The sequence below is a fragment of the Streptomyces sp. NPDC001904 genome (assembly GCF_040297005.1).
GTDB lineage: Bacteria > Actinomycetota > Actinomycetes > Streptomycetales > Streptomycetaceae > Streptomyces.
This window is the reverse complement of the sequence record NZ_JBEOYI010000016.1, coordinates 88,762-196,682: the sequence shown is the minus strand read 5'-3', so window position 1 is coordinate 196,682 and position 107,921 is coordinate 88,762. Positions and strand designations below refer to the sequence as shown.

Here is a 107,921-nt window from a genome sequence, read left to right as displayed (position 1 = left end):
CCCGCGCCCCTGAGGCATGCGCTGCGCGCAGCCTCCCCTGAAGGCCGCAGGCCTTTCAGGGGCGCGGGGAACTGCGCGACCAGCCCCCACCGGACGGGTCACCCGACAACCGGATCCCGGGCCAGCACATCCCGGTCCAGCCGCTCATCCCGATCAGCCGGACGCACGTACGTCACCACCACAGTCACCCCGAGATTCAACGCCAGAGCCACAATCCCGGCATTCACCCCCCACACAGGATCCCGCCCGCTGAACACCAGCCCACAGACAACCCCCACCCCCACCACAACCCCGCTCAACGCCCCCACCAGACTCATCCGCCGCCACACCAGCCCCACCAACAACATCGGCACCAACTGCGCCATCCCCTCGTACGAGATGAGAGACAGCCGCACCAACGTGTTCGGCGCCGAGTACGTCAGCACCAGCGCCACCGCCCCGGCCACCACCACGACCACCTGCGACCACGTCTTCTGCGCCTGCGAGGACGACCGCCACCGCGGCACGAGCGAGAAGACGCTGCTCCCCCACATCGTGCCGATGACCAGCATGAACACCGCCATGGGCACGATCGACGACAGCGCGGCCGCGACCCCGATGATCCCGACGGCCCAGGCCGGCAGCGAGTCGACGACCAGCTTGAACAGCGCGAGATTGGAGTCGGCCCCGGTCAGCCCGGGCACGACGAACAGCGCGGCCATCCCCAGCAGCATCGGCACGAACAGCAGCACGTTGTACGCGGGCAGCCAGATGGCGTTGCGCCGCAGCCCGTCGGCACTGCGCGCCCCCAGATACCCGGCGACGGTGGTCGGGAAGATGACGACGGTCAGCGCGTTCAGGAAGGTCGTCGTGGCGAACCAGCCCTCCCCGTAGGGCGACCCCCCGCTCCCCGGCAGCGTCAGCCACGCGCTCTTCTCGTCGACGAGCCGCCCGAGGAAGTCCCCGTACCCGTCGAAGTAGTGCACGGGAACGTACAGCGCGAGGAACGCCAGCGTGACGATCACGAGCAGGTCCTTCAGAACGGACACCCACGCACTGCCCCGCAGACCGCTCACGACCACGAACACCGTCGTGACGGCGAAGCCGATGAAGTAGGCCCAGTTGAGGCTGATGGCACCGTAGGAGATCGTCGACACGACGACCCCCATCCCCGTGATCTGCAACTGGATGTACGGCAGCAGGAAGACGGTGACGAGCACGGCCACCGCGGCGCCGGCCCACGGCCGCCCGAACCGGTGGGCGACCATGTCGGTGATGGACACCAGCCCGTGCTGCCGCGCGTAGGCCCACAGCATCGGCCCCACCACGTACCCGACGGCGTATCCGCAGGACATGTAGGCGACGACGTACAGCACCGGAGCGCCGAAGTTGTACCCCCACCCGGCGGCCCCGAGATAGCTGAAGCTCGTGTACCCCTCGCCCGCCATCAGCACCCAGATGAACACGGCCCCGAGCGACCGCCCGCCCACCGACCACTCGGCGAGCCCGCCGCCCCGGCCCTTGCCGCGGACGGCGAGCAGCCCGAGGGCGACGGTGGCGACCATGAAGACGCCGAACAGCGTCGTGGCGACGGCTCCGTCACTCATGACCGCCGCCCCCTGCGCAGCCTCTGGTCGCCGCGCCACGTCAGCCACACGGCGACGGGCGTGAGCAGCGTCGCGGCGAGCAGCCACACGAACAGGAACGGCAGCCCGAGCACCACGGGTTCGACGCGGTTCACGAAGGGGAGCGCGCCGATGTACAGCACGAAGGGCACGAGGAGCCAGAGCAGATGAGGCCGTTTGATCACGGGGACGGAGCCTATCGGGGCGTCATCCGGGTCAGCTTCCCCCACACCACGAGCCGGTACTTGGAGGTGTACTCGGGGGTGCAGGTGGTGAGGGTGATGTAGAACCCGGGCTGCCGGTACCCGGCCGACGGCACGACCCGGCTGCGCGGCACCGGATTGATCACGCCTCCGTCGGACGCCGACGTCTGCGCGAGCGTCTTGTCGACGACGTACGTGTACGTCGCGTTCTTGGTCCGCACGGAGACGGTGTCGCCGCGCCGCAGCCGGTTGATGTAGCGGAAGGGCTCCCCGTGCGTGTTGCGGTGCCCGGCGAGCGCGAAGTTCCCGGCGCCGCCGGGCTGGGCGGTGCCCGGGTAGTGCCCGACGTACCCGTGGTTGAGCACGTTCGGCTTGCTGACCCCCTGCGCGACGGGCGCCCGCAGTCCGAGGCGCGGGATGGAGATGATCGCGTACGCCTGGTCGTAGGAGGGCCGGGGCGCGGCGGCCGCCGTCCGCCCGGACTGCCGCTGCCCGGAGCCGCCGCTCACCCCGGGATCGTCGCTGTCGTCACCGGCGGAAGCGGATCCACCGCCCCCGTTCTCGTCCGGGGACTCCTGCTCCCCCTCCCCCTGCCCCTGCCCCTGCTGCCATTCATGTTCGAGGGACTGCACCTGCCGCTCGGCCCCTGCCCTGGCCTGCCGGTTGGTCCACCACAGCTGATGCACGACGAGCAGGAGCAGGATCAGCCCGAAGGTGACGGCGACCTCGGCGCCGCCCCACAGCACGCGGACGCCCACCGGCCGGGCGGGGCGTCCCTGCGCCAGGACCTGGGGCCTGCTGTCCGTACGCGTACGTTGCGGCACGCGCGCAAGATAGATCGCACGGGTCCAACTATCCAGAGCGAAGCCGTACCGGGTTTCGCTCGTCCGGGGCCCTGTGCGCCCCCGCGCGGGGCGCACACCGTGAACAGGCGTGGCCGAAGGCCCCGCGCCCGATCCGGACGGTCCGCCCCGCGGATTCCAGCAGTACGGTGTCCCTCATGCGCCCCGACACGCCTGCCACGCCCGCCGAGAACGACCGTGCCGACCACGTAGCGGAAGCCGAGCGTCTGGAACGCACGGCGGACATGTATCCCGAGGACGCGGAGCCGCTGCTCCTCCAGGCCGCGGCCCACTACGAACTGGCCGACGACCGCGAGCGCGCCACGACCCTCTACGACGGCCTGCTCGCCGCGCCGGACGTCCACGACCCGTCGCTGATCCGCGCCCTCAAGGCCGCGAACCTGTGGGAGTACGGCCACGAGGCGGAGGCCAACGCCATCATCACGGGCCTGCGCACCACCGCCCCGCGGGACCCGGCGCCGTGGGTGATCGTGGCGGAGTCCCTGGAGCAGCACGACGAGCTGGAACAGGCCCACGAGACGTTCACCGAGGCGCTGGAACTCCTCGTCCCGGCGTCGGAGCGCGAGTCGGGCGTCCCCCTCGCCAAGCACCCCCTCCTCCTGGGCCGGCACCGCGTCCGCCGCCTCCTGGGCACCCCGCACGACGACTGGGACGCCCTCGCCGACCAGGCCAACCGCACCCCGGTCTCCCTCGACGAACTCCACGACCCCAAGCGCCTGTGGTCCCTGGGCTCGGAGAACCCGGCAGAACTCCAGGCCGAAATCTCCCGCCTCCGCGCCGAGTTGGGCACCTACCGCGAGGCCCTGTCCCGCCCGTTCCCGGTGGCGGTGCTGCACTGGCCGTCGACGGAGTACGCGGAACTGATCGCGGCGTACCCGGCGCTGTCCTCGGAATACCCCTCCTACGAAGCGCACTTGACGTCGATAGAGGGTTCCCTGCGCGAACTGGCGGCCTCGGGCACGGCCAACCTGGGCATCGTCACGGGCACGGTCCCGTCCTACGAGGCCTTCGCGGCATCGGAGGCCTCCTCCCCGGACGACGCCTCGCTGCTCCCCCAGTACGCGACGACGCTGGCGGCGCGGGGGCGGGCGGTGGCTTGGCCGCCTGCTTTGGACGCCTTGTGCTGGTGCGGGTCGGGGAATGCGTATGGGGCGTGCCACGGGGCATGACGTGAGCTGGCTGCGCCAGCGGCGATGAGCCCCCGCCGTGCGTCCTTGTGGCGCGGCGGGGGTTTTCTCTGGTTCTCAGCCTCGAAGACTCCGCGTGTAGAAGGAGTATCTGGCTAGCGCGGGGCACCATCGCTGATGGGTTTCCACATCTGTTTCGACGGCCGTCTCGGCGTTGATGCGGTCGATCAAGTCGGCGACCTGTAGCCCCATGTCCACCGCTTCTGGACTCTCTCGGAGCACGTCCGTGATTTTCCCGGTCGGCGACGCATTCAGGATGAGCCTGAAGAGCTGGCTTGCCTGTTCCGGGTGCCCCACCAGGAGGGCAAGGAGCAGCTGAACAACCTGATACTCGCCGGGCCTATCAGGCAAGGAGCCGAGGAACCTTGGCATGTCGTCGCCATCAACACCCATGCGAACAAGGCGATACAGGTTGACCAGCTTCTTCGTTGCCCTCGGCGTGGGAAGTAGCTCACTCAGCCGGATCATGTAGGTGGACTCAGGGGACGTCAACTGCATCTGCGCGGGGTTCAGTTCATCCATGGCCGCACCCATGGCCGCACTCATGGCTGCTTCTTCCGCTTCGTCAGGCGAAATTGCTGCTGCCGCACCAGCCTCGCCACCAGACGAAGCCACCTCCTCCTCCCCAACTTCAGAGGTCATGGGCTGATCGTCGATGTCGGGCGCATCAAGAAGTGCCTCTAGTAGGCGAGACGTCTTCTCAGGCGTGGCCGGGGGGACCGTGAGGGCGATCTGGAAAATCTTGTCAAGATAGTCCACAGGTGTAGCCACATCCTCGACCTCCCCATGCCCAATATCGCTGGGATTCGAGAACAGATCCTTGTGTCGATGCTTCAAGCATCGGATAAGCCAGCGCGGATCGATAGCCACAACGACAACAAACAGGGGGAATGCCAGCATCAGGTGTACAGCGGCCAATACCTCGACAACCCGATCAGGTGGACAGCGATCGAGGTCGTCTATATACAAGATGACTCGCTGGAGAGGCCGATCCTCCGTAGATCCAGTCGCTATCCAATCCTCATGCGCGGCAAGCAGGGCCTTGTCTAGGTTGGTCAGGTCTTCATGGACCATGGCAATCAGTCCTTGATACGCCTGGTAAGAGTTGCCCGCCCCGCGATCAGTCAGGAAGCTGGAAAGCCTTACCGCCGGATCAACTTCAGCTAGGCTAGCTTCTGTCGCCACGATCTCTGATTGCAAGTCAGATTGAGATTTCTGAAGGTCACCCTGCCACTTGTCGATGAACTCTCTCTGCTTTGAGAGAAAGTTCCGGGCAACGCTCACCACTTTACCAATGGGCCAGAGAGCGATCGCCGATGCCACGATTGCCGCAATTTTGGGCTGCACCAGAGGGCGACCCCAAATGATATACGCGACGATGAGCACTAGAAGGATGAGCGCTACGATTCCGAGTCCGAGTATCTGATGACGGATTTCGCGAAACTTTGCACGCAAGAGAGGCCACAGCTCCCTTGGTGAGCTCAGCCACGCGAGCAACCCTCTCGGCTGCAAATCACCTGCTTGCTGCAGGTCCTCATCCAGTTTCCGAGATCGCTCCCTCAACCCATCCAAGCGGCTTTTGTAACCAGCGCGCTGTGCCTCAACGCCCTCAGACGGTGCCTCATCGCCTGCAGGAACTTCAGCTAGAACACGAAAGAGCTCACCAATCAAGCCTGGCCAAATATGCTCATCACTGTAATGCCAAGCATTGAAACGGACCTGCTTAACCTCAGAAACGAAAGCACTCTCAGCCACTCCCGACTGGCCAGAGAGTTCCTTTATCTCCGTGATTCTTTCATACATCTGGTCCATGAAACTTGACTTCCCTGCACCCCATTCCCCCAGGAGGGCGATAGCCAGGGGCGGAGCCGTGGTAGTCGCCAGGGACAGTTTCGCCAACCTGTCGACCTCTTCTTGATTACCGAGAAGGTCGTTCGTTGTGGAACTATCACTATGCAAAGAAGCGAGAGGCGTTCTAAATTCGACGACATTCCCTACGGGATCCGCCGGACGCAGCCTAAAGACAATGACCTCGCGCATGGCCCCGTCGCCACCTTGGGCCTCTCGCCGCACATATGGCTGGACGTCATCGACCTTGAACTCACCCTCATAGCGGTGCAGCTTGGCCTGCGACCCCGGAGCCGTGCCAGCAGCCACGAAGACGCGGAGCACTCGGCCCGCCTCAACATGATTGACGATCGCTCGGTTGCCGCCCGTAAAGGTTTGGTCGCCAACAGCACCAGCGCCGGTGTACTCGAAGACTCGACCGCCCGCCTCGTCGTCAACCCAGCCATCGTGATAGCCGTAGCGATGCCCTACGGCAGGGTCCGAGAAGATGAGGACGCTATTCGACGGGTTGGACGGGACGATCCCACCCTGAGTCGATCCGCCGTAAACGTCCTTAATCTGGGCGCGGGTTGCGGTCACACCGGGCTGTAGCTGCGAATCGGGCATGGAGGGAGGATAGACGTCACTTCGAACGTACGTTCAATGGTTCACGTATTCGAGTTTCCCGACGTTGAGCCCGGCTTGTCGGTAGTTCCTGTTAGAACTAACCCATCGCGCGCCAAGCATCAGGGGGAACAGTGGCGGACTCAGACGGGCCGAAGGAGCCAGCAGCCGGGGTGTACGAGAAGCTCGTCACCCAGGGCCTACGCGACGACATGACGCAGCTCGAAGCCGCAGGCTGGAGGACCATCGACACTGAGGTCACCGCCGAGTCCACGCCCCACGTCTTGGCTCGTCATCTGAGCAAAGCCATCGATCGGCGCCTTCGGCAGCTCCCCCATGACCAGCAAGTGGCCGCGGCCAACAAACTCATCGCCTCGTTGGAAGCCCTGGCTCCAGATGGTGACGATGACGCCGCCGCACAGCAGATTCTCGACGGCCCTCGCCAACTCATGGCCCTCGCGCGGCAGGAAGCACCCGGTGTCTACGGCATACGACCGCTCACTCCGCTCTCCGAGACAGCTCTCCTGACGAACGCTCACGATGACCTCAGCCTGGGGGCGGAGCTGAGGGCGGAGCTCGCCACGGCCGACCGCATTGACCTGCTCTGCGCTTTCGTGAAGTGGTACGGCATCCGCACGCTGGAGGCGCCGCTTCGAGAGGCTGCCGAACGAGGCGTGCGCATCCGTGTCATCACCACTACGTACATGGGCGCAACGGATCGACATGCTCTCGACCGCCTTGTGCGCGACTTCGGCGCCGAGGTGAGAATCAACTACGAGACGCGCTCGACCCGGCTGCATGCCAAGGCATGGCTGTTCCGCCGCGCATCTGGCTTCGATACCGCCTACGTCGGCAGCTCCAACCTCTCGAAGGCCGCACTCCTCGATGGGTTGGAATGGAACGTTCGACTCTCGTCAGTCGCAACGCCGGCCGTGCTGAAGAAGTTTGAGGCCAGCTTCGACTCGTACTGGAACGACATCGCCTTCGAGGAGTACGACCCGGATCGCGATGCAGCCAAATTGGACGAGGCGCTGGGCGTCGCCAGCGGCTCAACCAGCGGCGATGAACTCAAGATCAACCTCTCCGGGCTGGACGTTCGACCGTATGCGCACCAGGCCGACATGCTGGAGCGGCTGCGCGTCGAGCGGGAGGTCCGCGGTCACCACGAGAACCTGCTCGTTGCGGCTACCGGAACGGGCAAGACGGTCATGGCCGCGCTGGACTATCGCACCTTGCATCACGAGTGGGCTGGCAAGGAGCACCCGCGGCTGCTCTTCGTGGCCCACCGCAAGGAGATCCTTAAGCAGTCCCTCCGGAAGTACCGCGAAGTCCTCAACGACGCCTCCTTCGGTGAGCTGCTGTTTACCGGCGAACTGCCTCGCGACTGGAAGCACGTGTTCGCGAGCGTTCAGTCCCTCACTGATCAACGCTTGGAGCAGTTCGCCCCCGACCACTTCGACATCATCGTCGTCGACGAGTTCCACCACGCATCGGCGTCGACATACAGGCGCTTCCTCAAGCACTTCAAGCCCAAGCAACTGTTGGGGCTGACCGCCACCCCTGAGCGCGCCGACGGCCTCATCGTGCAGGACGAGTTCTTCGGCGGTCGCATCGCTGCCGAGATGCGTCTGTGGGAGGCACTCGAAAACGATCTGCTCTGCCCCTTCCACTACTTCGGTGTCCCTGACGGAACCGACCTGACGCGGCTCAATTGGGCGTCTGGTACGTATGACCAGACCGAGCTCGGCGACCTGCTGTCGGCAGACCACGCGCGCGTGCGCATCGTTATCAAGCAGCTCCAGGACAAGGTGTCCGACCCGCAGAGCATGCGCGCCCTGGGCTTCTGCGTGAACAGGAAGCATGCGCACTTCATGGCGCAATGCTTCCGCGAGGCGGGCTTCAAGGCCGAAGCGCTGGACAGCCAGTCAAAGTCGGAGGAGCGGGAAGCGGCGCTCGCTAGGTTGAAGGCTGGCGAGCTCCACATCATCTTCTCCGTGGATCTGTTCAACGAGGGCCTGGACATCCCCGACGTCGACACGTTGCTGCTGCTCAGGCCGACGAGCAGCGCCACGATCTTCCTCCAGCAGCTTGGCCGTGGCCTGCGCAGGACCCCTAACAAGCCGGTGCTGACCGTCCTCGACTTCATCGGGCAGCACCGAGCCGAGTTCCGGTTCGAGGAGCAGTTCCGCGCGATGACCAACCTGTCGCGGAACCGGCTCCTTGAGCACGCCGAGCGCGACTTCCCTCAACTTCCATCAGGCTGCCAGATCATCCTGGAGGGCAAGTCCAAGGACCTGGTGCTCAACAACATCCGCACACAGATCAAGGCGACGGTGCAAACTCTGGCCAAGGAGGTCAGGGCATACGACACTCCCCGGATCGCCACCTATCTTCGCGAAAGCCGCCGCGAGATCAAGGAGCTGTACAAGTCCAGTAATTCGTGGACGTCCGTGCTGCGGCGGGCAGGCATGGCTGAGTTCTCTCAGCAGGAAGGCGAGGAGGACCTGTTGAAGCGGGTCCACTCCTTCCTGCACGTAGATGACCCGGAGCGTGCGGACGCATACAAGCGCCTGCTGGCCGACGATGCACCGCGGTACGGATCGCTGAGTCCGCGCGACCAGACGTACGCACGCATGCTGTTCTTCACTCTGTGGGACAAGGCGGGCGGTTTCACCTCCTACGAAGAGGGCCTTGAGTCACTGCGCGTGCAGGAGGCTTTGCGCAGCGAGCTTCGTCAGGTCATCGACTACGTGATGGAGAGCGCGGATCACTTCCCCATCCCGCTGGAAGGCCCCCACGCTCACCTACCCCTGAAGATTCACAGCGCATACAACCGCTCGGAGATCCTGGCCGCGATGGGCGTTGGTCGGCTGGGTGGCCAAATGCCGGGATCCTTCGCGCAAGGCGTCCTGTGGGACGAGGCGAATCAGACGGACTCACTACTGATCACGTTGGAGAAGAACGAGAAAGACTTCTCTCCCACGGTCCGCTACAAGGACTACGCGCTGAGCCCAGAGCTGTTCCACTGGGAGTCGCAGAGCACGACGGGGGAATCCTCGCCCACCGGGATGCGGTACCAACTGCACGACAAGCGTGGCAGTCACGTTCTGCTGTTCATGCGCCGCTACAAGGAAACCGACACCGGCAAGGCTCAGCCGTGGATGCTGCTCGGTCCAGCCACATTCGATGGACACAAGGGCAGCAAGCCCATGGCGATCACGTGGCGCCTGCATCACCCGCTCCCGGCAGATGTCTGGACGTACGCATCTGCGGTGGCGTGAGTCGGCGCTAGCGATCAACCGCTTGATGGTGGTCTCCGGACGTATCGCACTAAAGCCCACCATCAACTCAAGCTCGCCGGTTCTCACACAGCATTTCGGCACGCTGCAAAACCTGAGCCGCGTCGTACCCATGCGCGCGGGCCCAGCACCGCAGGTCAGCAATGGCAGTGACCACGCCCGTCTGGCCTGCCTCGCCAGCGCTGGGGAGTGAGGTCCGGCGCCCGGCGCCGGTGGGGTGGTGGCCGTGGGGTTAAGTCGGGTGCACGCCGGTGGGTTCTTCTTGGATTGCTTGGCTGGTGACGGTGGGGGGTGCTGATGCCTCCCTCCGTATCGCGGCTGGCTGACGGCCGGTTGGGGCTGGCTTTCGGCGGCTTGGGATTCGTTGGGGACAGGGCGCGGGTCAGCCGGACAGGGACGCCTTCGGGGGTTGAGCGCCACTCGCCGTGGTGGGCCCGGTGCGGGAGGGCTTGTGGCTGAGCTTTTCAATGCCCTTTGCTTCAGGCTTAGTTGGAGGACACGCGCTCCTTCTCGCCCGAGGCTGGACTGGTGGGGCGAGCGACCTGGATACTCGCGGACACTTGCGCGATACACATGGTCGACTGGGGGCGGGGACGATGATGCGGCGTGTGTTGTGGTCGGTGCTGGGCACGGCCATCGGTGGGGTGTTGCTGTCGGGATGCACACCGGCGCAGTACCCGATGATCGCCGGGTGGCTGGACGACGACGGAACGCCGATGGTGCTGGCCAAGCCCTGCGGGGACGACCGAGTTAAGGGCATGTACCTGCTCGGCAGTGAGCCGACTGAATCCGCCACGTCGGACAGCTCGAAGGGGCACGACGCAGATCATCCCGCCAAGAACACATCGTGGGACGCCAATGCCGATCCCCATCGGGGCGGCGCGTTCGAGTTTCCCCTGTTCGACCCGCCCCCGGCGTGGCGCGTCTCGAAGGATGGCACGCAGCGACTGGAGCCGGGGCACGACTACCACTTGATGTTCTACGGCGGTCGGGGCGTGTTCAGTAGTTACAACGGAATTGGAGGGTTCTCGACTGAGGACCTCGAGGGGCTGAAGCACGGGCAGGTCTGGGCTGCCGATCGGGCCATGTCGCGCAAGGAGTTCAGTGACGCGGTCGCTGACGCCTGTTGACCTGCCAGCCACGGGATGAGCCTTGGGCAGAGATTGCTTGTTCAGCCACCCCTGTGTCACTCTCCGTCTACACAAGTTCACACGACATAGGCGACCCCCGCGAGGCGGCAACCTCCGGGGGTCCGGCACAGGAGACACAAACTCCCATGCAGGTTCATCGTATCCGTCGGCATGAGCGGGACTTCACCGTCATCGCCAACAAGGCCATTCGTGATCCCCGGCTGTCGCATACTGCGCGCGGCATCCTCGTCTACGTTCTGTCGCTGCCCAGTGGGGCGCAGGTCAATGTCCGGACCCTGAGTGACGGCTTCCCTCAAGGGCGGCTGGCTGTGTCCAAGGCCGTCAAGGAGCTGCGGGAGCTGGGGTATTGGGTTACCCGGACCGAGCGGGATCCCCGTAGCAAGCGGATCGTCTCCAGCGTCGATGTCTACGAGCTTCCGGAGATCAGTACTTCTCCAGCTGCCTCACCGCCGGTTCCCGGGCGGGTGGGAACCGGGGAACCGGGCACGAAATCCCCTGGCGGGGAGGGCTGTTACTACGGCAAGGACGGGAGGAAGGACCCTCCCCTCCCTCCCGAGACCGACGCGCCCGCCGAGACCGAGGTTGTGGCCGAGCCTGACATCAGCCGTGATCCCCGCGCCGCCGAGAGCGCCGGAATCCTGTGGCGGCTCGGCACCGTGGACGCGCGGCTGCGGTTGTCCGAGCGGAGTGTGCGGGAGTTGGTGCCCGAGGTCTGTGACTGGCTCGATCGAGGGGCCACTGCCGCGCAGGTCGTCGAGGCCGTCACCGCGGGGCTGCCCGCCAAGGTGTACTCGGCCGCCAAGCTGGTCGCCGACCGGCTCACGCGGAAGCGGCCCGCCCGGAAGCGGGCCTGGCGGGAGGTCTTCGAGTGTCCCGAGTGCCGTGATCCGTTGCCGTGGGGGCAGGAGGCAGGCCGGTGTGCGCCGTGCGAGGCGGATTCCGGCGCAGCCGTCGTCGCCTCGTGCTCGACTGCGGGTGGGGGCGGCTACGGGGAGGTGCGGCGCGTTCTGCGGGAGCGGGAGCGCGTGAGGGCGGTCTTGCCGACCCGCCCGTCGGGGGGCGGGTCACCGATGTGAACAGGACACGGCGTTCGCTTCTGTTGTCGTCATCCCGCTCGTCACCGCCGGAGGACCACACCCGTGACCACCGCTTCCACCGGGTCGGAGGCCGTACCCCCGATGCCGGACAGAACGCCGAAGGCACTGCGTGCCGCCATCGCTCAGCACGCACCACAGCTCCTCGTCGACTTCGACCGGCACTGGCGCCGGGACATCGCCGATGCGTACGACCTTGCACCAGTCCCGGCCTTCATGGCGCGCTGGTGGGCCGAGTACGCCCTCGCCCGCGATCCCAAGTTGACCGCGCGGGTTCATGGTCTCGAGGACGCGGCGGACCGGGAAGCCGATCGGGCCCGCGCGAAGGCCCTCATCGAAGAGGCGGGACTGCTGCGCCGTGAAGCAGCGAAAGCCGAGCCCGGCCAGTGACCGACGGTTTCATGGAGCCGCCCTGGCAGGGCGGTCAGCACGTCCTCTACTTCGATCACGGGCGGGGGTGGCTCCGCTACCAGTTCTCCAGGCGGGTCATCGACCCGCAGATCGTGATCGACCAATGCTTCTGGCACTGAGCCGAGAGGGCAGCGGTCCTGAATCCGGTCGGCTGAAGAGTCGTCGAATCTGTTCTCCCATCGGGCCCGGAGTCGTAGCTTCTTCAAGAAGGTGGGCTGTGCTCGGGAAGGAGGGCGGCCATGTGGGGCGTCGACCATGTCGTGGGTTTCCGTCGGGAAGTGGCGGGGTTCGAGCGGTGTGTCGAGGCGTGGGAGGGGCAGGACGTTCCGCTCGTGCCGGGGTGTCCGGGCTGGTCCGTCGCTGATCTCGTGCTGCATCTCGGGACCATGCACCGGCAGGTCGTTCATATCGCCGGGGCCCGGTCGTCGGAGCCGCCCGAAGGGCTCGGGGATCCGGCCGTGCTGCGGTTGCCCGAGCATCGGTGGGGGTGGCCCGAGGCGGGGCGGGGGCCCCTGGCCGGGAGGATGCCCCGAGGGCTGCTCGACTGGTTCCGGGACGGGGCCGACCGGCTGGAGAAGGTGTTCACCGCCCGGGATCCCGGGGAGCCCGCGTGGTCGTGGGCGACGGGGACGCCGGAGGGCGGGGCGTTCGGCGGGCGGACCGTCGGGTTCTGGCTGCGGTTGCAGGCCATCGAGGCCGCCGTGCACCGGTGGGACGCCGAGTCCGCCGCCGGAGGAGTGCCCGCGCCCGTGGACACCTGGCTCGCCGCCGATGCCGTCAGCCACGCCTTCGAGGTGCTGGCCCCGGCACGGCAGGCCTGGGGGCAGACGCCGGCGGGGCGGGGCGAGCGGCTGCGGTTCACGCAGACCGACGGGTTCCGCAGCTGGATCGTGCAGGTCGACGCCGACGACGTCCTGCTCAACCAGGGCACCGGGTGCTGTCTCGTCGAGCTGGCGGGGTCGGCGTCCGACCTGATGATGCACCTGTGGCAGCGCATTCCGCGCGAGGAGTTGGGGGTGCGCGGGGAGGAGGCGCTGCTCGACCGGTACTTTCCCTCTCCCCCGCCCTGGGCAGCCGACGGGCTCGCCGGGTGCTGTCCGGATCCGGGCAGGGCGGGTTCCGGGGGCGGGTGACGCGCGGCGAGTGAGGCGGAGCACAGTGGGCGCCCTCCGGGCCCCGGCCCGGACGGTACGGCGTAACCTCGCAAACGGCGCCAAGCGGCGCCACTCAGCGCATTGCCGGGCATCCGGCCCGGCACTCCGCCCGTCAGGAGATTCCATGGCCCGCACCCTGCCCACCGCCCCCATCGCCGCCGCCGGTCTCGTCGGGGGGTACGCCACCGCGCGCTTCACCCAGAAGCGGCAGCTGGGCGGCGCCGTGCTCGCCGTCGCCGGGGCGGCCGCCGCCACGCAGTGGACCAAGGTGCGGGGCGGGAAGGTCGCCGGGGTGCTGACCGGGGCCTATGTCGTCGCGTTCGCCGGGTCGCATCCGCTGGCCAAGAAGGTCGGGGCCTGGCCCGCCGTGTTCGGGGTGGCCGGGGCTGTCGCCGCCGCGTCTTATGTGGTGGTGGATCGTCGGGCGGCCTGAGTCTCTGTCACCAGTCTCTGTCACCGCGGGCCTGCGCGCCGCCGGTCGTTGTCCGTCCGCGGGCCGGTGGCCGCTTCTCGCGCAGTTCCCCGCGCCCCTGACGGGGCCGGCCATCGGCCAACCGGCCAGGCGCCGCCCCCTGGCCGGCAGCCCCTCGGCTGACCGCCGGTGAGTGCTTGTCGCGCCGTTCCCCGCGCCCCTGGCGGGTGACGAGGCGGCGACGGTGGCCGTCCGCCGGTCTTCGACCGGTGTGACAGCCACCGTCCAGCCGCCCGGACTTCACGGCGCGGGCGCCTTCCCCGGGTCCGCCCGGTGATCGGAACGCGGACCCGGTGCGGTCAGCCGGCTCGGTCGGCTCAGCGCACGTCCACGCAGTCACCGGTGGCGGTGACCGGCGGCGTGGTGGAGGTGCCCTCGAACTTGTAGCGGTAGCAGCGGTCGGTGGTGGCCTTGCGCGTCTGCTTCTCGACGCCCGCCAGGCTGCCGGTGCCGGTGATGTGGCTGCTGGTGGTGGCGTACGAGCCGGTCAGCGAACGCTCCTGGAGGCGGACGGTCTGCTGGGTGTAGCCCGCGTACTTGTGGGTGTCCCAGTTGGCGCGCTCCAGCTTGCCGGTGATCGTGATCGTCTTGCCCTTGGCGACGGGCTCGGGGGCCGCGTTGTTGCTCAGCCGGGACCAGCGCTTGAGGTACCAGGTCTTGGCGTTGTCGGTGTCCACGTCGGTGACCGCGTCGGTGATCGCGTAGAGGGCGATCTTCCAGGCTCCGGCGTCCTCGTTCTTCAGGTCCCTCTGGGGATCGATCTTGAAGGTGGCCGTGCAGCTGTACGTGGTGTCGCCGGACTGAACGCAGGGGTCGATGTCGGCGTCGAACTCCTCGGAGTTGCGGAACTGCTGGAGGTCGGTGTCGCGGTCGGTGCCGCGCCAGATCGACGCTTGGCTGCCGTACAGCGTCGCCCCGCCGCTGACCGTCCACTTCACGGTGATCGTCTGCGTGTTCGTCGTCCCGACCTGGGCGCTGTTGCCGCCGTCGACCGTGACACCCGAGACGACAGTGGAGCCGGCGGCACGCGCGGCGCGGGCCTTCGGCGCGGCGGCCTTCGCCGCCGACGCGTCGGCGGCCCCGGCCCTGCTCTGCTTCAGCGCCTCAGCCGCGCCGGTCTCGCTCGCCGTCGCGGACGGTGTGACGAGCAGGCCGACGGCGAGCCCGGAGGCGGCAAGTGCGCCGACGCCCAGGGTTACCTTCTTGCCGGACGTCAACCTGGCGCGGGAGTGCTGGGACATGAGAAGGCTCCGTTATCGACTCTCGACGGGCGGATGCGGGTCGCGGAAAAGGCGGATCCCGCATCACGCACGGCCACGGCGGCCGCACAGTCTTGATCGACGATGAAGCGAAAGGGTTGTACGCGCGCGACAGTTGAGGCCTGTTAGGTGCATCACCCAACGATGTCCTGCCGCACAGGGGAGTCCCTGACGGGGTCTACGTCAGGTGCGCCAGCACGTTCACCACCCGGCCCTGGGGATCCCGTACGAAGAAGCGGCGGACGCCCCACTCCTCGTTCTGGAGAGGGTGGACGATCTCGGCGCCCGTCGCGCGCAGCGTCTCGTACGCCTTGTCGACGTCCTCCACCGTGCCCAGCTCCACGCTCACGTCCGGTACCACCGGCGCCGTCGCGTCATGGGTGAGGAAGGTGAGCTGGGCCTCGGGGTGGCTCGGGGAGGCCAGGGTGGTCACCCAGCCGAGGTTCATGACCTCCTCGAAGCCGAGGGTGCCGTAGAAGTCGCGGTTTGCCGCTGCCGCCTGTTCGCCGGGGGCCACTTGGAGGTTCGGGACCGCTCTGCGGATCTGTGTCATGCCCGTCATCGTCCCCGGAACGTGGCCCGGTACGCCCCCGGCGACACCCCGAGTCTGCGCTGGAAGTGCTGGCGCAGCGAGACGTCCGTGCCGAAGCCCGACTCGGCCGCGACGCGGTCCACCGTGTGATCGGTCCGCTCCAGCAACTCCCGCGCCCGGTCGACGCGTTGGGCGGCCAGCCAGGTCATGGGGGTGAGGCCCGTCTCCTCGCGGAAGCGGCGGTTGTAGGTGCGGACCGACAGGCCGTCGCGGGCCGCCAGGTCGGCCAGGGTCAGGGGTTCGGCGAGGCGTTGCAGTGCCCAGGTCCGGGAGGCCGATGTCGAGGTCAGGTCCTCCTCCGCGACCGGGCGGCGGATGTACTGGGCCTGGCCGCCCTCCCGGTACGGCGGTACGACGGTGCGCCGGGCGACCTCGGCCGCCACCCCTGCGCCGTGGTCCGCCCGGATCATGTGCAGGCACAGGTCGATTCCGGCGGCCTCACCGGCCGAGGTGAGCACCGGGCCCTCGTCGACGTACAGGACGTCGGCGTCGACCGTGACGGCCGGGAACGTACGGGCGAAGCGCGCCGACGACATCCAGTGCGTCGTCGCCCGGCGGCCGTCCAGCAGGCCCGCCGCCGCCAGCACGAACGCGCCCGTGCAGATGGACGCCACCCGGCCCCGCGCCGACCCGATCACCGAGGCCAGCCCGCCGTCCAGGCCGCCCGGCCCGAGCGTCTCGTCCGACTCGTGCGACGCCGGGACCAGGACCGTGTCCGCCGCGGTCACCGTCTCCGGGCCGTGTTCCGCGTAGATCGGGAAGTCGGCGTCCGTGCGGATCCTGCCCGGGCGGACCGCGCACGTACGGACGTCGTAGAGCGGCTCGCCCGTCGACGGGTCGCGGGCCGCGCCGAACAGCTGGTGCACCAGTCCGAGCTCCATGGGCAGGACGCCGTCCCTGACGAGGACCGCCACCGTCTGCCGTGCGCGCCGCCTGCCCATGGCCCCGATGCTGTCACCCCGAGGGCGACACCGCCGACAGCGGGCGGGCCACGTCCTCCAGCGACCTGCCCTCCGCCCGGACCGCGAACACCACCGCGACCAGGCCCGCCAGGCACATCAGCCCGGCGCCGATCTGGAAGGCGAGCACGGTGTCGGCGACCTTGCCGCTCTTGGTGAGGTCGGCGAAGAGCAGCGGGCCGCTGATGCCGCCGGCCGCGGTGCCGACCGCGTAGAAGAAGGCGATCGCCATCGCGCGCGTCTCCATCGGGAAGATCTCCGAGACGGTGAGGTACGCGCTGGAGGCGCCCGCCGACGCGAAGAACAGGACCACCGACCAGCAGGCCGTCAGGGTCGTCGCCGTGAGCGAGCCGCGGTCGAAGAGCCAGGCCGTGGCGAAGAGCAGCACGCCGGAGAGGAGGTACGTGGAGGAGATCATGATGCGCCGGCCGACCGTGTCGAAGAGTTTGCCGAGCAGCAGCGGGCCGATGAAGTTGCCCGCCGCGATCACCGCGAAGTAGTAGCCGGTGGAGCCGGTCGGCACGTCGTAGAACGTGGTCAGGATGGCGCCGAACCCGAAGGTGATCGCGTTGTAGAGGAACGCCTGGCCGATGAAGAGGGAGAGGCCGAGGGTGGTGCGGCGCGGGTAGGAGCGGAAGACGGTACGGGCGATCTCCAGGAAGCCGACGCTTCGGCGCTGGTGGATGGTGATCTCACCGGCCGGTGGTGGCAGGGCCTCGTCGCCGCGTTCCGTACGGATCTTGTCCTCGACCTGCGTGACCAGGACTTCCGCCTCCTCGCCCCGGCCGTGGATGAACAGCCAGCGGGGGCTCTCGGGGACGTTGCGGCGGACGAGGAGGATGACCAGGCCGAGGACCACGCCGAGGGCGAAGGTGAGGCGCCAGCCGACGTTCTTCGCGAACAGGTCCGTGTCGAGGGCGACGATGGAGAGCAGCGAACCGCCGATCGCGCCGAGCCAGAAGCTGCCGTTGATGATGAGGTCGACGCGGCCGCGGAACTTGGACGGGATCAGCTCGTCGATCGCCGAGTTGATGGCCGCGTACTCGCCGCCGATGCCGAAGCCGGTGAAGAAGCGGAAGACGAAGAACCACCAGGTGGAGAAGGAGACGGCGGTGAGGGCCGTCGCCGCCAGATAGACCGCCAGGGTGATCAGGAAGAGCTTCTTGCGGCCGAACCGGTCGGTCAGCCAGCCGAAGAACAGGGCTCCGGCGCAGGCGCCCGCCACGTACAGGGCGGCCGCGACGCCGGTGACCTGCGCGGAGGAGATGGGCAGACCGCTGCCGGACTCCGACAGACGGCCCGCGATGTTGCCGACGACCGTGACCTCCAGGCCGTCGAGGATCCAGACCGTGCCGAGGCCGATGACCACCATCCAGTGCCATCGGGACCAGGGCAGACGGTCCAGGCGGGCGGGGACGGCGGTGGTAATGGTGCCGGGTGCGCCAGAGGTGCTGGTGGGGCTGAGGGACATGGGCCCCCTCCTCGTCGAGGGAGGTACGGACCTGCCACGAGTGCCCCGTAAGGGGCGCGGGGAACTGCGCGACCAGCCACGACGAAGGCCGCACCCGGCGACGACGCCCGGCTACGCCCCCAGCGCCTTCGACACCGTGTAGATCAACAGGCCCGCCAGCGAACCGACCACCGTGCCGTTGATCCGGATGAACTGCAGGTCACGGCCGATGTGCGCCTCGATCTTGCGGGAGGTGTGCTCGGCGTCCCAGCCGGCCACCGTGTCCGTGATGAGGGAGGTGATCTCGGCCCGGTACGTCGTCACGACGTACACCGCCGCGCCCTCCACCCAGCCGTCGACCTTCCCCTGCACCTTCGGGTCGGACGCCATCCGCTTCCCGAGCGAGAGCAGCGACGCCCGCACCCGCAGCCGCAGCTCGCTGCGCTCGTCCTCGGCCGCCGCCACGATCATCGAGCGGACCGCCGACCAGGTGGAGGCGATCAGGTCCTGCACCTCGGAGCGGCCGAGCACCTCGGACTTGAGGCGCTCGACGCGGGCCCGGGTGTCGGAGTCGGACTGGAGGTCGCCCGCGAAGTCGCGCAGGAAGCGGTCGACCGCGCCGCGCGCCGGGTGCTCGGGCATGTCGCGCATCTCGGTGACGAAGCGCAGCAGCTCCTTGTAGACCCGCTCGCCGACCCGCTTGTCCACGAACCGGGGGGTCCAGCCGGGCGCGCCGCCCTGCACGGCGTCCATCACCGAGTCGGAGTGCAGGACGAGCCAGTCGTGGGCCCGCGCGCACACCAGGTCGACGACCCGCTTGTGGCCGCCGTCCGCGACGACCTTCTCCAGCATCTTGCCGATGCCCGGCGCGATCTCGGCGTTGTCGGCGCGGCGCGTGATGGCCTCGCCGACGACCGCCTGGACGTCGGAGTCGCGCAGCACGGTGAGGGCGCCGCGCAGCGCGGTGGCCAGCTCGGCCGTCACCCGGTCGGCGTTCTTGGGCTCGGCGAGCCAGGCGCCGAGCCGGGAACCGATGCCGACCGAGCGCAGGCGGTCGCGGACCACGTCCCCGGAGAGGAAGTTCTCCCCGACGAACTCGCCGAGCGAAACGCCCAGTTGGTCCTTCTTGCGGGGAATGATCGCGGTGTGCGGGATGGGGACGCCGAGGGGGTGGCGGAAGAGGGCCGTGACCGCGAACCAGTCGGCGAGCGCGCCGACCATGCCGGCTTCGGCGGCGGCCGCGACATAGCCGGTCCAGGCGCCGGCGCCGGAGTGCTCGGCCCAGGTGGTCAGGGCGTAGACGATCGCGACGAGCACCAGCAGGCCCGTCGCCGTCGCCTTCATCCGGCGGACACCGCGGCGCTTCTCCTCGTCCGCGGCGGTGAACTCGGTGACCGAGCGGCGGGCGGTGCGGGGCTGTGCGGCGGGGCCAGGGGCATACTGCCCAGGACCGCCCCCGCCCGCTTCACCCCTTTTGTCCAGATCGCTCATCGCGCGCCCGCCTCATTCGTCGTCATTCGCCGTCCGGCCGTCCTGATCACACCGGTCGCCCCGTTCGCCCAGGCCACGGCGATCGGGGCGGTCACGGGGAGCACCCCGACCGTCCCGTTCGTCGCCGCTTCCGGCTCCGGCATCCGTCGCTCCGATGTCATCCCCCTCACACATTGTCCCTTCCTGCCCTACTAACGGAACGAACCACAAGTTCCCGGCGTCTCAATGGGCGGAGGGGGGCAGTGTCGGCCTCGTCTCGCCCCATGACGCATCATGGGATCATCACACCGGAGCCGTTCGCTCCCCCTGCCCGAGGAGACACACACCGCATGACCAGGCGTCACGGTTATGTGCTGCTGGCCGCGCTCGTCGCGGTCGCCGTAGTGATCTCTGCCGCTATCTACGTCGGTTTCTCCGGCGTCCTCCGGAGCGGCGACGACAACATCCAGGCGAGCGGCGCCCACCCGCGCAGCTCCGCCGCGCCCGCCTCCACCGGCACCTGGGCCGGCAGCTGGTCGGCCGCCCCCGCGGGCGCCGAGCCCGGCACGGAGACGAATGGTTTCTCCGGCCGCTCCATCCGCAACGTCGTGCACACGAGCATCGGCGGCACCGGTGCCCGCGTCACGCTCTCCAACCTCTACGGGCAGCAGCCGCTCAGCATCACGCACGCGTCGATCGCCGTGGCCTCCGCGCCCAACAACCCCACCGCGCTGGCCGGCACCGTGCGCCGCCTGACCTTCTCCGGGAACACCTCGGTGGTCATCGCGGCCGGCTCGCAGATCGTCAGCGACGCCGTACGGCTGCGGGTGCCGGGCGACTCGGACATGCTCGTCACCACGTACTCGCCGACCCCGTCGGGACCGGTCACGTACCACCCGCAGGCCCGGCAGATGTCGTACGTGGCGAGCGGTGACGTCGTGGAGGACCCGACCGGCACCCGGTACACCGAGCAGAGCCCGTACTGGCGCTACCTGACCGCCCTCGACGTGCTCAGCAACGAGGCCGCGGGCAGCGTCGTCGTCCTCGGCGACTCGCTCACCGACGGCATCACCTCCACGATGGGCGCCAACCGGCGCTGGCCCGACGTTCTGGCCGACCGGCTGCGCACCGAGTCGGGTGCCCCGCGCTACGGCGTCGTGAACCAGGGCATCAGCGGCAACCGCGTCCTGTCCGACGGGCTCGGACGCCCCGCCAACAACCCGAGCGGGCTGTCCCGGTTCGGCCGCGACGCGCTCGACCGCGCCGGGGTGCGGGCCGTCGTCATCGACCTCGGGATCAACGACATCCTGCGCAACCCGCAGCAGACCGACCCCAACAAGATCGTCGAGGGGCTGCGGGAGCTGGTGCGGCAGGCGCACGCGCGCGGGCTGCGCGTCGTGGGGGCGACCCTGATGCCGTTCGAGGGGCACCGTGGGTACGAGCCCCGCCTTGAGGTCGTCCGGCAGGGCGTGAACGCGCAGATCCGTGCCGGGAAGGTGTACGACAGCTACGTCGACTTCGACCGGGCGCTGCGGGATCCGTACAACCCGCGGCGGCTGCTGCCGCAGTACGACTCGGGCGATCATCTGCACCCGAGCGATGCCGGGTACCGGAAGATGGCCGACACCTTCGACCTGACCTCCCTGAAGGGCTCGACCGGCGCCCAGCTCTGACCGGGCCTCTCTGTCGAGTGCAGCCCGGTGGGGCCTCTCGCGCAGTTCCCCGCGCCCCTGACGGGGCGCACAATCTCAGGTCACTCCCCGTGGCGGCGGCGGTTGCGGCGTTCCTGGCGTTCTTCCAGGCGGTCGAGGTGTTCCTCCATGCGCTCGCGATGCCGCTCGATGCGGTCGGCATGGAGGCCGTGGTGACCGTGGTGGCCGTCGAGGAGGGCGCGGCGGTCCTCCCGGCGGTCGAGGCGCTCCCGGCGCCGCTCCTCCTTCAGGCGCTGCCGCTCCGCCTTGGGCAGCTTGCGCTCGACCCCGACCCCGCCCCAGAAGGCGAACCCGGTGATCACCACGCGCGGCGCCCCGGGATCCCCGGGCACCCCGGACTCGCTGTGGTCGAAGCCGCCCATGATGCCGATCCCGCGCACGACGACCTCGACACCGGGCGGCACGATCACATTGACGCCGCCCATGATCGCCACACAGTTGACGACGATCTCGCGGGACTCGAAATTGGCCTCGCGCAGGTCGAGCTCGCCCCCGCCCATGACGGCCACGCAGTCGAACCGGCTCGGCGCCGTCCACCGCCCCTTGCGCTCGAACCCGGAGAGGATGCCGACGCCCCACGCGGACCCGCCCGCCGTGCCCCCGATCCGCGCCGCCCAGTCGACGGCCCCCTCGGGCAGCGGCTCCTTCGTCAGGTTCACCGGCGTCGGCGTCCGCGCGCCGGGCAGATCACGGGTGACGGGCAGCAGCTCACGGTACGTACGCGCCTTGTACGTCTCCTCCAGCCGCTCGCCGAACTCCTCCATGTCGAGGCGGCCCTCGGCCAGCGCGTCGCGCAGCCGCTCGGCGACCTGCTCGCGGTCGGCATCGGAGGCCCGCAGATCGAGGGCGTCGTCCTGGGGTCCGGACTCTTCGGGGCGGTCCGGGAGCGCTGCGTCCGTCATGTTTTCAAGCGTACGGGCGTCAGTACGTCAGGGAAGCGCCTCCGGCATACATCCGTGCGATCACGCTCTCGATGTCCGGCTCGCGCACCGACAGATCGGCCAGCGGGTAGCGCCCGGCGATCGCGGCGACCAACGGCGCCGCGGACCGGTCGGCGGGGAACGCCAGCCACTGCCGCACCCCCTCCACCTTCACCACCCGCGCGAACTCCACCTCGATCGGCGGCAGTTCACGCTCCAGGTCGACGACGAGGGTGCGCTCGCCGCCGCCCAGTTCGTGCAGACCGTCCAGATCACCGTCGTACATCAGACGCCCGTGGTCGATGACCATGACGCGGCGGCAGAGCTGCTCGATGTCGGTGAGGTCGTGGGTGGTGAGGAGGACCGTCGTGCCGCGCTCGGCGTTCAAGTCCTTTAGGAACGCGCGGACTTTGACCTTGGAGACGATGTCCAGGCCGATCGTCGGCTCGTCCAGGTACAGCACCTCCGGGTCGTGCAGCAGCGCCGCCGCGATGTCGCCGCGCATCCGCTGGCCGAGCGAGAGCTGCCGCACGGGCACCTCCAACAGGGGCGCCATGTCGAGGAGTTCGACACAGCGGTCCAGGTTCTCCGCGTACCGGGCGTCGGGAATCCGGTACATGCGGCGCATCAGCCGGTACGAGTCGATGAGCGGCAGGTCCCACCAGAGCGTGGTGCGCTGCCCGAAGACGACACCGATGCGGTGCGCGAGTCTGGCCCGCTCGCGCGAGGGGTCGATGCCCGCGACGCGCAGCCGGCCCGCGCTCGGCGTCAGGATGCCGGTCAGCATCTTGATCGTGGTCGACTTCCCGGCACCGTTCGGACCGATGTAGCCGACCATCTCGCCGCGCGGCACACGGAACGTCAGCGAGTCCACCGCCCGCACCTCGTGCCGCTCCCTGCGCAGGAACCCGGCCCTGCGGCGCACGTCGAAGACCTTCTCGACGCCGTCCACCTCGATCAACGGCTCTCCGGTCACCACATCGTCACCCGTTTCGCTCAGCACCTGGAAATCAGCTCCCCGTACTCCGATAGCCCCGCAGCGCGCCCCGCCAGACCCGCCCCGCCACCGTCAGACACACCGCGGCCACCAGCGGCGGCGCGAACGCGACCCACCGCGGCAGGTCCAGCGGATAGGGGCGGCCCAGGATGTACAGCGCCGGGATCCAGTTCACGAAGGCCAGCGGCAGCACGAACGTGACGCCCCGCAGCAGGTTGTCGCCGAACACGGTCGGCGGGTACTGGAGCAGCGCGTTCCCGCCGAACGTCGCCGCGTTCTGCACCTCGGCCGCGTCCTGCGCCACGATCTGGAACGCCGCGCCCGCGATGAACACGGCCGTGAAGATGGCCGCCCCGCTGACCACCAGCAGCGGCACGAGCAGCACCTTCACCGGCGTCCAGGCCACGTCCAGCGACAGCGCCGCCCACACCAGCACCACCAGGCCCTGACTGATCCGGCCGGCCCGGCGCAGCGCGAACTGGTCCGCGGCCAGCTGCACCAGCACCGGCGCGGGCCGCACCAGGAACACGTCCAGCGTCCCGTCCCGCACCCGCCGCCCCGTCCGCCCCAGCGACCCGGCGAACAGATCGGCGAGGCCGAACGAGGCGCCCGCGGTGCCGTACAGGAACGCGATCTCGGGGAGGGTGTAGCCGCCGAGCCGGTCGACCTGCGAGAACATCAGGAGGATCCCGCAGAACTCCAGGCCCGTCATCGCGAAGTTGCCGAACGCGGTCAGCGCGAACGACGCCCGGTACGCCATCGTGGAGCGGATCCACGCCCCGCTGATCATGCGGAACACCCGCCAGGCCGTCAGCGCCCGGCCCGGCACCGGCTCGGCCGCCCGCCACCCGGGCCCCGCACGCCCGGCCCGCACGTCCGCGGCCGTCCCGCGCTCAGCCACCCTGCACCACCACCCGCCGCGTCGCCGCCCGCTGCAGCAGCCGGCCCGCCCCGAGCAGCCCGGCCGCCCAGCCCGCCTGGAAGAGGAAGCTGCCCAGCGGGCCCCGCCCGGGATGCGTGCCCATCAGCACGTCCGCCGGAACCTGCAGCAGCGCCGACCAGGGCAGCGCCCGCGCCACGTCACCGATCGCCCCCGGGAACACGTTCAGCGGCAGCAGCATCCCGGAGAAGAACGTGCCGACGATCCCGTACATCTGCACCGCGCCGTTGCCGTCCATGAACCAGAACGCCGACATCGCCACCAGATAGCGCAACGCGAAACTCACCACGCAGCCCAGCACCACCGCCACCAGGAACGCCAGCCACCGCAGCACGTCGTGCGGCAGCGCGAGCGGGAACGCCAGCGCCCCCACCACCAGCGGCACCACCCCGCGCCCGAGCAGCTGGAACAGGGCCCGCCCCAGATCCAGCGCGAGCCACCAGCACTGCAGATCGACCGGCCGGTACAGGTCGACGGCGATGTCCCCGCTGCGGATTCGCGCCATCAGCTCGGCCTCGACACCCGACGGCATGCCGAGCATCATCACGGCGAAGAGCGCCTGACCGATCCACACGAACGTGAGCGCCTGCGCCTGGTCGTAGCCCCCGAGATGCGGGCGCTCGTGCCACAGCGCCAGATAGGCGGAGGCGATGATCACGCCGAAGACGGTGTTGGTGACGATGCCGGCCACGGTGGACGCGCGATACGTGGCGTATCTCCGCAGTCCGCCGGCGACGACAGCCGCGTACAACCGAAGAGCTCCCACTGGCCGCAGCCTAGGGGCGGACGGGCCTCGCCTGCCATGCATTTTTCCAGTGATGTAGGAGGCTTATGTGTCATACGAGGCGTACGTGACGTACGACGCGAATCAGGAGTTCCACAGGACATGAGCAGCGACGAGCCGCCCCCGCAGGACCCCGGCCACGGCCCCGGTCCCGACCAGGCCCCCGCCAAGGCCAAGGGCAAGGGCAAGGCCAGGCGCCCCAAGCGCACCGGCTGGCGGCGGCTGATCCCCACCTGGCGCATGGTGCTCGGCACCCTCATCGGCTTCGTCGTGCTCTGCTGCGGCCTGTTCGCCCTCGGCTACGCCCTCGTCGACATCCCGCCCGCCAACTCCGCCGCCCTCGCACAGAGCAACGTCTACCTGTACGCCAACGGCGCGCAGATCGCCCGCGACGGCGACGTCAACCGCGAGAACGTCCAGCTCGCCCAGATCCCCAAACCGGTCCAGCACGCCGTGCTCGCCGCCGAGGACCGCGACTTCTACTCCGAATCGGCCGTCGACCCGAAGGCGATGCTCCGCGCGGCCTGGAACACCCTGCGTGGCAAGGGCAAACAGTCCGGCTCGACCATCACCCAGCAGTACGTGAAGAACTACTACCTCGGCCAGGAGCAGACGGTCTCGCGGAAGGTGAAGGAGTTCTTCATCTCCATCAAACTGGACCGCGAGGCCTCCAAGGACGAGATCCTCACCGGCTACCTCAACACCAGCTACTTCGGCCGCAACGCGTACGGCATCCAGGCCGCCGCCCAGGCCTACTACGGCGTCGACGTCGACGACCTGACGACCGCTCAAGGCGCCTACCTGGCCGCCCTGTTGAACGCCCCGAGCGCCTACGACGTGATCGCGCACCCCGAGAACAAGCCCAGTGCCGTCGCCCGCTGGAACTACGTGCTCGACGGCATGGTCAAACAGAAGTGGCTCAGCGCCTCCGACCGGCAGAACATGACGTTCCCGATGCCGAAGGAGGCCAAGGGAGCGGCCGGGATGTCCGGCCAGCGCGGCTACATCGTGCAGGCCGTGAAGGACTACATCACCAGCAACAAGATCCTCGACGAGGACACCCTCGCCACCGGCGGCTACCGCATCACCACCACGCTCCAGAAGAAGAAGCAGGACGCCTTCGCCGAAGCGGTCGACGACCAGCTGATGTCCCGCCTCGACACCTCGGCGCGCGACGTCGACAAGAACGTACGGGCCGGCGGCGCCGCCATCGACCCCGCCACCGGCAAGGTCGTCGCCATGTACGGCGGCATCGACTACACCAAGCAGTACGTCAACAACGCCACCCGCCGCGACTACCAGGTCGGCTCCACCTTCAAGCCGTTCGTCTTCACCTCCGCCGTCGAGAACGCCTCCACCACGCAGGACGGCCGCGTCATCACGCCGAACACCATCTACGACGGCACCGACGAACGCCCCGTCCAGGGCTGGGACGGCGGCACCTACGCCCCCGAGAACGAGGACGGCGTCTCCTACGGCAACATCACCGTACGCACCGCCACCGACAAGTCCGTCAACTCCGTCTACGCCCAGATGGCCGTCGACGTCGGCCCCGCCGAGGTCAAACGGACCGCCGTCGACCTCGGCCTGCCCGAGAACACCCCGGACCTCACCGCGTCCCCCTCGATCGCCCTCGGCCCCGCGACCGCCAGCGTCCTCGACATGACCGAGGCGTACGCGACCCTCGCCAACCACGGCCGGCACGGCACGTACACGATCCTCGCCTCCGTCACCAAGGACGGCGAGAAGATCGAACTGCCCGAGCAGGACACCCGGCGGGTCGTCAGCCGCGAGGCCGCCGACACCACCACCTCGATCCTCCAGTCCGTCGTCGACACCGGCACCGGCACCGCCGCCCAGGCCGCCGGCCGCCCCGCCGCGGGCAAGACCGGCACCGCCGAGGAGGACACGGCGGCCTGGTTCGCGGGCTACACCCCCGACCTCGCCACCGTCGTCTCCGTGATGGGCCAGGACCCGCAGAGCGGCGCCCACACCCCGCTCTACGGCGCCGCGGGCCTGCCCCGCGTCAACGGCGGCGGATTCCCGGCACAGATCTGGGCCCAGTTCACGAGGGAGGCGCTCTCCGGCACCCCGGCGAACGACTTCGACCTCAGCCTGGAGGACGGCGCCGAGGAACCCGCCGCCCCCGCGGTCACCACGCCCGCCGAGCCGTCCGCCCCGGCCTCCGAGGAACCCTCCGCCTCCGACGAACCGACCGGGGAACCCACCGGCGAACCGGCCTCCCCGACGACCGAGTCACCCCAGTCCCCCGACACCCCGCAGACCGACGGACCCGACCAGGACCAGCCGGGCCGCCCCGACCAGCCGGACCAGGGCGGCGGCAACGTCCTCAATGACCTGACGTCAGCTTCAGACCCACGATCGACACGAGCAGCAGGCCGATGAAGAAGATCCGCGCGGCCGTCGCCGGCTCCCCCAGCAGCAACATGCCGACGATGGCCGCACCCGCGGCCCCGATGCCCACCCACACGCCGTACGCCGTACCGATCGGCAACGACTTCGCGGCGTAGGACAACAGCATCATGCTCGCGACGATCCCCGCGCCGGTGAACACGCTCGGCCAGAGCCGGGTGAAACCGTCCGTGTACTTCATGCCGATCGACCAGGCGACCTCGAGAAGTCCGGCGATCACGATCAGGATCCAGGCCATGACTGGCACCTCCGTCAGTGGTTCTCAACAGGGGTGCGTCGTCTTTGCGGATCCCGGTACGGCGCGTCTCGTCGGGTACCCACAAAGGTAGCAAAGCGCACGCAAAAAGGGCTGGTGACGATGGTCACCAGCCCCGCGCACCACAAGCGGTACAGCGTTACAGATACAAGCCCGTCGAATCCTCCGAGCCCTCGAACCGGTCCGCCGCCACCGCGTGCAGATCCCGCTCACGCATCAACACGTACGCGACACCCCGCACCTCGACCTCCGCCCGGTCCTCCGGATCGAACAGCACCCGGTCACCCGGCTCCACCGCCCGCACGTTCTGCCCGACCGCGACGACCTCCGCCCACGCCAGCCGCTTGCCGACCGCCGCCGTCGCGGGGATCAGAATGCCGCCACCACTGCGCCGCTCGCCCTCGGCCGAGTCCTGCCGCACGAGCACACGGTCGTGCAGCATCCGGATGGGCAACTTGTCGTGCTGGGTCTTCTCGCTCACCCGACGAAAATACCTGCCCCGCACGGCCGGCGGTGCGCTCGGGTCAGCCCTTGCGACGCCGCGCGCTGAACGCCAGCAGCCCCACCACACCCACCACGACCAGCGCCGCCGGCACCAGACGCTCCAGACGCGGCGCGCCCTCCTCCGTCACCAGCTGCCCCTTCACGTCCGAGACCAGCCGATTGGCACTGACATAGGCCCGGCCGACCGTGTGGTCCACCTGAGCGGCGAACTTCGCCTTCGCATCGCCGACGATCGTCTTCGGGTGCACCCGCACCCCGAGCTCGTCGAGCGTCTCGGCCAGGGTCTCGCGGCGGCGCTTGATGTCCGCTTCGATCTCCGCCGGCGTCCGCGTATCCGGCGTATCCGTGTCCGACACCGCGCTGCCTCCGTGGTCGTTGCGTAACTAGCTGTGTGTGTGCTGATGGACAGTCTGTCAGCTCACCGCCGCCGGTACCCCTCGGCACCCCCCATTACGCTCAACGTGAGTCCCCAAACCGCGAGGAGAGCGAGCGACATGAGCGAGCGACTGCAGCCCGGCGACACAGCCCCCGCCTTCACCCTGCCCGACGCCGACGGCAACGAGGTCTCCCTCGCCGACCACAAGGGCCGCAAGACGATCGTCTACTTCTACCCGGCCGCCCTCACCCCCGGCTGCACCAAGCAGGCCTGCGACTTCACCGACAACCTCGACGTCCTGGCCCAGGCCGGCTACGACGTCATCGGCGTCTCCCCCGACAAGCCGGAGAAGCTCGCCAAGTTCCGCGAGAAGGAGAACCTCAAGGTCACCCTCGTCGGCGACCCCGACAAGAAGGTCCTGGAGGCCTACGGCGCCTTCGGCGAGAAGAAGCTCTACGGCAAGACCGTCACCGGAGTCATCCGCTCCACGATCGTCGTCGACGAAGAGGGCAAGGTCGAGCGCGCCCTCTACAACGTGAAGGCCACCGGCCACGTGGCGAAGATCATCAAGGACCTCGGCATCTGACCGGACCGCGACGGGTACCCACGTTGTGACGAAAGTCCCCTCAACCGGGGACTTCCGTTTGCAGCCGCCACGATCGAGCAAGTGATCCCCTGGATAAACCTGTGTCCAGAGAAGGGATCCACCCCATGACCACCGACACCGAGGAAGGGCAGGCGCCCGACCCGGAGGCGGTCAAGCGTCACCGGGCACTCTTCCGTGCCGCCAAGCGGCGCAAGAACCCGCCGCTGCGCCGTACCGACATCACCGTCACCGACGAGGCGGCGGTCAAGCGGGCGGTCAAGGCGGCCTCGCTCGGCAACGCCATGGAGTGGTTCGACTTCGGCATCTACTCCTACCTCGCCGTCACCATCGGCCACGTGTTCTTCCCGTCCGGGAACGACACCGTCCAGCTGATCTCCTCCTTCGCCACCTTCGCCGTCTCCTTCCTCGTACGGCCCATCGGCGGCATGGTCTTCGGCCCGATGGGCGACAAGATCGGCCGCAAGAAGGTCCTGGCGATGACGATGATCATGATGGCGATCGGCACCTTCGCCATCGGCCTCATCCCGTCCTACGCCACCATCGGCTTCTGGGCACCCGTACTCCTCATCGTCTTCCGCCTGGTCCAGGGCTTCTCCACCGGCGGCGAGTACGGCGGCGCGTCCACCTTCATCGCCGAATACGCGCCCGACAAGAAGCGCGGCTTCTTCGGCAGCTTCCTGGAGTTCGGCACCCTCGCCGGCTACGTCGGCGCCGCCGGCCTCGTCACCGTCCTCACCTCCGTGCTCGGCAGCGACGGCATGGAGTCCTGGGGCTGGCGCATCCCCTTCCTCGTCGCAGGACCCATCGGCCTCGTCGGCCTCTACCTGCGACTGAAGCTCGACGAGACCCCCGCCTTCCAGAAGCTCGAGGACGCCTCCTCGCACAAGGCGTCCGACGCGGCCACCTCCGTCGAGACCACCGCCAAGGGCGACCTCGCCAAGATCTTCCGCGACTACTGGCCCACCCTGGTCCTGTGCATCTGCCTGGTCGGCGCGTACAACATCACCGACTACATGCTCCTGTCGTACATGCCGACCTACCTGTCCGACGAGATGGGCTACTCGGAGGCGCACGGCCTCCTCATCCTCATCGCGACGATGGTCGTCCTGATGTGCATCATCAGCCAGGTCGGCAAGCTCTCCGACCGCTTCGGCCGCAAGCCCCTCCTGATGACCGGCATGCTCGGCTTCTTCGTCCTGTCGATCCCCTCCTTCCTCCTGGTCCAGAACGGCGCCCTGTGGGCGGTCTCCCTCGGCATGCTCCTGCTGGGCCTGTCCCTGGTCTGCCTGCTCGGCACCATGTCGGCGGCGCTCCCCGCGCTCTTCCCGACGAACGTCCGCTACGGCTCCCTCTCCGTCGGCTACAACCTCTCCGCCTCGATCTTCGGCGGCACGACCCCGCTGGTGATCACGGCGCTGATCGGCCTGACCGGGTCCGACATGATGCCCGCCTACTACTCGATGGCCGCCGCCCTCGTCGGCGTCATCGCGGTGGCCTGCATGAAGGAAACGGCCCAGAAGCCGCTCGCCGGTTCCCCGCCGTCGGTGGAGACCGAGGAGGAGGCCGTCGAAATCGTGGAGTCCCAGACCCCGGACCCGAAGTTCTGATCCCTCCCCTCCCGTATGTGGCCCGCCCACATGAATCGGACCGTCCCGCATGTCGTGCGTGACGGTCCGATTTTCATTTCGTTGGTTCGTGCGAGGCGTGAATGCACGTACGGCGGGAGGGGTTCTCATGGCGGGGCGGCGTTACACGCGGGAGCTGCTGGTGGAGGCGGCTCGGAATACGGGGAGTTGGGACGAGGCGGTGCGGTGGTGCGGGGGTGAGCCGACGCGCTACAGCAAGCGGTACCTGAGCCAGAAGATGGCCGAGGCCGAGATCGACGTCTCACACTTTCGGCACGGGGCGGTGCGGCACACGGAGGAAGTACTGAGGGCGGCCGTCGCGGAGTCCCGGTCGATCCGGGATGTCGTACGGCGGCTGGGCATCAGCAATGTCGGCGGAAATCAGGCACACGTCGGCCGGCGAATCGCCGCGCTCGGGATCGACACGTCGCATTTCACCCAGCGCGAGCCGCGCCCCCGGGGAACGCTCACAGATCCGCTGACACTCCGCACCCCCGACGACGGCCGGATTCCGGGCACACGCCTGCGCCGGGAGCTGCTGCGGCGGGGCGTCCCGGAGCTGTGCGGCATGTGCCGACGCTCCAGGTGGCGGGAGAATCCGATTCCACTGGAGGTCGACCACATCAGTGGCGAGTGGTGGGACAACCGTCCGCACAACCTGCGGTTCCTGTGCCCCAACTGCCATGCGGTCACGGACACGTACCGTGGCCGCAAGCGGAGGTCGGCATGAGCGGCACATACCCCCGCGAGACGCTCGCGGACGCGGCCTCGAAGGCGACCAGCCTGGTCGACCTGATGCGTCGCGTCGGCGCACCGATGGGCAGCAAACCCCGTCGATATCTGCGCGACCGGCTCGCTCATTACGGCATCGACACATCCCACTTCCAGGACGAACCCCTCCCCGATCGACCGAAGCGGTCGTACGCCAAGGAAATCCTGGCCGAGGCCGCCGCCCGTTCCACCAACATCCGCGAGATGTTCCTGCACATGGGCATCCCGCCGGAGGACGGGCCGTACGAACATGTGAAGCGAAGGCTCGACATGTTCGGGATCGACACCCGTCACTTCGTGCCACCGCGCGCGCCCGCCGACAGCAAACTCTTTCCCGAGGCCGAGTTCACGCAAGCCGTCGCCGCCTCTCATGGCCTGGCGGATCTGATGCGGCGTTTGGGCCTGCCGGCTTTCAGCAGCTCAGCACGTGCCAAAGCGCGACGCAGCATCGACGAGTACGGCCTCTCGGTCGAGCACTTCACCGGACAGGCGCACAGCGCCGGGGTGCCGTCCCCGAGGCGTAGGTCGGCCCAGGACATCCTCGTCCTCCGCCCTGCGGGGACCCGGCGCACGAACACACCTCTGCTGCGCCGCGCGCTCGATGAGATCGGCGTACCGCGCGCATGCGTCGACTGCGGCCAGGGTGAACTCTGGGAGGGAAAGCGGCTGGTGCTCGAAGTCGACCACGTCAACGGTGCGACCCACGACGACCGCCTGGAGAATCTGCGCTACCTGTGTCCCAACTGCCATGCCTCTACGCGGACTTGGTGCCGCGGGCGTGGGCGCGCTCCCGAGGGGAGCAACATCCCCGTACACTGACGGAGCGAGACACACCAGCAAGAAGAAGTGTCCGTTTTGTAGCGGTTGTGGCGGAATTGGCAGACGCCCGGGCCTTAGGAGCCCGTGGGAGAAATCCCGTGAGGGTTCGAGTCCCTCCAACCGCACGAGCGAGGGCGCTCCCCGAGGGGAGCGCCCTTCGTCGTACCCCGGGGCCCTCAGCCCAGCAGCTCCCGCACCACCGGCACCAGCGCCCGAAACGCCTTGCCGCGGTGGGAGATCGCGTTCTTCTCGTCGGGGGTCAGCTCCGCGCAGGTGCGGGTGTCGCCCTCGACCTGGAGGATCGGGTCGTAGCCGAAGCCGTTCGAGCCCGCCGGGGCGTGCCGCAGAACTCCCCGCAGCTGGCCCTCGACGACGCGCTCGGTGCCGTCGGGGAGGGCGAGGGCGGCCGCGCACGCGAAGTGGGCGCCGCGGTGGCGGTCCTCGTCGATGTCGCCGAGCTGGGCGAGGAGCAGGTCGAGGTTGGCCTGGTCGTCGCCGTGGCGGCCGGCCCAGCGGGCGGAGAAGATGCCGGGCGCGCCGCCGAGGACGTCGACGCAGAGGCCGGAGTCGTCGGCGACGGCGGGCAGGCCGGTGGCCCGGGCGAGGGCGTGGGCCTTGAGGAGGGCGTTCTCGGCGAAGGTGACGCCGGTCTCGCGGACGTCGGGGACGTCCGGGTAGGCGTCGGCGCCGACCAGCTCGTGGGGCAGGCCGGCGTCGGCGAGGATGGCGCGGAGTTCGACGATCTTGCCGTTGTTGCGGGTGGCGAGGATGAGGCGGGTCATGCCGCCCAGCCTACGAGCAGCGTCAGGGCGTGCAGACCTTGGTCAGTTCGCCGGCGGCGTCGGTGACCGGGGTGATGTCGGGGGTCTCGTCGCCGTTCCTGATCGCGGTACGGACGTTGTCGACGGCCTTGTCGAGGTCGCCGACGGCCTTGGAGACGTCGGCGTTGTCGGTCTTGTCGCCGATGCTGTCGAGGTTCCGGTCGATGGAGGCGAGTGCCTCGTCGGTCTGTCCCGGGTCGTTGGAGGCGTTCTCCACGGCCTGCTGGAGGTCGGTGACGCTGTCGGCGATGGAGTCGGCGGTCTGGACGCAGTCGAGCGCCTTGTCGACGGCCGAGCAGCCGACGGCGGCCGGGACGGCGATCAGTACCGCTGCGGCGGCGAAGAGTGCGGTACGACGGTGACGGCGCGCGGCCATGGAACGGTCCTCCCCTGAGGTACGAAAGGGTGGACGGCGGGCCATGTCGCGTGCCGTCCACCCGTTCGTAGTGACGCAGTCGGCGGCTGTTCGGTTGCCGCTGCGCTTGGGGGTTTCTTTACCTGGCGAGGGCTTCGTCGAGGGCCTTGCGCTGGGCGGCGGCGAGGTCGTTGCAGCCGGCGACGGCGAGGTCGAGGAGGGAGTTGAGTTCGTCGCGGGCGAAGGGCTCGGCCTCGGCGGTGCCCTGGACCTCGACGAAGCGGCCGTCGCCGGTGCAGACGACGTTCATGTCGGTGTCGGCGCGGACGTCCTCCTCGTAGCAGAGGTCGAGAAGGGGGGTGCCGCCGACGATGCCGACGGAGACGGCGGAGACGGTGCCGGTGAGGGGCTGGCGGTTCGCCTTGATGAGCTTCTTGCCCTGGCCCCAGGAGATGGCGTCGGCGAGGGCGACGTAGGCGCCGGTGATGGCGGCGGTGCGGGTGCCGCCGTCGGCCTGGAGGACGTCGCAGTCGAGGACGACGGTGTTCTCGCCGAGGGCCTTGTAGTCGATGACGGCGCGGAGGCTGCGGCCGATGAGGCGGCTGATCTCGTGGGTGCGGCCGCCGATCTTGCCGCGGACGGACTCGCGGTCGCCGCGGGTGTTGGTGGCGCGCGGGAGCATCGAGTACTCGCCGGTGACCCAGCCCTCTCCGCTGCCCTTGCGCCAGCGCGGGACGCCTTCGGTGAAGGAGGCGGTGCAGAAGACCTTGGTGTCGCCGAAGGAGACGAGGACGGAGCCTTCTGCGTGCTTGCTCCAGCCGCGTTCGATGGTGATCGGGCGGAGCTGGTCGGGGGTGCGGCCGTCGATGCGAGACATGGGGTCGAGCGTATCGGGTGCGGCGAAGGCCCCACCCCCGTCAGGAGGGGTGGGGCCTTCAGGCGTTGCCGGGGTGGCTCACATCATGTCTTCGATGTCGGCGGCGATGGGGTCGGCGTCGGTGCCGATGACGACCTGGATCGCGGTGCCCATCTTGACGACGCCGTGGGCGCCGGCGGCCTTGAGGGCGGCTTCGTCGACCTTGGAGGGGTCGATGACTTCGGTGCGCAGGCGGGTGATGCAGCCCTCGACCTCTTCGATGTTGTCGAGCCCGCCGAGCCCGGCGACGATCTTCTCAGCCTTGGTGGCCATTTCGTTCTCCCTGTTTGTCCCGGGCCCGCCTTTGGGCCGCTTTGTCACGGTAACCCACGGTTGGCCCATCTTCACGAGCGGTTGTCCCGTCCGTGACGAAAGATGACGAGCACGCGGACCGACCGTCCCGCACCTGGTGCAACTGGTCTACACCAGTTAACAGACTATCTAACGCCAGCCAAACGTGGCTTGTTCCGGGAGGACGCCCATGAGCACGAACGCTGCCGCCGCACCTCGGCCGAGCCCCTGGAGCTCCTTCTTCCAGGGGCTCCAGAAGATGGGGCGCAGCCTCCAGCTGCCCATCGCCGTGCTCCCGGCGGCCGGTATCGTCAACCGGCTCGGCCAGCCGGACGTCTTCGGTGACGACGGTCTCGGCTGGACCAATGTGGCCAAGGTGTTTGCGGGTGCGGGCGGTGCGCTGCTCGACGCGGACCTGGGTCTGCCGCTGCTGTTCTGCATCGGTGTCGCGATCGGTATGGCGAAGAAGGCGGACGGTTCGACCGCGCTCGCGGCGGTGGCCGGCTTCCTGGTCTACCGGGGCGTGCTGCGGCAGTTCCCGATCGACTGTGCCGACGGGGCGAAGGCGGTGGCGGTGGGCTGCCAGGCGGCGGACAACACCGTCTCGGCGTTCCAGTTCCAGAACCCTGGCGTGTTCGGCGGCATCATCATGGGTCTGCTGGCGTCGTTCTTCTGGGTGCGCTTCCACCGGACGAAGCTGGTCTCGTGGCTCGGCTTCTTCAACGGTCGTCGACTGGTGCCGATCATCATGGCGTTCGTCGGCATCATCTTCGCGGTGATCTGTCTGTGGATCTGGCCGCCGATCGGTGACGCACTGGAGAGCTTCTCCAACTGGCTGGAGGGTCTGGGCGCGATCGGTTCCGGGATCTTCGGTGTCGCCAACCGTGCGCTGCTGGTCATCGGCCTGCACCAGTTCCTGAACGTGCCGCTGTGGTTCCAGTTCGGCTCGTACACGAAGCCGGACGGTACGACCGTGCACGGCGACATCAACATGTTCCTCAGTGGTGACCCGAGCGCGGGCATCTACCAGTCGGGCTTCTTCCCGATCATGATGTTCGCCCTGCCGGCGGCGTGCCTGGCGATGGTGCACTGCGCCCGTCCCGAGCGGCGCAAGGCGGTGGGCGGCATGATGCTGTCGCTGGCGCTGACCTCGTTCGTCACGGGCATCACCGAGCCGATCGAGTACTCCTTCGTCTTCATCGCTCCGGCCCTGTACGCGGTGCACGCGGTGCTGACCGGTGTGTCGATGGCGGTGACGTGGGCGCTCGGCGTGAAGGACGGCTTCAGCTTCTCCGCGGGTCTGATCGACTACTTGATCAACTGGAATCTGGCGACGAAGCCATGGCTGATCATTCCGATCGGTCTGGTCTTCGCGGTGGTCTACTACGCGGTCTTCAGATTCGCGATCACGAAGTTCGACCTGAAGACGCCGGGCCGCGAGCCCGAGGAAGAGGTCGAGGACATCACCAAGGCCTGACAGGCTTTCAGCCCCCACGCGAAGGGCCCCCGGACCATCGGTCCGGGGGCCCTTCGTCACGTTTGAGTAGTACGCCCCACATATGTTTCAGACCACAAAAAACACGGGTTCCTTATCCCACCTTCACCGTGCTACAACAGGTCTACACCACTGAGGTGGTGTAGACCACCTGGCTGCTGCCCACCCCCGTTTTTCTTCCTTTCCGTCCCCGGCAGCACCCCAGCACATGGAGGAATTCATGAGCAGCACCGCTACGGCGGCACCCGCAAAGAAGCGGGGCTCCGGCCTGTTCCAGGGCCTTCAGAAGGTGGGTCGCAGCCTGCAGCTGCCGATCGCGGTGCTGCCGGCGGCGGGCATCCTGCTCCGTCTGGGGCAGCCCGACGTGTTCGGCGACGACGGACTGGGCTGGCACAAGGTCGCCGCCGTCTTCGCGACCGCGGGCAGCGCCGTCTTCGACAACCTGCCCATGCTGTTCTGCATAGGCGTGGCCATCGGCTTCGCCAAGAAGGCCGACGGCTCCACCGCGCTCGCCGCCCTCGTCGGGTTCCTGGTCTACAGCAACGTGCTGAAGGCGTTCCCGGTCACCGACGCCGTCGTCAACACGACGGCGAACAAGGGTGTCGACGTCGCGGCGACGTACAACAACCCAGGTGTCCTCGGCGGCATCATCATGGGTCTGCTGGCCGCGATGCTGTGGCAGAAGTTCCACCGCACCAAGCTGGTCGACTGGCTCGGCTTCTTCAACGGCCGCCGGCTCGTCCCGATCATCATGGCCTTCGTCGGCGTGGTCATGGGTGTCTTCTTCGGCCTCATCTGGGAGCCGATCGGTGAGGGCATCTCCAACTTCGGCGAGTGGATGACGGGTCTCGGCGCCGTCGGTGCCGGTCTGTTCGGTCTGATCAACCGCGCGCTGATCCCCGTCGGCATGCACCAGTTCGTGAACACCGTCTCCTGGTTCCAGCTGGGCGACTTCAAGGACGCCACGGGCGCGGTCGTGCACGGCGACCTGAACCGCTTCTTCGCGGGTGACCCGACCGCGGGACAGTTCATGTCGGGCTTCTTCCCGATCATGATGTTCGGCCTGCCGGCCGCCGCGCTCGCCATCGCGCACGCCGCCCGTCCCGAGCGCCGCAAGGCCGTGATGGGCATGATGGTCTCGCTGGCGCTGACCTCGTTCGTCACCGGTGTGACCGAGCCGATCGAGTTCTCGTTCATGTTCATCGCGCCGCTGCTGTACGCGATCCACGCGGTGCTGACCGCCCTGTCGATGGCGATCACCTGGGCGCTCGGCGTCCACGCGGGCTTCACCTTCTCCGCGGGCTTCATCGACTACGCGCTGAACTGGAACCTGGCGACCAAGCCGTGGCTGATCATCCCGATCGGTCTGGTGTTCGCGGCGATCTACTACACGCTGTTCCGCTTCGCGATCACGAAGTTCAACCTCACCACCCCGGGCCGCGAGCCCGAGGAGGAGATCGAGGACATCACCAAGTGATCCTCGGCCGACACCGTCGGACCGGCTGACGACGAAGGCCCCGGAACCTCATCGGTTCCGGGGCCTTCGTCGTCCTGCAGGAGCAGCGGGTCAGATGTCGTAGCTGCGGCCCGGCGCGGCCAGCTCCACGGGGCCGTCGTACACGGCGCGCGCGTCCGTCAGGTTCACCTGCGGGTCGGTCCACGGGGGGATGTGGGTGAGGACCAGCTTGCGGGCGCCGGCGCGCTGCGCGGCCTCGCCCGCCTCCACGCCGTTGAGATGCAGGGCCGGGATGTTCTCCTTGCCGTGCGTGAACGCGGCCTCGCACAGGAACAGGTCGCTGTCCGCGGCCAGTTCGTCCAGCGCCTCGCACGGGCCGGTGTCCCCCGAGTACGTCAGGGAGCGGCCGCCGTGCTCGATGCGGATCGCGTACGACTCGACCGGGTGGCAGACCTTCTCCATGCGCACGGAGAACGGCCCGATGTCGTACGAGCCCGGCTTCACGGTGTGGAAGTCGAAGACCTCGCTGAAGGCGGAGGCCGAGGGGGTGTCGGCGTGCGCGGTGGTCAGCCGCTGCTCGGTGCCCTCGGGGCCGTACACGGGCATCGGGGCGCAACGTCCGCCCTCGTGGCGGTAGTAGCGCACCACGAAGTAGGCGCACATGTCGATGCAGTGGTCCGCGTGCAGATGGCTGAGGAAGATCGCGTCCAGGTCGTACAGACCGATGTGGCGCTGCAGCTCGCCCAGGGCGCCATTGCCCATGTCGAGGAGCAGCCGGAAGCCGTCGGCCTCTACGAGGTAGCTCGAGCAGGCCGATTCCGCGGACGGGAACGACCCTGAGCAGCCGACGACGGTGAGCTTCATAGGAGCTGGAACCTCCGCGCTGGCGGTCGGGTTGCGGGGTGGAACCTGTGGATTCTTTCGAGCGTAAGGCGCAAAAGCGCGGGTGGCTCCTCCGTCACCGGCTGTTGTGGGCGAACTCACCTGCGGTGTCACCGGTTCGGGGGGCGCTCGTGCGCGGGGTGATCCGGCAGCGCGCCCCGTGCGCCCCGCCGGTACCGTCTCTGTATGGACACGTCATGGTGGCTGGCGCTCGCGGCCGTCGTTCTGCTGGCGCTCGTCGCGACGCTCGTCGACGGCTGGGGGCGTGGCACGCGTCTGCGCCGGGGGGCGCGGCGGGGGCGGATCGCGGGTGGGCCCGCGGCCGGGGAGATCTGGTGGGCGCTGGTGCCCTACGAGGACGGGCCCGGCGGCAAGGACCGGCCGTGCCTCGTTCTGGATCCGCGGGGGCGGACCGTGCTCGTCGCGAAGATCACCAGCCGGTACCACGGGGAGCGGCCCGGGGTGATTCCGTTGCCGCCGGGGGCCGTGGGGGATGCGCGGGGGCGCGCCAGTTTCCTGGAGACCGATGAGCTCCGGGAGGTTCCGGTGCGGGATTTCCGGCGGCGGGCGGGGGTGGTGGATCCGGTGCTGTGGGATCAGGTGCGGCGTCTGGGGTGGTGAGCGGGGTGCGTCGCCGGGTGCGCGTGCGTCGTGGCTGGTCGCGCAGTTCCCCGCGCCCCTGAAGGCTGCGCTTCGCGCGCCTTCCCCTGCCCCTGAGCGAGCGGAGCTCGCTTCAGGGGCGCGGGGAACTGCGCGACCAGCCCCCACACGCCCGCACCCGTCGGCGAGACGTTAGGCCCAGAGCTGGCCGTGGAGGACCTCGATGGCCTCTTCCGTCGTCGCGGCCGTGTAGACCCCGGTCGACAGGTACTTCCAGCCGCCGTCGGCGACGACGAACACGATGTCGGCCGGCTCGCCGGCCTTCACGGCCTTCTTGCCGACCCCGATCGCGGCGTGCAGCGCGGCCCCGGTGGAGACCCCGGCGAAGATGCCCTCCTGCTGCAGCAGCTCCCGCGTACGCGTCACGGCGTCGGCGGACCCCACCGAGAAGCGCGTGGTCAGTACGGAGGCGTCGTACAGCTCGGGGACGAAGCCCTCGTCCAGGTTCCGCAGGCCGTACACCAGGTCGTCGTAGCGCGGCTCGGCCGCGACGATCTTGATGTCCGGCTTCTGCTCGCGCAGGTAGCGGCCGACGCCCATGAGCGTGCCGGTGGTGCCGAGTCCGGCGACGAAGTGGGTGACGGAGGGGAGGTCGGCGTAGATCTCCGGGCCGGTCGTCGCGTAGTGGGCGCCCGCGTTGTCCGGGTTGCCGTACTGGTAGAGCATGACCCACTCGGGGTGCTGCTCGGCCAGTTCCTTGGCGATGCGGACGGCGGTGTTGGAGCCGCCCGCGGCCGGCGACGGGATGATCTCGGCGCCCCACATGGCGAGCAGGTCGCGCCGCTCCTGGGAGGTGTTCTCCGGCATGACGCAGACGATGCGGTAGCCCTTGAGGCGGGCCGCCATCGCCAGCGAGATGCCGGTGTTGCCGGAGGTGGGTTCGAGGATGGTGTCCCCGGGCTTGATCCGGCCGTCCTTCTCGGCCTGCTCGATCATGTGGAGCGCGGGGCGGTCCTTGACCGAGCCGGTCGGGTTGCGGTCTTCCAGCTTCGCCCAGATCCGTACGTCGTCGGACGGGCTGAGCCGCGGCAGGCGCACCAGGGGGGTGTTGCCGACCGCGGCCAACGGGCTGTCGTAGCGCATGGGTTGCTTCGTTCCCGCGCTCAGCGCATGCCGCCGGCCACGGCCGGCAGGATGGTGACGTTGTCGCCGTCGGCGACCTTGGTGTCGATGCCGTCGAGGAAGCGGACGTCCTCGTCGTTGAGGTACACGTTCACGAAGCGGCGCAGCTGACCGTTGTCCACGATGCGGTCGGCGATGCCCGCATGCCGGGTGTCCAGGTCGGCGAAGAGCTGGGCAAGGGTGTCCCCGCTCGCCTCGACGGCCTTGGCGCCGTCGGTGTAGGTGCGGAGGATGGTCGGGATGCGGACCTCGATGGCCATGCTGGGCTCCTGTCAGGAGTCGGAAGTCGAGTGGATGAGCGCGCGTGGGCGCTTCCGTACAGGCGGGCGTCCGGACGTACGGCGGTGCGGCTCAGCGCGGACAGATGGCGCTGGCGAGGCGGCACAGGTCGACGTGCAGCCGCGCCACGAGCAGGGTGCCCGGCGTCTTTTCGCTCACGTCGTGGAAAACCATGGGCTCATCGTATCGATTCCCGCCCGGGATCCCGGAGTGTGATCTCACGATGCGGTCGAAAAGCGTCCGCCGGTCGAGACCGAGGGGCGAAGCGGGCCGGATCAGGCGGTGACCTCGACCTCTTCCTCGGTCACGGTGCCGTCAACGATGCGGAACGAGCGGAACTGGAAGGGGCCCGCCTCGTCGGTGTCCGCGGTGGAGACCAGGACGTAGTGGGCGCCCGGCTCGTTGGCGTAGGAGATGTCCGTGCGGGAGGGGTAGGCCTCGGTCGCCGTGTGCGAGTGGTAGATGATCACCGGCTCCTCGTCGCGGTCGTCCATCTCGCGGTAGAGCTTGAGCAGGTCCGTGGAGTCGAACTCGTAGAACGTGGGCGAGCGGGCGGCGTTGAGCATGGGGATGAAGCGCTCGGGGCGGCCTTCGCCGACCGGTCCGGCGACGACGCCGCAGGCCTCGTCGGGGTGGTCCTTGCGGCTGTGTTCCACGATCTGGTCGTACAGCGTCTGGGAGATTGTCAGCATGCCGTCAGCATAAGCAGCCGGGCTGTCACGTATCGGTGTGCGATACGTGACAGCCCGGCTGGTGAGACGTCCGTCGGCGCGGGTCGCGCCCGGGGACTAGCCGCGCTTCGCGAACGTGGCGCTCTCGGGCTTGCGCGCCTTGAGCACCAGGTAGGCGACCGCGAGGATCGCGCCCCAGACCGGTGCGCCGTACAGGGCGACCCGGTTGTCCTTGTCCATGCCCATCGTGACGATGACCAGCGCGATGAACGCCAGCGAGAGGACGCTCGCCCAGATGCCGCCCGGAGCGCGGAACGAGGACTTGGGCAGCTCGCCGCGGTCGGACTTGAGGCGGTAGCGGATCTGGCAGATCAGGATGACGATCCAGGCCCACATGCCGGAGATGGTGGCGAAGGAGACGACGTAGTTGAACGCCTCGCCCGGCCACTGGTAGTTGATCCAGACGCCGACCAGCATCATCGCGGCGGAGAACGTGGTGCCGATCACCGGCAGGCCGTTCTTGCTCAGCTTCGTGAAGAGCCGCGGGCCCTGGCCGTTCTGCGCGAGGTCGCGCAGCATGCGGCCGGTGGAGTACATGCCCGAGTTGCAGGAGGACAGCGCGGCGGTCAGCACGACGAAGTTGACGATGGCGGCGCCGATGCCCAGGCCCATCTCGTCGAAGGCGTGGACGAACGGGCTCTCGCCGGCCTTGAAGGACGTCCACGGCACGACCGAGAGGATCATGATCAGGGCGCCGACGTAGAAGACGGCGATGCGCCACGGCACGGTGTTGATGGCCTTCGGCAGGACGGTCTTGGCGTCCTTGGCCTCGCCCGCGGTGACGCCGACGAGCTCGACCGCGAGGAACGCGAACATCACCATCTGGAGGGTCATCAGCGTCGAGCCGATGCCGTTCTCGCCGGCGAAGAAGCCGCCGAGGTCCCACAGGTGCGAGACGGACGCGGTGTCACCGGCGTCGGAGAAGCCGATGGTGAGGATGCCGGCGCAGATCAGGATCATGCCGATGATGGCGGTGACCTTGACGGTGGAGAACCAGAACTCCAGCTCGCCGAAGAGCTTCACGGAGATCAGGTTGGCGCCGTAGAGGATGACGGTGAAGACGAGTGCGGACAGCCATTGCGGGATGTCCCACCAGAACGTCATGTAGACGGCCGCGGCGGTCACCTCGGTCATGCCGGTGATGACCCAGAACAGCCAGTACGTCCAGCCGGTGACGAAGCCCGCGAAGGGGCCGATGAACTCGCGCGCGTACTCCGAGAAGGAGCCGCTGACCGGGCGGTACATGAGGAGCTCGCCGAGCGCGCGCATGATGAAGAAGATGACGATGCCCGCGACGGCGTACGCGAGGATCAGGCTGGGGCCCGCCTTGGAGATGCCCTTGCCCGCGCCGAGGAAGAGGCCGGTCCCGATGGCGCCGCCGATGGCGATCATCTGGATCTGGCGGGAGCCGAGGCCCCGCTGGTAGCCCTCGCCGGACTCGGGGGACGTCTCGTCGTCCCGCACGGCCTCATTGCCGGCAGAGTCCTTGCCGTGCTGCTCGACCTGCGCTGAGGTCATGGTGATGCGCCTTTCTCCATGCCGATCCGTGCCGTGGGGGGCTCGGATCGACTGTGACGATCCTTCGGGCGTGGGGCCCTGGATGGATGGAGCTGTTGCCTACCGGGGTCGGGCCGGTAAGGGCGCCCCCGGCGGACAGGGGTGGCGTCCCCCGGGCGGTCGTGAAGATTTATCACGGCGTTCACGGTGATCGACTCAGTCGACTGTGGCGTACAGCACAGGAAAAAGCGGTCAAACCGCCCCTGGCGCGTCATAGGCAGGCAGGGGCGGTGACCTGATCGTTATCCGGATTTGAGCGTCCGCTGAGCGAACACGAGGATCAGGGGAGGAGTGTCTCGACGAGCGTTTCCTGGAGGCCGCCGAGCCACAGGTACGCCATCACCATCGGCTTGCGCGGGTCCTCGTCGGGGAGGCGGTAGAGGAGGTCGGTGTCCTCCTCGTCGGTGATGTCGAGGCGGGTGCCGATCGCCAGGCGCAGGTCGTTGAGCGCGCGCATCCAGCGGACCGACTCGTCCGGGGTGAGCTTCAGGACGGCGCCGCCGTCACCGACCGGGGTGAGGGTGTCCAGGGTGCGGACCACCGCGAGGGCGTCGTCGCGCTTCCCGGCCCGCAGGTCGTTCTCGGTGAAGCGCCGGAACTCCGAGGAGTGCTCCTGGAGTTCGGCCTGCGAGGTCTGGTCGGAGGGGGCGCCGGGGCCGCCGTACGCGTCGGGGAAGAGGCGGTGCAGGACCGGGTCGGCGGGCGGCTCGCTGGGGCCCTCGGCGAACAGCTCGGCGAGCGGGTCGTCGGACGCCTCGCCGCCGGGACCGGGACCGATCAGCTCCAGGAGCTGGACGGCGAGCGAGCGGATGATGGAGATCTCGACGTCGTCGAGGGCGACGGCCGCGCCGCCGCCGGAGACCGGTTCGAAGTGCCCGGGCATTTACTTCCGATCCTGTTGCAGCGTGGCCCACAGGCCATAGCCGTGCATGGCCTGGACGTCCCGCTCCATCTCCTCGCGGCTGCCGGAGGAGACGACCGCGCGCCCCTTCTGATGGACGTCCAGCATCAGCTTGGTGGCCTTGTCCTTGGAGTACCCGAAGTACGTCTGGAAGACATACGTCACGTAGCTCATGAGGTTGACCGGATCGTTGTGGACGAGCGTGATCCAGGGGACGTCCGGCTCGGGGACCACGGAGAGATCCTCCGTCGTCTCGGGGCTTTCGATCTCAAGGGGTGCTGGAGCCGTCACACGGCCCATGCTGCCACCAGGAGGGGTCCATCGCACAAACGGACCCAGAAATCGTCACCTTGACGCTAATTCGGGGTAGCATCATCGTCATGAACACAGCGGACCTTGGCCTGCCGGTGGATGTTCCGTCGACAGCGCTCTTCACCGACCACTACGAGCTGACCATGCTGCAGGCGGCCCTCCACGGGGGCACGGCCGACCGGCGTTCGGTCTTCGAGGTCTTCACCCGCCGGCTGCCCGAGGGCCGCCGCTACGGCGTCGTCGCGGGCACCGGACGTGTCCTGGACGCCGTGGAGAACTTCCGGTTCGACGCGGGCGTCCTCACCTTCCTGCGCGAGCGGAACGTGGTGGACGAGCCGACCCTCGCCTGGCTCGCGGACTACCGCTTCTCCGGCGACATCTGGGGCTACCCCGAGGGCGAGGTCTACTTCCCCGGCTCCCCCGTCCTGCGCGTCGAGGGCTCCTTCGCCGAGTGCGTGCTGCTGGAGACGGTGATCCTCTCGATCCTCAACCACGACTCGGCGATCGCCGCGGCCGCCTCCCGGATGTCCTCGGCCGCCGGGGACCGGCCGCTGATCGAGATGGGCGCCCGGCGCACCCACGAGCTGGCCGCCGTCGCCGCCTCGCGCGCCGCCTACGTGGGCGGTTTCGCGACGACCTCGGACCTCGCCGCCGGGTTCCGGTACGGGATCCCGACGGTCGGCACGAGCGCACACGCGTTCACCCTGCTGCACGACTCCGAGCGGGACGCCTTCCGGGCCCAGATCGACTCGCTCGGCGAGGGCACGACGCTGCTCGTGGACACCTACGACGTCCAGGAGGCCGTGAAGACGGCCGTCGAGATCGCGGGTCCGAAGCTGGGCGCCGTCCGGATCGACTCCGGCGACCTGCTGCTCGTCGCGCACCGGGTGCGCGAGCAGCTCGACGACCTCGGCGCCAAGGACACCAAGATCGTGGTCACCTCCGACCTCGACGAGTACGCCATCGCCTCGCTCGCGGCCGCGCCCGTGGACGCGTACGGCGTCGGCACCCAGCTGGTGACCGGCTCGGGGCACCCGACCTGCTCCATGGTCTACAAGCTGGTGGCTCGCGCCGAGTCCGCCGATCCCGACGCGCCGCTGACGGCGGTCGCGAAGAAGTCGGCGGGCGGCAAGACGTCCGTCGGCGGGCGCAAGTGGGCCGCGCGCCGCCTCGACCGGAGCGGGGTCGCGGAGGCCGAGGTGCTGGGCACCGGGCCCGTACCGGCCGAGCTGGCCGACCGGCAGCTGCTGGTCGAGCTGGTCAGGGGCGGCGAGGTGGTGGCCCGGGAGCCGCTGGACACGGTGCGCGAGCGGCACATCGCCGTGCGCGACGGACTGCCGCTGTCGGCGACGCAGCTCTCGCGGGGCGAGGCCGTGATCCCGACGGAGTACCTCTAGGCACCTGCGCACACCGGTGTCCGTGCGCCCCAATTGCCCTCTCCCGCAAGCCACTTGAACCTTCTACGCTCGTAGCCTCACCGTCGTGTCATCTCGCTGATCTCGCTAAGGAAACCGCCCATGCGCCGCGCCTTGATCGTCGTAGACGTGCAGAACGACTTCTGCGAGGGCGGCAGCCTCGCGGTGACGGGAGGTGCCGATGTCGCTGCCGCGATCACCGATCTCATCGGGCAGGCCGGCGGCGGTGGCTACCAGCACGTCGTCGCCACCCGTGATCACCACATCGCGCCCGGGAACCACTTCGCGGACACCCCGGACTACCGGCACTCGTGGCCCGCGCACTGCGTCGCCGGGACCGAGGGCGTGGGGTTCCACCCGAACTTCGCGCCGGTGATCGCCTCCGGGGCGATCGACGCGGTCTTCTCCAAGGGGGCGTACGCGGCGGCGTACAGCGGGTTCGAGGGCGCCGACGAGAACGGGGTGCCGCTGGCGGAGTGGCTGCGGCGCCGGGAGATCTCCGAGGTGGACGTGGTCGGGATCGCCACCGATCACTGTGTGCGGGCCACCGCGCTGGACGCCGCGCGTGAGGGGTTCCGTACGCAGGTGCTGCTCGATCTCACCGCGGGGGTCGCTGCCGCTACGACCGAGGCCGCCCTGGCCGAGATGAAGGATGCCGGGGTCGAGCTCACGGGTAAGCCTGTCGTGGCTTAGGTCGCGGGGCTCCGCCCCGGACCCCGCTCCTCAAGCGCCGGAGGGGCTTGATTGGGGTGCGCTCATCAGGGTGCGTATCGGTCTCCACAGGGCCGCCTCCGTCGGGTCCGGGGCCTCGCGCCAGACCAGGCCGTCGGGGTGGTGGAGGACCGCGGTGATCTCGTCCGGGGTCGGCGGGTGCTGGTTGCCTCGCAGGTAGACGGCGCGCAGGCCCAGATTGCGCAGGCGGGTCAGGGCGCGGGCGCGGTTCACGGCATGGACCAGAACCCGTACGGCGCCCTCTCCAGGTGCGGGCGCGGGCAGCGTCAGCGCCACCACCACGCTGCCGCCGGGCAGCTTGCAGAACCCTCCTGCGGACATACCTGTCACACCCCCGTGAGACGTCGTGTCAATAAGGAACTCACAGGACGCACCTAAACACGATCGGCCGCGACCCGCTAGCCCTCGCTAGAAAAGTCGCGGCCGATACGTCTTTGACCTGCGGTTTTACAAGATCACCGGGTGGAGGGGCCCACCTTGACCGTGATCGAGGAACCGTCCAGGGGCTGGTTCAGGACAGAGATCCGGGTGTTGGTGTCAGTTGTCTTGACACTTCCGTTCGGGTTCTCCGCGTACCAGTAGGTGCCCTTGCGGTCGTCGAAGACCGGGTTGCCGAGCTGCGCCTTGATCTTGGTCGCGACGCCCAGCTTGTGCAGGGTCATGCCCGGGACGGGGTACCAGCCGAAGGCGGCGTCGTACGGGGTGATCTTGTTGGAGATCAGCTTGCCGTCGGCCCACTTCATCGGCTTCGCGTGCGCGTCGATCGGCAGGATCAGGCCCTGGCCCGGGTGCTGGCCGACGTTGTTGTTGCGCTGCGAGGTGTCCCACTGCCAGATGACCAGTCCGGGACGGTACTGGTAGTGCTCGACCCAGTTCTGCTTCGCGCCGCCGTCACGCCAACCGAAGTTGTACGGGCCGACCTTGAGGGTCTTGTCGTACGACTCGTACTGGCGGTTCTCGGCGATGTAGAACTGCGGGAAGTCGCCGCTGATCGAGGCGCCGACGCGGGAGAAGCCGTGGCTGGTCCAGCCGGCCTGCTCGGACTCGGCGTCGTCGGCGAACAGGGTCGCGCCGTCGGCCTTGACCGCGAGGTTGTCGAACGCGAAGCCCATCTGGGCCACGCCGCCGTCGGTCTTGTAGCGGAAGCGGACGTCGATCTTCTGGCCGGCGTAGGCGTCCAGCGGGAAGACCAGGTGCTGGAACTTGCCGTTGGTGCCGGTCAGGGCAGGCTTGTCGCCGCCGTCGCGCGGGATGGCCTGGCCGTCGGCGGTGCCGTCGATCGTCTTCCAGCTGGCGCCCGAGTCGGTGGACACCTGCGTGTACAGGTAGTCGTAGTCCTTCTCGATGTCGTACCAGCCGTCGAGTTCGAGCGAGCCGGACTTCTTGCCGGTCAGATCGACCGTGCGCGACAGGGTGTTGTCGAGGTCGTCGCCGTAGTCCGACCACCACTGCTTGCTGCCCTGCGCGGGCTGCACGATGTTCGTGGTGACGTTCTTCTTGGGCAGTTCGACGACCAGCGCCTGCTTCAGCTTGGTGTTGTACTCCGAAACACCCAGCTTGTGCACCGAGTTGGTGGCGGCCTTGGCCTTGTCGTAGTTGAGCCAGCCCAGCTGCAGCTTGTCCCAGGCGGTCATGTCGCCCGGCATGTCACCGATGGCTTCCTTGCCGGTGCCGAGCCAGGAACCGGCCGACATCAGCGACCAGAAGCCGACCGAGTTCTCGCCGATGTACGTGGTGTCGTACAGGTCGGGCAGGCCCAGGTCGTGGCCGTACTCGTGGGCGAAGACGCCGAGGCCGCCGTTCTCCGGCTGCATCGTGTAGTCGCCGACCCAGATGCCGGTGTCGCCGACCGGGGTGCCGCCCGCCTTGAAGCCGGTGGGGCCGGTGTCGCCGTCGTCGCGGCTGTAGGCGTAACCGCGGTGCGCCCACAGGGCGTCCTCGCCCTGGACGCCGCCGCCCGCGGACTCGTCCTCGCCGGCGTGCACGATCTGGAAGTGATCGATGTAGCCGTCGGGCTCGTTGAAGTTGCCGTCGTTGTCGTGGTCCGTGCGGTCCCACTGGTCGTACTTGGCGAGGTCGGCCTTGATGTCGGCGTCCGACTTGCCCGCCGCCTTCTGCTGCGCGACCCAGGCGTTCACGCCGTCGCGGACCAGGTCCTCGACGGTCGGGCAGTTGGACGCGCCGCAGTAGTTGGAGCCGTACCGGGCCTCGTTGTAGTCGACCTTGACCCAGTCGGAGACCTCACCGTCGACCGAGTAGCGGCCCGACGAGGTCTTCTCGTAGTACGTCTTGAGGGAGTCGACGCCCTTGCCCGAGCCGAAGTACAGGTCCTGGAAGTGGTCGCGGTTGTAGTCCGACTGCCAGGCCGTGCTGTTGTCCTTGCTGCGGTCCGGCGCGGCTATCTCGTTGTGCAGCGGGCCGGTGTCGCCGCCGTACTTGCTGTCGACCTTGTCGCCGAACTCGACCAGGATCGTGAAGATCTGGTCGGTGCGCTCACGGCCCAGCTCGACGTACTTGTCCTTGCCGAGCTTGACGACCTTCGAGCCGTTCTTCTCCTGGACCTTCGAACTGCCCTTGATCACCTGCTCCAGGGCGGTCTGTCGCTGCTCGGCCTGCTGCCGGCTGAACGGGCCGTCGATGACATGGCCCTTGCCCTGGTAGCTGTCGCCGTGCGAGCCGCTCGGCGGTGCGGCCGGACTGTCGGCCTGCGCGGTGGTCGCCGCGACGGAGCCGGCGGCCGCGGTGGCGGCCAGGGTCACGAGCACGGCGGCGGATCTCAACGCCCGTCTCTTCGTGGTCACTTGGGTGTTCCCTCCTCCGTGGCGCAAAGCCACGCATGACAAGTGACGCCATTTGACCGGAGGTAGGAAAGAATTAACAGACCTTGACTGTGACATGTGCGTTGCATTATGTAGCGCGACCGGTCCGGTATCCGGACGGGAATGCCAGTACAACGGGCGCGTTCGAACGTCCACTTGGTGGACTGAATGACTCCGTGCGCCCCCCATGCACCTGCACCGTGGGTAAGGTGACGCTTACTGGTCGTTCCGGTCGGGCAAAGGTCGGATTAAGGTGGGAGCACGGTGGGCCACGAGCCCCGGACGCCCCGCCCCGCTCCCCCGCTGTCACGAGGACGGACATCGCCATGCCTCGACCGACTGTCGCACAGCTCGCCTACGGTTCGGCCACCGTCGTACTCTCCACGCTCGCCATGCTGCTGCTGTCGCAGACCAGTTCGGGGCCGGGCGTCGGTGTGATCGCCATGTCGGCGGTCATCCTGGGGCTGTTCGTGGCGCTGAGCGTGCCCAAGCCGAAGCGGACGCCCGCGCCGGAGTCCGTCGATGCGCCGGAGGCGGCGGCGCGCGAGCGGGAGCCGGTGCACGAGACGGCGGGCCCGTGAGGCACGGACCCGCCGTCTGACGTCACCACCGCGCGATCAGCCGCTGCTGACCACCACGGTCTTGGCCGCCTTGTCGTGCAGGCCCTGCTTGTAGGGCTTGTCGAAGAAGCTCCAGCCGCCGCAGATGGCCGTCCAGATGCAGGCGCAGCAGAAGGCGAACGGGACCCACAGCACCAGCGCCCGGACCAGGTTGGTCTGGACGCTCGGCGTCGCGCCGTTGTCGAGGTTCGCCACGCGCAGCTTCATCAGCCGCTTGCCGAGCGTCTGGCCGGTCCTCGACATCAGGATGACGTCGTACGCGATGTAGAGGACGGCCGTCAGGATCGACGAGCCGGCCTGCTTGCCCGCGTTGATGTCATCGGTGTCGGTGCTGAAGCTGGTGATGTCGAACGCCCAGGACAGCAGGCCGACGATGATGCCGATCAGCACCATGTCGATGATCCGGGCGAGGACGCGGCGGCCGCTCTCGGCGAGAGGGGGCATGCCGGCGAGGGGGTCGCCTCCGGCGCCCGGGCCGCCTGCTCCGTACGGAGTGTCGCCGTACGGGGCGCCGCTGTACGGGGGCGGGGGCTGGGCGGCGTTGTCGTAGGGGTTCTGGCCCTGCGGGCCCTGCGGGTTGTCGTACGGCGAGCCGCCACCCTGGTTCGTCGGCGGAGGCTTGCGGAACGGGTCGTCGTCCGGCGGTTCGGTACTCATGGCCCGAGTGGACCGCGATCCCGGCGCGGACGCATCCGGCGGGCCGCCGTCCGGATGACCCGGCCGACGGATTCCGGCCTCGTCCCCGGCGCGACCGCTCGCGGGGTTCCCCGGTTGCCTCTCGGCTGCGGCCCGGTGGCCGCTTCTCGCGCAGTTCCCCGCGCCCCTGGGCCGTCCACCACGCGCGGCTCTCGTCGTGGTTGCTCGCGCAGTTCCCCGCGCCCCTGAGGCAGGCGCTGCGCGCCGCCTCCCCTTCGAGAGGGGCGCGCTTCTGCTGATGAGATGGCGCACGCAGTGCGCATCTCAGGGGCGCGGGGAACTGCGCGAGAAGCGGCCACCGGGCCGCAGGCGAACGAGCGACCCAAAAGGGGCGCGGGGAGCCGAGTGGCCCGGTCCCACCCGGCAGGGCTAGTCGGCGACGAAGGTGCGGGCCGCCTTGTCGTGGAGGCACTGGCGCCAGGGACGGTCGAAGGCGCCCCAGAGAACGCCGAGGACGCCGATCACCAGGACACCGGGCACGCTGTAGGCGAGCCAGCGCTTGAGGGCGGCGCCGAAGGTCGGGGAGCTGTGCTCCTCGATGTCCCGGACGGAGAGCCCCAGCAGCTTCTTGCCGAGCGTGCGCCCCCATTTGGCGGTCGGCAACGCCTCGTAGAGCACACCGAAGACCAGCAGGACACCGAGGACGATGCCCAGATAGACGCCGGTGGTGCCGTCGATCAGCCAGACGGTGACCTGCCGGCCGGAGGCCTTGGCGGCGTCGATCTTGCCGTCGATGTGGTCGATCGCCCGGGTCCCCAGCGGCACGGCGGCGACCGCGGTGACCGCGCCGAGGACCACCGAGTCGATGAGCCGCGCGACGAACCGCTTGCCGAGCCCCGCGGGCCGCGCACTCGCCTGGGCCTGCGCGGCGGCGAGGAACGGATCGGTGGCCACGGGCTTGAACGGTGTGACGGGACCACCGCTCTCCGGCGCCGCCGGCGCAGGCGCCGCGAGCTGGTGCACCTGCTGCGCCCAGGAGGGCTGCCCGCCGCCGGGCCCCTGGGTGACGGGAGTGGGCAGGGGCGCCTGCTGTTGCTGCTGGGGCGGGTACCCGTAACCGGACGGCGGCTGCGGCTGCTGCGGCTGGGCGGGCGCCGGGGCGGGAGTCGGGGTCGGAGCCGGGGCCGGGGTCGCCTGCTGCTTGGGCAGGGCCCGGATCGCCATGGTGCCCTCGGTGCGGACGGGAGCCGCCGCGCCGGGCCGCACGGCGCGGATCGAGACGGTGCTGTCGGGACGCTCCTGCGCATCGTCGGCGGCCGCTTCGGGGGCTGCTGACGCACCGTCGGACGAGCCCCAGGAGACCCGGCGGTCCTGCTCGCCGCCGAAGCCGGTCTGCCGGGAGGCGTCGGCCTGCCAGACGGAGGCGGGTTCGGGCGGGACGGGGGCCTCGACGCTGTTGACGGCGCCGGTCTCGGGTCCGGTCTCCGTACGGACGGAGGGCTCCTCGTCGAGGAAGACCGGGCCCGTCTCCTCGGCGGTGGGGGCGGACGGCTGGACCACGGGCCCGGGTTGGGCGGTGGCGCCCTGCGGAGCCGGCAGCTGTTCGCCGTCGGACGGCGCGGGGCGGCTGGTGCCGGGGACCCAGGCGGCGCCGTTCCAGTACCGGACATATCCGGGAATGGACGGGTCGGGGTAGTAGCCTTCGCGGGGCCTGTCGTCACCGGGGGCCGGGGTTGGGGCGCTCATGTCCGTCGTCCCGTATCTGCTCGGGGGTCTTGTTGTGGCCTCTACGTCTATCAGACCGCCGCGCCCGCCCGTGCCGCTCCGCCGTTACGGACCACTTTCCGGGCATTCGCGGGGCCCGGAAAAAAACTTCGGCGAACTCGCGTAATGCCGCGGCCACATCGGCCTCTCACTTGTACGGGCCCGCTCGTGGACCCGCACAAGGCGAGAGGAAGCGCACGACATGCACTCCGTGGTGGAACGCGAACTAGAGCTGAAGCTGGTGTTGTCGCCCGAGCGAAGCATCCCCGTCCCGGCCCGGCTGACGTACCGGACGAACGACCCCTACGCCGTGCACATCACCTTCCACGTCGGGTCCGACCACCCGGTCAACTGGACGTTCGCGCGCGAGCTGCTGGTGGAGGGGGTGTTCCGGCCGTGCGGGCACGGGGACGTGCGGGTGTGGCCGACGAAGGTGGACGGGCGCAGTGTCGTGCTGATGGCGTTGACCTCGCCGGACGGCGACGCGTTGCTGGAGGCGCCGACCGCGCAGATCTCGGCCTGGCTGGAGCGCACGCTGCGGGCGGTTCCCCCGGGTTCTGAGGCCGAGCGGCTCGGCATCGACGCCGGCCTCGCCGAGCTGCTCACGCCCACCCCGGCCGACGATCTCTACCTGCGCGACCCGTGGGGGTCGGACGAGTCGGACGGCCAGTGAGGGACGGTGCTCGGCGAGGTGATCAGAACAGCTTGCCGGGGTTGAGCAGGCCGAGCGGGTCGAAGGCCGCCTTCACCGCCTGCTGCACCTCGACGCCGACCGGGCCGAGCTCGCGGGCCAGCCACTCCTTCTTCAGGACGCCGACGCCGTGCTCCCCGGTGATGGTGCCGCCGAGTTCCAGGCCGAGCGCCATGATCTCGTCGAAGGACTCGCGGGCCCGCCGGCCCTCGTCCGCGTCCTGCGCGTCGAAGCAGACGGTGGGGTGCGTGTTGCCGTCGCCCGCGTGGGCGCAGACGCCGATGGTCAGCGCGTACTTCTCGGCGATCCGCTCGACGCCTTCGAGGAGTTCGCCGAGCTTCGAGCGCGGCACGCACACGTCGTCGATCATCGTCGTGCCCTTGACCGCTTCGAGGGCGGTGAGGGAGAGGCGCCGCGCCTGGAGCAGGAGTTCGGACTCGGCGGCGTCCTCGGCGGGCACGACCTGGGTGGCGCCCGCGGCCTCGCACAGGGCGCCGACGGCGGCGAGGTCGGCGGCCGGGTCCGGGGTGTCGAAGGCGGCCAGGAGCAGGGCCTCGGTGGTCTCCGGGAGCCCCATGTGGGCCATGTCGTTGACGGCCTTGACCGTCGTGCGGTCCATGAGTTCGAGGAGTGACGGGACGTGGCCGCCCTCCATGATCCGGCAGACGGCGTCGCAGGCGGCCGCGGCGGAGGCGAACTCGGCCGCGAGGACCAGCTGTTGGGGCGGCTGCGGCTTGAGCGCCAGCGTCGCCTTCACCACGATGCCGAGGCTGCCCTCGGAGCCGACGAAGAGGCGGGTGAGGTCGTAGCCCGCGACGCCCTTGGCGGTGCGCCGCCCGGTGGACAGCAGGCGGCCGTCGGCGAGGACGACGTCGAGTCCGAGCACGTACTCCGCCGTGACCCCGTACTTCACGCAGCACAGGCCGCCCGACGCCGTGCCGATGTTCCCGCCGATGGTGCACATCTCCCAACTCGACGGGTCCGGCGGGTAGTACAGCCCGTGCTCGTTGACCGCGCGGGAGAGCGTCGCGTTGATGACGCCCGGCTCGACGACCGCGATCCGGTCGACCGGGCTGATCTCCAGGATGCGGTCCATCTTGGTGAGGGAGAGCACGACGCAGCCGTCGCTGGCGTTGGCCGCGCCGGACAGGCCCGTACGGGCGCCCTGCGGGACGACCGGGACGCGCAGCGCGGTGGCCGTGCGCATGACGTGCTGGACCTGTTCGACCGTGCGGGGCAGGACGACGGCGGCCGGGGCGCCGGCGTCGCAGAAACTCGCCATGTCGTGCGCGTAGGAGGCGGTGACGTCGGGGTCGGTGAGGATCGCCTCGGCGGGCAGCCCGTCGCCGAGCAGTTCGATGAGGGTGCGGCTCATGATCACAGCCTCGCACTCGGGGCCATCGGTGTGAACCCGTCTGTGGCCTCCACCGTGTGCTCTTCGTATTGACGCACAGTATGCGCCATGGAGATCGCCGAGAACGCCGAGGACGTCCAGACCTCCGCGCAGGCCGTGGCGCCCGTGCCGGAGCCCGTCGCCGCCCCACGCCGCCGCTCCCCCGCCGTGCGGCGCGCGGTCGTCGCCGCCGTCACCGGGTGCGCCGTGCTCGGCGGCGTGCTGGTGCTGCTGCCGGAGGAGGAGCAGCGGCCCGCGCCGCTGCCCGGTCCCGCGGGTCGGGCGGTGATCGCGGCGGCCGTCGGGGCGCCGGCCGCGCTGCCGGACCTGACCGCGCTGATCGGGGAGCGCGAGGCGCGGGTGCGCGTCCAGCCGCGGGACGGTGTGTCGTGGGCGGCGCTCGGGGCCGCCTACGTCGAGCGGGGGGCGCGGACCGCGCGGACGGACGACTTCCCCAGGGCCGAGCGGGCGCTGCGCAGTTCGCTCGCGGCGCGGCCGAAGGGGAACGTCGAGGCGCTCGACGGGCTCGCCGCCCTCGCTGCCGCCCGGGGCGACTGGCGCGGCGCCCGGGAGTACGGCGAGGCCGCGGTGAAGCTGGCGCCGAAGCGCTGGGCGTCGTACGTCTCGCTGGTCGACGGCTATCGCGGGACGGGTGACTACAAGGCGGCGGACCGCACCCTGGAGAAGCTGACCGGGCTGTCCTCGGGCGCCGGCACCGCGGTGACGCTGCGCACGGCGGCCGTGTACGGGGACCGGGGCTGGCGGGAGGACGCCGCCGCGGTGCTGGCGGACGCGTCGGCGCGGGCCGGTACCCCGGCGGAGCGGGCCGCGCTGTTGCAGCGGGGCGGTGACCTCGCCTGGGACCGCGGAGAGCCGGCCGACGCGCTGCGGCACCAGGACGCGGCGCTCGCCGCCGATCCGTCCGCGCACGCCGCGCTGGCCGGGCGGGCGCGGGCGCTGGCCTCGCTGGGGCGTACGGCGGAGGCGGTGAAGGCGTATCGGCTCGCGCTGGCGAAGCAGCCCGAGCCGGGGTACGCGCTGGAGCTGGGCGAGTTGTACGAGTCGCTGGGTGACGAGCGGGCCGCGGACGCGCAGTACGGGGTGCTGCGGGCGCGGGCCGCCGCGCAGCGGGCGCACGGGGTGGACGACGCGCTGGTGCTCGGGCGGTTCGAGGCCGATCACGGGGATCCGGAGGCGGCCGTGGCGCGGCTGCGGGCGGAGTGGTCGCGGGCGCCGGGGATCGCTGTCGCGGACGCGCTCGGGTGGGCCTATCACCGGGCCGGGGACGAGGATGCCGCCCACTGGTTCTTGCGGCGGGCCACCGACCGGCAGAAGGGCGGGACGGTGCGCAACGCCTCGTACTCGTACCATCTCGGGGCCGTGGAGCGGGAGTTGGGGTTGTACGGGGCGGCTCGGCGGCATCTCGGGGAGGCGCTGCGCATCAATCCCGGGTTCTCGCCGTTGTACGGGCCCGAGGCTCAGGAGGCCCTGGACGCGCTGGGCTCGCCGCCCGAGGGCGGGGTCCCGCAGATGTGGCCCCCGAAGCCGGCTCCGGCGCCCGCCAAGGCCCAGGCCGCGCCCAAGCGCCGTTAGAGGTCCGGCCGGTGGGCGAGCGCACCACCGTCGTGGCTGGTCGCGCAGTTCCCCGCGCCCCTGAAGGCATGCGCTGCGCGCAGCCTTCCCCTGGATGCCGCAGGCATCTCAGGGGCGCGGGGAACTGCGCGACCAGCCCCCACGCACCCGCAGACGAACAACCCCGTGATTACAGGTTGCCTCGCTTCTCCTGCTCCCTTTCGATCGCCTCGAACAGGGCCTTGAAGTTGCCCTTGCCGAAGCCCATGGAGCCGTGGCGTTCGATCATTTCGAAGAAGACGGTCGGCTTGTCCTGGACCGGCTTGGTGAAGATCTGGAGCAGGTAGCCGTCCTCGTCGCGGTCGACGAGGATCTTCAGCTCGCGCAGCGTCTCGACGGGGACGCGGGTCTCCCCCGCCCACTCGCCGAGGGTGTCGTAGTACGAGTCCGGGGTGTCCAGGAACGAGACGCCCGCGGCGCGCATGGCGCGGACGGAGGCGACGATGTCGTTCGTGGCGAGCGCGATGTGCTGGACGCCCGCGCCGCCGTAGAACTCCAGGTACTCGTCGATCTGGGACTTCTTCTTGGCGATGGCGGGCTCGTTGATCGGGAACTTCACCTTCAGGGTCCCGTCGGCCACCACCTTCGACATCAGCGCCGAGTACTCGGTCGCGATGTCGTCGCCCACGAACTCCTTCATGTTCGTGAAGCCCATGACCTTGTTGTAGAAGGCCACCCACTCGTTCATCCGGCCGAGTTCGACGTTGCCGACGCAGTGGTCGACCGCCTGGAAGGTGCGCTTGGCGGGCGGTTCGACGATCGGGGCGGCGGCGACGTAGCCGGGCAGGTAGGGGCCGTCGTAGCCGGAGCGCTCGACGAGGGTGTGGCGGGTCTTGCCGTACGTGGCGATGGCGGCGAGGACGACGCTGCCGTGGTCGTCCTTGACCTCGTGCGGCTCGACGATGCCGCGGGCGCCGTGCTCGACGGCGTAGGCGTACGCGGCGCGCGCGTCCGGCACCTCGATGGCGAGGTCGACGACGCCGTCGCCGTGCTCCGCGACGTGGTCCTGGAGGAAGTGGCCCCAGTCGGTGGCGGCCTTGATGACGGAGGTGAACACGAAGCGGGCGGAGCCGTTGGTCAGGACGTACGACGCGGTCTCGCGGCTGCCGTTCTCCGGTCCGGAGTAGGCGACGAGCTTCATGCCGAAGGCGGTCGAGTAGTAGTGCGCGGCCTGCTTGGCGTTGCCGACCGCGAAGACGACCGCGTCCATTCCCTTCACCGGGAAGGGGTCGGCCTCGCGCGCGGTGCTGGGAGTGTGGGCTGCTGTCTCAGTCATGTCTGGAGGCTCCCGCTGTTCCACAAGGTGCGCAATAGTTTGCGTATTCGCTGGACAATCTGACCAGCGGAGGGCCGGTATCTGCTGGCTTTGTGTACAGGGTGACCACTGCGGAGGCGGGCATGGCGATCGATCATCTGGACGGCCGGATCATTGTGCTGCTGGCGCGCGAGCCGCGGATCGGGGTCCTGGAGATGTCCCGGCGGCTGGGCGTGGCGCGCGGCACCGTGCAGGCGCGGCTCGACCGGCTTACCTCGAACGGAGTCATCCGCGGATTCGGCCCGCAGGTGGACCCGGCGGCGCTCGGCTACCCGGTCACCGCGTTCGCCACGCTGGAGATCCGGCAGGGGCAAGGGGCCGACGTCAGGGCGCACTTGGGAGGCGTCCCCGAGGTGCTGGAGCTGCACACGACGACCGGCAGCGGGGACATGCTGTGCCGTCTCGTGGCGCGCTCCAACGCCGATCTTCAGCGGGTGATCGACCTGGTTGTCGGTTTTGATGGCATCGTCCGGGCTTCCACCGCGATCGTCATGGAGAACCCCGTTCCGCTGCGCGTCATCCCGCTGGTGGAGCAGGCGTCGGGCGACTCCTGACGTGGGGCCGCCGGGAGATTCCCGGCGGCTGTACGTACATCGCCCGGCGCGAGGCGCGATGAACTTCTGGGACTATCTCGGCAGCCATCACCAGCAGCTGCTGTTCGACGCGTACCAGCACGCCAGCGAGGTCTTCCAGTGCATGGTGCTGGCGACCGTGATCGGCGCGCTGATCGGCGTGATCACGTACCGGAGCGACTGGGCGGGCAACCTCGCCACCTCGGCGACCTCCACCATCCTGACCATCCCCTCGCTGGCCCTGCTCGGTCTGCTCATCCCGGTCGTCGGCATCGGTGTGGCGCCGACCGTCATCGCGCTGACCCTGTACGGGCTGCTGCCGATCGTGCGCAACGCGATCGTGGGCCTGCGCGGTGTCGACCCGCAGCTGATCGACGCGGCCAAGGGCATCGGCATGTCCCGGATGGCCCGGCTGGTGCGGGTGGAGCTGCCGCTGGCGTGGCCGCCGATCCTGACCGGGATCCGGGTCTCCACGCAGATGCTGATGGGCATCGCCGCGATCGCCGCCTACGCCTCGGGCCCCGGCCTCGGCAACGAGATCTTCCGCGGGATCGCCTCGCTGGGCAGCAAGAACGCACTGAACCAGGTACTCGCCGGAACCCTCGGCATCATCATCCTCGCCCTGCTCTTCGACGCCGTGTACGTCCTGATCGGGCGGCTGACCATCCCGAGGGGGATCCGTGTCTGAGACCACGCCGACCATGCCCGCCGGCGAACCGGCCCCGGCGCCGAAGGCCTCCGGCGCCAGCATCGAGCTGGAGAACCTCTCCAAGATCTACCCGGGCAACCCGAACCCGGCCGTCGACAACGTCAACATGGAGATCAAGGCGGGCGAACTCATCATCTTCGTCGGCCCCTCGGGGTGCGGTAAGTCCACCACCCTGAAGATGATCAACCGGCTGATCGAGCCGTCGAGCGGCCGGATCCGGATCGGCGGCGAGGACGTCACCGACATGGACCCGGTGAAGCTCCGCCGCAAGGTCGGGTACGCGATCCAGTCCTCCGGGCTCTTCCCGCACATGACGGTCGCCCAGAACATCGCCCTCGTCCCGAAGATGGTCGGCTGGTCGAAGTCGAAGGTCTCGGCGCGGGTGGAGGAGATGCTCGACCTCGTCGGGCTCGACCCGGGCGAGTTCCACGGCCGCTACCCGCGCCAGCTCTCCGGCGGTCAGCAGCAGCGCGTGGGCGTGGCCCGGGCGCTGGCCGCCGACCCGCCGGTGCTGCTGATGGACGAGCCGTTCGGCGCCGTCGACCCGATCACCCGCGACCACCTCCAGGACGAGCTGATCCGGCTCCAGCACGAGCTGCACAAGACGATCGTGTTCGTCACCCACGACTTCGACGAGGCGATCAAGCTCGGGGACCGGATCGCGGTGCTGCGCGAGCACTCGCACATCGCCCAGTTCGACACCCCGGAGGCGATCCTCACCAACCCGGCCGACGACTTCGTCTCCGGATTCGTGGGCGCGGGCGCGGCGCTGAAGCGGCTCAACCTCAGCCGCGTACGCGACGTGGAGGTCACCGACTATCCGACGGTGAGCGTCGACGACCCGCTCCAGGACATCTTCGACAAGCTGCGCGCGGCCGGCACCAACGAACTGCTGCTGCTCGACCGGCGCGGCCGCCCCTACAAGTGGCTGCGGCGCGGCGACCTGATGCGCGCCAAGGGCTCGCTGGCCCGCGCGGGCACCCTGGTCCACGACACGGTGACGTACGACGCGACGCTGCGCGACGCGCTGGAGGCGGTCCTCACCGACAACGCGGGCCGGGTCGCCGTCACCGGGCGGCGCGGCGAGTACGAGGGCGTCGTCGACATGGAGACGCTGATGAACTCCGTGCACGAACTCCTGGAGGCCGACCGGCTCGAGGCCATCGAGAGCCAGCACGAGCTGGAGGAGACCCGCGCCCAGCAGACCCAGGCGGAGCAGGAGGGCACCACCGCCCCGGACGGGGAGGCGCAGGCGTGAGCGGTCCGTCCAGTCAACAGCCCGGCAAGCACCGCAAGGGCGCGCCGCCGAAGGGGGCCAGGCCCGACGGCGAGCACGAGGTGATGGGCCTCGCCTTCCGCGACGACGGCGAGGACGCCACGGAGCGGGAGGCGACACCGCCCGCGCCGAAGGAGCCGCGCCGCCTCACCTGGCAGAAGCTGACGTTCCTGCCGGCGCTGGTGGCCGTGGTGCTGCTGATCACCTGGCTGTGGTTCCGCAACGCCGACCTCGACACCATCTCGAAGAACGCGCTCTCCGACGGCCAGGTCTGGAAGGACCTCAAGCAGCACATCGAGCTGACCGTCATCTCCACGTTCTTCGTGCTGATCATCGCGATCCCGCTGGGGATCCTGCTGACCCGCAGGATGTTCCGCAAGGCGACCCCGTTCGCGCTGGCCCTCGCCAACATGGGGCAGGCCACCCCGGCGATCGGCCTGCTGGCCCTGCTGGTGATCTGGCTGGGCACCGGCCAGCGGTCCGCGCTGATCGGCATCATCATCTACGCGATCCTGCCGGTGCTCTCCAACACGATCGCGGGCCTGAAGGCCAACGACCCGACCCTCATGGAGGCGGCGCGCGGCATCGGCATGTCGCCGGCGATGGTGCTGGCCAGGGTGGAACTGCCGCTGGCGGTGCCGCTGATCCTGGCCGGGGTGCGCACCGCGCTCGTCCTCAACGTCGGCACGGCCACCCTCGCGGTGTTCGGCGGCGGCGGGGGCCTCGGCACACTCATCCAGGCCGGCATCACCAACCAGCGCATGCCGATCCTGCTGCTCGGCTCCATCCTGACGATCGCGCTCGCCCTGCTGGTGGACTGGCTGGCATCGCTGGCCGAGGTGCTGCTCAGCCCGCGCGGACTGGAGGCGCGGACATGAAGCACCCCCTGCGCGTGACCGTGGCGGCGGCCGCCGGGCTCGCCCTGCTCGCCGGGTGCGGGCTGACCAGCGGCAGTCCGATGGTCGACGACGTCTCCCCCGGCTCCATCGGCAAGGGCGAACCGCTCAAGGGCGCCGACCTCGTCGTCACCTCCAAGGAGTTCACCGAACAGCTGATCCTCGGCGCGATCATGGGCATCGCCTTCCAGGCGGCCGGCGCCGAGGTCATCGACCGGACCGGCATCCAGGGCTCGGTCGGCGCCCGCGAGGCCATCAAGTCCGGTGACGCCGACGCCATGTACGAGTACACGGGCACCGCCTGGATCACGTACCTCGGCAATTCCGATCCGATCACCGACCCGCAGAAGCAGTGGCTGGCGGTCAAGGAGGCGGACGCCAAGAACGGCATCACGTGGCTGCCGCCCGCCCCGCTGAACAACACCTACGCGCTCGCCATGAACCAGGCCAACTTCAAGAAGTACGGCACGAAGACCCTCTCCGAGGTCGCCGCGCTCGCGAAGTCGGACCCCAAGGCCGTCACGGTGTGCGTGGAGAGCGAGTTCGCCAACCGGGCCGACGGTCTGCGGGGCATGGAGAAGACGTACGGGATGAAGATTCCCGCGTCGAACATCACGCAGATGGACAGCGGCATCATCTACACCCAGGTGAAGAAGGGCAGTTGCACCTTCGGCGAGGTGTACACCACCGACGGCCGCATCCGGTCGATGAACCTCCAGGTCATGGAGGACGACAAGCACTTCTTCCCGAACTACAACGCGGCTCCGGAGATCAACTCCAAGGCCTACGAGAAGTATCCGCAGATGGCCGAGGTCCTGGACCCGATCTCGAAGAAGCTGACCAACTCCGTCGCCCAGGACCTCAACGCCAAGGTCGACGTGGACGGGAAGGATCCGCACCAGGTGGCCCTGGACTGGATGGTGAAGGAGGGCTTCGTGAAGGAGGGCGACGGCTAGGTCAGCAGGTGGGGACGGCCCCGGACTTCTTCTCCAGGTTCGTCAGCGCGGTGACCGCGCCCTTGAGCGTGGTCACCGGGACCAGCCGCATCGACTTCGGCGCGGAGGCCGTGGCGTCCGCGCACTCCGCCTTCGGTACGAGGAAGACCGTGGCGCCGTCGCGGTCGGCGGCCTGCACCTTCATCGAGACACCGCCGACGGCGCCGACCTTGCCGTTCGCGTCGATCGTGCCGGTGCCCGCGATGGACTTCCCGCCGGTCAGGTCGCCGCCGCTGCCGTCGCCGTCGAGCATGTCGACGATGCCGAGCGAGAACAGCAGGCCCGCGCTGGGGCCGCCCACGTCGCCGAGCTGGAGGCTGACCCGGACGTCCTTGCTCGCGTCGCCGAGGTAGCCGAGCGCGGCCTCGGTGGCGGCGTCCTGGGAGCCCTTCATCTCCTGCTGGTTGTGCTTCTCGATCTCCTTGGTGGAGTCGCCCGCCGGGTACACGGCGTCCCGGGGCATGACCGCGCGGTCGTCCCGGAACCAGCTGTCGACCACGTCCGAGAGGTGGATCGAGGCGTCGGGGCCCGTCGCCAGGATCGTCACCGCGCGCAGCTGGCCGCTGGTGTCGCGGGTTCCTGCGCCGGAGATCTCGATGACCGGCTTGCCGTCCGACGTCCCCAGCACGTTCGTCGTGGGGCCCGGCTGGGCCACCGAGAACGGGAGCGGGGCCAGGGCGGTGATCGCGAGCAGCGCGATCACCGGGAGCGCGCAGAGGGCGAGGGCCTTGGGTCGGCTGAGGCGATTGAGCACGCCCCCAATCTAACGTGACCGCCCGTTGGGCTTCGCCTGCGGCTCCGGTGGGAACTGCGCGAGAAGAGGCCGGCAGCCGGACGACGGCCTCGTCAGCGCAAGGCGTCAGAGACCTCGCGGGCGGCGTCCAGGACGCGAGGCCCGACGCGCTCGGGGACGGCGTCGGCCAGCATGACGACGCCGACGCTCCCCTCCACCCCGCTCACCCCGAGCAGGGGCGCCGCGGCCCCACTGGCCCCGGCCTCCAGCTCACCGTGGGTGAGGGTGTACCCGGTCTCGGGCAGCACGCCCTGCCGGGCCCCGAGGATGGCGCGCCCGGCGGCGCCCCGGTCCAGCGGATGCCGGAAACCCGTCCGGTACGCCACGTGGTAGTCGGTCCAGGTCGGCTCGACGACGGCGACCGCGAGGGCCTCGGTGCCGTCGACCAGCGTCAGATGCGCGGTCGCCCCGATGTCCTCGGCGAGCGAGCGCAACGCCGGCAGCGCGGCCTCCCGCACCAGCGGATGGACCTGCCGCCCCAGGCGCAGCACCCCGAGCCCGACCCGGGCGCGGCCACCCAGATCACGACGGACGAGGGCGTGCTGCTCCAGCGTGGCGAGCAGACGGTAGACGACCGTGCGGTTGACGCCGAGCTTGTTGGACAGCTCGGTCACGGTCAGCCCGTGGTCGGTGTCGGCGAGCAGTTTGAGGACGCGCAGTCCCCGGTCGAGCGTCTGGGAGGTCTCCGCGGTCACGACGCCCACTCCTTAGTGGTGAGGGTCGGCGGTCCCTGTGCGGCGGTCGCGCCGCCGGTCCCGTGGCGACGCGCGTCAGAGGCCGCCGGTCGGATATCAGGCGCTGGGCTGCATACGGCTGCATGCGACCACTTCTGCGTACGTTCCACATATTCCGTGCGTACCGGCTGCGCTCCGCGGCGGCGCTGCCACGGGGCGTGTGCGTTCCCGGAATCTAGCGAGACCGTCCCGCTGAGCGGAAGACTCCGTCCAGAATCCGGTCAGCCGGAAGCCGGACTTGTGGGTGATTGCCCGCACTTGCCGTCCGGGTTCACTGCATGCGGGTCGCCCACTCCTGGACCTTGGTGATGCGCTGGCGCAGCTGTCCGGCGGTGGCCTCGGCGCTCGGCGGGCCGCCGCAGACCCGGCGCAGCTCGGTGTGGATGACGCCGTGCGGCTTGCCGCTCTGATGCACGTACGCGCCGACCATCGTGTTGAGCTTCTTGCGCAGCTCCATCATCTCCTTGTGGGAGACGACGGGCCGCCGCTCGGCGGGCAGTTCGAGGAGGTCGGCCTCGCTGTCGGGCTTCTTCTTGCTGTGCGCGATCTGCCGGGCCTGCCGCTTCTGGAGGAGCAGCTGCACCTGGTCGGGTTCGAGCAGGCCGGGGATGCCGAGGTAGTCCTGCTCCTCCTCGCTGCCGGGGTGGGCCTGCATGCCGAATTCGGCGCCGTCGTAGAGGACGCGGTCGAAGACGGCCTCGGACTCCAGGGCCTCGAAGGAGAACTGCTCCTGCTCCCCGGTGTCCTCGTCCTCCTGCTTGTTCGCCTCGTCCATCTCCTTCTCGGACTCGGCGTAGGGGTCCTCCTCCCCCTCCTTCTTCGGCTTGTCGAGCACGTGGTCGCGCTCGACCTCCATCTCGTTGGCGTGGCCGAGGAGGTCGGGGACGGTCGGCAGGAACACGGACGCGGTCTCGCCGCGCCGCCGGGAGCGCACGAAACGGCCGACGGCCTGCGCGAAGAAGAGCGGGGTGGAGATGGTGGTGGCGTAGACGCCGACCGCCAGGCGCGGGACGTCGACGCCCTCCGACACCATGCGGACGGCGACCATCCAGCGGTCCTCGCTCGCGCTGAAGTCGTCGATCCGCTTCGAGGCGCCGGTGTCGTCGGACAGCACCAGGGTCGCCTTCGAGCCGGTGATCTCGCGGATCAGCTTGGCGTAGGCACGGGCCTGCTCCTGGTCGGAGGCGATGACGAGGGCGCCCGCGTCCGGGATGCCCTTCCTGACCTCGGTGAGGCGGGCGTCGGCGGCGCGCAGCACGCTCGGCATCCACTCGCCGCGCGGATCGAGGGCGGTGCGCCAGGCCTGGCTGATCGCGTCCTTGGTCATCGGCTCGCCGAGGCGGGCGGCGATCTCGTCGCCGGCCTTGGTGCGCCAGCGCATGTTGCCGCTGTAGCTGAGGAATATCACCGGCCGCACGACGCCGTCGGCGAGCGCGCTGCCGTAGCCGTAGGTGTAGTCGGCCGAGGAGCGGCGGATGCCGTCGTTGCCCTCCTCGTACTGGACGAAGGGGATCGGATTGGTGTCGGACCGGAACGGCGTACCGGTCAGCGCCAGGCGGCGGGTGGCGGGCTCGAAGGCCTCCAGGCACGCCTCGCCCCACGACTTGGAGTCACCGGCGTGGTGGATCTCGTCGAGGATGACGAGCGTCTTGCGCTGCTCGCTGCGGTTGCGGTGCAGCATCGGGCGCACGCCGACGCCCGCGTACGTGATGGCGACGCCGTCGTACTCCCTGCTGAGCGGGCCCGCGCTGTACTCCGGGTCCAGCTTGATGCCGACGCGCGCGGCCGCCTCCGCCCACTGCTTCTTCAGGTGCTCGGTCGGTGCGACCACGGTCACCTGCTGCACGACGTGGTGGTGCAGCAGCCAGGAGGCGAGGGTGAGCGCGAAGGTGGTCTTGCCGGCGCCCGGGGTCGCGACCGCGAGGAAGTCGCGGGGCTGCTCCTGGATGTACCGCTCCATCGCCCCCTGCTGCCAGGCACGCAGCTTGTTGGCCGTGCCCCAGGGGGCGCGGCCGGGGAAGGCGGGCGAGAGGTGGCTGGACGGGGTCGGAGCGGTGGGCGGGGCGGCGGCGCTGGCGTCGTTGGCGGTGGTCACGGTCTCCGGCTCGGCAGATCGGGGGCGTATGACAACCGGTCCACCCTACCGGTGGCGAGGTTGACGTTTCCGCCTCACGAGGCCGGGCGGGCGCCGGTTGGGACGTGGGTCACAGATCAACTCCCCGCATTTCACCGGTAGTCAGCCCGTCGTCACCGGCGCGTCCCCGCTGGTCGTGGCGGCGCGCAGCCGCGTCGCCACGGCCACGCCGACCAGCGCGACGGCCGCCATCGGCAGGAACACGGCGACGAACGCGGCCGGGTGCGCGCCGCCCGCGCCCTGGGCCACGCCGTGGCCGACCGCTCCCCCGCCGAGGGCCGCGAAGGCGGCGCCGCCCGCCGCGAGCAGCAGGGTGTTCGAGAGGCCGTCGGAGATCTGGAGGGCGGCGGAGTTCGTACCCGCCTCCTCGGGGGCGGACAGCTGGAGCAGCAGCACGCTGGTGGCGGAGGTCACGATGCCCATGCCCAGGCAGCCGTACGCCCAGGCCACGGCCACCAGCCAGACCGGTACGGAGTCGATCAGCACGAGCGGCACGGTGGCGATGGCGGCGGCGACGAGGACCATGCCGAGGGCCGCGAGCCGCTCGCGGTACGGCTCCATGCGGGGCCTGGCCTGCGCCCACGAGCCGATCGCCCAGGTGGCGCCGCCCGCGGCGAGCGAGAGCCCGGCCATCGTCGGCGACACGCCCCGCTGGGTGACGAGCATCAGCGGCACGAACGACTCGGCCGCGATGAACGAGCCCGCCGCGATCCCGCGCAGCAGCACCACGGACGGCAGTCCGCGCACGGCCCGGTAGGTGCCGCGCGGCAGCAGCCCGAGCACGGACGGCACGAGGAACGCGGCCCCGGCCGCGCCGGGCAGCAGGGCGGTCCAGGCCGGGTCCTGGGCCGCGTACTGGAGCAGCCCGGCGCCCGCCGAGATGCCGAACGCGAGCCGGATCCGGCGCCGCTCGAACGCCGCGGGCGGGCCGGCGGCGGCTTCGGGGGGGGCGGGCCGCCCGCCTGCCGCCGGATCTGCGGCAGCGCGAGCCCGAGCGGCAGCAGGACCAGTACCGGGATGCCGAGGAAGACCCAGCGCCAGCCGAGGTGCTGGGTGACGGCCCCGGCCGCCAGCGGCCCCACGACCGACGGCACGACCCAGGCCGCGGCGAACGCCGCCAGGATCGCGGGGCGCAGCCGCGCCGGGTAGGCCCGGCTGACGACGACGTACAGCGCGACGATGACGAGCCCGCCGCCGAGGCCCTGCACGGCGCGGCCCGCGATGAACGTCCACATGTTCGCGGCGGTCCCGGCCAGCAGCAGCCCGGCCGCGAACGCCCCGATCCCGGCGCCGACGGGCCCGAGCGGCCCGCGCCGGTCGGCCCACTGGCCCGCGAGGACCATGCCGAAGAGGCTGGTGGTGAAGTACGCGGAGAACGCGAAGGCGTACAGCGCCACCCCGTCCAGGTCCCGTGCGGCGACCGGCATCGCGGTGCCGACGGCGGTCGCCTCGAAGGCGATGAGCACGATGACCGTGACGATGCCGATGCTCAGCGCGCGGTACCCGCGCCCGAGGACGCCTCCGTCGGGGGCGGCGGCCCCGGTGGCGGGGGCTTCGGTGGCCGGGGCGGCGAGGTCGGCGTCGTCGAGAGCGGTCATGCCGATCAGCGTAAGAGGCAAAACCGCGGCTGACCCCTGTCCGGAGTCGGGCTCGTCCTGGTCCCTTGGTCCTACGTCCGTCCGTTCGTTCATGAACGGCGTATGGCAGTCCCGTTGCGGGCCGCGCGGAACCCTTGAGGCGGGCGGAAGCACGCCCTACGGTCGAGGACATCAGCACGAGCTCGGCCGTATGCCCGAGTGGCTTAGGGATTCGCCTGCAAAGCGAAGCACACCGGTTCGATTCCGGTTACGGCCTCTGGAAGAAGAACCCCGGCAGCCCGCGAAGGGCGCCGGGGTTCTTCCGTGCTCAGCCCGTCACGAGGATCACGCCTCCGCCCACGACGATCACCGCGAAGGCGACGAACGCGAGGACGAAGAGGAACAGCTTCCCGGCGGACGGGGCGGGCTCGTAGGCCCGGGGCTGCTCGGGCTCGTGATCGGTCGGCATGGCTACTGGGGCTCCATGACCGGTGCCGGGTCCGGGGTCACCACCGCCGCCTGCGGGCGGATCGGGAGGCGGTTGACGGGGCGGCCCGTCGCCGCGCGGACCGCCGAGGCGACCGCCGCCGGGGAGGCGACGACCGGGGCCGCGCTCGCCGCCTTCGCGCCGAAGGGGGCCACCACGTCGCGCTCCTCCACGAGCTTCACGATGCGGATGTCCGGGGCGTCCAGCGACGTGGGCAGCGCGTAGCCGGTCAGGTCGGGGCGGCGCACGATGCCCTTCGCGGTGCGCAGGTTCTCGGTGAGGGCCGCGCCCACGCCCTGGGTGACGCCCGCCTCGATGCGGGCGGCGAGCTGACCGGGGTTGAGGATGCGGCCGACGTCCTGCGCCACCGCGAGCTCGACGACCCGTACGGAACCGATCTCGATGTCGACGTCCACGACCGCGCGGATCGCGCAGAAGGCGAGGCCGACGAAGGCGTCGCCCTGGCCCTGGGCGTCCAGCGGCTCGGTCGGATGCGGGCGGCACTGGGCCGTCGCCCACAGCTCCTTGCCGTCCATGGCCTCCTGGACCGTGGTGGACAGCACCCCGTCGTACGAGGTGATCTTGCCGTCGGCGATCTGGAGCAGCTCCGTGGACATGCCGAACTTGTGGGCCAGGGGCTGCAGGAGCTGGGTGCGGACCATCTTCGCCGCGCGCTCGACCGCGCCGCCCGAGACCCACGTGTGGCGGCCGCGGCAGCCGGGTCCGGCCGGGGGCTGGTCCGTGTCGACGGGGGCCACGTGGACCTCGTCGATGCCGAGCGTGTCCTGGACGATCTGGCGGGCCAGCGTCGAGAATCCCTGGCCCGTCTCGACGGCCGCGCAGATGACCGTGGCGACGCCGTCGTGGACCTTGACCGTGGCCGTGGAGACCTCGTCGGCGCCCTCGGCGCCGAGCATGTGGACCATGCCGATGCCGTAGCCGACACCGCGCCGGACCGCGCCGGGCTCGCCCGCGCCCTCCGGGCCGCCGGGCAGCAGCCAGTCCTCCTCGGGAGTGTCCTTGGGCAGCGCGGGGAGCGGGAACTCCCGTACCGCGTCGAGGAGTTCGGCGACCGGCGCCGGGCAGGTCACCGTCTGGCCGGTGGGCAGCACGTCACCGGTCGCCAGCACGTTGCGCATGCGCAGTTCGGCCGGGTCGATGCCGGTCTTCTTCGCCAGCTTGTCCATCTGGGCCTCGTACGCGGCGCAGACCTGCATCGCGCCCTCGCCGCGGACGTGCCCGGACGGCGGGTTGTTGGTGCGCACCGCCCAGCCCTCGATGGAGGCGTGCGGGACGACGTAGGGGCCGCAGGCGAAGGCGACGGCCGCCGCGAGCGCGTCCGACGACGTGTCCGCGTAGGCGCCCGCGTCCAGCAGGATCTGGGCCTCCACCTTCACCAACCGGCCGTCGGCGTCGGCGTGGTGACGGTACCTCAGCAGTGTCGGGTGGCGGTGCGGGTGGCCGAGGAAGGACTCCTCGCGGGTCGCCGTCAGCTTGACCGGGCAGCCCGTGTGCAGGGCCAGCAGGCCCAGCGGCAGATGGAAGCTCGGGTCCTCGCGGTCGCCGGTCGCGCCGGGCACTCCGGTGACGACGACCTTCACGCGCTCCGGCTCCAGGCCGTAGCGGGCCGCCGCCGCGTCGCGGTCGCCGTGCGGGTCGTTCGACGCGATGTACAGCTCCACGCCGCCGTCGGGGCGCGGCACGGCGAGCCCCGCCTCGGCGCCGATCGGCGCCGGGTCCTGGCGGCCGATGCGGTACAGGCCCTCGACGATCACCTCGCCCTGCGCCTCGGCGTCGCCGTGGGCGAGCGGGATGTGCCGGACCAGATTGCCGTCGGGGTGCAGCGGTTCGGCCCCGAAGGACTGCTCCGGGTCCGTGACCGGTTCGAGGATCTCGTACTCGACGATGATCGCCGCCGCGGCCATCCGGGCCGTGTCCGGGTGGTCCGCCGCCACCGCCGCGAGCGCCTCGCCGTGATGGCGGACGACGTCGGAGGCGAACACCGGGCGGTCCGCGGTGCGGTGGCCGGCGGGCGGGCCGCCGGGCACGTCCTCGTGCGTGACGACCGCGCGCACGCCGGGCATCTCGCGCGCGTGGGTGGTGTCGATGGAGAGCACGCGCGCGTGCGCGTGGGGCGAACGCAGGATCGCCGCCCACAGGAGCCCTTCGGCCCACAGGTCGGCGGCGTAGGGGAAGGTGCCCTCCGCCTTCGCTCTGGCCTCCGCCGAGGGCAGTGTCGTGCCCAGGCCGTGCGGGATCCCCTCCGGCTCGGGGGTCAGGCCCGCGGGGGCCTCGGTGGTCTCGTTCGTCACGCCTGGCCTCCGTCCTGGAACAGGTCACCACTGGCCGGTCCCGCCTGCCGCGGGATGCGGGGCTCCTCGTCGTCCTCTGGCTGCTCGCCCGGCTCGCCCTGTTCGGCCGCCGCCGCGCGGGACGCCCGGCGCTCGGCGGCCACCTCGCGCACCGCGTCCAGGACACCGCGATAGCCGGAGCAGCGGCACAGGTTGCCGCACAGCGCCTTGCGGGTCTCCAGGTCGGTGGGGTCGGGGTTGCCCTCCAGCAGGTCGTGCACCGTCATCGCCATGCCGGGGACGCAGAACCCGCACTGGACGGCGCCGCACGCGGCCAGCGCGCGCTGCACGTCGGAGGGCTGCCCGTCCTCGGCCAGGCCCTCGACGGTACGGACGTCGCTGCCCGCCGCGGTCGCCGCCGGGACCAGGCAGGAGGCGACGAGCCGGCCGTCCACCTGCACGTTGCACGCGCCGCACTCGCCCTGCGAGCAGCCGTCCTTGGCGCCCGCGAGGCCGAGGCGCTCGCGCAGCACGTACAGGAGCGACTCGCCGATCCAGGCGTCCGTGACGGGGCGGTCGGCGCCGTTGACCCGCAGGACGTAGCTGGCGAGGGGGTGGTCGTCGTGGAGGGGGGTGACGGTGGCCGTCTGCTCGGGCTCGGCCACGGCCTCGGGCTCGGCGGCCGGCTCGGGCAGGGCCGTCGCGTCGTCCTCCGGGGCGGGCGGCTCGGCGGGCTCCGGCTCCTCGGCCGCGGGCACGGCCGGTTCGTCGGGCACGGGGTGCTCGTCGGGCACGGGGTGCTCGTCGGGCACGGGGTGCTCGTCGGCGGCCGGCTCGGGCTCCGGCTCGGGCTCCTCGGCGGGTGCGTCCGGCACGGCGGCCGGCGCCTCCTGGGCCCAGGCCTGCGCGGACACCTCCGGCTGCGGTTCCGGCGCCTGCGGCTCGGGCTGCGGTTCCGGGGCCTGCTCCGGGGCGGGCTCCCGCGCCCAGTCCTGCGTCGCCCACGGCGCGGGCGCGCCGCCCGGCAGGGTCGCGGGCGGCATCCGGTCGCCCCACTGGGAGGCCAGTGCGGACGTCGTGAACTCGCCGGACTCGTCGGGGAGTTCACCGCCCGCGACGGGGATCGACCACTGGCCGGTCTGCCCCTGCGCGGCCTCGGTGACACCGCTGCCGTACGGCTCCCGGTTCGCCTCGGGCCAGCTGACGTCACGGCCCTCGGCGGGCTGCGGGGCGGGCGGCTGCGGGGCCGCGCCCGTCAGGTCCGGCGGCAGCACCCACACGCCGGTCGCCGCCGGGTCGGTGGCGGCGGCGCCGGTGGCCGGGCTCACCGTTATCTGCGGCGGCACGTACCCGTGCCCCGGTGCGGCCAGCGGCGCGTCGGGGAAGCCGTCGGGCGGCAGTTGGACGAAGGCCGTGGCGTCGGAGTCGTACTCGCCCTGCGGCAGCCGCTGCCAGCCGTCCCCCTGGCCGTGCTGGTCGTGCGGGTCGGGTCCGGGGTACTCGTTCGTCACGACAGCGCCCTCCCGAGTGCACGTCGGGCCAGGGCGGCGACGGTGCGCCGCAGATGGGTCACGGCGGGCGGCAGCGCCTCCTGCGTGCCGTCCGGGGCCGGGGCCGGGTCGGGGATGCAGGCCGCGGCGACGTACTCGCCGAACGCCTGGATCGCCTCCGGCACGAGCGCGCCGCGCTCGCCGTCCCAGTCGATGAGCGAGGCCACCCACTGCTCGGCCTCCAGCGGGCGCAGCGGCATCGGCGCGATCGCGCCGACCGCGCAGCGCACCCCGCGCCGGGCCGGGTCGAGGACGAGCGCGACGGAGGCCGTCGCCCGCCCGGGGCCGGTCCGGCCGGTCGCCTTCAGGAACACCTGCGGCGCGTGCAGCAGCGGCACCCGCACGAAGCCGATCAGCTCGCCGGGCCGCAGCATCTCCATGCCCGCGAGCAGATGCGAGACGGGGACCTCGCGGCGCGCGCCGCCGGGCCCCGCGATGATCAACGTGGCTTCCAGGGCGGCCAGTACGGGCAGCGCGTCGTTGGTCGGGGCGGCCGAGGCGATGTTGCCGCCGAGCGTGCCCGCGTTGCGGATCTGCGGCGGGCCCGCGGCGCGGGCGGACGCGGCGAGGGCCGGGATGAGCGCGGCGAAGTCGGGGCGGCCCATGCGGGCGTGGGTCAGGCCGGCGCCGAGCAGCGCGTGCCCGTCCTGGTACTGCCAGCCGCGGATCTCGCTGATCCGGCCGAGGCCGACCAGGGCCGCGGGACGGAGTTGACCCGCGTTGACCTGGGCCATGAGGTCGGTGCCGCCGGCGACGGGCACGGCTGCGGGCATCGCGGCGAGCGCCGCGACCGCCTCGTCCAGCGAACCCGGAAGTACCGCGGCCTGTGTCGCCTGCGGTGCGTGCGTGGTCAAACCGGCTGCCCCTTCCCGATGTCCGGCCGCGCGCCCGGCGGTGCGCCGGTCCCCGCGTGGTCCGCGTGTGACCGCCGTTCCCGCCGTTACGCCTGTTCCGCCGTACGGTACGTGCTGACAGGCCGGACGTGGCAACTCTGGCACATCTTCCCCGGAGCCCGGAGAGGGGGTCCGGTAGGAGGCATTCGCCCCTTCCACCTGGGAGATGACCGAAATGGCAGTGCATCGCCCGTGCGCACGAATTGGCACTCTTCGGTGACGTATGGGAGGGCGTGCAGGGGGCCCGGTCGTGGCGGGGGGCGGGGGGGGGGGCCGCGGGGGCCGCCCCCCCGCCCCCCCTCCCCCCCCCCCCGCGCCGCCTACCGCGCCGGGTGCGCTGGGTGCGGGGGGCGCGGGGGGGGGCGCGCGGCCGCCCGCCCCCCCCCCCCCCCCCACGACCGGTGCTGCTCACGCGTTCGGGGGCGGGCCCTCCAGCGGGCGGCCGAGCACGCCGGGGCGCTGCTGCCAGGGCAACGGGCCGCCGGGACGCCGGTACTCGACGCCGAGGGCGTCAAGTCGCCGGTAGTGGGCGGTCATCCGGCGCTCGAAGTCCGCGTAGTCGCGCTCCCCGGGCTCCGGCAGCTCGCTCCAGGCCACCTCGCTGAAGGCGCACAGGCGCGGGAACGCCTGGTAGTCGACGCGCTGCGCGTTCTCCGTCACCTCGGTCCACAGATTGGCCTGGGTGCCCAGGACGTGGCGGGCCTCCTCCTCGGTGAGCTGCGGCGGAACCGGCTCGAAGCGGTAGACGTCCTCCAGGGTGCGGACGTACGCGATGGGGACGGGTTCGTCGGCGCCGTCGGACTGCCGGTAGTCCAGGTAGACCTGCTGGAGCGGGCACATGACGACGTCGTGGCCCGCGCGTGCGGCGGTGATCCCGCCCTCGTAGCCGCGCCACGAGGAGACGGTCGCGCCGGGGGCGAGCCCGCCCTCCAGGATCTCGTCCCAGCCGACGAGCCGGCGGCCGCGCTCGCTCAGCCAGGTGTCGAAGTGCCGGATGAACCAGGACTGGAGCTCGTCCTCGTCCTTCAGGCCGAGTTCCGCGATCCGGGCCTGCGCGGTCGGCGAGGCCTTCCACTGGTCCTTCGGGCACTCGTCCCCGCCGACGTGGACGAAGGTGGAGGGGAACAGCTCCAGGATCTCCTCGAAGACGCCCTCGTAGAAGCGCAGGACGGTCTCGGTCGGGGCGAGGACGTTGGGGTTGACGCCCCAGGTGTCCCAGACGGGCAGGGCCGCCGTGTCGACGACGTCGGCGTTGCCGAGTTCCGGGTAGGCGTGGATGGCGGCCTGGGAGTGGCCCGGGATGTCGATCTCGGGGACGACGGCGATGTGCCGGGCGTGGGCGTAGGCGACGATCTCGCGGATGTCGTCCTGGGTGTAGAAGCCGCCGTGCGGCTTGTCCTCCCACAGCTCCGAGGCCCGGTGCCCGTACTTGGTCCTGGTGCGCCAGGAGCCGTCCTCGGTGAGCTTCGGGTGGCGCTTGATCTCGATGCGCCAGCCCTGGTCGTCGCTGAGGTGGAAGTGGAAGACGTTCAGCTTGTGCGCGGCCAGCAGGTCGATGAAGCGCAGCACGCCGTCCTTCGGCATGAAGTGCCGGGCGACGTCGAGCATCGCGCCGCGCCAGCCGAAGCGGGGCCCGTCCTCGATGTCGGTCAGCGGCAGCCGCCAGACGCGGCCGGGCAGGGGTGCGCGCCGGAAGGCGTCCGGGCCGAGGAGCTGGCGCAGGGTCTGCGCGCCCCAGAACACCCCGGCCGGGGAGCCGCCCCGCAGGTCGACGCCGCGCGGGGTGACGGAGAGGCGGTACCCCTCCGTCGGCAGGGTGTCGTCGACGGTCAGCCGGACGAGATCGTCGCCCTCCCGCCGGGGCTCGAACGAGAACCCGGTCGCGGCGCCGAGTGTGGCGCGCAGCCAGCGGGCGGTGTCCTCGGTGCCCGCCCCGGCGGCGATCCCGGTGTCCTCGCCGACGGCGAGGTACTGATCGCCGTAACCGGCGACCGATCGGGGGGCCGGAATCAGTTCCATGAAGCTCAGTCCTTAACCGCGCCGCCGAGCCCGGACACCAGGCGCCGCTGTACGAGTACGAAGAAGACCAGTACCGGAATGGTCATCACGGTCGACGCTGCCATGATTCCGCCCCAGTCGTTCTCGTCCGGTTTGAAGAAGACGAGCAGGGCCATCGGAAGCGTCGACTGGGAGGTGTCGCTGATGATGAACGACTTCGCGAACAGGAAGTCGTTCCAGGTGGAGATGAAGGAGAAGACACTCGTCGCCACAAGGCCCGGGAAGACCAGGGGAAAGAGGATCTGCCACAGGAAGCGGGAACGGCTGGCACCGTCCAGGTAGGCGGCCTCCTCCAGCGCCTCGGGCACGGCTTTCACGAATCCGCGCAGCATCCAGATCGCGAACGGCAGCGAGAACGCGAGGTGCGGCAGGATCAGCGAGCCGAGCGTGTTGAGCTGCCCGAAGTCCCGCATGAGGAAGAAGAGCGGAATGGTCAGGGCCTCGACCGGCACCATCTGCGCGACGAGGAACATGATGAGCAGCGTCGTACGGAACCGGAATCGAAAGCGCGTCACGGCCGTCGCCGCGAGAAACGCGACGAGCGCCGAGACCACCACGACCGTCCCCGCCACGATCAGGCTGTTGACGAAGTAACGGCCGAATTCCTGCTGTTGGAAGACGCGGCGGAAGGAGTCGAGCGACGGATCGAGCGTCCAGGGGCGCGGCTCGGTCGATTCGATCTCCCCGGCCGGTTTGAGGGCGCTGAGCACCATCCAATAGAGGGGAAAGGCGACGACGAGCGCGATGAGCAGCGCGGACGCCTCGGCGGCGAGCCGCCAGGGCCGTTGGATTCTCACAGTTCCCTGCCCTCCCTGCGCATCAGCCGCAGATAGACGAGCGTGACCACGAGCAGGATGACGAGCATCACGACGCCGATGGCCGAGCCGAGGCTGTACTCGCTTCCGGCGAACGCCTTCTGGTACGCGTACACGTTGAGGACGAGGTTCTGTCCGGCGATGCCGCCGCCGCCCGTCATCACGTAGATCTGGGTGAAGACCTTGAAGTCCCAGATGACCGACTGGATGGTGACGACGACCAGGATCGGCCGCAGCATCGGCGCGGTGACGGAGCGCCAGGTCCGCCACTGGGAGGCGCCGTCGAGGGACGCCGCCTCCAGAACCTCGCCCGGGATGGCGCGGATGCCCGCGTACACGGTGACCATCACGAACGGGAAGGAGCACCAGACCACTTCGAGCAGGACCAGCGCGAAGGCGCTGTAGCGGCCGTACGTCCACGAGAAGTCGCCGAGCCCGAGGACCTTGTTCACCGGGCCGAAGTCCGCGTCGAAGAGGAACATCCAGACGGTGGACCCGGTGATCGCCGGGGTGGCCCAGGCGCCGAGCGCGGCCAGCATCAGGGCGAGCCGGGGTACGGCCCGCACCCGCGTGAGCAGCACGGCGAGCGCGCAGCCCACCAGGAGCGTGGAGACGACGCAGGCCGCCGCGAACAGCACGGTGGCGAGCAGCACCTGCCAGAACTGGCTGTCGGAGAACAGCTCCTGGTAGTTGCCGAGGCCGCGGAAGGTGGTCGGGGCGCCGCCGCTGACCTGGGCCTGGGTGTACTCCAGGAACGAGATCAGGCCGAGCTGGTAGATCGGGTAGACGAGCAGACCGCCCAGCAGGACGAGCGCGGGGGCGAGATAGAGCCAGGGCGCCCATCTCCCGCCCCGCGCGGGCACGGAGCTCACCCGGCGGCCCCGAACGCGGCGTCCATCTTCTTCGCGGCGTCCCCGGAGGCCGCCTTGACGTCCTTACGGCCGCTGACGATCTCCTGGAACATGGTGGGCAGGACCTGGGAGGCGTCGATCTGCGCCCAGCCGGGCGAGGCGGGCACGAACTTCGCGCCGGCGCCGAGGGTCTTCACGAAGGGCGCGACGAACGGCTCCTCCTCGGCGACGTCCTGGCGCACGTCGGTGTAGGTGGGCAGGAAGCCCATCCCGGAGAACAGGGCGCGCTGCGCGTCCTTGCCCGCGAGCTGCTTCATGAGGTCGACGGCGAGCGTGCGGTGCGAGGTGCTCTTCAGTACGCCGATGTTGTTGCCGCCGGCGAAGGCGGGCGCGATGTCCCCCTTCTTCACGCCGGGCAGCGGCACGACGGCGTACTTGCCCTTCACCGTGCCGTCCTCCATGGCCTGGTGGCTGAAGTCGCCGCCGATGGCCATGGCGGCCTTGCCGGAGGCGAAGGCGGTGACGGTGTCGTTGCCGCCCATCGCGGCGCACTTGGCGGCGGGACAGTTGGCGTCGCCGAAGAGCGAGGTGTAGGCCTTGATGCCCTTCCGGGCGGCCGGGCTGTCGATGGCCGCGGTGTACGCGTCGCCCTTCTTCTCGGCGAGTTCGCCGCCGTTGGCCCAGATGAACGGCATCGCGCCGTAGGTGTAGGCGCCGCCGACCGCGAGCCCGTACAGCTCGGGCTTCGTCTTGTGGATCTTCTTGGCGGTGGCGGCGAGTTCCCCTTGCGTCTTCGGGACGTCGATCCCGAGGTCCTTGAAGACGTCGGTGCGGTAGTACAGCGCGCGGACGCCGACGAAGTAGGGGGCGCCGTAGATCTTCCCGTCGACGGTCACCGACTCCTTGGCGGTCGGGTCGGTGTCGGCGGCCTCGTCCCAGGCCCCGAACTCCTTCGTCACGTCCGCGAGTCCGCCGTCCTTCACGTATCCGGCGGTGTCCGTGTTGCCGTACTCGATGACGTCCGGGGCGCTCTTCGGGTCGGTGAAGGCGGCCTTGATCTTCTCGGCGCGGGTCTCGACGGGTATGTACTCGATCTTCACCTGGGCGCCGTCGTGCGCCTTCTCGAAGGTGTCGACGGCCGCGTCCATGACCTTCTTCTTGGGGCCGTTGTTGACCTCCTGGAAGAGCCAGACGCGCAGCGTGCCGCTCTTGTCGTCCTTCGCGGAGTCACTGCCGCCGGACGTGCCGGGGGCGCACGCGGCAGTCGCGGCGAGCACAAGAGCGGTGAGCGGAAGGGCTGTTCGGGCAAGGGGCTTCATCGGAAACGCCTCCGAATAGTCGTTGCAACATACGCAATGGCTGTTTCGCTGTGCACAACAGGACGGAGGCTAGAAGGACTGGACCATTGAGCGCAATGGTTTACGGGCAACACAAAGGCCCCCGGTGCGCGTCACCGCGCACCGGGGGCCTCGCCGGCGAAGGAGGGGGCCGCTACTTGCCGCCGCCGTCCTTGCCCTTGTCGTTGTCGCCGCCCGAGCCCATGGACTCGTAGATCTCCTTGCACATGGGACAGACGGGGTACTTCTTCGGGTCACGGCCCGGGACCCACACCTTGCCGCAGAGCGCCACGACAGGCGTACCGTCCAGGGCGCTCGCCATGATCTTGTCCTTCTGGACATAGTGGGCGAAGCGCTCATGATCGCCGTCACCGTGCGACGTCTGCGGCGTCGGCTCTACGAGGGTCCCCGTACCTGTCCCGCGCTCGGGCTCAAGAGTGCTCATAACCGCCAAGGGTACTTAAGCCTGCCCCCAGGGCGAAGAGTCGCCGGCGCGCTTAGTTGAGCGAGGGATCGTCCGGATAGGTCGCCACCATCGCCAGCTCGCTGCGCTGGCGGCGCAGCACCGCCCGCCACAGTCCCTCCGGTCGGGTCGCGGAGACGTCGCCCGGCTCCGACTCGACGACGTACCAGGCACCCTCGGACAGCTCGTCCTGCAACTGGCCGGGACCCCAGCCCGAGTATCCGGCGAAGATCCGCAGCGAGCCGAGGGCCGCGGCCAGCAGCTCCGGCGGCACCTCCAGGTCGACGAGACCGATCGCGCCGTGCACCCGGCGCCAGCCGAGGGGACCGTCCGCCGAGGCACCGCCGGGGATCACCGCGACGCCGAGCGCCGAGTCGAGGGAGACCGGACCGCCCTGGAAGACGACGCCCGGCTCACCGGCCAGCTCGCCCCAGCCCTCCAGGATGTCGCCGACGTCCACCGGCGTCGGCCGGTTCAGGACGACGCCGAGTGAGCCCTTCTCGTCGTGGTCGAGAAGCAGCACGACCGCCCGGTCGAAATTCGGGTCCGCGAGGGCGGGTGTGGCCACGAGCAGCCGCCCTGTGAGCGAGGACACCTCGGTCATGCCAGACATGATCCCGCATCTTCGTGCCGTACGGGGAGTCACGCGCAACTCCCGTATGCATGCAGGTCGGCGCGCATGGAAGCGGAAGGGGCGCACCGGTCGGAACCGTCACCCCTTGTGCCCGGCGACGAACGTTTCGTGTTGTAGCGAAGTCATGACGCTTCAGGCCGACCGCGGGCTTACGGAACAGGGGGAGGCGGCCCTTACCCTTGTCCCTTGGTCCCCTGCCCACCTCTTCGGAACGCGAGATTCATGACCGTCACCGGCATTGACGACGTACTGCTTGTCCACGGCGGAACCCCGCTGGAGGGCGAGATCCGTGTCCGCGGCGCGAAGAACCTCGTGCCCAAGGCCATGGTCGCGGCGCTGCTCGGCAGCGCTCCGAGCCGGCTGCGCAATGTCCCCGACATCCGCGACGTGCGTGTCGTACGCGGACTGCTGCAGCTGCACGGTGTGACGGTCCGCCCCGGTGAGGAGCCGGGCGAGCTGGTGATGGATCCCTCGCACGTGGAGTCGGCGAACGTCGCCGACATCGACGCGCACGCGGGCTCGTCCCGCATCCCGATCCTGCTCTGCGGACCCCTTCTGCACCGCCTCGGCCACGCCTTCATTCCCGGTCTGGGCGGCTGCGACATCGGCGGCCGGCCGATCGACTTCCACTTCGAGGTGCTGCGCCAGTTCGGCGCCACCATCGAGAAGCGCGCCGACGGCCAGTACCTGGAGGCCCCGCAGCGGCTGCGCGGCACCAAGATCCGCCTCCCCTACCCCTCCGTGGGCGCCACCGAGCAGGTCCTGCTCACGGCCGTCCTCGCCGAGGGCGTCACGGAGCTCTCGAACGCCGCGGTGGAGCCGGAGATCGAGGACCTGATCTGCGTTCTGCAGAAAATGGGCGCGATCATCGCGATGGACACCGACCGCACCATCCGCATCACCGGTGTCGACACGCTCGGCGGTTACACGCACCGCGCGCTGTCCGACCGCCTGGAAGCCGCTTCCTGGGCCTCGGCGGCGCTCGCCACCGAGGGCAACATCTACGTCCGCGGCGCCCAGCAGCGCTCGATGATGACGTTCCTCAACACGTACCGCAAGGTCGGCGGCGCCTTCGAGATCGACGACGAGGGCATCCGCTTCTGGCACCCCGGCGGCCAGCTCAAGTCCATCGCTCTGGAGACGGACGTCCACCCCGGCTTCCAGACCGACTGGCAGCAGCCGCTCGTCGTGGCCCTCACGCAGGCCACGGGCCTGTCCATCGTCCACGAGACGGTCTACGAGTCGCGGCTCGGCTTCACCTCCGCGCTCAACCAGATGGGCGCGCACATCCAGCTCTACCGCGAGTGCCTGGGCGGCTCCGACTGCCGCTTCGGCCAGCGCAACTTCCTGCACTCCGCCGTCGTCTCCGGCCCCACCAAGCTGGAGGGCGCCGACCTGGTCATCCCCGACCTGCGCGGCGGCTTCTCGTACCTGATCGCGGCGCTGGCCGCGCAGGGCACGTCGCGGGTGCACGGCATCGACCTCATCAACCGCGGCTACGAGAACTTCATGGAGAAGCTCGTGGAACTCGGCGCCAAGGTCGAGCTCCCGGGCAAGGCGCTCGGCTAACCGCCTGAACCTGGATGGGGGCCGCCCGGGACTTCCCGGGCGGCCCCCGTCGCTTTCCGGCCACCGTCCTGCCACAAGGGCTCTCACGGCCGCCTGCGGCCCGGTGGGGCCGGGCCCGGCGGACGGGACCCGGAAACGCCGGCGGGCGGTCACCCGGAGACCCGGGGGACCGCCCGCCGCAAAATCGCCGAAGGCTTACTTGCCCTTGGCGGCTTCCTTGAGCTTGGAGCCCGCCGAAACCTTGACGCTGTAACCGGCCGGGATGTTGATCGGCTCGCCGGTCTGCGGGTTGCGGGCGGTGCGAGCGGCACGGTGCGTGCGCTCGAAGGTCAGGAAGCCGGGGATGGTGACCTTCTCGTCGCCCTTGGCAACGATCTCGCCGACGGTCTCGGCGAACGCGGCCAGCACGGCGTCGGCGTCCTTGCGGGTCACCTCGGCGCGGTCGGCCAGCGCGGCCACCAGCTCACTGCGGTTCATGTTTGTACTCCCGTGTTCTTCTTGCCGTTGAGGCGTGCCACGCGGCGCAAGGCCGCATGTTGGGCAACAACGAATCCGATGCTGCCAGGGTCTCGGTCAGGCCCAGGACCCGGGTCCGTCGTCCGAACCCTCGCGCCCGAAGACGCATCCTGCCCCCACCAGCGGCGGTAAAGCCAATCCGGCACCCGTGGGGGTCACACGGAAAGCGCCACCGCCCTGGGACCGGGCGGGCCGGGGGGCCTGCTTCCCGGCCACCCTAGAGGGCCCGCGAGGGCCCCGCATTCCGCGACGCGCCGGTCCTCAGGCGGTCGTGGCGCCTGTCACAGCCGCTCCGGCCGCCTTCGCGGCGTTCCGGACCGCACCCGCCACAGCACCCGCGACCTTGTCGTTGAAGACGCTCGGGATGATGTAGTTCGGGTTCAGCTCGTCCTCGCCCACGACGTCGGCGAGGGCCGTGGCCGCCGCCAGCATCATGTCCGTGTTGACCGTGCGCGACTGGGCGTCGAGCAGGCCGCGGAAGACACCGGGGAAGACCAGCACGTTGTTGATCTGGTTCGGGAAGTCCGAGCGGCCGGTGGCCACGACGGCCGCCGTCTCACGGGCCACGGCCGGGTCGACCTCGGGGTCCGGGTTCGCGAGCGCGAACACGATCGCGCCGTCCGCCATCGCGGCCACGTCCTCGCCGCCCAGCACGTTCGGCGCCGAGACGCCGATGAAGACGTCCGCGCCGACGACGGCTTCCTTCAGCGTGCCGGTCAGGACCCCGTCGGGACCACCGGTGTTGGTGTTGTCGGCGATCCAGCGCAGCGGCGAGTCGCTGTCGGCGCCCTTGAGGTCCTCGCGGTCGGCGTGCACGACACCGTGGATGTCGGCCACCACCGCGTTCTTCACCCCGGCCGCGAGCAGCAGCTTCAGGATGGCGGTACCGGCCGCGCCGGCGCCCGACATGACGACGCGGATGTCGCCAATTGCCTTGCCCGCCACGCGAAGTGCGTTGGTGAGCGCGGCGAGCACGACGATCGCGGTGCCGTGCTGGTCGTCGTGGAAGACGGGGATGTCGAGGGCCTCGCGCAGCCGGGCCTCGATCTCGAAGCAGCGCGGCGCGGAGATGTCCTCCAGGTTGATGCCCGCGAAGCCGGGGGCGATCGCCTTGACGATCTCGACGATGGCGTCGGTGTCCTGGGTGTCCAGGCAGATCGGCCAGGCGTCGATGTCGGCGAAGCGCTTGAAGAGGGCCGCCTTGCCCTCCATGACCGGCATGGCGGCCATCGGGCCGATGTTGCCGAGGCCGAGGACCGCGGAACCGTCCGTCACGACCGCAACCGTGTTGCGCTTGATGGTCAGACGGCGGGCGTCCTCGGGGTTCTCCGCGATCGCCATGCAGACGCGGGCCACACCCGGCGTGTAGACCATGGAGAGGTCGTCACGGTTGCGGATGGGGTGCTTGGACTGCATCTCGATCTTGCCGCCGAGGTGCATGAGGAACGTACGGTCGGAGACCTTTCCGAGCGTCACGCCCTCGATGCCGCGCAGCTGCTCGACGATCTCGTCCGCGTGGGACGTGGAGCTGGCCGCGATCGTGACGTCGATGCGGAGCTTTTCGTGGCCGGAAGCGGTCACGTCGAGGCCGGTCACCGAGCCGCCGGAGGACTCCACGGCGGTGGTGAGCTGCGATACGGCCGTTCCGCTCGCGGGCACCTCCAGCCGGACCGTCATCGAGTAGGAGACGCTGGGCGCCGTTGCCATGGCCGACTTCCTCTGCTTTCACCGTGTAGCTGTTGCTGTCCGATCGTCGCACCTACCGCCGAGTACGTGGTAGTCGCATCGGATTGTGAACCTTACGTTCACGCTGCTTTCGGAAACTGACTTCCACCATACGAGAAGTAGCCGCAAACAGAAAGAGGCCCACGTCACTTCCGTGACGTGGGCCTCTCCTGAACGGCTATGACACCGACCCGCCATGCTCGCCTCGCGGCAAGTGGTCCCTCTGAGGGACGAAGGTTGGGCCCGGGGGCTTGGATCGAGCCGGTGCCGTCATCAACGGTAACACCGGAGTCGCCGGACACAAGGGCCCGTCGCCATCAGTCCCGGAGCAGGTCCGGAACCCCCTCCGCGTCCGGTTCGTCGCGCTCGGCGGAGACCACCGTGAGCTGCTGCGTCGCCCTGGTCAGAGCGACGTAGAGGACGCGCAGTCCGGCCGGTGACTCGTCGGCGATCTCCGCCGGGGAGACCACGATCGTCGCGTCGTACTCCAGGCCCTTCGCCTCCAGCGAGCCGAGGGCCACGACCCGGTCGCCGAGCCCGGCCAGCCAGCGGGCCGCCTCCTTGCGGCGGTTCATCGCCACGACGACGCCGACGGTGCCGTCGACCCGCTCCAGCAGGCGCGCGGCCTCCTCCCGCACGGTGTCCGCCAGCCTGTCGCCGACGACCACGAAACGCGGCTGGACGCCGGTGGAGCGGACCGCCCTGGGCGACGTGGAACCGGGCATCGCCAGGGCGAGGACCTTCGCCGCCAGGTCGGCGATCTCGGACGGGTTGCGGTAGTTCACCGTCAGCTCGAAGCGGCGCCGCGGACGGCTGCCCAGGGCCTCGTCACGGGCGGCCGCCGCCTCGTCCGGATCGGACCAGGAGGACTGCGCCGGGTCGCCGACGACCGTCCAGGTGGCGTGCCGGCCGCGGCGGCCGACCATCCGCCACTGCATCGGGGTCAGGTCCTGCGCCTCGTCGACGATGACGTGCGCGTACTCGGTCCGCTCCTGCGCGAGCCGCTCGGCCCGCTCGTACTGGGTCTCCTCCCGTACGGGCATCAGCTCCTCCAGACCGGTGAGCTGGTCCAGCGGGTCGTACTCCCGCTTGCGCCTCGGGCGGGCCGGGGCGCCGAGCACCGAGTTCAGCTCGTCGAGCAGGGCGACGTCGTGCACCGAGAACGCCTCGCGCCGCAGCGACCTGGCCAGCTTGCGGACCTCGCCCGGATTCAGGATCCGGCGGGCCCAGCGGCCCAGGCGCCGCTCGTCGGCCATCGCGGACAGCACGGCGCGCGGGGTCAGCTCCGGCCACCACGCGTCCAGGAACCGGACGAAGTCGTCCTCGCCCGTGATGTCCTCGTCGAAGGACGAGCGCAGCTCCGCCGCGAGTTCGGGGTCGGTGTGCCGCCCGGCCGAGCCGGACTGCTCCCACAGCGCGTCGAGGAGCAGCTTGCGGGCGCGCGGGCGCAGGTGGTTGACCGGGGCGGTGCCGCCGAGGGCCGCGTGCCGGATCCGGGAGAGCTGCCCGGCCTCCAGTTCCAGACGGCGGCCGAAGGCGACCACCCGGAGCCGGGTGGGGGTGCCCGCGGCCGGTGCCGGGGTCTCCGCCCCCTCCTCCTCGCCGAACGCCAGCTGCTCCTGCCGCGCCGGGGCCGGGCGCCCCGACTCCAGCGCGCCCCGCGCCGCCCTGCGCAGCACCGTCAGCATCCGCGACGAGCCCTTCACGCGGGCCACCGCCGGGCTGTCGTACTCCGTGGCCTCCGCGCCGCCGGGACCGTCGTAGAGCGAGCCGACCGCGCGGATCGCGACCTGGCCCTCCTCACCGAGCGAGGGCAGCACGCCCTCGGTGTACGCCACGAGCAGCGGCGTCGGCGACACGATGAGGATGCCGCCCGCGTACCGGCGGCGGTCCTGGTACAGCAGGTACGCGGCGCGGTGCAGGGCCACCGCCGTCTTGCCGGTGCCCGGCCCGCCCTCCACGTACGTCACCGACGCGGCGGGGGCGCGGATCACCAGGTCCTGCTCGGCCTGGATGGAGGCGACGATGTCCCGCATGGAGTGGCTGCGGGCCTGGCCGAGCGCGGCCATCAGTGCGCCGTCGCCGATCGCCGGCAGCTCCGCGCCGTTCAGGAACGCGGTCAGCTCCGGGCGCATCAGGTCGTCCTCGACGCCCAGCACCCTGCGCCCCTTGGACCGGATGACCCGGCGGCGCACCACCCGGCCCGGATCCACGGGCGTCGAGCGGTAGAACGGCGCGGCCGCCGGGGCCCGCCAGTCGATCACCAGCGGCGAGTAGTCCGCGTCGAGCACGCCGATCCGGCCGATGTGCAGGGTCTCGGCGATGTCGGCCGTGTTGTTCTCCCGCACCGCGCCCTCGGCGGGCTCGACCGCCGTGTAGGCGCCGTCCGGGCCCTTCTTGCCGTCCTTGCCGAGCAGCAGGTCGATCCGGCCGAAGAGGAAGTCCTCGAACTCGTTGTTGAGCCGGTTGAGGTGGATACCCGCGCGGAAGACCTGCGCGTCCCGCTCGGCGAGCGCGCCGGGGGTGCCGACCTGGCCGCGTTTGGCGGCGTCGTCCATGAGGAACTCCGCCTCGTGGATCTTCTCCTCCAGGCGGCGGTAGACGGCGTCGAGGTGGTGCTGTTCGACACCGATCTCACGGTCGCGGACGGAGTCCATCGTGCTGCGGTCCACCGCTGAACCGTGCTGAGCCTGAGCGGCCACCGGGCCCCCTTCTGACGTGCTGGGCAGCCGTCAAAGGTACGCGAAAGGGGCCCGCCGAAGCTACGTACGGAAGGTCACGGCTCGAACCTGTCCTAGGCGTTCACCTCGACAAGCCGTTTCCCGTCGAGCGTCTCCACCTCGAAGTGGTCGATCTGGTCCCGGGTGAAGGCCGCGCCGCCGTGCACGTAGAGCGGGTACCGGGCGCTCTGGTGGGCGCTGCTCGCGATGCCGTAACCCCACTTCGGAACGGCCCAGGTGGTGACCGTCTCGCGTTCGCCGTTCTTGCCGACCGCGACGAGGGAGCACTTGAGCGGGCCCTTGACGTTCTTCAGCTCCAGGACCGTGTGGGTGCCCCAGGCCTTCTTCTCCATGCCGACCGTCGCGCTCACGTTCGTCGTGGCGTCGGTGGCCTCCACCTTGTCGGTGATGTGGTGGAAGGCGTCCTCGGCGGGGCTGCTGGAGTGCGCGGTGACGGCTCCCCCGCCGTCGCCGCCGTTCGCCGCCAGGACCGTCAGCGGACCGCCGATGATCAGGGCCGCGGCGGCCGCCACCAGGTACAGGCCGTGGCGGCGCTTGCGGCCGCGCCTGCGGGCGACCTCGTCGACCAGGGTCTCGGCGAGCCGCGGGCTCGGCCGGGCCGCGAGCGACTCCCCGACCACCGGGGTGGCGCGGCCGGGCGGTACGTCGGCGAGGGCGGCGAGCACCGGGCCCATGCCCGCGAACTCCTCCAGCTGCCGCGCGCACCGCTCGCAGCCCGCCAGGTGGACCTCGAACGCGGTCGCCTCGGCGTCGTCGAGGACGCCGAGCGCGTAGGCACCGACCGTCTCGTGCACATCGCCGGGCGGCTGCTCGCGGTACTCCCCGTGTCCCCCGTGTCCGAACGTCATGCCGTCACCCCCCGCTCCTCCAGCGCCAGCTTCATCGAGCGCAGGGCGTAGAACACCCGTGAGCGCACCGTTCCGCTGGGGATGCCGAGCGTCTCGGCCGCCTCATTGACCGTACGCCCCTTGAAGTACGTCTCCACGAGTACTTCCCGGTGGGCCGGGGTCAGGTCCTCCAGGGCATCGGACAGCGTCATCAGCCACAGCGCCTTGTCGATCTCGTCCTCCGCGGGAATGACCTCCAGCGGCGACGGATCGACCTCCTGCGGCCGGGCCTGCCGGCTGCGGTGGCCGTCGATGACGATGCGCCGGGCGACCGTCACCAGCCAGGGGCGTACCGAACCGGTCGCACGGTTGAGCTGACCGGCGTTCTTCCAGGCACGGATGAGCGTCTCCTGCACGACGTCCTCGGCGCGCTGCCGGTCCCCCGCCACCAGCCGCAGCACATAGGCCAGCAGAGGGCGCGCATGCTCGGCGTAGAGCGCGCGCATCAGCTCCTCGTCCGGCTCCGGGGGCCGCGGCGCTCGATGTCGGGCCCGGGACGGGCGTTCATCGGCCACGGCGGAATCCTTGCGCACGCCTACCTCCGGTGTCCCCAGTTCTGCCATGTCCTGTGGCTGGGCTCACGACGGTGATACGCAGACGAACGCGCGCGTGTTCAAAGGGAGTTGAGATGCACCGTGCACATGGATGGACGCTAGGCGCGGGCCAGGGCGGCGCGGCGCCGGTGTCTGGCCACCCGCTCCCGGTTGCCGCACACCTCACTGGAGCACCAGCGTCGGCGGCGCCCGCGCGAGGTGTCGAGGTAGATGATCGGGCAGTTGTCGCCCTCGCACTGACGCAGCGCGCCGCGCGCCGACGGGTCGGTGAGCAGGTCCACCGCGTCCCGGGCGACGGCCGCGAGCAGGGCCGGACAGCCGGGCGCGGTGTGCAGGGAGCGGACCAGGGTGCCGTCGGCGGTGCGGACCGCGCAGGGCGCGGGCGGAGCGGCGCGGGCGAGGAGGTTGACCCGGTCCAGGGCGACGGGCGCGGGCCGGCCCGCGAGTTCGCCGCGGACCAACAGGCCGATGTGGCACCGCAGTTCGTGGAACGCCGCGAGCCAGGACGCGGCCGGGGCGAGATCGGTGCCCGCCGGGACCAGGCCGGCGCCTGCCAGCCAGGCCCGCAGGCTGTCGGGGGAGGTGAGGCGTTCGACGGGGTGCGCGGTGGCGACCAGATCCAGGCAGAGGCGTCCGGAGTCGAACCGCAGCTCCCAGAGTGCGGGGCGAGAGGGGTGGGGGGACCCTGTGGGTACTGCTGCCATGTCCTCTACAGTGCCCGCCCCGGGCCTACTTGGGAACGCTCGGGGGCGGGTCGTCGTGCAGGAGCCGCGCGAAACGGATGTGGTCGCGCCAGGCGCCGTTGATGTAGAGGTACTTGGGCGACATCCCGAACCGCTCGAAGCCGCACTTGGCGAGCACCCGCTGGGAGGAGTGGTTGTCGGTGAGGGTGCCGGCCTCGATGCGGTGCAGGCCGAGTTCGTCGCGGCAGATCCGGATGATCTCCTCGACGGCGGCCGTGGTCAGGCCGCGGCCCGCGTACGTGCCGTCGACCCAGTAGCCGAGGCTGGTGCTGCACAGCGGGCCCATCACGATGCCGCTCAGCATGAGCCGGCCGATCACGATCCCGTCGGCCGCCCTGTCGACCAGCACCCAGGTGGCGCTGTCGGCGCCGGTGATCCGGGAGACCTGCCCCTCGGCGGTGTAGAACTCCGCCGTGCGGGGCGGCTCCGTGGAACGCAGGTGGTCGATGTTGCGGACCTGCGCGTCGGCCAGTGCCTGGGCGTCGTCGACCGTGGCACGACGCATCTCGATGTCGGGGGCGATCAGCATGTCCGTACGGTACGAGGCTGTCGTGGACGCTCGCTTATGGGGGTGCGCGGCTCGGCGATGTCCGGCGGGCGGGCCCGCGCCTTCACTGGGGACATGACTTCTTCGCAGCGCTTCACTTCCGTCCTGACCGCCGCGGCGGCCGTCGCCGTCGGGCTGGCCGCCGGGACCTTCTACAGCTTCGCGTGCGCCGTGATGCCGGCGCTGGCGCGCAGTGACGACCGTACGTACGTCGAGGTGATGCGGAACATCAACGACGTGATCCAGAACCCCGTGTTCTTCGCGAGCTTCCTCGGGGCGGTGCCGCTCACCGCGGTGGTCGCCTGGCGGGTTCGGCGGGATCGGGGGCTGCGGGGGTGGGTGTGGGCGGCGTTCGTGGCGTACGCCGCCGCCTTCGTGCTGACCTGTGCCGTGAACGTGCCGCTGAACGACGCGTTGGCCCGGCCGGGCGATCCGTCCCGGCTGCGCGACGCTTTCGCCGGGCCTTGGGTGACGTGGAACTCGGTGCGGGCCGCTTTGTGCACGGTGTCGCTGGGGTGCCTCGGGTGGGCACTCGCCCGCGGCTCTCGTCGTGGCTGGTCGCGCAGTTCCCCGCGCCCCTGAAGCGAGCTCCGCTCGCTCAGGGGGAGGCTGCGCGCAGCGCGTGCCGAACGACGGCCCGGTCCCGCTAGCCGTCGGAGTACTTGGCGTCCGCCGCCGGGTCCAGGGCCAGGCGGTAACCCCGTTTGACCACGGTCTGGATCAATTTGGGCGCGCCGAGCGCCGAGCGGAGGCGGGCCATGGCGGTCTCCACGGCGTGCTCGTCGCGCCCGGCACCGGGCAGCGCACGCAGCAGATCGGCGCGGGACACCACCCACCCGGGCCGCCGGGAGAGGGCGCGCAGCAGCGACATCCCGGCCGGCGGCACCGGCCGCAGCTCCCCGTCGACCAGCACGGCGTGCCCGCGGATCTCCATCCGGTGCCCGGCTATCGGCAACGTCCGCGCCCGGCCGGGCAGTTCGAGGCACAGCAGCTGCACCAGCGGCCCGAGCCGAAAGCGCTCCGGCTGCACCGTCACCACCCCGCGCGCCTGCAGCGGCAGCGCGGTCACCGGCCCCACGCAGGCGGGCACGACACCGTGGTCGAGGGCGGACAGCAGCTCGGGCAGCAGCCCGCGCTCCTCGGCACGGTTCAGCAGCGAGGCCGCGGCCGGCGCCGAGGTGAACGTCAGCGCGTCCACGCCCCCGGCGACCGTCGCGTCGAGCAGCCGGTCCACGGGCCCTATGTCCTCCGGTGGCATCCAGCGGTAGACGGGGACGCCGACCACCTCGGCGCCCGCCTCCTTGAGCGCCTCCACGAAGCCGGGCAGCGGCTCGCCGTGCAGCTGGATGGCGACGCGGCGGCCCTCCACCCCTTCCGCGAGGAGCCGTTCGAGCACCTCCGCCATCGACTCCGACGACGGCGACCACTCCTCGGTGAGCCCGGCGGCGCGGATCGCGCCCTTCACCTTGGGCCCCCGCGCGAGGAGTTCGACGCTGCCGAGCCGCGCGAGCAGGGCGTCACCGAGCCCCCAGCCGTCCGCCGCCTCCACCCAGCCGCGGAAGCCGATCGCGGTCGTCGCCACCACCACATCGGGCGCATGGTCTATCAACTGCTTCGTGGCGGCGAGGAGTTCGCTGTCGTCGGCGAGCGGCACGATCCGCAGGGCGGGCGCGTGCAGCACGGCGGCGCCGCGCCGCTTCAGCAGCGCGCCCAGTTCGTCGGCCCGGCGCGCGGCGGTCACCCCGACGGTGAAGCCCGCGAGCGGTCCGTGGGCCGGTACCGGGTCGGCCCCGGCGGCCTGCTGTTCGTCGTACATGCTGGTTCTCGTCCCGCTCGACGGTCGTCCCGTACACGCCTGGTCACAGTGTGGCGTCGTCCGAGCCTGCCAACGCTCCGTGACAGACCCGGATCAGCATGATTGCGTACGTGTTACGGGAGCATCTCTCACACTTCGGCGTAGCTGAGCTGCGGCGTCGTCTCCGTGGTGGCGGTCGCACCGGAGCGGGCGGCGGAGCGGCGAAGGTATACGGCCCACGTCACGGCGAAGCACACCGCGTAGAAGACGAGGAACGCCACGAAGGCGCCGGTGCCGGTGCCCGCCGTCTGGAAGGACTGCCGGAAGGCCAGGTTGATGCCGAGGCCGCCGAGCGCGCCGACCGCCCCGATCAGCCCCATCGAGGCCCCGGAAAGACGCCGTCCCTGGGCGGCCGCCTCCTCGCCGCTGAGGCCCTTGCTCTCCGCCTTGGCCTGGAAGATGCCGGGGATCATCTTGTACGTGGATCCGTTGCCGAGCCCGCTGAGCACGAACACCAGGATGAACGCGACGGTGAACAGCGGCAGCGACTTCGCCACCGACGCGAGGGCGACCACGGCCGTCGCCAGCGCCATCGCCGCGAAGTTCCACAGCGTGATGCGGGCGCCGCCGAAGCGGTCCGCGAGCCGGCCGCCGACCGGGCGGATCAGCGAGCCGAGCAGCGGGCCGATGAAGGTGATCGAGGCGGCCTGCAACGGCGTACGGCCGAACTGGGTCTGGAGGACCAGGCCGAAGGCGAACGAGTAGCCGATGAATGAGCCGAACGTGCCGATGTAGAGGAACGCCATGATCCAGGTGTGGGCGTCGCGCACGGCCTCCTTGGCAGCGCCGGTGTCGTTCCTGACCGTCGCCAGGTTGTCCATGAACAGCGCCGAGAGGACCGTCGCGACGACGATCAGCGGGATGTAGATGCCGAGCAGCACGCGCGGGCCGCCGCTCGCACCGATGACGGCGAGCGCGACGAGCTGGACGACGGGGACGCCGATGTTGCCGCCGCCCGCGTTCAGACCGAGCGCCCAGCCCTTCTGCCGCAGCGGGAAGAAGGAGTTGATGTTCGTCATGGAGGAGGCGAAGTTGCCGCCGCCGACGCCGGTGAGCGCCGCGCACACCATGAACGTGCTGTACGAGGTGCCGGGCTCCATCACGGCGAACGCGGCGACCGACGGCACGAGCAGCAGGCTCGCCGAGACGATCGTCCAGTTCCGGCCGCCGAAGACGGCGACGGCGAAGGTGTAGGGCACCCGGGCGAAGGCCCCGACGAGGGTGGCCGTCGAGACGAGGAAGAACTTCCCCGCCGGGTCGATGCCGTACTCGGGCCCCATGAACAGGACCATCACCGACCACAGGCTCCAGATGGAGAACCCGATGTGCTCGGAGAGGACGGAGAAGACCAGGTTGCGCCGGGCCACCCGGGCGCCGGTCTCCGCCCAGAACGTCTCGTCCTCCGGGTCCCACCGCTCGATCCAACTCCGGCTTCGGGTCTGCGCCTTGAGCTCGTCGGGGCCGGCCATCTCACGCCTCCAGGTCACGGGGTACGGCTGCTGCGACCGACGCTAGGCACGGCGGATTTCCGTGCTGTGCCGTGGAGTGACCGCCCGGGAACGTTGCTCTCACCCGGCCGGGCGGCCCGTGGTGAGGCTCGGGGCCGAGCCTGGCCCACCGCAGCCGGGCCGGGCCGGATCAGCCGGCACCCGCCCAGGGCAGCCTCACGGTGCCGCCGCCCTTCTCCCAGGTGAGGGTCACGACGTCGCCCGACTGCGTCAGGTTCGCCACGAACACCTCGGTGCCGGTGTCCTTGCCGGCGCAGGAGACCGCGATCCGGAAGCGGTTGCCGCTCTGCGTCTGGCCGATGCCGCTGCAGATGCCCTTGCCCCCGGAGTCGATGTACGAGACGGCGTACTTGCCCTTGGCGGTGCCCGTGGTGAGCTTCGAGGCGACGGTGAGGGTCTGCGCCTCCGCGTTCTGCCACTGCCCCTGGTAGCCGGTGTCCCCGGCGGGGCGCCCGCCGGGCCCGTCGCTCTCGTCGGCGAACGGGTCGTCGCTGGGCGCGCCGGTGGGCACCTCACTCGCCGGGGCGTCCGACTGCGTGGGCTCGTCGGCGGGCCCGCTGACGCTGCCCGTGGCGACGACGCTGCTCTCCTTGGCGGTCGGCTTGTCCTTGCCCCCGTCGTCGCTGCGGGTGGCCAGCAGGATCCCGCCGCCGGCCAGCGCCGCGACGACCACGACGGCCGCCACCACCAGGACCGTCCTCTTCTTGCCGCCGCCACCCGGGGGCTGCCCGGGAGGCGGGAACTGGCCGTACGGAGGCGGCTGTTGGCCGTACGGCGGCTGTGGCGTGCCGTATCCGTACGGGCCGGGGTTCGGGGCCGGGGCCTGACCCTGCGGCGGGCCGTAGGGGCCCGGCGGTGTGCCGTAGGGCCCGGCGGGCGGTTGCGCCGGGGGCTGCTGGGGCGGTGGGGGCGGCTGCTGACCGCCGCCGTACCCGTACCCGTACCCCTGTCCCTGGCCGTCCTGCGGTGGCTGTGTCATGGCGCGTCCCCGATTCCCCGTTGCCCCTGTCCCCCGTGCGCACCAGTCAACCCGGAGCCCCGATCCGGACACAAGCCCCCGCCGACGGCACGAGGGTCCTATCGCCCGCGCTTCCCGGAGCCGGCCGGCCACAGGCGCGGCGAGCGCTTGGCCGCCAGGTCCTCGACCCAGCCGACGCCGACGATCGACAGCCCGATCAGCGGCCACACGAGGACGAACATCCAGAGGTTGTACGTCGAGTCGAGCGCGCCGCTCCACCGCGCGTTCTCCATGAGCGGCAGGTCGTACGCGAGGTCGATGATCGGGACCGTGGCCATGATCAGCATGTTGTGCCAGAGGTAGATCGTCACGGCCCGGTTGTTGGAGAGCGTGACGAACCAGTCCCACTTGGCGAGTCTGCCGGGCAGTTCCTGCAAGGACGGCGAGTACTGGAGCAGGATCACGACGAACCCGAAGGACCAGGCGGCCTGGGCGAGCGGGATGTCGTTCAGGTCCCAGCCGTCCGGGCCGAGATGCCCGGAGGCCCACCACAGGCCGAAGGCCATCACGAGCGCCGAGCAGGAGACCGCGACATAGCGCGGGATCTCCTTCAGCTTGCCCTCCTGGTGCGCGAACCCGAGCACCCAGCAGCTTCCGTAGACGGCGAAGTCGGTCACCGCGTTGCCGGTCTCGCCGGGGATGGTGACCAGGCCCGTGCCGACGATCGCGGTCAGCCCGAGCGGCGCGAGCACCGTCGCCCACGGCACCTTGCGGAACGCCCACAGCAGCAGCGGCGAGGCGATCACGAACCACAGGTAGGCGCGGATGTACCAGAGCGGACCGGCCGCCTGGGCGGGCCAGGTGTCCTCCAGCAGGCCCGCCTTGTCCCCGAGGTGCCAGGGGAAGTTCGGCGCGCCGACCGGCACCAGGTAGTTGAGCAGGCTGACCCAGCCCCAGGTGCCGCCGTTGTCCGGGTCCTTGCCCGGGTTCCAGCCGCCGAGGAAGAGCAGGACGAGCACCGTCGCGCCGAACGCCCACATGGGCGGCAGCAGACGGCGGACACGCCCTCTGATCACGCCGAGCGCGGGGCGGCTGAGCGAGCGCGCCATCAGCGATCCGGCGAGCGCGAACATCACGCCCATGGACGGGAACAGCACCGTCAGCCACGCCCACCCGAAGAGGTGGTAGACGACGACACGGATCAGCGCCAGGGAGCGCAGCAGGTCGAGGTAGCGGTCCCGGCCGGATCGCTTCGGCCTGGTCTGCGCGATGGGCTCGGGAGCGGGTACGGGTATGGGTGCGGGTGCGGGTATGGGTGCGGGTATCGGAGCGGGCGCGGGTATGTGAGCGGGTGCGGCCTGCGGCAGCGGGCGGGTGCCGGACGCCTGGGCGGGCACCGCGGCGGTCGGCCAGGCCGGTGCCGGCCCCTCCGCCGCGCGCCGCCACTCGGACTCCCGGCGCAGGGGCCGTTCGGCCCCGTCGAACCAGTTGCCCTGTCCCGAGGGTTCTTGGGGATGGGTCATGCCACCGGCCTCCTGTCGCCGGACACCGGGGTTGTGCGCTGCTGCGGCAGAGTGCCCGGCGCGGAGCCGAGGGCGCCGGTGCGGCGCAGCTTCTGCCACCTGAGGCGGCCGCCGGTGAGCGCGGTGATCCAGGACTGGAGCAGCACCACGTACATCAACTGCCGGTAGAGGAGCTGCTGCAGCGGGAGCGAGATGAGGTGCGTCATCTTCTCCTTGTCGAGCCGGAAGGCGTACGCCGCGCAGACCGCCTGGATCGCGAGGACGCCGAGCCAGGCGACGACCGTCTTCTCGGTGGGGCCGAACACGACCCCGTACAGCAGGAAGACGTCGATGAGCGGGGCGAGCAGCGGGGCGAGGACCATGAAGAGCGAGACCAGGGGCAGGCCGACGCGGCCGAAGCGGCCGGAGGGGCCGCGGTCGATCACCGCGCGGCGGTGCTTCCAGATGGCCTGCATGGTGCCGTACGACCAGCGGTAGCGCTGCGACCACAGCTGCTGGACGGACTCCGGGGCCTCGGTCCAGGCGCGGGCCTTCTCCGCGTAGACGACGCGCCAGCCGTCGCGGTGCAGCGCCATGGTGACGTCGGTGTCCTCGGCGAGCGTGTCGTCGCTCATGCCGCCGATCCGGTCCAGGGCGCTGCGGCGGAACGCGCCGACCGCGCCGGGGATGGTCGGCATGCAGCGCAGCAGGTCGTACATGCGGCGGTCGAGGTTGAAGCCCATCACGTACTCGATGTGCTGCCAGGCGCCGATCAGGGAGTCGCGGTTGCCGACCTTGGCGTTGCCCGCGACGGCGCCCACGCGCGGGTCGCCGAACGGCTGGACCAGCTCGCGCACGGTCGCCGGTTCGAAGACGGTGTCGCCGTCCATCATCACGACGAGGTCGTACCGGGCGTTCGCCAGGCCCCTGTTGAGCGCGGCCGGCTTGCCCGCGTTGTGCTGGCGCACCACCCGGACGTTGGGCAGCCGCATGTTCTCCACGATGCGGGCCGTGCCGTCCGTCGAGCCGTCGTCGATGACGATGATCTCGACGGGGTGCTCACTGAGCATCAGCGAACGCACGGTGTTCTCGATGCACTTGGCCTCGTTGTAGGCCGGGACGAGGACCGAGACCGGCTCCGTGACGGGCGGCCCCCAGGCGAAGCCCTTCCTGCGGACGCGGCGGGCGTGGGCGGCGGACAGGATCAGCATCAGGCCGAAGCGGCTCATGACGAGGACGCCGATGACGGCGAGTCCGACGACCAGGACGCCCGTGATGTTCTCCGACGCCTCGACCGCGTAGATCCACGCCTTGCCCTTCCACAGGTCCACGCCGGTGACGGGCGTGTGGGCGCTGGGCATGTCGAGGGCCTCGGTGAGGTTCTGGAACGTGTAGCCCTCGTGCTGGAGTCCGGGCAGGAAGCGGTCGAGCGCGGCGACGGTCTGCGAGCGGTCGCCGCCCGAGTCGTGCATCAGGACGATGGCGCCCTTGCCGCCGTGCGGGGTGGCCCGGCGGATGATCTCGTCGACGCCGGGGCGCTTCCAGTCCTCGCTGTCGGTGTTGTTGACGACCGTGAGGTAGCCGCGCGAGCCGATGTACTTGGTGACCGGCCACGACTTGTCGTCCATGGCGTCGGCGAACGACGAGTACGGCGGCCGGAACAGGGAGGTGCGCACGCCCGCGGCGCCCTCGAGCGCCAGCTGGTTCGTGGACAGCTCCCAGTCGATGCGCTTCGTCGACTGGTACGAGAGGTCGGGGTGGTTGAAGGTGTGCAGGCCGACCTCGTGGCCCTCGGCCACCATGCGCTGCACCAGCTCGGGATAGCGCGAGGCCATGGTGCCGGTCACGAAGAAGACGGCGTGCGCGTCGTGCTTCTTCAGGACGTCGAGGACCTTCGGGGTCCACTCCGGGTCGGGTCCGTCGTCGAAGGTGAGGACCAGCTTGTGGTCGGCTATGGAGCGGCTGGACTCCTGGCCGCCGCGGGTGTCGATGACCGGGCCGCCGTCGAGGACCTTCCCGGGGACCTTGTCGGTGGCGGCCTCCGGCTGGATCCGGTGGTCGGCCATGATCTCGCTGTGCACGTAGCCGCGCAGCATGAGCATCGCGATCATGGCCACGAGCAGCAGCGACGGCAGCAGATAGCGCAGGGGGACCCGGCGCTTGCGGGCGGCGCGTGCGGCTGGGGCCCGCCGGGAACCCCGGGCGTGCCGGGAACGGGAGCGGTCGGACATCTCTACAGGTCGCTCATCTCTACAGGACGCTGCTTCCGGGGGCGCCGGAGGGAACGCGGCGGGGGACGGGGCCGCGGGCGCGACGGGATCGCGGGCGGGGACGGTGCGGCGCACGCACCGCGAGGGAGGGAATCGCTCGGCAGGGAGCGGAAGGTCTTGCGCGTCCTAGGACGCGAGCGACGACTTCGCCGGTTCGGCGCCCGGCCGGGGCACAGACGTTCTGGCGGAGGTCCGGTAGGAGACGGCGTCGGCGCCGCCCGCTCCGCCGTCCGCGGCCGAGTCGTCGCTCGGGGTGGTCACCGGCGGCGGGACGGCGGGGGTCGACGGGCCGGAGGACGTCGTGTCGTCGTCGTCCGCGGGGGCCGACGGGTCGGCCGGCTTCGTGGTCGCGCGGCCGGTCGGTCTGCCGGGCCCGGTGGTGGCGGCGCCGGGCGCCGCGGGGTCGTCGGCGGACGTGTCGGCGGACGACGAGGCGCCGTCGACGGGCGCTCCCGAGGCGTCGGTCGCGGTGCCGGAGGCGCTCGGGTCCGGGGTGGTGCCGGCGGGCGCGGCGGGCGACGCGGAACCGGTGGGCAGCCGCGGGCTGGTGTCGACCTGGTCCGCGGACTGCTTGTCCTCGGAGAGCCCCGGCAGCATGGGCGCGCTCGAACTCCCGGAGAACAGGGTGACGACGATGACGATCGCGTAGACCGCGCAGGCGATGCCGACGGCCACGCCGACGCGCCGGAACGTGCGGCCGCGTCTGCCGGAGTCGTCGACGAACACGGGGACTTCCTTGTCGTCCCCCGGTCCGCGGCCCGGTATCGGTATCTCGTCACCCGGACGCCGTCCCGCGGCGATCATCTCGCCCAGCAGGCGGCCCGCGCCGTCGAGCTGAATCGTCACCTCATGGGGATCATGGGTGTGCCCGGGCAGGGCATCTTCTCGCCAGTTCTCCACCGTACGCACATCCCCCCAAGGACATGTCACTTCGTCATGTTCACCAGTGGGCGTGCGACGGACGGGCACTTGTCGCCCCGGATCGAGCCCCCACCCGACCCGGGCGCCCCCCTTAGCACACTGCGCCCGCCCAATGAATGTAGCGCACCCGGGTGACGGCCGTGTCCACGTGTCAGTCCCGGCTCGCCATGACCAGTGCGTCGGTGGCCGGTATCCACGCGTTCTCCGGCCGCGTGAGCCACGCGTGCCGCCGGGCCAGTTCCCGCGCCGCGGCGCGCACCGCATCGATCCCGGGGTGCTCCCGTCCCTTCAGCCACACCACCGACACCGGCGACAGCGGCACGGGGTCGACCAGGGGTCTCAGCACCGTCCCGGGCATGGCCGGAAAGTCCACTCCGGTGAGGACCGGATGACGGTACTTCGTCATGATCCGCCGGAATTCCTCCTTCCCGACGGCGAGCGGGGCGGGCGGCGCGACGGCGATGTCCCGTCCCGCGAACAACCGCCGCGCCAGGTCGGTCCACTCGGGCGTACGGGGGTTGCCCGCACCGGCGTAGACGGTCTCCCCCGCGAGCCGGTCCAGCGGGACCGCGTCCAGTGCGGCCAGCGGGTGGTCGTCGGGCAGCACGATCGCCATCGGCTCGTAGCGCAGCGGCTGCTGGGCGAGCCGTTCGCGCACCGCGGGGTCGAGCCCCGCGAACCGCCCGAAGGAGACGTCGAGCCGCCCGGCGAGCAGCTCGGCGGCGGCGCCGGTCAGCCCGCTCTCGTAGCGGGCCATCAGCTCGCACTCCGGGGCGAGTTCGCGGGCCCGCTCCAGGACCCGCTCGTGCACGAGCCCGGGGCTGTTGACGTCCACGAGCAGCGGCCCGCTCCCGGCGACGGGCCGGGCGAACGCGGCGAGCAGCTCGTCCTGCGCCTCGACGGCCCGACGCGCGTACGGCAGCAGCCGCGCCCCCTCGGCGGTGAGCGTCACCTGCCGGGTCGTCCGGCCGAACAGCTCGGCGCCCAGCTCCCGCTCCAGACGGCGGATGTCACGGCTGAGCGCCTGCTGGGCGACGTAGAGGCGGGCGGCGGCCCGGGTGAAGTGGAGCTCGTCGGCGACGGCGAGGAAGGCGCGCAGCAGCCGGGGCTCGACACCGTGCGCGGAGATCGGCACCTTCGACATCCGGCGAACTTACAACACAGGCGCGTGAATCGGCACCGAGTAGGTGTTGGACGTCGTACGTGACCTGCGTCGACGCTCTTGTCATGGCTGATACAACGATCATCGGGGGCCCGGAGCGGCGCGGCTACCTCCGCCTGTTCTCGATCCCCGGCGCCCGCGCCTTCACCCTCGGCAACCTCATCGCGCGTTTCCCGCAGGGCATGTTCGGCATCAGCGCGGTCATCATGATCTCGGGAGCGCGCGGCTCGTACGCGCTCGCGGGCGCCGTCACCGCCACGGGGCTGGTCGCCAACGCGGTCGTCGGGCCGTGGACCGCCCGCCTCGTCGACCGGTACGGGCAGGCCAGGATCGCGGTCCCGGCGACCGCGGTCTCCGCGTGCGGCTCGCTGGCGCTGCTGTCGTGCGTGCACTTCGGCGCCCCGGACTGGACGCTGTTCGCCGCCTGTCTGGCCTCGGCGACGACGCCCAACACGGGCGGCATGTCCCGGGCCCGCTGGGCGCATCTGCTCCGGGACGATCCGGACGCGCTGCACACCGCGAACTCCTTCGAGCAGGCGGCGGACGAACTCTGCTACATGCTGGGCCCGGTGATCGCCGCGTTCCTGTGCGGCTCGCTGTTCCCGGAGGCGGGCACGCTGGTCAGCGCGGTGCTCATGGTGACCGGAGTGCTGGTCTTCGCCGCGCAGCGGGCCACGGAGCCTCCGGCCCGCCGCCCCGCGAGAGCCACACGATCGCCGCTGCGCGCACCGGGCATGCCCCCGCTGCTGATCGCCTTCCTCGCCACGGGCGCGGTCTTCGGCTCGCTCGAAGTCGTCACGGTCGCCTTCGCGGACGCCCAGGGCCACACGTCGTGGGCGGGCGGCGTGCTCGCGCTCCAGGCGGCGGGGTCGTGCGCGGCGGGCCTGGTCTACGGCGCGCTGAAGCCGGCCGGCCCGGCCGAGCGCCGCCACCCGCTGTGCGTGGCGGCCATGGCGGTGCTGATGACGCTGCCGCTGGCCGCGGCGGCGCTCACCGGCTCCCTGTACGCGCTGGGCGGCGCAGTGCTGATCGCGGGCATGGCGACCGCGCCGACGATGGTGACGGGCATGACGCTCGTCCAGCGGCGCACTCCCGAGGGCCAGTTGAACGAGGGCATGACCCTCGCGGTGACCGGTCTGCTCGGCGGGATCGCGGCCGGGTCCGCAGCGGGCGGCGCCGCGGTGGAGCACTGGGGCCCCACCGCGGCGTACGCGGTCCCGGTCACGGCCGCCGCGACCGCGCTGCTGCTGTCCCTCTACGGGTACGTGCGCGCCCCCGGGTGATCAGCAGGCGGCGGGCTTGCGCCACGAGCACTCCAGGTCGCCGTCGCGCTCGGCGGCGGGCACGGCGCGGGTGGACCGGGGCAGGACGGCCGACGCCTCCTTCGCCGTGGACTTCGCGAGCGTCACGACGACGGCGTCCTCCAGCGGCTTCACGGAGTCCACGAGGTAGTTGTTCTGGACGACGCTGTAGACCAGCTCGCGCCCGTCGGCGTCCTTCACGTACCCCGACAGGGCCGAGGCGCCGGTCAGCGAGCCGGTCTTGCCGCGGGCGTTGAGCGCGGCCGGTGTGCCGCACATCCGTGACCGCAGCGTCCCGCCGACGAACCGGGCGGGGTCGCAGGCCACCGGCAGCGACGCGTACCACTCGGCGTACCAGGGCTCCGAGCGCACCTTGATCAGCAGGTCCGCGATCTGCCGTGCGGCGAAGTTGTCCTTGCGCGACAGACCCGAGCCGTCGACCTGCCGGATCTTCGTCGCGTCGACGCCCACGCCCTTGAGGTACCCGGCGACGGCGGCGGTCCCGTCGCTCCAGCTCCCGGGCTTCCCGGTCGCCTTGTACCCCATGGCCTTGATCAGCGACTCGGCGTGCATGTTGTTGGACAGCTTCATGAAGGGGACCAGCAGGTCCTTCAGCGGCATCGACCGGTGCGTGGCCAGCGCGGCGGCGCCCGCCGGGGTGGCCCGGCCCAGCCGGGTCGCGCCGGTCACCCGCACCCCGTGCCGGGCGAGCGCGGCGCGGAAGACGGAGGCCGCGTACCCGGTCGGCTCCCACACGGTGACCCACTCCTGGGCGGGGTCCCCACCGGCCGGGACGGTCCCGCTGACGGTGACGGTGTTGGTGCCGTGCTGCCGCTCGACGGCGACGGTGCCGTCGGCGCCGGGCGCCCCGGTCCGCGCCCTCACGTCGAGACGCACGTACGAGGTCTTCGGCGTGACGCTGACGACGGGCCGGTCCCCCGCCTTCGCCCCCGGCTTCACCTCGACGATCACCGTCCCGGAGTCGTAGTCGGTGTCCGGCGCCACGGTCAGCGCGGAGATCTGGGCGGCGTAGTACGAGGACTCGTCGTCACCGCCCCAGGTGTCGCCGATGCGCTGGTGGTCGAAGCGGGTGTCGTCGGCGACGAGGCGCCCGTCGACCTTCTTCACCCCGGCCGCCGCGACCCGGGCGGCCAGCCCGTCGTAGTCGGCGGCGAGCGTCGTCGGGTCGCCGGTGCCGCGCAGATACAGGTCCCCGCGCAGCTCGCCGCCGCGCACGCGTCCGTCGGCGAGCACGTCGGTGGTGAAGGTGTAGCCGGGGCCGAGCAGCCCCATGGCCGCGGCCGAGGTGGCCAGCTTGGTGTTGGAGGCGGGGGTGAGCCGTCCGGTCGGGTCGTGCTGGTAGAGCGTCTCGCCGGTCCGCGCGTCGGCGACGACCACACTGGCCGCGCCGCCCTCCATCCGCGGGTCGCCGAGGATGGTGTCGATCGCCCCGGTCAGCCCGCCGGCACTGGAGTCGGCACCGGCGGGCGCGCCCCAGGACAGGGTGGCGGCGGTGACGGCGACGACGGCGGGCAGCACCCAGCGTCGCGCTCGCGTACGGAAGTTGAATCCCACAGGTCCGTCAGGTCTGCTCATGCCTCAGGAGCATCCCGGAGGAAGATGGTCCGGCCAAGCCCCCGCACCCACGACCAGCCACGGCGCCGGAGAACGACGAAGGCCCGACTGCGGTCGCAGTCGGGCCCGTATCGCATGGGATGAGTGGAGATGGCGGGAATCGAACCCGCGTCCAACGGTGCAGCAGCAGGGCTTCTCCGTGTGCAGTTCGCTTCGATTTTCTCGGCCCCGGTGATCACGCGAACAAGTCGCCGACGGGCCCAGTCACTGTTTGATTTCCCATCGAACCCCGTGACCGGGCTCGATGGTTTAGTCCCCTAGATTATGCCAGGATCCGGGTCGGGAACACTCCCGGGCTGACACCCTTTTAGGGTCCCTCACTCACTGCTTATTAGGCAGCGAGGGCGAAGGACTGGGAATCGCTCTTAGAGTTGGCGATTATTGGTTGCGACATATGGTTTACGAGATCATTGCCGCTTCCTCGACACGCTTCACCTGCTTCGACAGCCGCTGTCGAAACCGATCATCCCCATGTTGTTTTTTCAAAGTGGATCTCGCGATCCGGTCGCCCCTGCGTGAGGAGCAGTCCCATCGTACGTGAACAACGTACGACGGTGCCAGCCTATTCCTGACGGGCGTCAGCGCTCCCGCGCCCGCTGCCGCCGCTTGGCCGCGGCGATCGCCCGGTCCGAGTCCCGCCGGTCCTGCTGCTCACGCAGGGTCTGCCGCTTGTCGTACTCCTTCTTGCCCTTGGCGAGCGCGATCTCGGCCTTGGCACGGCCGTCCTTGAAGTAGATCGCGAGGGTCACGATCGTGTGACCCGCGTCCTGGGACTTCGACTCCAGCTTGTCGATCTCGTCGCGGTGCAGGAGCAGCTTGCGCTTGCGGCGCACGGCGTGGTTGGTCCAGGTGCCCTGGCTGTACTCGGGGATGTGGGCGTTGTGCAGCCACGCCTCGCCCCCGTCGATCTGGACGAAGGCGTCCGCGAGGGAGGTGCGTCCCTGGCGGAGCGACTTGACCTCGGTGCCGGACAGCACGATGCCGGCCTCGTAGGTGTCCATGATCAGGTAGTCGTGCCGCACCTTCTTGTTCTGTGCGACGATCTTGCGCTTGCCGTCCTTCTGGTCGGACGCCTTCCCCTTGCCCTGCTTGGGCTGGGACTCCTTCGGTACGTACATTGACTTGGCCATAGTGCTGGCCATTTTCGCACTACGAGGGGGCCCCGAGGCCAGTCAATACTGTCTCCGCCCGGCGCAGGGCGTCCTTGTCGGCCTCCAGGTCGGGGGTGATGCCCCGGCTGTCCACGCCGCGGCCCGAGGGGGTGCGGTAGTGCCCGACGGTCAGCTCCGCGACGGAGCCGTCGGGCAGTCTGCTCGGCATCTGGACCGAGCCCTTGCCGAAGGTCCGGGTGCCCACGACCACGGCGCGGCCGCGGTCCTGGAGGGCGCCGGTGAGCAGTTCGGCCGCGCTCATCGTGCCGCTGTCGACGAGCACGACCAGCGGTCTGGTGGTGTCGCCGCCGCCCCGGGCGTGCAGGGCGCGCTGCTTGCCGCGCACGTCGTAGGTGGCGACGAGCCCGCCGTCGAGGAAGGCGGAGGCCGCGGTGACCGCCTCGTCGATCAGGCCGCCGGAGTTTCCCCGCAGGTCGAGGACGACGCCCCCGCGCGCGGGGGCCGAGCGCACCGCCGTGCGCACCTTCTCGCCGGAGCCCTTGGTGAAGGCGGTGACCTTGACCAGCGTCGCTCCGCTGCCGAGGCGGCTGACGGAGACGGAGTCGGTGGGCAGATTGGCCCGGCGCAGGGTCTCGCTCCACGCGCGCGTGCCGCGCTGGAGCCCCACGTGGACGGAGGTCCCGGCGCGCTCGCCGCGCAGCAGGGTCAGCACCTCGGTGACGGGCCGGCCGGTGACCGCCCTGCCGTTGACGGCCGCGATGCGGTCGCCGTCGCGGATGCCGGCGAGCGCCGCGGGAGACCCGGAGCGCACCTTGGTGACCTGCACGTGGCCGTCGGCGGTGCGCCGGGCCCACAGGCCGACGCCGGTGTACTCGCCGTCGAGGGCCTGCTCGAACTCGTGGTACTCGCCCTGGGAGTAGACGGCGCCCCAGCGGTCGCCGCTGCGGCTGACGGCCTCCTCGGCGGCCTGCGCGGACTGCTCGGGGGACTTGCCGTCGGACATCGCCTCGTAGGCGGCCTCGGCCGCCTCGTCGGAGGCCCTGCCGTCGGCCGTGCCGGACGCCTTCCCGGGCCGGGGGGCGACGGCGCTGTCCTGCCGTACGGGCGTCTCCCCGGTCTCTCCGGGCAGCGCCCCCGTGGCGGCGCCGGTGGCGAGGACGCAGCTGAAGACCACGGTGAGGGCCGCCCCGCGGCCGATGCGCCGGTATGCCGATGCCACCGATGACACCGGCGCTGCGGACGACGCGGACTTCACCGAGAACCGATCCGGGCCTGACATGTCGGTGAGTCTAGGACAACGCGGGGCGCCGTACGGCTGGTTGGACCGTGCGGCGCCCCGTGGTGCGGGGGACTCTCGTCACACCTTCAGGTACTTGCGCAACGCCACGAATGCGGCCAGGGCGGGCATCAGCACACTGACGGCGAGGATGAGCGGCAGCTTGGTCAACACGGCGTCCCAGCCGATGAAGTTGATGAGCTGGAGCTTCTCGGAGAGCGCCACGCCGTTGTCGATCACGAAGTACTGGCCGCCCGCCAGGAACAGACAGGCGATGCCGCCGCCGATGAGTCCGGCGACCGCGGCCTCCATGATGAACGGCGCCTGGATGTAGAAGCCGGACGCCCCGACGAGCCGCATGATGCCGGTCTCGCGGCGGCGGCTGAACGCGGACACGCGGACGGTGTTGACGATCAGCAGCAGCGCCACGACGAGCATCACGGCCATCACCGCGCCCGCCGCCACGTTCAGGTAGCCGAGCAGCTTGAAGAGGTTGTCGAGCACGCCCTTCTGGTCCTGCACGGACTGCACACCGGGCCGGCCGTTGAACGCGGTCGCGATGACCTCGTACTTCTCCGGGTCCTTGAGCTTGATCCGGTACGACTCCTGGAGCTGGTCCGGGGTGAGCGAACTCGCCAGCGGGGAGTCGCCGAACTGCTCCTTGTAGTGCTTGTAGGCCTGGTCCTGGGACTCGTACGCGACCCTGTCGACGACCGGCATCTTCTTCAGGTCGTCGAGGATCTGCTTCTTCTGCTCGGCCGTGACCGGGCCCTTGGCACAGTTCGGGTCGGACTCGGAGTCGCCCTTGTTGCACAGGAAGATCGAGACGTTGACCTTGTCGTACCAGTAGCCCTTCATCTGGTTGACCTGATCGCTCATGAGCAGCGAGGCGCCGAACAGGGCGAGCGAGAGGGCCACCGAGATGACGACGGCGAAGGTCATCGTGAGATTGCGCCGCAGACCGACGCCGATCTCCGACAGAACGAATTGGGCACGCATAGCGCTTACTGAGCCTTTCGCAGCTTCACTCGGTACTTCTCAGTGCTGGTAGCCGTAGACGCCGCGTGCCTGGTCGCGGACGAGGCGGCCCTTCTCCAGCTCGATGACGCGCTTGCGCATCTGGTCCACGATGTTCTGGTCGTGGGTGGCCATCACCACGGTGGTGCCCGTGCGGTTGATGCGGTCGAGCAGCTTCATGATGCCGACCGACGTCTGCGGGTCGAGGTTGCCCGTGGGCTCGTCCGCGATCAGCAGCTTGGGGCGGTTGACGAAGGCGCGGGCGATGGCCACGCGCTGCTGCTCACCACCGGACAGCTCGCCGGGCATCCGCTCCTCCTTGCCGCCGAGGCCGACGAGGTCGAGCACCTGGGGCACGGACTTGCGGATCTCGCCGCGGGACTTGCCGATGACCTCTTGCGCGAAGGCGACGTTCTCACCGACGGTCTTGTTGGGCAGGAGCCGGAAGTCCTGGAAGACCGTGCCGAGCTGGCGGCGGATCTGCGGGACCTTCCAGTTGGAGACGCGGCCCAGGTCCTTGCCCAGCACGTGCACCTGGCCGTGGCTGCAGCGCTCCTCACGCAGGATGAGGCGGAGGAACGTCGACTTTCCGGAGCCGGACGAGCCGACCAGGAAGACGAACTCGCCGCGCTCGACCTCCAGGGATACATCCCGGAGAGCGGGTCGGGTCTGCTTCGGGTAGACCTTGGAGACGTTGTCGAATCGGATCACGGGTGCGCCTCGGGGCGTCGGGGGCGTAGGGGGCGGGGGCGTCTGCGGACACCCCGTAGGTGAGCGTGACCATACGCGAACCGGCTCGCGGATATCAGGCGCCGCCCCTGGTTGAGCGTTTTGTCCCGGTGCGGGACCCGTTGCGTTGCCGGTTTTGTCCGTCCCGTGCCTGGTCAGCGACGGTCCTGTGAGGGGAACGCGCCGAAAATCCGCGGAGCTGGCACAGTGGAGGGGGGAACGGTTGCGTTTCCCGGAGCGTTGAGCGGAGAGAACCAGTGGGAACTCGGTGGCCGGCTCCGCCGCGCGGGAGGAGGAGAGGCGCATGACCTACGACAGGTTGGTGTGCGCGAACTGCGCGGCGCCCGTGAGCGAGGGCCGCTGCCCGGTCTGCCGGGCGAACCGCGAGCGGATCCAGCAGCAGAATCCGCTGTCCGGACTCAATCCGATGGCGTTGATCGCGCTGGTCGTGGTGCTCGTGGCGGCCGTGGCGCTGCTTGCGCACCAGACGGCATAGCCCCCGCGGCGGCGACAGCGGCGACAGGACGTGAGAAGGCCCGGAGCCGATCGGCTCCGGGCCTTCTCGTGGTTCCGGGTCAGCCCCGGGTCACGTCACGCAGTTCACACCGCGGTGTTGCGGCCGCCCGCCATGCGCGGCAGCAGGCGGAAGCCCACACCACCGGCGATCATGGTCGCGGCGCCGATCAGCAGGAACGTGGTGCCGGAGGAACCGGTCTCGGCCAGCTCGCCGTTCTTGGCGGTCCCGGCCTGCTCCGTGCCGGAGCCGGTGTCCTGGAGGCTGTCCTTGCCCTGACCCTGCTCGACGGGGTTGTTGTTGCCGTCGGGGTTGGTGTTGTCGCCACCGGTGGACGAGCCGCCGTTGCTGCCGGAGCCGCCGCCGTTGCCGGAGCCACCGTTGCCGGAGCCGCCGTTGTCGCCGCCACCGTTGCCGGAGCCGCCGCCGTTGTCGGAACCGCCGTTGTCGGAGCCACCGTTGTCGGAGCCACCGTTGTCGGAGCCACCGTTGTCGGAACCGCCGTTGTCGGAACCGCCGTTGTCCGAGCCACCGGCGTCGGTGCCGCCGTTGTCGGTGCCGCCGTCGCTGGTGCCGCCGTCGTCGGTGCCGCCGATGTCGGTGCCGCCGTCGGTCGTGCCACCGTCGTCGGTGCCACCGATGTCGGTGCCGCCGATGATGGAGCCGCCGTCGGTCGTGCCACCGTCGTCGGTGCCACCGACGTCGGAACCGCCGTCGGACGTACCGCCGTCGTCGGTGCCGCCGTCGGACGAACCGCCGTCGGAGCCGCCCTCGTCGCAGCCCAGCACGACGGAGAGCAGGCCACAGTCCTCGTTGGCAGAGCCATCGGCGGCCGAGGCGGCCCCCGCGGCGGTCAGCGACGCACCGGCGGCGATCACCGCGCCGGCAGCTATCCGCGCGACACGGATCCGCGTCTTGTTGGTCATCTGTCTGCTACCCCCAGTAGCCAATCGTCGATGGAGCAGCGCCAGGGACCGCGTTCCGGAGGCAGCAGGAGTCTCGTCCGACCCGTTCCCCCGTACACACACGTCCCACTGATACGCATGCCGCGCGCCAGCCTTCCCAGTTTTCACATCAGCGTCAAGGCCGTTGCGTGCTCAATGTCCCTATCCAGGGGAATTGACCGGCGTACGGACATGTGACTGTGATGTAAAAGGCAGAAAGGCCTTCACATGTCCCGCACAAACAAAGGCAACTGCCGCTCATGGAGCGGCAGTTGCCTTGTCGATAAAGCCGCCGAAGCGGTGTCGTCTACTTCTCCTGCTGCTTGCGCCAGCGAATGCCGGCCTCGATGAAGCCGTCGATCTCACCGTCGAGCACGGACTGAGGGTTACCGACCTCGAACTCCGTACGGAGGTCCTTGACCATCTGGTACGGGTGCAGGACGTACGACCGCATCTGGTTGCCCCAGGAGCTGCCCCCGTCGCCCTTCAGGGCGTCCATCTTGGCCCGCTCCTCCTGGCGCTGACGCTCGAGGAGCTTGGCCTGCAGAACGTTCATGGCCGTGGCCTTGTTCTGGATCTGCGAGCGCTCGTTCTGGCAGGAGACCACGATGCCGGTGGGGATGTGAGTCAGACGGACCGCGGAGTCCGTCGTGTTCACGCCCTGGCCGCCCGGGCCGGAGGAGCGGTAGACGTCGACGCGCAGGTCCGACTCGTCGATCTCGACGTGGTCGGTCTGCTCGACCACCGGGAGCACCTCGACGCCCGCGAAGGACGTCTGGCGGCGGCCCTGGTTGTCGAACGGGGAGATGCGCACCAGGCGGTGCGTGCCCTGCTCGACGGAGAGCGTGCCGTAGGCGTACGGGACCTGGACGGAGAAGCTGGTCGACTTGATGCCGGCCTCTTCCGCGTACGAGGTCTCGTAGATCTCCGTCTTGTAGCCGTGGCGCTCCGCCCAGCGCAGGTACATGCGCTGCAGCTGCTCGGCGAAGTCGGCCGCGTCGACGCCGCCGGCCTCGGCGCGGATGTTGACGATCGCCTCGCGGGAGTCGTACTCGCCGGACAGGAGGGTACGGACCTCCATCTCGTCCAGCGCCTTCTTCACGGAGGTCAGCTCGGACTCCGCCTCGGCGCGGGTGTCCGGGTCGTCCTCCTCCTCGGCCATCTCGAAGAGGACCGAGAGGTCGTCGATGCGACCGCGCAGCGCCTCGGCCTTGCGCACCTCCGCCTGGAGGTGGCTCAGCTTGCTGGTGATCTTCTGCGCCTCTTCCGGGTCGTCCCACAGGGACGGCGCGGCCGCCTGCTCCTCGAGCACGGCGATATCTGCCCTCAGCTTGTCGAGGTCCAGGACGGCCTCGATCGACTCCATGGTCGAGGAGAGGGACTTCAGCTCTTCGGATACATCGACGACTGCCACGTCACCAGCCTAACGTCTACCGCAAGCGGCTCCCGCCGGGTGCCGGGCGCCATGGTTCCCCGGGTCTCCCGGGCCGCCCTCCGCCTGCGGCCCAGCGGAGCTCCGGCCGTCCTCCACCCGCGGCCCGGTGGCCGCTTCTCGCGCCGTTCCCCGCGCCCCTGAGGCGTACTTCCCCCGCGGCTCCGGTGGCCGCTTCTCGCGCCGTTCCCCGCGCCCCTGAGGCGCACTTCCCCCGCGGCTCCGGTGGCCGCTTCTCGCGCCGTTCCCCGCGCCCCTGGGTCGCACTTCACCCGCGGCG

General features: G+C 70.3%; 99 protein-coding genes, 2 tRNA genes, 1 other RNA gene, 1 pseudogene and 1 riboswitch. Of the genes and pseudogenes, 33 read left to right on the top strand and 70 right to left on the bottom strand.

What is annotated here, in order from left to right:
- Positions 1-98: 98 nt before the first annotated feature.
- Genes ABT127_RS24755 through ABT127_RS24745 form a run of 3 tightly spaced genes read right to left on the bottom strand, consistent with a single transcriptional unit; the run spans position 99 to position 2,592 of the window.
- Positions 99-1,586, bottom strand: a complete 1,488-nt coding sequence (locus ABT127_RS24755; RefSeq protein WP_351453940.1) for a sodium:solute symporter family protein — start codon at positions 1,584-1,586, stop codon at positions 99-101.
- Positions 1,583-1,789, bottom strand: coding sequence for a DUF3311 domain-containing protein (locus ABT127_RS24750; protein WP_351453938.1), 207 nt, complete (start codon positions 1,787-1,789; stop codon positions 1,583-1,585). Before ABT127_RS24750 ends, ABT127_RS24755 begins: the two co-directional genes overlap by 4 nt.
- Before the next feature lie 11 nt (positions 1,790-1,800).
- Positions 1,801-2,592, bottom strand: coding sequence for a class E sortase (locus ABT127_RS24745; protein WP_351453976.1), 792 nt, complete (start codon positions 2,590-2,592; stop codon positions 1,801-1,803).
- Positions 2,593-2,807: 215 nt separating this feature from the next.
- On the opposite strand from ABT127_RS24745, the gene ABT127_RS24740 reads away from it, so the two are divergent.
- Positions 2,808-3,839 carry an SEC-C domain-containing protein gene (locus tag ABT127_RS24740; RefSeq protein ID WP_351453935.1) on the top strand — a complete coding sequence of 344 codons (1,032 nt, stop codon included), beginning with the start codon at positions 2,808-2,810 and terminating at the stop codon, positions 3,837-3,839.
- 75 nt (positions 3,840-3,914) lie between these two features.
- Here the strand turns inward: ABT127_RS24740 and ABT127_RS24735 are convergent, their stop codons facing one another.
- Positions 3,915-6,311, bottom strand: coding sequence for a P-loop NTPase fold protein (locus tag ABT127_RS24735; RefSeq protein ID WP_351453932.1), 2,397 nt, complete (start codon positions 6,309-6,311; stop codon positions 3,915-3,917).
- A 131-nt stretch (positions 6,312-6,442) separates the two neighbouring features.
- Between ABT127_RS24735 and ABT127_RS24730 the strand changes: the two genes are divergently transcribed.
- From ABT127_RS24730 to ABT127_RS24700, 7 genes are all read left to right on the top strand, one after another.
- The gene (locus ABT127_RS24730; protein ID WP_502971772.1) at positions 6,443-9,589 is read left to right on the top strand and encodes a DEAD/DEAH box helicase; all 3,147 of its coding nucleotides are present in this window, start codon (positions 6,443-6,445) and stop codon (positions 9,587-9,589) included.
- A gap of 626 nt (positions 9,590-10,215) precedes the next feature.
- Positions 10,216-10,737: a hypothetical protein gene (locus tag ABT127_RS24725; protein WP_351453931.1), complete on the top strand. Its 522-nt coding sequence runs from the start codon at positions 10,216-10,218 to the stop codon at positions 10,735-10,737.
- A gap of 146 nt (positions 10,738-10,883) precedes the next feature.
- The gene (locus tag ABT127_RS24720; RefSeq protein WP_351453928.1) at positions 10,884-11,834 is read left to right on the top strand and encodes a hypothetical protein; all 951 of its coding nucleotides are present in this window, start codon (positions 10,884-10,886) and stop codon (positions 11,832-11,834) included.
- 63 nt (positions 11,835-11,897) lie between these two features.
- Positions 11,898-12,242, top strand: a complete 345-nt coding sequence (locus ABT127_RS24715) for a DUF6247 family protein (protein ID WP_351453926.1) — start codon at positions 11,898-11,900, stop codon at positions 12,240-12,242.
- Positions 12,243-12,253: 11 nt separating this feature from the next.
- Positions 12,254-12,382 carry a hypothetical protein gene (locus tag ABT127_RS24710; RefSeq protein ID WP_351453924.1) on the top strand — a complete coding sequence of 43 codons (129 nt, stop codon included), beginning with the start codon at positions 12,254-12,256 and terminating at the stop codon, positions 12,380-12,382.
- 120 nt (positions 12,383-12,502) lie between these two features.
- The gene (locus ABT127_RS24705) at positions 12,503-13,396 is read left to right on the top strand and encodes a maleylpyruvate isomerase family mycothiol-dependent enzyme (RefSeq protein WP_351453921.1); all 894 of its coding nucleotides are present in this window, start codon (positions 12,503-12,505) and stop codon (positions 13,394-13,396) included.
- Between the two features lie 145 nt (positions 13,397-13,541).
- The gene (locus tag ABT127_RS24700) at positions 13,542-13,850 is read left to right on the top strand and encodes a hypothetical protein (RefSeq protein ID WP_351453918.1); all 309 of its coding nucleotides are present in this window, start codon (positions 13,542-13,544) and stop codon (positions 13,848-13,850) included.
- Between the two features lie 356 nt (positions 13,851-14,206).
- Here ABT127_RS24700 and ABT127_RS24695 read toward each other — a convergent pair whose 3' ends face one another.
- From ABT127_RS24695 to ABT127_RS24675, 5 genes are all read right to left on the bottom strand, one after another.
- Positions 14,207-15,130 (bottom strand): calcium-binding protein, encoded by a 924-nt coding sequence (locus tag ABT127_RS24695; RefSeq protein WP_351453915.1) that lies wholly within the window; start codon positions 15,128-15,130, stop codon positions 14,207-14,209.
- 196 nt (positions 15,131-15,326) lie between these two features.
- Positions 15,327-15,701 (bottom strand): VOC family protein, encoded by a 375-nt coding sequence (locus ABT127_RS24690; RefSeq protein WP_351453912.1) that lies wholly within the window; start codon positions 15,699-15,701, stop codon positions 15,327-15,329.
- Between the two features lie 5 nt (positions 15,702-15,706).
- On the bottom strand, positions 15,707-16,681 hold the full coding sequence (locus ABT127_RS24685; protein ID WP_351453910.1) for a GlxA family transcriptional regulator: 975 nt from the start codon (positions 16,679-16,681) through the stop codon (positions 15,707-15,709).
- Between the two features lie 13 nt (positions 16,682-16,694).
- Complete coding sequence (locus tag ABT127_RS24680; RefSeq protein ID WP_351453908.1) at positions 16,695-18,170, bottom strand: MFS transporter; 1,476 nt, start codon at positions 18,168-18,170, stop codon at positions 16,695-16,697.
- Positions 18,171-18,281: 111 nt separating this feature from the next.
- A complete protein-coding gene (locus ABT127_RS24675; RefSeq protein ID WP_351453905.1) occupies positions 18,282-19,640 on the bottom strand; it encodes a DUF445 domain-containing protein in 1,359 nt (452 codons plus the stop codon).
- A gap of 329 nt (positions 19,641-19,969) precedes the next feature.
- On the opposite strand from ABT127_RS24675, the gene ABT127_RS24670 reads away from it, so the two are divergent.
- The gene (locus ABT127_RS24670; RefSeq protein ID WP_351453903.1) at positions 19,970-21,292 is read left to right on the top strand and encodes an SGNH/GDSL hydrolase family protein; all 1,323 of its coding nucleotides are present in this window, start codon (positions 19,970-19,972) and stop codon (positions 21,290-21,292) included.
- Positions 21,293-21,372: 80 nt separating this feature from the next.
- Here the strand turns inward: ABT127_RS24670 and ABT127_RS24665 are convergent, their stop codons facing one another.
- The 4 genes from ABT127_RS24665 to ABT127_RS24650 all read right to left on the bottom strand — a co-directional run bounded on the left by ABT127_RS24665 (position 21,373) and on the right by ABT127_RS24650 (position 24,996).
- The gene (locus ABT127_RS24665) at positions 21,373-22,233 is read right to left on the bottom strand and encodes a DUF1707 SHOCT-like domain-containing protein (protein WP_351453901.1); all 861 of its coding nucleotides are present in this window, start codon (positions 22,231-22,233) and stop codon (positions 21,373-21,375) included.
- Positions 22,234-22,252: 19 nt separating this feature from the next.
- Positions 22,253-23,254 (bottom strand): ABC transporter ATP-binding protein, encoded by a 1,002-nt coding sequence (locus ABT127_RS24660; protein ID WP_351453899.1) that lies wholly within the window; start codon positions 23,252-23,254, stop codon positions 22,253-22,255.
- 7 nt (positions 23,255-23,261) lie between these two features.
- Entirely contained in the window at positions 23,262-24,038 is a 777-nt protein-coding gene (locus ABT127_RS24655; RefSeq protein ID WP_351453971.1) for an ABC transporter permease, read from the bottom strand.
- Positions 24,039-24,141: 103 nt separating this feature from the next.
- On the bottom strand, positions 24,142-24,996 hold the full coding sequence (locus ABT127_RS24650) for an ABC transporter permease (protein ID WP_351453896.1): 855 nt from the start codon (positions 24,994-24,996) through the stop codon (positions 24,142-24,144).
- A 78-nt stretch (positions 24,997-25,074) separates the two neighbouring features.
- Here ABT127_RS24650 and ABT127_RS24645 point away from each other — a divergent pair, with 78 nt between their 5' ends.
- The gene (locus ABT127_RS24645) at positions 25,075-27,378 is read left to right on the top strand and encodes a transglycosylase domain-containing protein (RefSeq protein WP_351453894.1); all 2,304 of its coding nucleotides are present in this window, start codon (positions 25,075-25,077) and stop codon (positions 27,376-27,378) included.
- On the opposite strand, the gene sugE is transcribed toward ABT127_RS24645, so the two are convergent.
- The 3 genes from sugE to ABT127_RS24630 all read right to left on the bottom strand — a co-directional run bounded on the left by sugE (position 27,323) and on the right by ABT127_RS24630 (position 28,521).
- Positions 27,323-27,643 carry a quaternary ammonium compound efflux SMR transporter SugE gene (gene sugE / locus ABT127_RS24640; RefSeq protein WP_351453891.1) on the bottom strand — a complete coding sequence of 107 codons (321 nt, stop codon included), beginning with the start codon at positions 27,641-27,643 and terminating at the stop codon, positions 27,323-27,325. The genes ABT127_RS24645 and sugE overlap by 56 nt on opposite strands.
- Positions 27,644-27,675: 32 nt before the next feature.
- A riboswitch (guanidine-III (ykkC-III) riboswitch) is annotated at positions 27,676-27,740 on the bottom strand.
- A 60-nt stretch (positions 27,741-27,800) separates the two neighbouring features.
- Positions 27,801-28,142 carry a GroES family chaperonin gene (locus tag ABT127_RS24635; protein WP_018531818.1) on the bottom strand — a complete coding sequence of 114 codons (342 nt, stop codon included), beginning with the start codon at positions 28,140-28,142 and terminating at the stop codon, positions 27,801-27,803.
- 43 nt (positions 28,143-28,185) lie between these two features.
- The gene (locus ABT127_RS24630; protein WP_351453887.1) at positions 28,186-28,521 is read right to left on the bottom strand and encodes a DUF3618 domain-containing protein; all 336 of its coding nucleotides are present in this window, start codon (positions 28,519-28,521) and stop codon (positions 28,186-28,188) included.
- Positions 28,522-28,659: 138 nt separating this feature from the next.
- On the opposite strand from ABT127_RS24630, the gene bcp reads away from it, so the two are divergent.
- The 5 genes from bcp (at position 28,660) to ABT127_RS24605 (ending at position 32,488) form a co-directional block, all read left to right on the top strand.
- Complete coding sequence (bcp, locus tag ABT127_RS24625) at positions 28,660-29,127, top strand: thioredoxin-dependent thiol peroxidase (RefSeq protein WP_351453884.1); 468 nt, start codon at positions 28,660-28,662, stop codon at positions 29,125-29,127.
- A gap of 125 nt (positions 29,128-29,252) precedes the next feature.
- The gene (gene proP / locus ABT127_RS24620; RefSeq protein WP_351453881.1) at positions 29,253-30,755 is read left to right on the top strand and encodes a glycine betaine/L-proline transporter ProP; all 1,503 of its coding nucleotides are present in this window, start codon (positions 29,253-29,255) and stop codon (positions 30,753-30,755) included.
- Between the two features lie 256 nt (positions 30,756-31,011).
- Complete coding sequence (locus ABT127_RS24615) at positions 31,012-31,503, top strand: HNH endonuclease (protein WP_351453880.1); 492 nt, start codon at positions 31,012-31,014, stop codon at positions 31,501-31,503.
- Complete coding sequence (locus ABT127_RS24610; RefSeq protein ID WP_351453878.1) at positions 31,500-32,363, top strand: HNH endonuclease signature motif containing protein; 864 nt, start codon at positions 31,500-31,502, stop codon at positions 32,361-32,363. The genes ABT127_RS24615 and ABT127_RS24610 overlap by 4 nt, the downstream gene beginning before the upstream one ends.
- A 41-nt stretch (positions 32,364-32,404) precedes the next feature.
- A tRNA-Leu gene (locus ABT127_RS24605) sits at positions 32,405-32,488 on the top strand.
- A 51-nt stretch (positions 32,489-32,539) separates the two neighbouring features.
- On the opposite strand, the gene rdgB is transcribed toward ABT127_RS24605, so the two are convergent.
- The 4 genes from rdgB to ABT127_RS24585 form a co-directional block, all read right to left on the bottom strand.
- On the bottom strand, positions 32,540-33,145 hold the full coding sequence (gene rdgB, locus ABT127_RS24600; RefSeq protein WP_351453877.1) for an RdgB/HAM1 family non-canonical purine NTP pyrophosphatase: 606 nt from the start codon (positions 33,143-33,145) through the stop codon (positions 32,540-32,542).
- 22 nt (positions 33,146-33,167) lie between these two features.
- Entirely contained in the window at positions 33,168-33,560 is a 393-nt protein-coding gene (locus ABT127_RS24595; RefSeq protein WP_351453875.1) for a hypothetical protein, read from the bottom strand.
- A gap of 118 nt (positions 33,561-33,678) precedes the next feature.
- Positions 33,679-34,416 (bottom strand): ribonuclease PH, encoded by a 738-nt coding sequence (gene rph, locus ABT127_RS24590; RefSeq protein ID WP_351453872.1) that lies wholly within the window; start codon positions 34,414-34,416, stop codon positions 33,679-33,681.
- 78 nt (positions 34,417-34,494) lie between these two features.
- Positions 34,495-34,728, bottom strand: coding sequence for a PTS sugar transporter subunit IIB (locus ABT127_RS24585; RefSeq protein WP_100593980.1), 234 nt, complete (start codon positions 34,726-34,728; stop codon positions 34,495-34,497).
- Between the two features lie 208 nt (positions 34,729-34,936).
- Between ABT127_RS24585 and ABT127_RS24580 the strand changes: the two genes are divergently transcribed.
- Positions 34,937-36,223: a PTS transporter subunit EIIC gene (locus tag ABT127_RS24580; RefSeq protein ID WP_351453869.1), complete on the top strand. Its 1,287-nt coding sequence runs from the start codon at positions 34,937-34,939 to the stop codon at positions 36,221-36,223.
- Positions 36,224-36,461: 238 nt separating this feature from the next.
- The gene (locus ABT127_RS24575; RefSeq protein ID WP_351453866.1) at positions 36,462-37,718 is read left to right on the top strand and encodes a PTS transporter subunit EIIC; all 1,257 of its coding nucleotides are present in this window, start codon (positions 36,462-36,464) and stop codon (positions 37,716-37,718) included.
- 90 nt (positions 37,719-37,808) lie between these two features.
- On the opposite strand, the gene ABT127_RS24570 is transcribed toward ABT127_RS24575, so the two are convergent.
- Positions 37,809-38,561, bottom strand: coding sequence for an MBL fold metallo-hydrolase (locus ABT127_RS24570; protein WP_351453863.1), 753 nt, complete (start codon positions 38,559-38,561; stop codon positions 37,809-37,811).
- A 204-nt stretch (positions 38,562-38,765) separates the two neighbouring features.
- Here ABT127_RS24570 and ABT127_RS24565 point away from each other — a divergent pair, with 204 nt between their 5' ends.
- Entirely contained in the window at positions 38,766-39,200 is a 435-nt protein-coding gene (locus ABT127_RS24565; protein ID WP_351453861.1) for a type II toxin-antitoxin system PemK/MazF family toxin, read from the top strand.
- Positions 39,201-39,371: 171 nt separating this feature from the next.
- On the opposite strand, the gene ABT127_RS24560 is transcribed toward ABT127_RS24565, so the two are convergent.
- From ABT127_RS24560 to clpS, 7 genes are all read right to left on the bottom strand, one after another.
- Positions 39,372-40,322 carry a PLP-dependent cysteine synthase family protein gene (locus tag ABT127_RS24560; RefSeq protein ID WP_351453859.1) on the bottom strand — a complete coding sequence of 317 codons (951 nt, stop codon included), beginning with the start codon at positions 40,320-40,322 and terminating at the stop codon, positions 39,372-39,374.
- A 20-nt stretch (positions 40,323-40,342) separates the two neighbouring features.
- Entirely contained in the window at positions 40,343-40,621 is a 279-nt protein-coding gene (locus ABT127_RS24555; RefSeq protein WP_351453856.1) for a MoaD/ThiS family protein, read from the bottom strand.
- A gap of 91 nt (positions 40,622-40,712) precedes the next feature.
- Positions 40,713-40,814, bottom strand: coding sequence for a putative leader peptide (locus ABT127_RS24550; protein WP_351453853.1), 102 nt, complete (start codon positions 40,812-40,814; stop codon positions 40,713-40,715).
- Between the two features lie 101 nt (positions 40,815-40,915).
- On the bottom strand, positions 40,916-41,332 hold the full coding sequence (locus ABT127_RS24545; protein WP_351453850.1) for a M67 family metallopeptidase: 417 nt from the start codon (positions 41,330-41,332) through the stop codon (positions 40,916-40,918).
- Between the two features lie 96 nt (positions 41,333-41,428).
- Positions 41,429-42,889, bottom strand: coding sequence for an amino acid permease (locus tag ABT127_RS24540; RefSeq protein ID WP_351453848.1), 1,461 nt, complete (start codon positions 42,887-42,889; stop codon positions 41,429-41,431).
- Between the two features lie 319 nt (positions 42,890-43,208).
- Positions 43,209-43,811: a DUF2017 domain-containing protein gene (locus ABT127_RS24535; RefSeq protein ID WP_351453846.1), complete on the bottom strand. Its 603-nt coding sequence runs from the start codon at positions 43,809-43,811 to the stop codon at positions 43,209-43,211.
- Positions 43,812-44,129 carry an ATP-dependent Clp protease adapter ClpS gene (gene clpS / locus ABT127_RS24530; RefSeq protein ID WP_351453844.1) on the bottom strand — a complete coding sequence of 106 codons (318 nt, stop codon included), beginning with the start codon at positions 44,127-44,129 and terminating at the stop codon, positions 43,812-43,814. It abuts the gene before it with no gap.
- Positions 44,130-44,209: 80 nt separating this feature from the next.
- Between clpS and ABT127_RS24525 the strand changes: the two genes are divergently transcribed.
- Positions 44,210-45,538 carry a nicotinate phosphoribosyltransferase gene (locus ABT127_RS24525; protein ID WP_351453841.1) on the top strand — a complete coding sequence of 443 codons (1,329 nt, stop codon included), beginning with the start codon at positions 44,210-44,212 and terminating at the stop codon, positions 45,536-45,538.
- A gap of 120 nt (positions 45,539-45,658) precedes the next feature.
- Positions 45,659-46,249 carry an isochorismatase family protein gene (locus ABT127_RS24520; protein WP_351453838.1) on the top strand — a complete coding sequence of 197 codons (591 nt, stop codon included), beginning with the start codon at positions 45,659-45,661 and terminating at the stop codon, positions 46,247-46,249.
- Between the two features lie 30 nt (positions 46,250-46,279).
- On the opposite strand, the gene ABT127_RS24515 is transcribed toward ABT127_RS24520, so the two are convergent.
- Both ABT127_RS24515 and ABT127_RS24510 read right to left on the bottom strand, forming a co-directional pair.
- A complete protein-coding gene (locus tag ABT127_RS24515; RefSeq protein WP_351453835.1) occupies positions 46,280-46,609 on the bottom strand; it encodes a hypothetical protein in 330 nt (109 codons plus the stop codon).
- A 134-nt stretch (positions 46,610-46,743) separates the two neighbouring features.
- Positions 46,744-49,089 carry an immune inhibitor A domain-containing protein gene (locus ABT127_RS24510; RefSeq protein ID WP_351453832.1) on the bottom strand — a complete coding sequence of 782 codons (2,346 nt, stop codon included), beginning with the start codon at positions 49,087-49,089 and terminating at the stop codon, positions 46,744-46,746.
- Positions 49,090-49,433: 344 nt separating this feature from the next.
- Here ABT127_RS24510 and ABT127_RS24505 point away from each other — a divergent pair, with 344 nt between their 5' ends.
- Complete coding sequence (locus tag ABT127_RS24505) at positions 49,434-49,688, top strand: hypothetical protein (protein ID WP_351453830.1); 255 nt, start codon at positions 49,434-49,436, stop codon at positions 49,686-49,688.
- Between the two features lie 36 nt (positions 49,689-49,724).
- Here the strand turns inward: ABT127_RS24505 and ABT127_RS24500 are convergent, their stop codons facing one another.
- Together ABT127_RS24500 and ABT127_RS24495 are read right to left on the bottom strand one after the other, a co-directional pair.
- Positions 49,725-50,384, bottom strand: coding sequence for an RDD family protein (locus ABT127_RS24500; protein WP_351453828.1), 660 nt, complete (start codon positions 50,382-50,384; stop codon positions 49,725-49,727).
- Positions 50,385-50,792: 408 nt separating this feature from the next.
- Complete coding sequence (locus ABT127_RS24495) at positions 50,793-52,109, bottom strand: RDD family protein (protein WP_351453826.1); 1,317 nt, start codon at positions 52,107-52,109, stop codon at positions 50,793-50,795.
- Between the two features lie 220 nt (positions 52,110-52,329).
- On the opposite strand from ABT127_RS24495, the gene ABT127_RS24490 reads away from it, so the two are divergent.
- A complete protein-coding gene (locus tag ABT127_RS24490; protein WP_351453824.1) occupies positions 52,330-52,800 on the top strand; it encodes an SsgA family sporulation/cell division regulator in 471 nt (156 codons plus the stop codon).
- Between the two features lie 22 nt (positions 52,801-52,822).
- Here the strand turns inward: ABT127_RS24490 and ABT127_RS24485 are convergent, their stop codons facing one another.
- Positions 52,823-54,193, bottom strand: coding sequence for an FAD-binding oxidoreductase (locus tag ABT127_RS24485; protein WP_351453821.1), 1,371 nt, complete (start codon positions 54,191-54,193; stop codon positions 52,823-52,825).
- 87 nt (positions 54,194-54,280) lie between these two features.
- Here ABT127_RS24485 and ABT127_RS24480 point away from each other — a divergent pair, with 87 nt between their 5' ends.
- Positions 54,281-55,804 carry a tetratricopeptide repeat protein gene (locus ABT127_RS24480; protein ID WP_351453818.1) on the top strand — a complete coding sequence of 508 codons (1,524 nt, stop codon included), beginning with the start codon at positions 54,281-54,283 and terminating at the stop codon, positions 55,802-55,804.
- A 169-nt stretch (positions 55,805-55,973) separates the two neighbouring features.
- Here the strand turns inward: ABT127_RS24480 and hppD are convergent, their stop codons facing one another.
- The gene (gene hppD / locus ABT127_RS24475; protein ID WP_351453816.1) at positions 55,974-57,119 is read right to left on the bottom strand and encodes a 4-hydroxyphenylpyruvate dioxygenase; all 1,146 of its coding nucleotides are present in this window, start codon (positions 57,117-57,119) and stop codon (positions 55,974-55,976) included.
- Between the two features lie 122 nt (positions 57,120-57,241).
- On the opposite strand from hppD, the gene ABT127_RS24470 reads away from it, so the two are divergent.
- The 5 genes from ABT127_RS24470 to ABT127_RS24450 all read left to right on the top strand — a co-directional run bounded on the left by ABT127_RS24470 (position 57,242) and on the right by ABT127_RS24450 (position 61,567).
- Positions 57,242-57,712 carry an Lrp/AsnC family transcriptional regulator gene (locus ABT127_RS24470; RefSeq protein WP_351453814.1) on the top strand — a complete coding sequence of 157 codons (471 nt, stop codon included), beginning with the start codon at positions 57,242-57,244 and terminating at the stop codon, positions 57,710-57,712.
- Positions 57,713-57,770: 58 nt separating this feature from the next.
- Positions 57,771-58,418 carry an ABC transporter permease gene (locus ABT127_RS24465; RefSeq protein ID WP_111663607.1) on the top strand — a complete coding sequence of 216 codons (648 nt, stop codon included), beginning with the start codon at positions 57,771-57,773 and terminating at the stop codon, positions 58,416-58,418.
- A gap of 13 nt (positions 58,419-58,431) precedes the next feature.
- Complete coding sequence (locus ABT127_RS24460) at positions 58,432-59,697, top strand: betaine/proline/choline family ABC transporter ATP-binding protein (protein WP_351453968.1); 1,266 nt, start codon at positions 58,432-58,434, stop codon at positions 59,695-59,697.
- 83 nt (positions 59,698-59,780) lie between these two features.
- A complete protein-coding gene (locus ABT127_RS24455; RefSeq protein WP_351453965.1) occupies positions 59,781-60,593 on the top strand; it encodes an ABC transporter permease in 813 nt (270 codons plus the stop codon).
- Entirely contained in the window at positions 60,590-61,567 is a 978-nt protein-coding gene (locus ABT127_RS24450) for a glycine betaine ABC transporter substrate-binding protein (RefSeq protein ID WP_351453811.1), read from the top strand. Before ABT127_RS24455 ends, ABT127_RS24450 begins: the two co-directional genes overlap by 4 nt.
- Before the next feature lies 1 nt (position 61,568).
- Here ABT127_RS24450 and ABT127_RS24445 read toward each other — a convergent pair whose 3' ends face one another.
- The 4 genes and pseudogenes from ABT127_RS24445 to ABT127_RS24430 all read right to left on the bottom strand — a co-directional run bounded on the left by ABT127_RS24445 (position 61,569) and on the right by ABT127_RS24430 (position 66,865).
- Entirely contained in the window at positions 61,569-62,360 is a 792-nt protein-coding gene (locus tag ABT127_RS24445; RefSeq protein ID WP_351453809.1) for a S16 family serine protease, read from the bottom strand.
- Positions 62,361-62,452: 92 nt separating this feature from the next.
- On the bottom strand, positions 62,453-63,094 hold the full coding sequence (locus ABT127_RS24440; protein WP_111663604.1) for an IclR family transcriptional regulator: 642 nt from the start codon (positions 63,092-63,094) through the stop codon (positions 62,453-62,455).
- Positions 63,095-63,404: 310 nt separating this feature from the next.
- Positions 63,405-65,228, bottom strand: coding sequence for a DEAD/DEAH box helicase (locus ABT127_RS24435; protein ID WP_351453806.1), 1,824 nt, complete (start codon positions 65,226-65,228; stop codon positions 63,405-63,407).
- Between the two features lie 141 nt (positions 65,229-65,369).
- Positions 65,370-66,865 (bottom strand): annotated as a pseudogene (locus tag ABT127_RS24430) (MFS transporter).
- Positions 66,866-67,049: 184 nt separating this feature from the next.
- Between ABT127_RS24430 and ABT127_RS24425 the strand changes: the two are divergent.
- Positions 67,050-67,121: transfer RNA gene (locus ABT127_RS24425), tRNA-Cys, on the top strand.
- Between the two features lie 51 nt (positions 67,122-67,172).
- Here ABT127_RS24425 and ABT127_RS24420 read toward each other — a convergent pair.
- The 10 genes from ABT127_RS24420 to ABT127_RS24375 all read right to left on the bottom strand — a co-directional run bounded on the left by ABT127_RS24420 (position 67,173) and on the right by ABT127_RS24375 (position 78,193).
- The gene (locus ABT127_RS24420; RefSeq protein ID WP_351453804.1) at positions 67,173-67,313 is read right to left on the bottom strand and encodes a hypothetical protein; all 141 of its coding nucleotides are present in this window, start codon (positions 67,311-67,313) and stop codon (positions 67,173-67,175) included.
- 2 nt (positions 67,314-67,315) lie between these two features.
- Complete coding sequence (locus ABT127_RS24415; protein ID WP_351453802.1) at positions 67,316-69,643, bottom strand: xanthine dehydrogenase family protein molybdopterin-binding subunit; 2,328 nt, start codon at positions 69,641-69,643, stop codon at positions 67,316-67,318.
- Complete coding sequence (locus tag ABT127_RS24410; protein ID WP_351453799.1) at positions 69,640-71,133, bottom strand: (2Fe-2S)-binding protein; 1,494 nt, start codon at positions 71,131-71,133, stop codon at positions 69,640-69,642. Before ABT127_RS24410 ends, ABT127_RS24415 begins: the two co-directional genes overlap by 4 nt.
- Positions 71,130-72,026, bottom strand: a complete 897-nt coding sequence (locus tag ABT127_RS24405) for an FAD binding domain-containing protein (RefSeq protein ID WP_351453796.1) — start codon at positions 72,024-72,026, stop codon at positions 71,130-71,132. The genes ABT127_RS24410 and ABT127_RS24405 overlap by 4 nt, the downstream gene beginning before the upstream one ends.
- A gap of 447 nt (positions 72,027-72,473) precedes the next feature.
- On the bottom strand, positions 72,474-74,084 hold the full coding sequence (locus tag ABT127_RS24400) for a beta-N-acetylhexosaminidase (protein ID WP_351453794.1): 1,611 nt from the start codon (positions 74,082-74,084) through the stop codon (positions 72,474-72,476).
- Positions 74,085-74,089: 5 nt separating this feature from the next.
- Entirely contained in the window at positions 74,090-74,920 is an 831-nt protein-coding gene (locus tag ABT127_RS24395) for a carbohydrate ABC transporter permease (protein WP_351453791.1), read from the bottom strand.
- The gene (locus tag ABT127_RS24390) at positions 74,917-75,810 is read right to left on the bottom strand and encodes a carbohydrate ABC transporter permease (RefSeq protein ID WP_351453788.1); all 894 of its coding nucleotides are present in this window, start codon (positions 75,808-75,810) and stop codon (positions 74,917-74,919) included. Before ABT127_RS24390 ends, ABT127_RS24395 begins: the two co-directional genes overlap by 4 nt.
- Positions 75,807-77,108: an extracellular solute-binding protein gene (locus ABT127_RS24385; protein WP_351453785.1), complete on the bottom strand. Its 1,302-nt coding sequence runs from the start codon at positions 77,106-77,108 to the stop codon at positions 75,807-75,809. The genes ABT127_RS24390 and ABT127_RS24385 overlap by 4 nt, the downstream gene beginning before the upstream one ends.
- Before the next feature lie 172 nt (positions 77,109-77,280).
- Positions 77,281-77,571 carry a DUF3039 domain-containing protein gene (locus ABT127_RS24380; protein WP_351453783.1) on the bottom strand — a complete coding sequence of 97 codons (291 nt, stop codon included), beginning with the start codon at positions 77,569-77,571 and terminating at the stop codon, positions 77,281-77,283.
- 52 nt (positions 77,572-77,623) lie between these two features.
- Positions 77,624-78,193 (bottom strand): YqgE/AlgH family protein, encoded by a 570-nt coding sequence (locus tag ABT127_RS24375; RefSeq protein WP_351453781.1) that lies wholly within the window; start codon positions 78,191-78,193, stop codon positions 77,624-77,626.
- Between the two features lie 252 nt (positions 78,194-78,445).
- Here ABT127_RS24375 and murA point away from each other — a divergent pair, with 252 nt between their 5' ends.
- Positions 78,446-79,792, top strand: a complete 1,347-nt coding sequence (gene murA / locus ABT127_RS24370; RefSeq protein WP_351453778.1) for a UDP-N-acetylglucosamine 1-carboxyvinyltransferase — start codon at positions 78,446-78,448, stop codon at positions 79,790-79,792.
- A gap of 195 nt (positions 79,793-79,987) precedes the next feature.
- Here murA and ABT127_RS24365 read toward each other — a convergent pair whose 3' ends face one another.
- The 7 genes from ABT127_RS24365 to ABT127_RS24335 form a co-directional block, all read right to left on the bottom strand.
- Entirely contained in the window at positions 79,988-80,269 is a 282-nt protein-coding gene (locus ABT127_RS24365) for an HU family DNA-binding protein (RefSeq protein ID WP_016645140.1), read from the bottom strand.
- Between the two features lie 300 nt (positions 80,270-80,569).
- Positions 80,570-82,015: an NAD-dependent malic enzyme gene (locus ABT127_RS24360; protein ID WP_351453773.1), complete on the bottom strand. Its 1,446-nt coding sequence runs from the start codon at positions 82,013-82,015 to the stop codon at positions 80,570-80,572.
- Positions 82,016-82,350: 335 nt separating this feature from the next.
- Positions 82,351-84,735: a HelD family protein gene (locus ABT127_RS24355; RefSeq protein ID WP_351453771.1), complete on the bottom strand. Its 2,385-nt coding sequence runs from the start codon at positions 84,733-84,735 to the stop codon at positions 82,351-82,353.
- Between the two features lie 92 nt (positions 84,736-84,827).
- The gene (locus ABT127_RS24350; protein ID WP_351453768.1) at positions 84,828-85,622 is read right to left on the bottom strand and encodes an anti-sigma factor family protein; all 795 of its coding nucleotides are present in this window, start codon (positions 85,620-85,622) and stop codon (positions 84,828-84,830) included.
- Entirely contained in the window at positions 85,619-86,224 is a 606-nt protein-coding gene (locus ABT127_RS24345; RefSeq protein WP_078506388.1) for a sigma-70 family RNA polymerase sigma factor, read from the bottom strand. Before ABT127_RS24345 ends, ABT127_RS24350 begins: the two co-directional genes overlap by 4 nt.
- A gap of 89 nt (positions 86,225-86,313) precedes the next feature.
- Entirely contained in the window at positions 86,314-86,919 is a 606-nt protein-coding gene (locus ABT127_RS24340) for a CGNR zinc finger domain-containing protein (protein WP_351453765.1), read from the bottom strand.
- Positions 86,920-86,944: 25 nt separating this feature from the next.
- A complete protein-coding gene (locus tag ABT127_RS24335; RefSeq protein ID WP_351453762.1) occupies positions 86,945-87,487 on the bottom strand; it encodes a GNAT family N-acetyltransferase in 543 nt (180 codons plus the stop codon).
- Positions 87,488-87,580: 93 nt separating this feature from the next.
- Between ABT127_RS24335 and ABT127_RS24330 the strand changes: the two genes are divergently transcribed.
- The gene (locus ABT127_RS24330; RefSeq protein WP_351453759.1) at positions 87,581-88,087 is read left to right on the top strand and encodes an anthrone oxygenase family protein; all 507 of its coding nucleotides are present in this window, start codon (positions 87,581-87,583) and stop codon (positions 88,085-88,087) included.
- 64 nt (positions 88,088-88,151) lie between these two features.
- On the opposite strand, the gene ABT127_RS24325 is transcribed toward ABT127_RS24330, so the two are convergent.
- From ABT127_RS24325 to ABT127_RS24295, 7 genes are all read right to left on the bottom strand, one after another.
- The gene (locus ABT127_RS24325; protein ID WP_351453756.1) at positions 88,152-89,321 is read right to left on the bottom strand and encodes a uroporphyrinogen-III synthase; all 1,170 of its coding nucleotides are present in this window, start codon (positions 89,319-89,321) and stop codon (positions 88,152-88,154) included.
- Positions 89,322-89,449: 128 nt separating this feature from the next.
- Positions 89,450-90,829 carry a nitrate/nitrite transporter gene (locus tag ABT127_RS24320; protein ID WP_351453753.1) on the bottom strand — a complete coding sequence of 460 codons (1,380 nt, stop codon included), beginning with the start codon at positions 90,827-90,829 and terminating at the stop codon, positions 89,450-89,452.
- 169 nt (positions 90,830-90,998) lie between these two features.
- Positions 90,999-91,847 (bottom strand): hypothetical protein, encoded by an 849-nt coding sequence (locus tag ABT127_RS24315; protein ID WP_351453750.1) that lies wholly within the window; start codon positions 91,845-91,847, stop codon positions 90,999-91,001.
- A gap of 98 nt (positions 91,848-91,945) precedes the next feature.
- Positions 91,946-93,349 carry an acyltransferase family protein gene (locus tag ABT127_RS24310; protein WP_351453747.1) on the bottom strand — a complete coding sequence of 468 codons (1,404 nt, stop codon included), beginning with the start codon at positions 93,347-93,349 and terminating at the stop codon, positions 91,946-91,948.
- The gene (locus tag ABT127_RS24305; RefSeq protein ID WP_351453744.1) at positions 93,346-95,559 is read right to left on the bottom strand and encodes a bifunctional polysaccharide deacetylase/glycosyltransferase family 2 protein; all 2,214 of its coding nucleotides are present in this window, start codon (positions 95,557-95,559) and stop codon (positions 93,346-93,348) included. The genes ABT127_RS24310 and ABT127_RS24305 overlap by 4 nt, the downstream gene beginning before the upstream one ends.
- A 165-nt stretch (positions 95,560-95,724) precedes the next feature.
- The gene (locus ABT127_RS24300) at positions 95,725-96,444 is read right to left on the bottom strand and encodes a hypothetical protein (protein WP_351453741.1); all 720 of its coding nucleotides are present in this window, start codon (positions 96,442-96,444) and stop codon (positions 95,725-95,727) included.
- Between the two features lie 226 nt (positions 96,445-96,670).
- Positions 96,671-97,663, bottom strand: a complete 993-nt coding sequence (locus ABT127_RS24295) for a LysR family transcriptional regulator (RefSeq protein WP_351453739.1) — start codon at positions 97,661-97,663, stop codon at positions 96,671-96,673.
- A gap of 83 nt (positions 97,664-97,746) precedes the next feature.
- On the opposite strand from ABT127_RS24295, the gene ABT127_RS24290 reads away from it, so the two are divergent.
- Positions 97,747-98,964 (top strand): MFS transporter, encoded by a 1,218-nt coding sequence (locus ABT127_RS24290; protein WP_351453736.1) that lies wholly within the window; start codon positions 97,747-97,749, stop codon positions 98,962-98,964.
- On the opposite strand, the gene dacB is transcribed toward ABT127_RS24290, so the two are convergent.
- The 6 genes from dacB to ftsE all read right to left on the bottom strand — a co-directional run bounded on the left by dacB (position 98,965) and on the right by ftsE (position 104,733).
- Positions 98,965-100,578: a D-alanyl-D-alanine carboxypeptidase/D-alanyl-D-alanine endopeptidase gene (dacB, locus tag ABT127_RS24285; protein ID WP_351453733.1), complete on the bottom strand. Its 1,614-nt coding sequence runs from the start codon at positions 100,576-100,578 to the stop codon at positions 98,965-98,967.
- Between the two features lie 121 nt (positions 100,579-100,699).
- Positions 100,700-101,088: a transfer-messenger RNA gene (gene ssrA / locus ABT127_RS24280) on the bottom strand.
- 107 nt (positions 101,089-101,195) lie between these two features.
- Positions 101,196-101,735 (bottom strand): SsrA-binding protein SmpB, encoded by a 540-nt coding sequence (gene smpB, locus ABT127_RS24275; protein WP_351453962.1) that lies wholly within the window; start codon positions 101,733-101,735, stop codon positions 101,196-101,198.
- Positions 101,736-101,766: 31 nt separating this feature from the next.
- Positions 101,767-103,008 carry a S41 family peptidase gene (locus ABT127_RS24270; protein ID WP_351453730.1) on the bottom strand — a complete coding sequence of 414 codons (1,242 nt, stop codon included), beginning with the start codon at positions 103,006-103,008 and terminating at the stop codon, positions 101,767-101,769.
- Positions 103,009-103,086: 78 nt separating this feature from the next.
- Positions 103,087-104,004 carry a permease-like cell division protein FtsX gene (ftsX, locus tag ABT127_RS24265; RefSeq protein ID WP_351453727.1) on the bottom strand — a complete coding sequence of 306 codons (918 nt, stop codon included), beginning with the start codon at positions 104,002-104,004 and terminating at the stop codon, positions 103,087-103,089.
- Positions 104,005-104,043: 39 nt separating this feature from the next.
- Positions 104,044-104,733, bottom strand: coding sequence for a cell division ATP-binding protein FtsE (gene ftsE / locus ABT127_RS24260; RefSeq protein ID WP_026245701.1), 690 nt, complete (start codon positions 104,731-104,733; stop codon positions 104,044-104,046).
- A 322-nt stretch (positions 104,734-105,055) separates the two neighbouring features.
- On the opposite strand from ftsE, the gene ABT127_RS24255 reads away from it, so the two are divergent.
- The gene (locus tag ABT127_RS24255) at positions 105,056-105,247 is read left to right on the top strand and encodes a hypothetical protein (protein ID WP_351453724.1); all 192 of its coding nucleotides are present in this window, start codon (positions 105,056-105,058) and stop codon (positions 105,245-105,247) included.
- Positions 105,248-105,351: 104 nt separating this feature from the next.
- Here the strand turns inward: ABT127_RS24255 and ABT127_RS24250 are convergent, their stop codons facing one another.
- Together ABT127_RS24250 and prfB are read right to left on the bottom strand one after the other, a co-directional pair.
- Positions 105,352-106,191, bottom strand: coding sequence for a hypothetical protein (locus ABT127_RS24250; protein ID WP_351453721.1), 840 nt, complete (start codon positions 106,189-106,191; stop codon positions 105,352-105,354).
- 325 nt (positions 106,192-106,516) lie between these two features.
- On the bottom strand, positions 106,517-107,623 hold the full coding sequence (gene prfB, locus ABT127_RS24245; protein WP_351453718.1) for a peptide chain release factor 2: 1,107 nt from the start codon (positions 107,621-107,623) through the stop codon (positions 106,517-106,519).
- Between the last annotated feature and the right edge of the window lie 298 nt (positions 107,624-107,921).

What these genes read in the sequence shown, in the direction of transcription:
- ftsX (WP_351453727.1), bottom strand. Translation starts at nt 104,004, where the DNA reads ATGCGTGCCCAATTCGTTCTGTCGGAGATCGGCGTCGGTCTGCGGCGC.
- ABT127_RS24375 (WP_351453781.1), bottom strand. Translation starts at nt 78,193, where the DNA reads ATGACCGAGGTGTCCTCGCTCACAGGGCGGCTGCTCGTGGCCACACCC.
- ABT127_RS24525 (WP_351453841.1), top strand. Translation starts at nt 44,210, where the DNA reads ATGAACACAGCGGACCTTGGCCTGCCGGTGGATGTTCCGTCGACAGCG.
- ABT127_RS24540 (WP_351453848.1), bottom strand. Translation starts at nt 42,889, where the DNA reads ATGACCTCAGCGCAGGTCGAGCAGCACGGCAAGGACTCTGCCGGCAAT.
- ABT127_RS24365 (WP_016645140.1), bottom strand. Translation starts at nt 80,269, where the DNA reads ATGAACCGCAGTGAGCTGGTGGCCGCGCTGGCCGACCGCGCCGAGGTG.
- ABT127_RS24250 (WP_351453721.1), bottom strand. Translation starts at nt 106,191, where the DNA reads ATGACCAACAAGACGCGGATCCGTGTCGCGCGGATAGCTGCCGGCGCG.
- ABT127_RS24490 (WP_351453824.1), top strand. Translation starts at nt 52,330, where the DNA reads ATGCACTCCGTGGTGGAACGCGAACTAGAGCTGAAGCTGGTGTTGTCG.
- ABT127_RS24470 (WP_351453814.1), top strand. Translation starts at nt 57,242, where the DNA reads ATGGCGATCGATCATCTGGACGGCCGGATCATTGTGCTGCTGGCGCGC.
- smpB (WP_351453962.1), bottom strand. Translation starts at nt 101,735, where the DNA reads ATGTACGTACCGAAGGAGTCCCAGCCCAAGCAGGGCAAGGGGAAGGCG.
- clpS (WP_351453844.1), bottom strand. Translation starts at nt 44,129, where the DNA reads ATGGGCCGTGTGACGGCTCCAGCACCCCTTGAGATCGAAAGCCCCGAG.
- ABT127_RS24585 (WP_100593980.1), bottom strand. Translation starts at nt 34,728, where the DNA reads ATGGCCACCAAGGCTGAGAAGATCGTCGCCGGGCTCGGCGGGCTCGAC.
- ABT127_RS24610 (WP_351453878.1), top strand. Translation starts at nt 31,500, where the DNA reads ATGAGCGGCACATACCCCCGCGAGACGCTCGCGGACGCGGCCTCGAAG.
- ABT127_RS24595 (WP_351453875.1), bottom strand. Translation starts at nt 33,560, where the DNA reads ATGGCCGCGCGCCGTCACCGTCGTACCGCACTCTTCGCCGCCGCAGCG.
- sugE (WP_351453891.1), bottom strand. Translation starts at nt 27,643, where the DNA reads ATGGCCTGGATCCTGATCGTGATCGCCGGACTTCTCGAGGTCGCCTGG.
- ABT127_RS24310 (WP_351453747.1), bottom strand. Translation starts at nt 93,349, where the DNA reads ATGACCCATCCCCAAGAACCCTCGGGACAGGGCAACTGGTTCGACGGG.
- ABT127_RS24515 (WP_351453835.1), bottom strand. Translation starts at nt 46,609, where the DNA reads ATGTCCGCAGGAGGGTTCTGCAAGCTGCCCGGCGGCAGCGTGGTGGTG.
- ABT127_RS24330 (WP_351453759.1), top strand. Translation starts at nt 87,581, where the DNA reads ATGACTTCTTCGCAGCGCTTCACTTCCGTCCTGACCGCCGCGGCGGCC.
- ABT127_RS24315 (WP_351453750.1), bottom strand. Translation starts at nt 91,847, where the DNA reads ATGACACAGCCACCGCAGGACGGCCAGGGACAGGGGTACGGGTACGGG.
- ABT127_RS24570 (WP_351453863.1), bottom strand. Translation starts at nt 38,561, where the DNA reads ATGAAGCTCACCGTCGTCGGCTGCTCAGGGTCGTTCCCGTCCGCGGAA.
- ABT127_RS24340 (WP_351453765.1), bottom strand. Translation starts at nt 86,919, where the DNA reads ATGGCAGCAGTACCCACAGGGTCCCCCCACCCCTCTCGCCCCGCACTC.
- ABT127_RS24345 (WP_078506388.1), bottom strand. Translation starts at nt 86,224, where the DNA reads ATGGCAGAACTGGGGACACCGGAGGTAGGCGTGCGCAAGGATTCCGCC.
- ABT127_RS24665 (WP_351453901.1), bottom strand. Translation starts at nt 22,233, where the DNA reads ATGACGGACGCAGCGCTCCCGGACCGCCCCGAAGAGTCCGGACCCCAG.
- ABT127_RS24480 (WP_351453818.1), top strand. Translation starts at nt 54,281, where the DNA reads ATGGAGATCGCCGAGAACGCCGAGGACGTCCAGACCTCCGCGCAGGCC.
- dacB (WP_351453733.1), bottom strand. Translation starts at nt 100,578, where the DNA reads ATGAGCAGACCTGACGGACCTGTGGGATTCAACTTCCGTACGCGAGCG.
- murA (WP_351453778.1), top strand. Translation starts at nt 78,446, where the DNA reads ATGACCGTCACCGGCATTGACGACGTACTGCTTGTCCACGGCGGAACC.
- ABT127_RS24420 (WP_351453804.1), bottom strand. Translation starts at nt 67,313, where the DNA reads ATGCCGACCGATCACGAGCCCGAGCAGCCCCGGGCCTACGAGCCCGCC.
- ABT127_RS24350 (WP_351453768.1), bottom strand. Translation starts at nt 85,622, where the DNA reads ATGACGTTCGGACACGGGGGACACGGGGAGTACCGCGAGCAGCCGCCC.
- ABT127_RS24485 (WP_351453821.1), bottom strand. Translation starts at nt 54,193, where the DNA reads ATGAGCCGCACCCTCATCGAACTGCTCGGCGACGGGCTGCCCGCCGAG.
- ABT127_RS24550 (WP_351453853.1), bottom strand. Translation starts at nt 40,814, where the DNA reads ATGGTTTTCCACGACGTGAGCGAAAAGACGCCGGGCACCCTGCTCGTG.
- ABT127_RS24465 (WP_111663607.1), top strand. Translation starts at nt 57,771, where the DNA reads ATGAACTTCTGGGACTATCTCGGCAGCCATCACCAGCAGCTGCTGTTC.
- ABT127_RS24360 (WP_351453773.1), bottom strand. Translation starts at nt 82,015, where the DNA reads ATGGCAACGGCGCCCAGCGTCTCCTACTCGATGACGGTCCGGCTGGAG.
- ABT127_RS24755 (WP_351453940.1), bottom strand. Translation starts at nt 1,586, where the DNA reads ATGAGTGACGGAGCCGTCGCCACGACGCTGTTCGGCGTCTTCATGGTC.
- ABT127_RS24295 (WP_351453739.1), bottom strand. Translation starts at nt 97,663, where the DNA reads ATGTCGAAGGTGCCGATCTCCGCGCACGGTGTCGAGCCCCGGCTGCTG.
- ABT127_RS24705 (WP_351453921.1), top strand. Translation starts at nt 12,503, where the DNA reads ATGTGGGGCGTCGACCATGTCGTGGGTTTCCGTCGGGAAGTGGCGGGG.
- hppD (WP_351453816.1), bottom strand. Translation starts at nt 57,119, where the DNA reads ATGACTGAGACAGCAGCCCACACTCCCAGCACCGCGCGCGAGGCCGAC.
- ABT127_RS24305 (WP_351453744.1), bottom strand. Translation starts at nt 95,559, where the DNA reads ATGTCCGACCGCTCCCGTTCCCGGCACGCCCGGGGTTCCCGGCGGGCC.
- ABT127_RS24655 (WP_351453971.1), bottom strand. Translation starts at nt 24,038, where the DNA reads ATGATCAGCGGGGCGTGGATCCGCTCCACGATGGCGTACCGGGCGTCG.
- ABT127_RS24675 (WP_351453905.1), bottom strand. Translation starts at nt 19,640, where the DNA reads ATGAGCGATCTGGACAAAAGGGGTGAAGCGGGCGGGGGCGGTCCTGGG.
- ABT127_RS24650 (WP_351453896.1), bottom strand. Translation starts at nt 24,996, where the DNA reads ATGCATGGCAGGCGAGGCCCGTCCGCCCCTAGGCTGCGGCCAGTGGGA.
- ABT127_RS24505 (WP_351453830.1), top strand. Translation starts at nt 49,434, where the DNA reads ATGCCTCGACCGACTGTCGCACAGCTCGCCTACGGTTCGGCCACCGTC.
- ABT127_RS24520 (WP_351453838.1), top strand. Translation starts at nt 45,659, where the DNA reads ATGCGCCGCGCCTTGATCGTCGTAGACGTGCAGAACGACTTCTGCGAG.
- rph (WP_351453872.1), bottom strand. Translation starts at nt 34,416, where the DNA reads ATGTCTCGCATCGACGGCCGCACCCCCGACCAGCTCCGCCCGATCACC.
- ABT127_RS24575 (WP_351453866.1), top strand. Translation starts at nt 36,462, where the DNA reads ATGAGCAGCACCGCTACGGCGGCACCCGCAAAGAAGCGGGGCTCCGGC.
- ABT127_RS24700 (WP_351453918.1), top strand. Translation starts at nt 13,542, where the DNA reads ATGGCCCGCACCCTGCCCACCGCCCCCATCGCCGCCGCCGGTCTCGTC.
- ABT127_RS24560 (WP_351453859.1), bottom strand. Translation starts at nt 40,322, where the DNA reads ATGCGCTACGACAGCCCGTTGGCCGCGGTCGGCAACACCCCCCTGGTG.
- ABT127_RS24320 (WP_351453753.1), bottom strand. Translation starts at nt 90,829, where the DNA reads ATGGCCGGCCCCGACGAGCTCAAGGCGCAGACCCGAAGCCGGAGTTGG.
- ABT127_RS24460 (WP_351453968.1), top strand. Translation starts at nt 58,432, where the DNA reads ATGCCCGCCGGCGAACCGGCCCCGGCGCCGAAGGCCTCCGGCGCCAGC.
- ABT127_RS24545 (WP_351453850.1), bottom strand. Translation starts at nt 41,332, where the DNA reads ATGCTGACAATCTCCCAGACGCTGTACGACCAGATCGTGGAACACAGC.
- ABT127_RS24720 (WP_351453928.1), top strand. Translation starts at nt 10,884, where the DNA reads ATGCAGGTTCATCGTATCCGTCGGCATGAGCGGGACTTCACCGTCATC.
- ABT127_RS24325 (WP_351453756.1), bottom strand. Translation starts at nt 89,321, where the DNA reads ATGTACGACGAACAGCAGGCCGCCGGGGCCGACCCGGTACCGGCCCAC.
- ABT127_RS24695 (WP_351453915.1), bottom strand. Translation starts at nt 15,130, where the DNA reads ATGTCCCAGCACTCCCGCGCCAGGTTGACGTCCGGCAAGAAGGTAACC.
- ABT127_RS24670 (WP_351453903.1), top strand. Translation starts at nt 19,970, where the DNA reads ATGACCAGGCGTCACGGTTATGTGCTGCTGGCCGCGCTCGTCGCGGTC.
- ABT127_RS24400 (WP_351453794.1), bottom strand. Translation starts at nt 74,084, where the DNA reads ATGGAACTGATTCCGGCCCCCCGATCGGTCGCCGGTTACGGCGATCAG.
- ABT127_RS24255 (WP_351453724.1), top strand. Translation starts at nt 105,056, where the DNA reads ATGACCTACGACAGGTTGGTGTGCGCGAACTGCGCGGCGCCCGTGAGC.
- ABT127_RS24270 (WP_351453730.1), bottom strand. Translation starts at nt 103,008, where the DNA reads ATGTCAGGCCCGGATCGGTTCTCGGTGAAGTCCGCGTCGTCCGCAGCG.
- ABT127_RS24500 (WP_351453828.1), bottom strand. Translation starts at nt 50,384, where the DNA reads ATGAGTACCGAACCGCCGGACGACGACCCGTTCCGCAAGCCTCCGCCG.
- ABT127_RS24685 (WP_351453910.1), bottom strand. Translation starts at nt 16,681, where the DNA reads ATGGGCAGGCGGCGCGCACGGCAGACGGTGGCGGTCCTCGTCAGGGAC.
- ABT127_RS24565 (WP_351453861.1), top strand. Translation starts at nt 38,766, where the DNA reads ATGGACACGTCATGGTGGCTGGCGCTCGCGGCCGTCGTTCTGCTGGCG.
- ABT127_RS24495 (WP_351453826.1), bottom strand. Translation starts at nt 52,109, where the DNA reads ATGAGCGCCCCAACCCCGGCCCCCGGTGACGACAGGCCCCGCGAAGGC.
- ABT127_RS24535 (WP_351453846.1), bottom strand. Translation starts at nt 43,811, where the DNA reads ATGCCCGGGCACTTCGAACCGGTCTCCGGCGGCGGCGCGGCCGTCGCC.
- ABT127_RS24645 (WP_351453894.1), top strand. Translation starts at nt 25,075, where the DNA reads ATGAGCAGCGACGAGCCGCCCCCGCAGGACCCCGGCCACGGCCCCGGT.
- ABT127_RS24615 (WP_351453880.1), top strand. Translation starts at nt 31,012, where the DNA reads ATGGCCGAGGCCGAGATCGACGTCTCACACTTTCGGCACGGGGCGGTG.
- ABT127_RS24385 (WP_351453785.1), bottom strand. Translation starts at nt 77,108, where the DNA reads ATGAAGCCCCTTGCCCGAACAGCCCTTCCGCTCACCGCTCTTGTGCTC.
- ABT127_RS24450 (WP_351453811.1), top strand. Translation starts at nt 60,590, where the DNA reads ATGAAGCACCCCCTGCGCGTGACCGTGGCGGCGGCCGCCGGGCTCGCC.
- ABT127_RS24710 (WP_351453924.1), top strand. Translation starts at nt 12,254, where the DNA reads ATGGAGCCGCCCTGGCAGGGCGGTCAGCACGTCCTCTACTTCGATCAC.
- ABT127_RS24680 (WP_351453908.1), bottom strand. Translation starts at nt 18,170, where the DNA reads ATGTCCCTCAGCCCCACCAGCACCTCTGGCGCACCCGGCACCATTACC.
- proP (WP_351453881.1), top strand. Translation starts at nt 29,253, where the DNA reads ATGACCACCGACACCGAGGAAGGGCAGGCGCCCGACCCGGAGGCGGTC.
- bcp (WP_351453884.1), top strand. Translation starts at nt 28,660, where the DNA reads ATGAGCGAGCGACTGCAGCCCGGCGACACAGCCCCCGCCTTCACCCTG.
- ABT127_RS24380 (WP_351453783.1), bottom strand. Translation starts at nt 77,571, where the DNA reads ATGAGCACTCTTGAGCCCGAGCGCGGGACAGGTACGGGGACCCTCGTA.
- ABT127_RS24580 (WP_351453869.1), top strand. Translation starts at nt 34,937, where the DNA reads ATGAGCACGAACGCTGCCGCCGCACCTCGGCCGAGCCCCTGGAGCTCC.
- ABT127_RS24740 (WP_351453935.1), top strand. Translation starts at nt 2,808, where the DNA reads ATGCGCCCCGACACGCCTGCCACGCCCGCCGAGAACGACCGTGCCGAC.
- ABT127_RS24290 (WP_351453736.1), top strand. Translation starts at nt 97,747, where the DNA reads ATGGCTGATACAACGATCATCGGGGGCCCGGAGCGGCGCGGCTACCTC.
- rdgB (WP_351453877.1), bottom strand. Translation starts at nt 33,145, where the DNA reads ATGACCCGCCTCATCCTCGCCACCCGCAACAACGGCAAGATCGTCGAA.
- ABT127_RS24455 (WP_351453965.1), top strand. Translation starts at nt 59,781, where the DNA reads ATGGGCCTCGCCTTCCGCGACGACGGCGAGGACGCCACGGAGCGGGAG.
- ABT127_RS24555 (WP_351453856.1), bottom strand. Translation starts at nt 40,621, where the DNA reads ATGGCCATCGAGGTCCGCATCCCGACCATCCTCCGCACCTACACCGAC.
- ABT127_RS24735 (WP_351453932.1), bottom strand. Translation starts at nt 6,311, where the DNA reads ATGCCCGATTCGCAGCTACAGCCCGGTGTGACCGCAACCCGCGCCCAG.
- ABT127_RS24335 (WP_351453762.1), bottom strand. Translation starts at nt 87,487, where the DNA reads ATGCTGATCGCCCCCGACATCGAGATGCGTCGTGCCACGGTCGACGAC.
- ABT127_RS24690 (WP_351453912.1), bottom strand. Translation starts at nt 15,701, where the DNA reads ATGACACAGATCCGCAGAGCGGTCCCGAACCTCCAAGTGGCCCCCGGC.